89 protein-coding genes and 3 tRNA genes (2 of these 92 only partly in view) are annotated in these 115343 nt (G+C 72.8%); 54 read left to right on the top strand and 38 right to left on the bottom strand.

Translation table 11 applies throughout. The annotated features are described in order from the left end of the window. The 7 genes from ABGB11_RS17655 to ABGB11_RS17625 all read left to right on the top strand — a co-directional run. Positions 1-156, top strand: the final stretch of a protein-coding gene (locus ABGB11_RS17655; RefSeq protein WP_347633992.1) for a sugar ABC transporter permease. 792 nt of this gene lie to the left of the window's left edge; 156 of the gene's 948 nt are visible here — the last part of the coding sequence; its start codon lies off the left edge, out of view; the stop codon is at positions 154-156. Between the two features lie 53 nt (positions 157-209). Beyond that, complete coding sequence (locus ABGB11_RS17650; RefSeq protein ID WP_347633990.1) at positions 210-1031, top strand: carbohydrate ABC transporter permease; 822 nt, start codon at positions 210-212, stop codon at positions 1029-1031. Between the two features lie 65 nt (positions 1032-1096). Beyond that, positions 1097-1990 carry an SIS domain-containing protein gene (locus ABGB11_RS17645; protein ID WP_347633988.1) on the top strand — a complete coding sequence of 298 codons (894 nt, stop codon included), beginning with the start codon at positions 1097-1099 and terminating at the stop codon, positions 1988-1990. Continuing rightward, on the top strand, positions 1987-2910 hold the full coding sequence (locus ABGB11_RS17640; RefSeq protein WP_347633986.1) for a 1-phosphofructokinase family hexose kinase: 924 nt from the start codon (positions 1987-1989) through the stop codon (positions 2908-2910). Before ABGB11_RS17645 ends, ABGB11_RS17640 begins: the two co-directional genes overlap by 4 nt. After that, the gene (locus ABGB11_RS17635; protein ID WP_347633984.1) at positions 2903-3715 is read left to right on the top strand and encodes a class II fructose-bisphosphate aldolase; all 813 of its coding nucleotides are present in this window, start codon (positions 2903-2905) and stop codon (positions 3713-3715) included. The genes ABGB11_RS17640 and ABGB11_RS17635 overlap by 8 nt, the downstream gene beginning before the upstream one ends. 95 nt (positions 3716-3810) lie before the next feature. Continuing rightward, entirely contained in the window at positions 3811-5550 is a 1740-nt protein-coding gene (locus ABGB11_RS17630; RefSeq protein WP_347633982.1) for a sulfatase, read from the top strand. Further along, a complete protein-coding gene (locus ABGB11_RS17625) occupies positions 5550-7229 on the top strand; it encodes a phospholipid carrier-dependent glycosyltransferase (protein ID WP_347633980.1) in 1680 nt (559 codons plus the stop codon). The genes ABGB11_RS17630 and ABGB11_RS17625 overlap by 1 nt, the downstream gene beginning before the upstream one ends. Here the strand turns inward: ABGB11_RS17625 and ABGB11_RS17620 are convergent. The 3 genes from ABGB11_RS17620 to ABGB11_RS17610 all read right to left on the bottom strand — a co-directional run bounded on the left by ABGB11_RS17620 (position 7217) and on the right by ABGB11_RS17610 (position 11647). Continuing rightward, complete coding sequence (locus ABGB11_RS17620) at positions 7217-8230, bottom strand: hypothetical protein (protein WP_347633978.1); 1014 nt, start codon at positions 8228-8230, stop codon at positions 7217-7219. The genes ABGB11_RS17625 and ABGB11_RS17620 overlap by 13 nt on opposite strands. A gap of 3 nt (positions 8231-8233) precedes the next feature. Beyond that, positions 8234-8737 (bottom strand): SigE family RNA polymerase sigma factor, encoded by a 504-nt coding sequence (locus tag ABGB11_RS17615; RefSeq protein WP_347633976.1) that lies wholly within the window; start codon positions 8735-8737, stop codon positions 8234-8236. A 63-nt stretch (positions 8738-8800) separates the two neighbouring features. Further along, entirely contained in the window at positions 8801-11647 is a 2847-nt protein-coding gene (locus tag ABGB11_RS17610; protein ID WP_347633974.1) for a hypothetical protein, read from the bottom strand. Between the two features lie 85 nt (positions 11648-11732). Here ABGB11_RS17610 and ABGB11_RS17605 point away from each other — a divergent pair, with 85 nt between their 5' ends. After that, a complete protein-coding gene (locus ABGB11_RS17605; protein ID WP_347633972.1) occupies positions 11733-13211 on the top strand; it encodes an NAD(P)/FAD-dependent oxidoreductase in 1479 nt (492 codons plus the stop codon). Here the strand turns inward: ABGB11_RS17605 and ABGB11_RS17600 are convergent. Genes ABGB11_RS17600 through polA form a run of 3 tightly spaced genes read right to left on the bottom strand, consistent with a single transcriptional unit; the run spans position 13208 to position 17930 of the window. Next, positions 13208-14758 (bottom strand): FAD-dependent monooxygenase, encoded by a 1551-nt coding sequence (locus ABGB11_RS17600; RefSeq protein WP_347633970.1) that lies wholly within the window; start codon positions 14756-14758, stop codon positions 13208-13210. The two genes, ABGB11_RS17605 and ABGB11_RS17600, sit on opposite strands and share 4 nt — an antisense overlap. Then, positions 14755-15252, bottom strand: coding sequence for an inorganic diphosphatase (locus tag ABGB11_RS17595; protein ID WP_347633968.1), 498 nt, complete (start codon positions 15250-15252; stop codon positions 14755-14757). Before ABGB11_RS17595 ends, ABGB11_RS17600 begins: the two co-directional genes overlap by 4 nt. Positions 15253-15296: 44 nt before the next feature. Further along, on the bottom strand, positions 15297-17930 hold the full coding sequence (gene polA / locus ABGB11_RS17590) for a DNA polymerase I (RefSeq protein ID WP_347633967.1): 2634 nt from the start codon (positions 17928-17930) through the stop codon (positions 15297-15299). A 63-nt stretch (positions 17931-17993) separates the two neighbouring features. Here polA and ABGB11_RS17585 point away from each other — a divergent pair, with 63 nt between their 5' ends. Further along, on the top strand, positions 17994-18827 hold the full coding sequence (locus tag ABGB11_RS17585; RefSeq protein ID WP_347633966.1) for an LLM class F420-dependent oxidoreductase: 834 nt from the start codon (positions 17994-17996) through the stop codon (positions 18825-18827). Positions 18828-18890: 63 nt separating this feature from the next. On the opposite strand, the gene ABGB11_RS17580 is transcribed toward ABGB11_RS17585, so the two are convergent. Further along, positions 18891-20411, bottom strand: coding sequence for a M20/M25/M40 family metallo-hydrolase (locus ABGB11_RS17580; protein WP_347633964.1), 1521 nt, complete (start codon positions 20409-20411; stop codon positions 18891-18893). A 226-nt stretch (positions 20412-20637) separates the two neighbouring features. Here ABGB11_RS17580 and ABGB11_RS17575 point away from each other — a divergent pair, with 226 nt between their 5' ends. The 5 genes from ABGB11_RS17575 to ABGB11_RS17555 all read left to right on the top strand — a co-directional run bounded on the left by ABGB11_RS17575 (position 20638) and on the right by ABGB11_RS17555 (position 24643). Next, positions 20638-20796 (top strand): hypothetical protein, encoded by a 159-nt coding sequence (locus ABGB11_RS17575; protein ID WP_347633962.1) that lies wholly within the window; start codon positions 20638-20640, stop codon positions 20794-20796. Between the two features lie 95 nt (positions 20797-20891). Then, positions 20892-23228: a nitrate- and nitrite sensing domain-containing protein gene (locus ABGB11_RS17570; RefSeq protein ID WP_347633960.1), complete on the top strand. Its 2337-nt coding sequence runs from the start codon at positions 20892-20894 to the stop codon at positions 23226-23228. Then, positions 23225-23668, top strand: a complete 444-nt coding sequence (locus ABGB11_RS17565; protein WP_347633957.1) for a roadblock/LC7 domain-containing protein — start codon at positions 23225-23227, stop codon at positions 23666-23668. The genes ABGB11_RS17570 and ABGB11_RS17565 overlap by 4 nt, the downstream gene beginning before the upstream one ends. A gap of 8 nt (positions 23669-23676) precedes the next feature. Further along, a complete protein-coding gene (locus ABGB11_RS17560) occupies positions 23677-24051 on the top strand; it encodes a DUF742 domain-containing protein (RefSeq protein ID WP_347633955.1) in 375 nt (124 codons plus the stop codon). Beyond that, positions 24032-24643, top strand: coding sequence for an ATP/GTP-binding protein (locus ABGB11_RS17555; protein ID WP_347633953.1), 612 nt, complete (start codon positions 24032-24034; stop codon positions 24641-24643). Before ABGB11_RS17560 ends, ABGB11_RS17555 begins: the two co-directional genes overlap by 20 nt. A gap of 1 nt (position 24644) precedes the next feature. Here the strand turns inward: ABGB11_RS17555 and ABGB11_RS17550 are convergent, their stop codons facing one another. Beyond that, positions 24645-25217 (bottom strand): TetR/AcrR family transcriptional regulator, encoded by a 573-nt coding sequence (locus ABGB11_RS17550; protein WP_347633951.1) that lies wholly within the window; start codon positions 25215-25217, stop codon positions 24645-24647. A gap of 73 nt (positions 25218-25290) precedes the next feature. On the opposite strand from ABGB11_RS17550, the gene ABGB11_RS17545 reads away from it, so the two are divergent. From ABGB11_RS17545 to ABGB11_RS17525, 5 genes are all read left to right on the top strand, one after another. Continuing rightward, positions 25291-26433: an acyl-CoA dehydrogenase family protein gene (locus tag ABGB11_RS17545; protein WP_347633948.1), complete on the top strand. Its 1143-nt coding sequence runs from the start codon at positions 25291-25293 to the stop codon at positions 26431-26433. 69 nt (positions 26434-26502) lie between these two features. Beyond that, positions 26503-26847, top strand: coding sequence for a hypothetical protein (locus ABGB11_RS17540; RefSeq protein ID WP_347633946.1), 345 nt, complete (start codon positions 26503-26505; stop codon positions 26845-26847). Between the two features lie 12 nt (positions 26848-26859). Further along, positions 26860-28506, top strand: coding sequence for a cyclic nucleotide-binding domain-containing protein (locus ABGB11_RS17535; RefSeq protein WP_347633944.1), 1647 nt, complete (start codon positions 26860-26862; stop codon positions 28504-28506). Between the two features lie 50 nt (positions 28507-28556). After that, on the top strand, positions 28557-28958 hold the full coding sequence (locus ABGB11_RS17530; RefSeq protein WP_347633942.1) for a helix-turn-helix domain-containing protein: 402 nt from the start codon (positions 28557-28559) through the stop codon (positions 28956-28958). Between the two features lie 13 nt (positions 28959-28971). Next, entirely contained in the window at positions 28972-29634 is a 663-nt protein-coding gene (locus ABGB11_RS17525; protein ID WP_347633940.1) for a cytochrome P450, read from the top strand. A 16-nt stretch (positions 29635-29650) separates the two neighbouring features. Here ABGB11_RS17525 and boxB read toward each other — a convergent pair whose 3' ends face one another. The 3 genes from boxB to ABGB11_RS17510 all read right to left on the bottom strand — a co-directional run bounded on the left by boxB (position 29651) and on the right by ABGB11_RS17510 (position 34438). Then, positions 29651-31066, bottom strand: coding sequence for a benzoyl-CoA 2,3-epoxidase subunit BoxB (gene boxB / locus ABGB11_RS17520; RefSeq protein WP_347633938.1), 1416 nt, complete (start codon positions 31064-31066; stop codon positions 29651-29653). Between the two features lie 3 nt (positions 31067-31069). Then, on the bottom strand, positions 31070-32713 hold the full coding sequence (gene boxC / locus ABGB11_RS17515; RefSeq protein ID WP_347633936.1) for a 2,3-epoxybenzoyl-CoA dihydrolase: 1644 nt from the start codon (positions 32711-32713) through the stop codon (positions 31070-31072). Positions 32714-32833: 120 nt separating this feature from the next. Then, on the bottom strand, positions 32834-34438 hold the full coding sequence (locus ABGB11_RS17510) for a benzoate-CoA ligase family protein (RefSeq protein ID WP_347633934.1): 1605 nt from the start codon (positions 34436-34438) through the stop codon (positions 32834-32836). A 182-nt stretch (positions 34439-34620) separates the two neighbouring features. Between ABGB11_RS17510 and ABGB11_RS17505 the strand changes: the two genes are divergently transcribed. Beyond that, a complete protein-coding gene (locus ABGB11_RS17505) occupies positions 34621-35478 on the top strand; it encodes a PaaX family transcriptional regulator C-terminal domain-containing protein (RefSeq protein WP_347633932.1) in 858 nt (285 codons plus the stop codon). Positions 35479-35500: 22 nt separating this feature from the next. Here ABGB11_RS17505 and ABGB11_RS17500 read toward each other — a convergent pair whose 3' ends face one another. Then, positions 35501-35899, bottom strand: coding sequence for a PaaI family thioesterase (locus tag ABGB11_RS17500; protein WP_347633930.1), 399 nt, complete (start codon positions 35897-35899; stop codon positions 35501-35503). A gap of 207 nt (positions 35900-36106) precedes the next feature. On the opposite strand from ABGB11_RS17500, the gene ABGB11_RS17495 reads away from it, so the two are divergent. The 3 genes from ABGB11_RS17495 to ABGB11_RS17485 all read left to right on the top strand — a co-directional run bounded on the left by ABGB11_RS17495 (position 36107) and on the right by ABGB11_RS17485 (position 39699). Further along, positions 36107-36919, top strand: coding sequence for a 4Fe-4S dicluster domain-containing protein (locus ABGB11_RS17495; protein ID WP_347634113.1), 813 nt, complete (start codon positions 36107-36109; stop codon positions 36917-36919). Between the two features lie 2 nt (positions 36920-36921). Next, a complete protein-coding gene (nrfD, locus tag ABGB11_RS17490) occupies positions 36922-37953 on the top strand; it encodes an NrfD/PsrC family molybdoenzyme membrane anchor subunit (protein WP_347633928.1) in 1032 nt (343 codons plus the stop codon). Between the two features lie 147 nt (positions 37954-38100). Continuing rightward, a complete protein-coding gene (locus ABGB11_RS17485) occupies positions 38101-39699 on the top strand; it encodes an alpha-amylase family protein (RefSeq protein WP_347633926.1) in 1599 nt (532 codons plus the stop codon). A gap of 81 nt (positions 39700-39780) precedes the next feature. Here the strand turns inward: ABGB11_RS17485 and ABGB11_RS17480 are convergent, their stop codons facing one another. Continuing rightward, a complete protein-coding gene (locus ABGB11_RS17480; RefSeq protein ID WP_347633924.1) occupies positions 39781-40599 on the bottom strand; it encodes an acyl-CoA thioesterase domain-containing protein in 819 nt (272 codons plus the stop codon). Positions 40600-40777: 178 nt separating this feature from the next. Here ABGB11_RS17480 and ABGB11_RS17475 point away from each other — a divergent pair, with 178 nt between their 5' ends. Then, on the top strand, positions 40778-41440 hold the full coding sequence (locus tag ABGB11_RS17475; RefSeq protein ID WP_347633922.1) for a hypothetical protein: 663 nt from the start codon (positions 40778-40780) through the stop codon (positions 41438-41440). 94 nt (positions 41441-41534) lie between these two features. Then, entirely contained in the window at positions 41535-43262 is a 1728-nt protein-coding gene (locus tag ABGB11_RS17470) for a ubiquinol-cytochrome c reductase cytochrome b subunit (protein WP_347633920.1), read from the top strand. Here the strand turns inward: ABGB11_RS17470 and ABGB11_RS17465 are convergent. The 4 genes from ABGB11_RS17465 to ABGB11_RS17450 form a co-directional block, all read right to left on the bottom strand. After that, complete coding sequence (locus tag ABGB11_RS17465; protein ID WP_347633918.1) at positions 43237-43791, bottom strand: TetR/AcrR family transcriptional regulator; 555 nt, start codon at positions 43789-43791, stop codon at positions 43237-43239. The genes ABGB11_RS17470 and ABGB11_RS17465 overlap by 26 nt on opposite strands. Before the next feature lie 50 nt (positions 43792-43841). Then, a complete protein-coding gene (locus tag ABGB11_RS17460; protein ID WP_347633916.1) occupies positions 43842-44546 on the bottom strand; it encodes a Crp/Fnr family transcriptional regulator in 705 nt (234 codons plus the stop codon). 244 nt (positions 44547-44790) lie between these two features. Next, complete coding sequence (locus ABGB11_RS17455) at positions 44791-45582, bottom strand: DUF427 domain-containing protein (RefSeq protein ID WP_347633914.1); 792 nt, start codon at positions 45580-45582, stop codon at positions 44791-44793. Between the two features lie 74 nt (positions 45583-45656). Further along, positions 45657-46040 carry a helix-turn-helix domain-containing protein gene (locus ABGB11_RS17450; protein WP_347633912.1) on the bottom strand — a complete coding sequence of 128 codons (384 nt, stop codon included), beginning with the start codon at positions 46038-46040 and terminating at the stop codon, positions 45657-45659. A gap of 334 nt (positions 46041-46374) precedes the next feature. On the opposite strand from ABGB11_RS17450, the gene ABGB11_RS17445 reads away from it, so the two are divergent. Then, positions 46375-47514 carry a DUF2637 domain-containing protein gene (locus ABGB11_RS17445; protein ID WP_347633910.1) on the top strand — a complete coding sequence of 380 codons (1140 nt, stop codon included), beginning with the start codon at positions 46375-46377 and terminating at the stop codon, positions 47512-47514. A gap of 117 nt (positions 47515-47631) precedes the next feature. Beyond that, a complete protein-coding gene (locus ABGB11_RS17440; RefSeq protein ID WP_347633908.1) occupies positions 47632-48639 on the top strand; it encodes a hypothetical protein in 1008 nt (335 codons plus the stop codon). Here the strand turns inward: ABGB11_RS17440 and ABGB11_RS17435 are convergent. From ABGB11_RS17435 to ABGB11_RS17405, 7 genes are all read right to left on the bottom strand, one after another. Then, positions 48636-49400: an SDR family oxidoreductase gene (locus ABGB11_RS17435; RefSeq protein ID WP_347633906.1), complete on the bottom strand. Its 765-nt coding sequence runs from the start codon at positions 49398-49400 to the stop codon at positions 48636-48638. The two genes, ABGB11_RS17440 and ABGB11_RS17435, sit on opposite strands and share 4 nt — an antisense overlap. 19 nt (positions 49401-49419) lie before the next feature. Beyond that, the gene (locus ABGB11_RS17430) at positions 49420-50274 is read right to left on the bottom strand and encodes an ABC transporter permease subunit (RefSeq protein ID WP_347633904.1); all 855 of its coding nucleotides are present in this window, start codon (positions 50272-50274) and stop codon (positions 49420-49422) included. Beyond that, positions 50271-51197, bottom strand: a complete 927-nt coding sequence (locus ABGB11_RS17425; RefSeq protein WP_347633902.1) for an ABC transporter permease subunit — start codon at positions 51195-51197, stop codon at positions 50271-50273. The genes ABGB11_RS17430 and ABGB11_RS17425 overlap by 4 nt, the downstream gene beginning before the upstream one ends. After that, positions 51187-52386, bottom strand: coding sequence for an ABC transporter ATP-binding protein (locus tag ABGB11_RS17420; RefSeq protein ID WP_347633900.1), 1200 nt, complete (start codon positions 52384-52386; stop codon positions 51187-51189). The genes ABGB11_RS17425 and ABGB11_RS17420 overlap by 11 nt, the downstream gene beginning before the upstream one ends. 88 nt (positions 52387-52474) lie before the next feature. After that, positions 52475-53695 (bottom strand): extracellular solute-binding protein, encoded by a 1221-nt coding sequence (locus tag ABGB11_RS17415; protein ID WP_347633898.1) that lies wholly within the window; start codon positions 53693-53695, stop codon positions 52475-52477. Positions 53696-53737: 42 nt separating this feature from the next. Continuing rightward, positions 53738-54805: a LacI family DNA-binding transcriptional regulator gene (locus ABGB11_RS17410; protein WP_347633896.1), complete on the bottom strand. Its 1068-nt coding sequence runs from the start codon at positions 54803-54805 to the stop codon at positions 53738-53740. A gap of 98 nt (positions 54806-54903) precedes the next feature. Continuing rightward, positions 54904-56616 (bottom strand): MFS transporter, encoded by a 1713-nt coding sequence (locus ABGB11_RS17405; protein ID WP_347633894.1) that lies wholly within the window; start codon positions 56614-56616, stop codon positions 54904-54906. 138 nt (positions 56617-56754) lie between these two features. On the opposite strand from ABGB11_RS17405, the gene ABGB11_RS17400 reads away from it, so the two are divergent. Beyond that, positions 56755-57156, top strand: coding sequence for a TIGR03618 family F420-dependent PPOX class oxidoreductase (locus ABGB11_RS17400; RefSeq protein ID WP_347633892.1), 402 nt, complete (start codon positions 56755-56757; stop codon positions 57154-57156). Between the two features lie 22 nt (positions 57157-57178). On the opposite strand, the gene ABGB11_RS17395 is transcribed toward ABGB11_RS17400, so the two are convergent. The 7 genes from ABGB11_RS17395 to ABGB11_RS17365 form a co-directional block, all read right to left on the bottom strand. After that, on the bottom strand, positions 57179-58294 hold the full coding sequence (locus ABGB11_RS17395; protein ID WP_347633890.1) for a hypothetical protein: 1116 nt from the start codon (positions 58292-58294) through the stop codon (positions 57179-57181). A 49-nt stretch (positions 58295-58343) separates the two neighbouring features. Next, the gene (gene hypF, locus ABGB11_RS17390) at positions 58344-60569 is read right to left on the bottom strand and encodes a carbamoyltransferase HypF (RefSeq protein WP_347633888.1); all 2226 of its coding nucleotides are present in this window, start codon (positions 60567-60569) and stop codon (positions 58344-58346) included. Positions 60570-60632: 63 nt separating this feature from the next. Next, the gene (locus tag ABGB11_RS17385) at positions 60633-61268 is read right to left on the bottom strand and encodes an SRPBCC family protein (RefSeq protein ID WP_347633886.1); all 636 of its coding nucleotides are present in this window, start codon (positions 61266-61268) and stop codon (positions 60633-60635) included. Further along, positions 61265-61612 (bottom strand): metalloregulator ArsR/SmtB family transcription factor, encoded by a 348-nt coding sequence (locus ABGB11_RS17380; RefSeq protein ID WP_347633884.1) that lies wholly within the window; start codon positions 61610-61612, stop codon positions 61265-61267. The genes ABGB11_RS17385 and ABGB11_RS17380 overlap by 4 nt, the downstream gene beginning before the upstream one ends. A 48-nt stretch (positions 61613-61660) precedes the next feature. Next, complete coding sequence (locus tag ABGB11_RS17375; protein ID WP_347633882.1) at positions 61661-62254, bottom strand: FMN reductase; 594 nt, start codon at positions 62252-62254, stop codon at positions 61661-61663. Beyond that, positions 62251-63330 (bottom strand): LLM class flavin-dependent oxidoreductase, encoded by a 1080-nt coding sequence (locus ABGB11_RS17370; RefSeq protein WP_347633880.1) that lies wholly within the window; start codon positions 63328-63330, stop codon positions 62251-62253. Before ABGB11_RS17370 ends, ABGB11_RS17375 begins: the two co-directional genes overlap by 4 nt. A 76-nt stretch (positions 63331-63406) precedes the next feature. Next, entirely contained in the window at positions 63407-64558 is a 1152-nt protein-coding gene (locus ABGB11_RS17365; protein WP_347633878.1) for a TDT family transporter, read from the bottom strand. A gap of 94 nt (positions 64559-64652) precedes the next feature. Between ABGB11_RS17365 and ABGB11_RS17360 the strand changes: the two genes are divergently transcribed. Then, on the top strand, positions 64653-65564 hold the full coding sequence (locus ABGB11_RS17360) for a LysR family transcriptional regulator (RefSeq protein WP_347633876.1): 912 nt from the start codon (positions 64653-64655) through the stop codon (positions 65562-65564). Here ABGB11_RS17360 and ABGB11_RS17355 read toward each other — a convergent pair. Beyond that, a complete protein-coding gene (locus tag ABGB11_RS17355; RefSeq protein ID WP_347633874.1) occupies positions 65561-66163 on the bottom strand; it encodes a YceI family protein in 603 nt (200 codons plus the stop codon). The genes ABGB11_RS17360 and ABGB11_RS17355 overlap by 4 nt on opposite strands. A gap of 88 nt (positions 66164-66251) precedes the next feature. On the opposite strand from ABGB11_RS17355, the gene ABGB11_RS17350 reads away from it, so the two are divergent. The 5 genes from ABGB11_RS17350 (at position 66252) to ABGB11_RS17330 (ending at position 68498) form a co-directional block, all read left to right on the top strand. Further along, positions 66252-67049, top strand: a complete 798-nt coding sequence (locus ABGB11_RS17350; protein WP_347633872.1) for a universal stress protein — start codon at positions 66252-66254, stop codon at positions 67047-67049. 175 nt (positions 67050-67224) lie between these two features. Then, positions 67225-68196 (top strand): CHAP domain-containing protein, encoded by a 972-nt coding sequence (locus ABGB11_RS17345; protein ID WP_347633870.1) that lies wholly within the window; start codon positions 67225-67227, stop codon positions 68194-68196. 42 nt (positions 68197-68238) lie between these two features. Continuing rightward, a tRNA-Gly gene (locus ABGB11_RS17340) sits at positions 68239-68311 on the top strand. Between the two features lie 27 nt (positions 68312-68338). Then, positions 68339-68409: transfer RNA gene (locus ABGB11_RS17335), tRNA-Cys, on the top strand. 14 nt (positions 68410-68423) lie between these two features. Next, positions 68424-68498: transfer RNA gene (locus ABGB11_RS17330), tRNA-Val, on the top strand. Between the two features lie 304 nt (positions 68499-68802). On the opposite strand, the gene ABGB11_RS17325 is transcribed toward ABGB11_RS17330, so the two are convergent. The 3 genes from ABGB11_RS17325 to ABGB11_RS17315 are packed head-to-tail and all read right to left on the bottom strand — an operon-like array spanning position 68803 to position 70583. Beyond that, entirely contained in the window at positions 68803-69513 is a 711-nt protein-coding gene (locus tag ABGB11_RS17325) for a hypothetical protein (RefSeq protein WP_347633868.1), read from the bottom strand. Positions 69514-69531: 18 nt separating this feature from the next. Next, complete coding sequence (locus ABGB11_RS17320) at positions 69532-69819, bottom strand: acyl carrier protein (RefSeq protein WP_347633866.1); 288 nt, start codon at positions 69817-69819, stop codon at positions 69532-69534. Then, positions 69816-70583, bottom strand: coding sequence for a thioesterase domain-containing protein (locus ABGB11_RS17315; protein ID WP_347633864.1), 768 nt, complete (start codon positions 70581-70583; stop codon positions 69816-69818). Before ABGB11_RS17315 ends, ABGB11_RS17320 begins: the two co-directional genes overlap by 4 nt. Before the next feature lie 192 nt (positions 70584-70775). Here ABGB11_RS17315 and ABGB11_RS17310 point away from each other — a divergent pair, with 192 nt between their 5' ends. The 10 genes from ABGB11_RS17310 to ABGB11_RS17265 all read left to right on the top strand — a co-directional run bounded on the left by ABGB11_RS17310 (position 70776) and on the right by ABGB11_RS17265 (position 87912). After that, positions 70776-76268, top strand: coding sequence for a type I polyketide synthase (locus ABGB11_RS17310; protein ID WP_347633862.1), 5493 nt, complete (start codon positions 70776-70778; stop codon positions 76266-76268). Positions 76269-76502: 234 nt separating this feature from the next. Then, the gene (locus ABGB11_RS17305) at positions 76503-77117 is read left to right on the top strand and encodes a GNAT family protein (RefSeq protein WP_347633860.1); all 615 of its coding nucleotides are present in this window, start codon (positions 76503-76505) and stop codon (positions 77115-77117) included. Between the two features lies 1 nt (position 77118). Next, complete coding sequence (locus ABGB11_RS17300) at positions 77119-78165, top strand: hypothetical protein (RefSeq protein ID WP_347633858.1); 1047 nt, start codon at positions 77119-77121, stop codon at positions 78163-78165. A 52-nt stretch (positions 78166-78217) separates the two neighbouring features. Continuing rightward, positions 78218-78352, top strand: coding sequence for a hypothetical protein (locus ABGB11_RS17295; RefSeq protein ID WP_347633856.1), 135 nt, complete (start codon positions 78218-78220; stop codon positions 78350-78352). A 168-nt stretch (positions 78353-78520) separates the two neighbouring features. Further along, positions 78521-82831: a beta-ketoacyl synthase N-terminal-like domain-containing protein gene (locus tag ABGB11_RS17290; RefSeq protein ID WP_347633854.1), complete on the top strand. Its 4311-nt coding sequence runs from the start codon at positions 78521-78523 to the stop codon at positions 82829-82831. Continuing rightward, on the top strand, positions 82828-83739 hold the full coding sequence (locus tag ABGB11_RS17285; protein ID WP_347633852.1) for an LLM class flavin-dependent oxidoreductase: 912 nt from the start codon (positions 82828-82830) through the stop codon (positions 83737-83739). The genes ABGB11_RS17290 and ABGB11_RS17285 overlap by 4 nt, the downstream gene beginning before the upstream one ends. A 35-nt stretch (positions 83740-83774) precedes the next feature. Next, entirely contained in the window at positions 83775-84770 is a 996-nt protein-coding gene (locus ABGB11_RS17280; RefSeq protein ID WP_347633850.1) for an LLM class flavin-dependent oxidoreductase, read from the top strand. Further along, on the top strand, positions 84767-86218 hold the full coding sequence (locus ABGB11_RS17275; RefSeq protein WP_347633848.1) for a class I SAM-dependent methyltransferase: 1452 nt from the start codon (positions 84767-84769) through the stop codon (positions 86216-86218). The genes ABGB11_RS17280 and ABGB11_RS17275 overlap by 4 nt, the downstream gene beginning before the upstream one ends. Before the next feature lie 122 nt (positions 86219-86340). Then, entirely contained in the window at positions 86341-86847 is a 507-nt protein-coding gene (locus ABGB11_RS17270; RefSeq protein WP_347633846.1) for a 2OG-Fe(II) oxygenase, read from the top strand. Between the two features lie 72 nt (positions 86848-86919). After that, the gene (locus ABGB11_RS17265; protein WP_347633844.1) at positions 86920-87912 is read left to right on the top strand and encodes a peptidogalycan biosysnthesis protein; all 993 of its coding nucleotides are present in this window, start codon (positions 86920-86922) and stop codon (positions 87910-87912) included. Here the strand turns inward: ABGB11_RS17265 and ABGB11_RS17260 are convergent. Further along, on the bottom strand, positions 87858-90125 hold the full coding sequence (locus tag ABGB11_RS17260; RefSeq protein ID WP_347633842.1) for a lantibiotic dehydratase: 2268 nt from the start codon (positions 90123-90125) through the stop codon (positions 87858-87860). The genes ABGB11_RS17265 and ABGB11_RS17260 overlap by 55 nt on opposite strands. A gap of 153 nt (positions 90126-90278) precedes the next feature. Here ABGB11_RS17260 and ABGB11_RS17255 point away from each other — a divergent pair, with 153 nt between their 5' ends. From ABGB11_RS17255 to ABGB11_RS17245, 3 genes are read left to right on the top strand one after another with little or no spacing between them, the layout of a single operon-like run. Next, positions 90279-91313 (top strand): ATP-binding cassette domain-containing protein, encoded by a 1035-nt coding sequence (locus tag ABGB11_RS17255; protein WP_347633839.1) that lies wholly within the window; start codon positions 90279-90281, stop codon positions 91311-91313. Beyond that, the gene (locus ABGB11_RS17250; RefSeq protein WP_347633837.1) at positions 91310-92134 is read left to right on the top strand and encodes an ABC-2 family transporter protein; all 825 of its coding nucleotides are present in this window, start codon (positions 91310-91312) and stop codon (positions 92132-92134) included. Before ABGB11_RS17255 ends, ABGB11_RS17250 begins: the two co-directional genes overlap by 4 nt. Then, the gene (locus ABGB11_RS17245; protein WP_347633835.1) at positions 92131-92916 is read left to right on the top strand and encodes an ABC-2 family transporter protein; all 786 of its coding nucleotides are present in this window, start codon (positions 92131-92133) and stop codon (positions 92914-92916) included. Before ABGB11_RS17250 ends, ABGB11_RS17245 begins: the two co-directional genes overlap by 4 nt. Position 92917: 1 nt before the next feature. Here the strand turns inward: ABGB11_RS17245 and ABGB11_RS17240 are convergent, their stop codons facing one another. Both ABGB11_RS17240 and ABGB11_RS17235 read right to left on the bottom strand, forming a co-directional pair. Beyond that, entirely contained in the window at positions 92918-93958 is a 1041-nt protein-coding gene (locus ABGB11_RS17240) for a GNAT family N-acetyltransferase (RefSeq protein WP_347633833.1), read from the bottom strand. Between the two features lie 13 nt (positions 93959-93971). Continuing rightward, a complete protein-coding gene (locus ABGB11_RS17235; RefSeq protein ID WP_347633831.1) occupies positions 93972-96617 on the bottom strand; it encodes a type I polyketide synthase in 2646 nt (881 codons plus the stop codon). A gap of 198 nt (positions 96618-96815) precedes the next feature. Here ABGB11_RS17235 and ABGB11_RS17230 point away from each other — a divergent pair, with 198 nt between their 5' ends. The 7 genes in view from ABGB11_RS17230 to ABGB11_RS17200 are tightly spaced (at most 29 nt apart) and all read left to right on the top strand, a layout consistent with a single transcriptional unit that may run on beyond the window. Beyond that, complete coding sequence (locus ABGB11_RS17230) at positions 96816-101825, top strand: amino acid adenylation domain-containing protein (protein ID WP_347633829.1); 5010 nt, start codon at positions 96816-96818, stop codon at positions 101823-101825. Next, the gene (locus ABGB11_RS17225) at positions 101822-107119 is read left to right on the top strand and encodes an SDR family oxidoreductase (RefSeq protein WP_347633827.1); all 5298 of its coding nucleotides are present in this window, start codon (positions 101822-101824) and stop codon (positions 107117-107119) included. Before ABGB11_RS17230 ends, ABGB11_RS17225 begins: the two co-directional genes overlap by 4 nt. After that, complete coding sequence (locus ABGB11_RS17220; protein WP_347633825.1) at positions 107119-110181, top strand: amino acid adenylation domain-containing protein; 3063 nt, start codon at positions 107119-107121, stop codon at positions 110179-110181. The genes ABGB11_RS17225 and ABGB11_RS17220 overlap by 1 nt, the downstream gene beginning before the upstream one ends. Then, complete coding sequence (locus ABGB11_RS17215; RefSeq protein WP_347633823.1) at positions 110178-110948, top strand: alpha/beta fold hydrolase; 771 nt, start codon at positions 110178-110180, stop codon at positions 110946-110948. Before ABGB11_RS17220 ends, ABGB11_RS17215 begins: the two co-directional genes overlap by 4 nt. After that, the gene (locus ABGB11_RS17210; protein ID WP_347633821.1) at positions 110945-114028 is read left to right on the top strand and encodes an amino acid adenylation domain-containing protein; all 3084 of its coding nucleotides are present in this window, start codon (positions 110945-110947) and stop codon (positions 114026-114028) included. The genes ABGB11_RS17215 and ABGB11_RS17210 overlap by 4 nt, the downstream gene beginning before the upstream one ends. 29 nt (positions 114029-114057) lie before the next feature. Further along, positions 114058-114360, top strand: a complete 303-nt coding sequence (locus tag ABGB11_RS17205; protein ID WP_347633819.1) for an acyl carrier protein — start codon at positions 114058-114060, stop codon at positions 114358-114360. A gap of 2 nt (positions 114361-114362) precedes the next feature. After that, on the top strand, positions 114363-115343 hold the beginning of the coding sequence (locus tag ABGB11_RS17200; RefSeq protein WP_347633817.1) for a beta-ketoacyl synthase N-terminal-like domain-containing protein. The gene runs 3360 nt beyond the window's last position; 981 of the gene's 4341 nt are visible here — the first part of the coding sequence; its start codon is at positions 114363-114365; its stop codon lies beyond the right edge, outside the window.

Here is a 115343-nt window from a genome sequence, read left to right as displayed (position 1 = left end):
TCGGTGATCGTCTACTACCTCTACGAGCAGGCGTTCAAGCAGTTCGCCGCCGGATACGGGGCCGCGGTGGCGTACGCGCTCTTCGTGGTCACGCTGGTGGTGTCGGCCGTCATGCTGCGACGGTCCGCGCGCACGGCGGCGGGAGCACAGCGATGAGCGGAGCGAACCGGGGGGCCGTGGGGGGTCGTCCCCCCACGAAGAACACAGCCATGAGCGGCGCGAATCGGCGGTGGGTGCTGCATGTCGTCCTCGTGCCGGTGGCGGTGCTGTTCGCGGCGCCGCTGGTGTGGATGGTGCTGACGTCGCTGATGCCGGACGCCGACCTGAACCGGCTGCCCCCGCGGCTGCTGCCGGACCACGTCACGCTGGACGGATACCGGAAGGTCCTCACCGAGAACGACTATCCGCGGTGGTTCCTGAACACGCTCGTCGTGTCCACCGTGGCCGTGCTGTCCCATGTGGTGCTGTGCTCGCTCGCGGGCTACGGGTTCGCGCGGCTGCGGTTCGCGGGCGGGCGGCTCGGGTTCCTCGCGGTGATGGTCACGATCATGATCCCGGTGCAGCTCCTGATGATCCCTACGTTCCTGATCTTCCGGACGCTGGGCCTCATCGACACGCTCGGCGCCGCGTTCGTGCCCTGGCTGGCCAGCGCGTTCGGCATCTTCCTCATGCGGCAGTTCTTCCTGTCCGTGCCGCATGAGCTGGAGGAGGCGGCGCGGATCGACGGCTGCGGGCGGCTCGGGGTGTTCTTCCGGATCGTCCTGCCGATGGCCCGCCCGGCGCTCGCGACGCTGGTCGTCTTCACGCTGCTCGGGTCCTGGAACGATCTCATCTGGCCGCTCATCGCGATCACGTCCGAGGACACGTTCACGCTCCAGATGGGCCTGTCGACGTTCTCCGGGACGCGGCACACGGAGTGGTCGTCGCTCATGGCGGGCAACACGCTCGCCACCGCGCCGCTGCTGGTCGCCTTCCTCGTGGCGCAGCGGCACTTCATCGCGACGATGTCGTTCAGCGGCCTGAAGGGCTGACGCCCCCCGGCGGCGCCGCGGCGCGGATCCCGCTTGCTCGAAACCAGTGCAGAGATGGAGTGTTCATGGCCGACAACCGCATCATGACCGAGATCGCCGCCCAGCCGGAGTGCTGGCGGCGGGCCGCCGGGATGGCCGCGCGGGTCCGCGACGCGCTGCCGGCCCGCGGGGAGCGGGTGGCGGTCGTCGGGTGCGGCACCTCGCTGTTCATGGCGCAGGCCTACGCGGCGCTGCGCGAGGCGGCCGGGCACGGCGAGACCGACGCGTTCGCCGCCTCGGAGGCGCCGCTCGCCCGCCGCTACGACCGGGTGCTGGCGCTGACGCGGTCCGGGACGACGACCGAGGTCCTCGACGTCCTGGACCGGCTCGGCGGCACCGTCCGGACGACCGCGATCACCGCCGACCCGGACACCCCGGTGTCCGCGAGCGCGGACCGGGTGGTCGCGCTGGACTTCGCGGACGAGGAGTCGGTCGTGCAGACCCGGTTCGCCACCAGCCAGCTCGCGCTGCTGCGCGCCCACCTCGGCGAGGACCTCTCGTCCGCGATCGCCGACGCCGAGGCCGCCGTGTCCGTACCGCTCCCGGCGGAGCTGCTGGGCGCCGAGCAGATCACCTTCCTCGGGCGCGGCTGGACGGTGGGGATCGCGCAGGAGGCCGCGCTGAAGATGCGCGAAGCGGCGGGCCTGTGGACGGAGGCGTACCCGGCGATGGAGTACCGGCACGGCCCGATCAGCATCACCGGCCCCGGCCGGGCGGTGTGGATGTTCGGCGAGATGCCGGACGGCCTCGCCGGCCAGGTCGCCGCGACGGGCGGGCTGCTGCGGGCCGCGCCGGCCGATCCGCTCGCCGACCTGGTCGTGGCGCAGCGGATCGCGGTCGCGCGGGCGCGGGCGGCGGGCCTCGACCCGGAACGGCCCCGCCACCTCACCCGCTCGGTGATCCTGGAGTCCGGCGCATGATCCTCACGGTGACCCTGAACGCGGCGATCGACGACACCTACGAGGTGCCGGACGCGCGGTTCGGCGAGGTCAACCGGGTGGAGACCGTGCACCGGCGGCCGGGCGGCAAGGGCGTCAACGTCGCCCGGGTGCTGCACGGCCTCGGCCGCGAGGTGGTGGCCGCCGGGCTGGCCGGCGGCGCCGCGGGGCGGCAGATCGAGGAGGGCCTCGGCTCCCTCGGCGTCCCCGCCGCGTTCAGCCCGGTGGCCGGGGAGTCGCGCCGGACGGTCACGATCGTCGGCGGCGGCGTGACGATGTTCACCGAGCCCGGTCCCGTCGTGACCGCCGCCGAGTGGGCGGCGTTCCGGGACGGCTTCGCGGCGCTGGCCCGGGACGCCGCCGCCGTCGTGCTGTCGGGGAGCCTGCCGCCGGGCGTCCCCCCGGACGCCTACGCCGTCCTCGCCCGGCTGGCCTCCGGCCCGGTGATCCTGGACGCCGACGGCGAGGCGCTGCGGCTCGGGCTCGCCGGACGCCCGGATGTGGTGAAGCCGAACGCCGACGAGCTGGCCCGGGCCAGCGGGACCGGCGACACCGGCGCCGGGATCCGCGCGCTGCGCGAGGCGGGCGCACGGACGGTGGTGGCGTCGCTCGGCGCGGACGGCCTGGTCGCCGCGACCCCGGACGGCGTGCTGCGCGCGGCGCTGGACCGTCCCGTCGCGGGGAATCCGACGGGCGCCGGCGACGCGCTCGTGGCCGGGCTGGCGGCGGGCATCGCCGACGGCCTGCCCTGGCCGGACCGCCTCCGGCACGCCGTCGCGCTCGCCGCGTGCGCGGTCCGCTCCCCCGTCGCCGGCGAGATCGACGCCGCCGCGGTCCCCGCGCTGGTCCCCCATGTCACCCTCCGGACCGAGGAGAACCATGCCGCTCGCCCCCATGAATGAAGTCGTCGGCGCCCCCGGCCGCGGGCTCGGGGCGTTCAACGTGATCCAGCTGGAGCAGGCCGAGGCGATCGTCACCGGCGCCGAACAGGCCGGGGCCCCGGTCGTGCTCCAGATCAGCGAGAACTGCGTCGCCTATCACGGCGCGCTCGCGCCGCTCGGCCGGGCGGTGCTCGCGGTCGGGCAGGCCGCCGCCGTGCCGGTCGTCGTCCACCTCGACCACGCCACGTCGGACGAGCTGGTCCGGGAGGCCGTGGACCTCGGGTTCGGGTCGGTGATGTTCGACGCGTCGCGGCTCCCGCACGACGCGAACGTGGCGAGCACCGCGGAGGTCGCCACGCGCTGCCACGCCGGCGGCGTCTGGGTCGAGGCCGAGCTCGGCGAGATCGGCGGGAAGGACGGCGTGCACGCCCCCCACGCCCGCACCGACCCCGGCGAGGCCGCCCGCTACGTGGCCGCCACGGGCGTGGACGCGCTGGCCGTCGCGGTCGGCACGTCCCACGCCATGCTCACCCGCGACACCGTGCTGGACCTGCCGCTCATCGGGCGGCTCGCCGCCGCGGTGCCCGTCCCGCTGGTGCTGCACGGCTCGTCCGGCGTGCCCGACGCGGCGCTCACCGCCGCCGTCGAGCACGGCATGACGAAGATCAACATCGCGACGCACCTGAACAGGGTGTACACCGGAGCCGTCCGCGACCGGCTCGCCGCCGACCCCGGCCTGGTGGACCCGCGCCGCTACGTCCGCGACGGCCGGGACGCGGTCGCCGCCGAGGTCACCCGCCTCCTGAAGGTCATCCGGGCCGGCTGAGCCGCCGCGGACGGGTTCCCAGCGTGCGGCCGGGATTCAGCGTGTGCGGCCGGGATAAAGATGGAAACGTTTGAACCCGTGGGCGCGGGACGGACGTGCTGTTGGTGTCGCGGTCGCGGCGGGGGGACCGAACCTGGGAGGACGAGCTGACCACGGATAGCCGCCTGGAGCGGGGAACGGACGAGGACGAGGACGGGGACGCGCCCGCCGGCGCCACGAGGGCGGGCGGGCGGCGCGGACGGCGGATCGCGGCGCGGGCGGTGACCGTCGCGGCGTTCCTGCTGGTGCTGGCCGCGCTGGTCACGCCGGACGAGTACGCGCGCCTGACGCCGGGCGCGTTCGCGCGCATCCCCGTGGAGGGCGTCCTCGGCGTCGCGCTGATCCTCGTGGTCCCGGAGCGGGCCCGGCGGTGGGTCGCGGGGACGGCGGGGGCCGTCCTCGGGGTGCTGTTCGTCCTGAAGGTGCTGGACATCGGCTTCGACGCGGTGCTCGTCCGGCCGTTCGACCTCGTGCTCGACTGGCCGATGCTAGCGCCGGGCGTGGAGTTCGTGAAGGAGTCGGCGGGGCAGGCCGGGGCGATCGCCGCCGTGGTCCTGGTGGCGGTGCTGACGGTGGGCGTGGTCGTGCTCATGGCGCTCTCGTCGCTGCGCCTGAGCCGGGTGGCCGTGCGGCACCGCAGGCCCGCGGCCTGGGGCGCCGGTGTCCTCGGGACGGTCTGGCTCGCGTGCGCCGCCCTCGGGGCGCAGTTCGTGGAGGACGTGCCGGTGGCGTCCAGGAGCGCGGCGGTCCTCGCCTACGACCACACCCGGCAGGTGCGGGACAGCCTGAACGACAGGGAGGAGTTCGCGAAGGCCGCCGCCGTCGACAGGTTCCGCACCACCCCCGACGACAAGCTCCTGACCGGGCTGCGGGGGAAGGACGTCCTGCTGGCGTTCGTGGAGAGCTACGGACGGTCGGCGGTCGAGAACCCCGAGTACGCGCCGCACGTCGACCCCGTCCTCGACCAGGGGACGCAGCGGCTCGCCAAGGCGGGGTTCTCCGCGCGCAGCGGCTGGCTCACCTCCTCGACCGCGGGGGGCGGCAGCTGGCTGGCGCACGCCACGCTGCTGTCGGGGCTGTGGGTCGACAACCAGCAGCGGTACCGCACGCTCGTCAACAGCGACCGGATGACGCTGAACGGGGCGTTCCACCGCGCAGACGCCCGGACGGTCGCGCTCATGCCGGCGATCACCCGGGCATGGCCGGAGGGGAAGTTCTTCGGCTACGACAAGATCTACGACAACCGGAACCTCGGGTACCGGGGGCCGCGCTTCAGCTTCGCCACGATGCCCGACCAGTACACGCTGTCGACGCTCCAGCGCACCGAGCTGGCGAAGAAGGACCGCGCGCCCGTGATGGCGGAGACGGCGCTGGTGTCGAGCCACGCGCCGTGGGCGTCCATCCCGCGACTCGTCCCCTGGGACCGGGTCGGGGACGGCTCGGTCTTCAACGGGATGGGCAAGGGCTACGACGCGTCGTGGCCCGCAGGCGGGCGGATCCGCACGGAGTACCGCAAGTCGATCGAGTACACGCTCAACACGCTCGTCTCGTACGTGGAGACCTACGGCGACGATGACACGGTGCTGGTCTTCCTCGGCGACCACCAGCCCGCCCCGCTCATCACCGGGCCGGGCGCGAGCCGGGACGTGCCGATCACCATCGTCGCGAAGGACAGGGCCGTCCTGGACCGGATCTCCGGCTGGGGCTGGCAGGACGGGCTCCGCCCCGCCAAGGACTCTCCGGTGTGGCCGATGAGCGACTTCCGCGACCGCTTCCTGACCGCGTTCGGGGGCTGATGTCCCTGTCCGCCGGAACCGGACGGCCGGCGGCGCCTCCCCGCGAAGCGCCGCCCGGCCCGTCCCGGGCGCCGCGCCGGCGGTGGCTGCTCGGGGCCGTCGTGGCGGCGCTGCTGGTCCAGATGGCGGTCGCGATGGTCTCCACGGCCGTCCGGCAGACCCCGACCATCGACGAGCCCGTCTACATCGCCACCGGCGTGGTCTACCTGCGGGAGCACGACCTGCGGTACAACCCCGAGCATCCGCCGCTCGGGAAGCTGGTCATCGGTGCGGGCGCGGTGGCCGCCGGACCGCGGCTCGACACCTCCTTCACCGGCGACCAGTTCCAGATCGGACCGCACCTGCTGTACCGGTCCGGCAACGACGCGCAGCGGGTGCTGCTCGCCGCCCGGCTGCCGGTCATCGCCCTGACGCTGCTGTTCGGACTGGTCGTCTTCGCGTTCGCCCGCGACCTCACCGGCCCGGCCGGGGGGCTCGTGGCCCTCGCGCTCTACTGCTTCTCCCCCGACCTGATCGCGCACGGCTCGCTGGCCACGCTGGACGTGCCGATGGCCGGTTTCCTGCTGACGTCGGTGTGGCTGGTGTGGCGGGCGAGACGCAGGCCGCGGCTGTACCTGCCGCTGGCGGGAGCCTCGCTCGGCGCCGCCGTCGCCACCAAGATGAGCGCGCTGCCCGCCGTGCCCGTGCTCCTGGTACTGGTGGTCCTGTCCGTCTGGGCGTTCCGGCCCGGCCGACGTCCCGTCCTGACGGGCGTCCTGGCGGCGGCCGCGACGGGTCTCCTCGCCATCGCGGTGGTGTGGGCCGCGTACCTCGCCGTCGACCCGCGCCTCCAATGGACGACCCCCGATGACCTACCTGACGTCGAGGGACTCCGCGGGCTCGCCGCCGGCTGGATGCCGTTCCCCCGCCCCTTCCAGGACGGCATGCGCGTCCAGTTCGGCTTCGAGGACATGCGGTGGACGAGCTTCCTGTTCGGCGACGTCTACCAGGGGTCCCGCTGGTACTACCTTCCGGCCGCCCTGCTGGTGAAGACACCGCTCGGGATGCTCGCCCTGTGGGCCGCGGGCGTGGCCGCGATGGCCGCGGTTCCCCGGCTGCGCCCGGCCGCCCCGTACGTCCTCCTCCCGGCGGCGGTGCTGCTGGCGGTGACGATGGCCGGAGCCCGCGACCTCGGCGTCCGGTATGCCATCTACGTCCCGATGTTCCTGGCGGTGGCGGCGGCGGGCACGGCGGTCGTCCGATGGCGCTGGACGAAGGTCGCCGCGGTCGTGCTGCTGCTGCTGTTCGTCGGGGTCAGCTCGCTGCGGACCTACCCCTATTACCTGCCCTACTCCAACGAGGCGTTCGGCGGCCCGTCCAAGACCCATCTGCGGCTGCACGACTCCAACGTCGACTGGGGACAGGATCTCGGGCGGCTCGCCGACCGCCTCCGGACCCGCTACCCGGGCGAACGGGTGTGGCTCGCCTACAAGGGCAGCGGCGTCCCCTCGTACTACGGCATCCACGCGAACGACCCGCTCACCGCGCCGCCGGCGCAGGTGCGGGGGCTGCTGGTGGTGTCCGACAGCTGGATCGCCAAGGACGACCCGCGGCTGACCCCGCTGATCCGCTCCAGCGCGCGGATCGACGAGGTCGGCCACTCCATCACCATCTACCGCCGATCCGCTCAGCCTTCGTAGACCTCGAAGGTCCACCTCCCCGCCGGCTCGACGCCCTTCATCTTCGCGGCGAGCGAGGCGTCGTCGCCCTTGGTCACCGTGCCCGCCTCCGCGGGCAGCACCGCCACGGTCAGCCTGTTCCGCTCGCCCGGCTCGGCCTTGCCGAGCCAGAAGACGCCCCTGGCCTCGGCCGGCTCACAGTCGACGATCTTCGGGCGTCCGGCTCCCCTCACCACCATGACCGCCGCGCCGTCCACGCAGGTGACGCGGAACCGCACCGTCCGGCCGGCCGGGGGCGGGGTGAACGCGATCGTGCGGGGCCGGCCGTCCGCGGTGTGGACCATCCCGGCGAGGAGCTTCAGGCCTTTGACCGGCCGCCGGTTCCTGGCAGCGGCGGGGTCCTCGCCGTCCTTGCATCGCTGGCAGGTGCCGCTGTAGAGCCGGACTCTCCACTTCCCCCGACCCGGCCGGTGGGTGGCGGCGTAGCGGTCGAGGTCCGCGTGCGACTTCGGCATCGGCGCGACGTTGAGGGGCAGCGCGATGAGCCGGACCTTTACCGGCTTGTCGGGCGTGGTCGGCAGGTAGCTCCTGCCGCCGCAGGGACCCCCGCCAAAATGCCCGTTGATCACGTGGTAGATCATGACCCGCGTCGGGCAGCTGTAAGCGATCATGCTGTACGTCCCGGTCGGGGTCAGGTCGATCTCGGTCCAGACGCCCACGGTGGAGAACTCCACCTCGCGCACGGGGGCCAGGCCGTCACTCGGCGACGACTTCGGGAACGCCTCGTTGACCACGCCCGTCATCGCCGGCGGGGCACCGTCGCCGGACGCCTGCCCGAACTGCTGGACGGCACCGAACGCCGCCGCGACCGCCAGCGCGGCGCCGGCGGCGCCGCCGGCGGCCCGGCGGCGGTCGCCCCGCCGGATCCGGCGCCGCACGCGCGGCAGCAGGTCCGGAGACGGCCGCCCGCCGGCGCTCCGGGTCTCCATGACCTCGGTCAGGTCCTCCAGGCTGTACGGCATCGGTCACTCCCTTCCCTGCTGCGAGCCCGCGAGAATCCCGGGATCGACCCGGAGCTTGGCGAGGGCCTTGCTGGTCTGGCTCTTCACCGTCCCGACCGAGCAGCCGAGGATCGCGGCGACCTGGCGTTCGCTGAGGTCCTCGAAGTACCGCAGGACGACCGCGGCGCGCTGGCCGTGCGGGAGCCTGCCGAGCGCCTCCCACAGCATCGCCTTGTCCTCGGCCGCCCCGATCGTGTCGGACGGGTCGTGCCGGTCGGGCGGCGCGGCCGTCGGGCGTTCGCCGCGCCACCGCCGCTTCGCCCAGGAGCGGTGCGTGTTGACCAGAATCCGGTAGACGTACGGATCGGGGTCGTCGCCCACCCGGCGCCACGCCCGCCACGCCTTCACCAGGGCGGTCTGCAGCAGGTCCTCCGCCTGGCCCCAGTCGCGGCACAGCAGGTAGGCCGTCTTGAGCAGCCGTGGTGACCGATCGGTCACATATGTGGCGTAGTCGGGTCGCTCCCGCATCCGGCCTCCTCGCTTCCTCTGCCGACTACTACCGCCCAGACCCCGTGAAGGGTTGCCCGGCGGTCAGCGGCGGCGGGAGTGGGCGCGGGACCAGAGCGCCGTCCAGCCTCCGTGGGCGAGCCAGGACGCGGGGACGCGCAGGCCGTGCTCGGCGATCTCGTCCCAGAAGGCCGCGGTGTCGGCGCCGAGCTCCCGCGCGGCGGGCAGGGCGCGGTGCCACGGGCCGTCCTTGTCGTCGAGCGCCGAGACCGGGTAGCCGGGGACGGTGACCGAGCGCGGCCCGGTCACCGGGACCAGGTCCGCGTCCGGGGCGCCGCAGGTGGTCATGACGGCGAGCGCGCACAGCAGCGGCTCGGAGGCGGACCGGGCGAGGGCTCCGGCGATCACCGGGTCGTCCTCGACGGCGAGCCGCCCGATCGCGCGGCGGACCCGCCGCGCGACCAGGTCCAGGGCGTAGGCGTCGGCGATGGCGGGGCGCTTGACGAGCCTGCGCAGCGTCTTCGGCAGCGGGGGCTCGCCGAGCAGGAGCGCGAGCCGGTCGAACCGGGCGCGCAGCGCGGGGTCGAGGCCGTCGAGCGCGGTGGCGAGGGGACGGTGGCCCGTGCCGGTCCACAGCCGGATGATGTCCGTGGCGCCCTCGTCCAGGGCGCGGCGGACGGCGCCGGCGAGCTGCGCGCCGCCGAGGCGGCGCAGCCGGGCGGGGGCGGCGTCCGGCGCGGTGGCGGCCACGGCGCCGTAGGTGCCGAGGGCCGCCGGGCCGGTCGCGTCGAGCGCCCGCCGCGCGAGGCCGTCGAGCGCCGGGCCCGCCTCCTCGACCAGGCGGGGCGTGGCGCGGCGCCGTGCGGTCCGGGCGGGCGGGGGCTCCTCCGGCACCAGGACCACCGGGTCCGGGACGGCGCCGGGGATCGCGGCGACCCAGTCACGGAACCGCCGCTCCAGGTCCTCGTCCGGCGCGTCGTTGAACCTGGCCGCGATCTCGGCGACCCGCCATCCCCGCGACGCGGGCCGCAGCGGGACCAGTTCTGCGTTGACGACCAGGGGGCCGGCGACGTCGTAGAGGCCCGCGAGCGCGCTCCTGCCCGCCCTGGCGTCGTCGACGTAGGCGGGGCCGGCGATGCAGTTGCCCATGTAGGCCGCCCATCCGGCGACGTCCCGGGCGCTGCGGGCGATCTTGAGCCGGACCCGGGTGCCGGGGACGGCCGCCCCGTCCAACGCGGCGAGCGCGGGCGGGACGACGAAGTCGCCGGTGAGGGCGGCGCTGATCGCGGTGGCCGACATCAGGCCCGCGGTGAGGTCCGTCCACGTGCGCGGCGCGCGGGGCGGGACACCGCCGAGCGCGACGAGTTGGGCGGCGCCGGAGACGGCGACCATGACCGAGTCGAGGCGGGGGGTCAGCGGCTCGTCCTCGTCCTCCGGCGGGTCGTGGTCGAACCAGGGCTCGCCCGTGCCGGCGGTGGGCCGCGCCAGCTCGTGCCCGTACAGGCCGGCCAGGGCGTCGACCAGGTCGGCGTACCAGAGCATGTCTCCGATGAGCTCCACCGAGGCCGGATCACCGGACGGCGCGAGCCTGTCGCGCAGCGGTCCCCGGTCGCCCAGCGCCGGCCCCGTCCAGTCCGGGATGCCGGCCCACTCGGCGGGAGGACGGACATACCGGGCCCCCTCCCGCCAGCCCGTCAGGTTCAGCTCGCCCCACGCCTGCAGCACACCGCCGGGCGCGTAGAGCCTGGCCTCCCGGATGACCCGTTCGACGTCCTCGATGATGACGAGGGCGAAGTCGCGGGCGCAGGCGAGGCGCGGCTTGACGTACCCCGCGAGCTTGGCGTCCCGCGGCCCGCTCCCGGTCGTCTTGCGCAGGAGGTCGCGCACGTAGGCGGCGGGACGCACCGGAAGGCCGGTCAGCCCCGGCACCCGCCGCGCGGACTGCGCGGCGGCCACGTCGGGCAGGATCCCGGCCGCCGCGCGCAGCACCGGGACCGAGCGCTCCAGACCGTCCTCCAGCCCGTGGTCGGCGACGGCGACCGCGGCGCGGAGCAGGGCGGTGGCGCCGACCGCGTCCTGGAGGACGCGGTTGAGCCGCTCGCGCCAGTACCAGCCGTCCGGGATCCAGTGCGCGGCGTCGGCCAGGGAGGGTTCGCTGGTCTCCAGTTCCATCCGCAGCCGCGACAGGATCCGCTCGCGGTCGTCGTAGCGGCGCCGTTTGCGCAGGTCCGCGACCCTGTCCCGGCGGCTCTGCGTCGCCAGCCGCGCCTCCCGCCGGGCGAGGCCGGTCCGGTGGTCCAGCACCCGCGCCCACAGATCGAGGATCAGCGCGAGCCTGCGGGGGCCGGGCACGTCCCCGAGCACCTGCCGGAGGTACAGCGCGAGGACGGAGGGCTGCCCCTCGGGAGCGAGCTCGACGCCCGGCGCCTCGAGCGCGAGCACCTTCTCCAGCTGCTCCGGGCCGAGGACGTCGCTGGCCGCCGACGCCAGGTGCAGCGCGGCCCACCGCCCGTCCTCGGCGGCGCGGGCGGCGGCCGCCCCGACCCGTCTGGTGACCGCGGGCCCGAAGAGAGCGACCAGCAATCCGGACCGCTCCCCCAGCCGGTGCGCGTTCTGCACGCCGACGGCCCGCAGCGCGGCCAGCGCGGCGTCCCGCTGGTCCCCGCGGGCCCCGTCCAGCCGGGCGGAGCGGAACCCGGCGCCGAGGTCGACGCCCGCACCCGCCGCGACGGCTCCGCCGTCCGCCACGAGCAGGGTGAGCTCCCGGACGGCGTGCGCCGCATCCTCCTCGGAGGCCTCCTCGGGGCCGAGCGCGACGGGGGCCCCTGGCCGCGCGTCCGACCCGTCCGGCAGCCGGCGCGGCCCGGACGGTCCGGCGATCCAGGCATGGCGGCCCGAAGCCACCACTCCCCCAGAAAGCCGGATCTTCATGCGCCCCATTGTGCTCATCGCGCTCGCCGCCGCCAACGGGTTTCGGCGTGTCCCGCCGCGCCGGTCCGTGTGGTTGTCTGGGGGGATGTACGACGTGGTGATCGCCGGAGGCGGGCACAACGGCCTGGTCGCGGCCGCGTACCTGGCCCGTGCCGGACGGCGGGTGCTGGTGCTGGAGCGGCTCGGGCATGTCGGCGGGCTCGCGGTCTCCGCCCGGGTGTTCCCCGGGGTGGACGCGCGGGTGTCGCGCTACTCCTACCTGGTGAGCCTGCTGCCGTCGAAGATCGTCCGGGATCTGGGCCTGGACGTCGAGCTGCGCGGGCGGCGGTTCTCCTCCTACACGCCGGTCGGCGACCGCGGGCTGCTGGTCGACAACGGCGACCCCGCCCGGACGGCGGCCTCGCTCGGCGGCGACGCCGGAGCGTGGCGGCGGTTCTACGCGATGGCGGGCCGGGTCGCCGAGCGGGTGGCGCCGACGCTCCTGGAGCCGCTGCGCGACCGCGCCGGACTGCGGCAGGTGGTGGACGACGACGAGGCGTGGCGCGACGTGTTCGAACGGCCCATCGGGGACGTGGTGGACGAGCGCTTCACCGATGACGTGGTGCGCGGGGTCGTCCTCACCGACGCGTTGATCGGGACGTTCGCGGACACCTCCGGTTCCGCGCTCCTCGCGAACCGGTGCTTCCTCTACCACGTCGTCGGGGACGGCACGGGCGACTGGAACGTGCCCGTCGGCGGCATGGGCGCGGTCACCGGCGCGCTCGCCGACGCCGCGCGTGCCGCCGGGGCCGAGCTGCACACCGGCATGGAGGTGGTGCACGTCGATCCGGGCGGGGAGGTGACCTTCCGGGACGGCGAGGGCGCCGAGCACACCGTCTCGGCCAGGTGGATGCTGGTCAACATGCCCGGCGAGAGCCCGGCCGAGGGGGCGCAGCTGAAGGTGAACATGGTGCTCTCGCGGCTCCCGCGGCTGCGGGACCCGAACGTCCGGCCCGAAGAGGCGTTCGCCGGGACCTTCCATATCAACGAGAGCCGGAAACAGCTCGACACGGCGTACCGGGAGGCGGCGGAAGGCCGCATTCCGGCACTGCCGCCCGCCGAGGTGTACTGCCATTCCTTGACCGATCCGTCCATTCTCGGACCGGAACTCCGGGCGGCGGGGGCGCACACCCTGACGCTGTTCGGGCTGCACATGCCGGCACGGCTCTTCCGCTCCGATCCGGAGAACGGCCGGGACGCGGCCCTGCGCGCGACGCTCGCGTCGTTCGACGCCGTTCTCGCCGAGCCGATCGAGGACTGCCTGCTGCGCGCTCCCGACGGCCGGCCGTGCATCGAGGCCAAGACGCCCGTCGACCTGGAGAACGAGGTCGGGCTTCCCGGCGGGCACATCTTCCACCGCGACCTGTCGTGGCCGTTCGCGGAAGCCCCGGAGGAGCGCGGGCGGTGGGGTGTGGAGAGCGAGCACCCGAGAGTGCTCCTGTGCGGGGCGGGAGCGCGGCGGGGCGGAGGCGTCAGCGGTATCCCGGGGCACAACGCCGCCCGCGCCGTCCTGGAGGCCGGCTAAGCCCGTGCGCAGGCCCGGTGCAGGGCGGTGACCGCCTGGCCGGGGTCATAGGACGGCAGAACGGCGGCGAGATGACCGTCCGGACGAACGATGTGCACCGTGTCCGGTCCTGCGTCCAAGGCCTCCCGGAGCACCTGTGCCGTGTCGATGTCCCGCAGCGCGTGGACCTCGTGAGGGACGCAGGTCGGCAGGTCCCGCCCGGTTCTGCCCTGGGTGAGGACCAGGAACCGTGTGCCGAGCAGGCGGCGCAGGCGGGTCGGCCTGCCGTCGACCACGCACGGGCCGTCCGGGCAGATGACGCCGGGCAGCGGCGGGCGCACCCGGCCGGGTTCGAGCGGGAAGCCGTCCACCGGGCCTGACGGAGTGGTCAGCGGCGAGTCCAGGTACCAGAACGGTTCGGCGAGCTTGCCGGAGTCGACGATCGTGCGGGGGTCCGGGTGCGTGCGGGCCTTCTCCAGCGACTCCAGCCGGTGGGCGCGCTGCTCCGCGGTCTGCGGGACGAGGAACTCCATCGTCCGCGTGGTGACGCGGAGGTTCTCTTGGGCGGCGGCCCTGCGCTCGATGTCGTAGCTGGCGAGCAGCTCGGGCGGTGCCCAGCCGTGCCGGACGTAAGCCAGCTTCCACGCGAGGTTGTCCGCGTCCTGGACGCCGGAGTTGAGGCCGCGGGCGCCGAACGGCGCGTACAGGTGCGCGGCGTCCCCGGCCAGGAAGGCGCGGCCGGACGCGAACGCCGCCGCGCACCGCTCGTGGAACCGGTACACGGTGGCCCACACGACCTCGTACGGGACGTCCCCGGTGATCTTCCTGATGCGGGCGTCCAGCGCCCCCGACCGCCGCTCGGCGTCGAGGTCGTGGTCGGCGGGGACCTGCCAGTCGATGCGCCACGTCCCGTCCGGGCACTGGTGGACGAGGACCTGCCGGCCGGGGTTCCACTCGGGGTCGAAGAAGAACCGCCGCTCGTTCGGGAACGGCAGGTCGGCGCGGATGTCGCAGATGAGGAACCGGTCGGCGAAGGTACGCCCGGGGAACTCGATGCCGAGCAGTTCCCGGACGGTGCTGCGTCCGCCGTCCGCGCCGACCAGGTGGGTGCCGCGCACGGTGCCGCCGCCGGCGTCGGCCTCGACGCCGTCCGCGTCCTGCCGCAGCCCGCCGACCGGGTGCCCGTACCGGACCTCGACCAGCGGTTCGGCGGCGGCGAGGTCGCGCAGCCACGCCTCCACCTCGGCCTGGGAGACGTTGATCCAGGGCGGGACGGCGCCGCGCTCCGCGCCGGGGAAGGTGACGGAGAACACCTCGTCCCCGCGGTAGTAGGTGCGGCCGGTCGTCCACGTCACGCCGCGGGCGATCATCCGCTCGGCGCACCCGGCGCGGTCGAGGACGTCCAGCACGTCGCGCTGGAAGCAGATGGCCCGCGACCCGGACGGGTCGCGGCGCTCGGCGGCCTCCAGGACGACGCTCGGCACGCCGTGCCGGGCGAGCAGCAGCGCCGTGACCAGGCCGACCGGCCCGGCCCCGGTGATGAGGACCGGTTCGCCGCCGTCGGTCACGGAGTCCTCGCCATGTCCCGCGTGTGCGCGTCCCTGGCCTGCTCGATGGTCCGGTCGGCGACCTCCCGGTCCTGCCAGCCCCGCACGTCGGCCTCCTTTCCCGGCTCCAGGCTCTTGTAGATGTCGAAGAAGTGCGCGATCTCGTCGCGGACGTGCTCGGGGACGTCGCGCAGGTCGCGGATGCCGGCGTAGCGGACGTCCCGGGACGGCACCGTGAGGACCTTGGCGTCGGGGCCACCCTCGTCGTGCATCCAGAACACCCCGATGCTGCGGACGGTGACCAGGCAGCCGGGGAACGTGGGCTCCTCCAGGAGCACCATCGCGTCCAGCGGGTCGCCGTCCTCGGCGCACGTGTCCGGGATGTAGCCGTAGTCCACCGGATACTGCGTCGAGGTGAAGAGCATCCGGTCGAGCCGGATGCGGCCGAGCCGGTGGTCCATCTCGTACTTGTTGCGCGATCCCCGGGGGATCTCCACGATCATGTCGATCTCCATGGCTCCCTCCCCCGGGACCCCTACCCGCTCGGCGGGGCGCGTGCTCAGTGGGCGGCGGCGTTCCAGTCGGGGCCGGTGCCGACGGCGACCTCCAGGCCGACCGAGAGCGGGTAGGCGCCGGTCATCCCGGTCCGGACGATCTCCTCGACCGCGTCCCGCTCGCCCGGCGCGATCTCCAGGACGATCTCGTCGTGCACCTGGAGGAGCAGGCGGCTGGCGAGGCCGGCCCCGGCCAACGCCGCGTCCACCCGCAGCATCGCGATCTTGACGATGTCGGCGGCGGAGCCCTGGATCGGGGCGTTCAGCGCCATCCGCTCGGCGGTCTCACGGCGCTGCCGGTTCTCGCTGGTCAGGTGCGGGAGGTAGCGGCGGCGGCCGAGGATCGTGCGGGTGTGGCCGGTGGCGCGGGCCTCGGCGACGACGTGGTCGAGGTAGTCGCGGACGCCGCCGAGCCGCTCGAAGTAGGCGTCCATCAGCGGGCGCGCCTCGGCCATCGCGATGCCGAGCTGCTTGGCCAGGCCGAACGCCGACAGCCCGTAGGCCAGCCCGTACGACATCGCCTTGATCTTGCGCCGCATCTCGGGGGTGACGGCGTCCGGGGCGACCTGGAAGACCCGCGCCGCCATCGTCGCGTGCAGGTCCTCGCCGGACTCGAACGCCGACAGCAGCGTCGGGTCCTGCGACAGGTGCGCCATGACGCGCAGTTCGAGCTGGCCGTAGTCGGCCGTCATCAGCGACTCGTACCCGGGGCCGGGCAGGAAGGCGCGGCGGATGCGCCGCCCCTCCTCGGTGCGGACCGGGATGACCTGGAGGTTCGGCTCGGTGGAGGACAGGCGGCCGGTCGCGGCGACGGTCTGCTGGAACGTGGTGTGGATCCGCCCGTCCGCGCCGATCTCGCGGATCAGGCCGGCGACCGTGGTGCGCAGCCGCGCCTGGTCGCGGTGGTGCAGCAGGACCTGCGGGAGGCCGTTGTCGGTCTGGGTGGCGAGCCAGGTCAGCGCGTCCAGATCCGTGGAGTAGCCCGACTTGATCTTCTTGGTCTTGGGCAGGCCCAGCTCACCGAACAGCACCTCCTGGAGCTGCTTGGTCGAGCCGGGGTTGAAGCGGCGGCCGGCGATCTCGGCCGCGTCGTCGGCGGCGCGCTCCATGGCGGCGGCGAAGTGGGCCTCCAGCTCGTGCAGGAGCCCGGCGTCCACGTACACGCCCGCGCGCTCGGCACGGGCGAGCAGGTCCGACAGCGGCAGCTCGACGTCGCGCAGCACCGCGTCTATGCCGGTCGAGGCGAGGTCGGCGGCGAACGTGCCGGCGAGGTCGAGTACGGCCCGGGCGCTCAGCATCAGGCCCGGTGCGCCCTCGGCGGACGGGCGGCGCCCGAGATGCCGGCCCGCGAGGTCGGCGATCCCGTAGGCGGCCAGGCCCGGCAGCAGCAGGTAGGCGGCCATCGCGGTGTCGACGGCGATCCCGTGCAGGCGCCGGCCGCGCTCGCCGAAGACGCGCAGGAGCGCCTTCACGTCGTGCAGCGCCTTGGGACGGCCGGGATCGGCCAGCCAGCCCGCGAAGGCGCGCTCGTCCTCGCCGGTGAGCCCGGACGGAGCGAAGGAGGCCGCGTGCCCGTCGCCGGCGGCCAGCGCGATCCGGGTGATGTCGCCCGCGCCGCGCACCCAGGTGCTCTCGGCGGCCAGGCCGGTCAGGCCGGTCGCGTGGTCCCCGAGCCAGCCGGCCAGCTCCCCCGGGCCCAGCTCGCGGCCCCGCACCGGCTCCGGCCCGGCGGCCTCGGCCGGTCGCCCGCCGCCCGGGTCGGCGGCGAAGAGGCGCTGCCGCAGGCTCGCGTTGCGGAACTCCAGCTCGTCCAGCAGGGTGGTGAACGCCGCCAGGTCGTAGGGGCGCCGCCGCAGGTCGGCGGGGGCCACCGGCAGGTCCAGGTCGCGGACGAGCTCGGTCAGCCGCCGGTTCAGCCGCACGGTGTCCGCCGCGGCGCGCAGCTTCTCCCCCGCCTTGCCCTTCACCTCGCCGGCCCGCTCCAGCAGGGCGTCGAGCGATCCGAACTCGCGGACCCACTTCGCGGCGGTCTTCTCGCCGATGCCGGGGATGCTCGGCAGGTTGTCGGACGGGTCGCCGCGCAGCGCCGCGAAGTCCGGGTACTGCTCCGGGGTCAGCCCGTACTTCTCCCGGACCGCCTCCGGCGTGTACCGGATCATCTCCGAGGCCGTCCGGTAGGAGTACAGGACGGTGACGTCGTCGCTGACGAGCTGGAGGACGTCGCGGTCGCCGGTGACGATCAGCACGGCCATGCCGTCCGCCCGCGCCGCGGTGGCGAGGGTCGCGATGATGTCGTCGGCCTCGTAACCGGGGGCGCGCAGCACCGGCAGGCTCATCGCCCCCAGGAACCGGTCCAGCACGGGCAGCTGGCTCCCGAACTCCTCCGGCGACCGCGCCCGGGTGGCCTTGTACTCCGGGAACGCCTCCGTGCGGAAGGTCTGCCGCGACACGTCGAACGCGACCGCCGCGTGCGTCGGGCGCTCGTCCCGCAGGACGTTGGCCAGCATGTTCGCGAACCCGTAGACGACGTTGGTCGGCTGCCCGGACGTGGTGCTGAAGTTCTCGACCGGCAGCGCGTAGAAGGCCCGGTAGGCCAGCGAGTGGCCGTCCAGGAGCAGCAGGCGGGGCCGGTCGGTCATGGGTCACATCCTGGCACCCGGGAACAGGGCATGAAACGGCCGGACGACCTGTTGAGGGGTGACATGACGGAGATCAACGTGGGCCGGCTCGGGATCTGGCGGCCGTGGAGCCTGCTCGATGCCGGCCTGGCCAGGGACGTCGAGGACCTCGGGTACGGGGCGATCTGGATCGGCGGGTCGCCGAGCGGAGACCTGGAGATCGCCGAGCGGCTGCTGGCGGCCACCGACCGGATCGTGATCGCGACGGGCATCGTGAACATGTGGAGGACGCCGGCCGAGGAGGTCGCGGCGTCCTACCACCGGCTGAACGACGCGTACGGCGAGCGGTTCCTGCTCGGCGCGGGCATCGGCCATCCGGAGGCGACGCAGGAGTACCGCAGCCCCTACGAGACGATCGTCCGGTACCTCGACGCGCTGGACGCCGCGGACGTCCCGGCGAGCAGGCGCGTCCTCGCCGCCCTCGGGCCGAAGGTGCTGCGGCTGTCGGCCGAGCGGGCGGCGGGCGCGCACCCGTACCTGACGACTCCGGAGCACAGCCGCGAGGCCCGGAAGGTGCTGGGCGACGGCCCGCTCCTCGCGCCCGACCAGAAGATCGTTCTCGACTCCGATCCGGACCGGGCCCGCGCGCTGGCCCGGGAGATGCTCGCCCGGTACCTCGGCCTGCGGAACTACGTCGCCAACTTCAAGCGGCTCGGCTTCACCGGCGCCGACGTCGCGGACGGCGGGAGCGACGCCCTCGTGGACGCGCTGATCGCGCACGGCGACGCGGCGGCGGTCACCGCCCGGGTGGCCGGGCACCTGGACGCGGGCGCCGACCATGTCGCCGTGCAGGCGCTGACCGAGCCCGGCGGCGATCCCCGTCCCGCCCTGCGGGCGGTGGCCGAGACGCTGGGCTGACCTGCTTCGACATGGCGAGGGACGCGCCCGCGGCAGCGGGCGCGTCCCCCTGGACGACCGACCCTACTTGGTCGCGTAGTGGCCGATCACGTCGGGCACCGCACGCCGGCGGGGCTGGACGTCGGCCCGCGCCTGCTTGCGCTCGTTGCCGTTCACCGTCAGGGTGCTGTGCGCGAACAGCTCGGTCACCGAGGCGGCGCCGTCGATCATCTGGTCGAAGCCCTTGAGGTTCACGTTGTCGTAGCGGTCGCAGACCGAGTGGTAGCACGGGTCGTACGCCACCCCGGCCTCGCCCCCGTACACCTTCGCCTGCTCGGGCGTCTTGATGCCCTCGGCCCCGGTGAACAGGCCGCCGGCGGGGATGCCGACGGTGATGAAGGCGTTGTAGTCCGACCGCCCGTTGAACGGCGTCGGGCTGGTGGCCAGCTTCCGCTTCGCGAAGTGGTCGTTGAAGGCCTTCTCGATCGCCCCGGACCCGGCCGGCGCCTCGACGTCGTTCTGGCCCTCGCTGTTGTCCCCGTCGTAGACGAAGCGGACGAAGTTCGGCGAGGCGAGCATGTCGAAGTTCAGGTTCAGCGCGATCTTGTCGCGCTCGGCCTGGGAGAGGCTGTCGACGTAGTGCTGGGAGCCGAGCAGGCCCTCCTCCTCGGCGCCCCAGAACGCGAACCGGACCCGGTTGCGCAGCTTGCCGCCGAGCTTGTTGATCTGCTTCGCGGTCTCCAGCAGCGTCGCGACGCCCGAGCCGTCGTCGTTGATCCCCGGCCCATCGGTGACGCTGTCGTTGTGCGCGCCGAGGACCACGACGTTGTCGGCCTTGCCGCGGCGCGTGTCGGCGACGACGTTGGAGGCCTCGCGCTTCTCGGTGAAGGTGTCGGTCTTGACGCGCAGCGTCACCCCGCCGTTCTGCGCCTGCTCCACGAGGGCCTTGCCGACCGCGTTCGTCGGGCCGACCACGGGGATGCCGTAGGGCTTGGTCAGCGTGCCGGCGACCGGGCCCGGCTCCTCGGGGAGCTGGTAGATGACGACGGCGGACGCGCCGGCGGCGATGGCGTTGTCGGCCTTGACGGAGAAGAAGCAGCCGCCGCGCTGGATCAGCGCGATGTCGCCCGACGGGAAGCCGGCGAAGTCGTCGGCCTCGCAACCGCTCCCGGTTCCGGTGGCACCCGGGTCGACCGGGCTGGCGGCGGCGGTGACGTCGCCTGCCCCGGAGTACTGCAGCGTCGCGAAGTCGGTGCCGGGAGCGAACGTCTTCTGCTCCGGCGCGGTCTGGGCGAAGACCGGCTCGGACAGCTCCTGCCAGAAGTCGAACTCGAAGTTCTGGACCGTCGGGCTGTACCCGGCCCGCTTGAGCTGGTCCGCGATGTACTTGACGGTGATCTTGTTGCCGGGGAGCCCGGCGGCCCGGTTGCCGCCGTTGGCGTCCGCGATCTTCTGCAGGTTGAGCTGGTGATGGCGGACGTTCTTCAGCGTGACCAGCCTGGCCAGCTTGGAGGGGGCCGGCGCGGCGGCCTGGGCGGGCACCGCCGTCAGGGTGGTGGCGGCGAGCGACAGCCCGGCGAGGGAGGCTAGCGCGGCTCTGCGCATGTCTCGGTCTCCGGTGGTGGGGGACAAAGTAAACCGAAGCCTGACATGCGTCATTTCCTGCAACAAGACACGACTGTGCATCGAAACGGCCAATATTGGCCTCTTTTGCCCCTTGGATCACAAGATCAAAATCGTCACCGGCCTTTCCCGGCGGACTTCCGCGCCTTCCACCGGTGCTTGATCATCCGCCGTGGGACGGACTCCGCCATTCATGATCATATTCGTCGTGAACGAGTTCCTGACCTGCGGCGACGGGAGACCGGCGGCACCGCACCGGGCACCGCCGCCCGGCGCGGCGGCGGAACCGCCCGGGCCGCCGCCGATCACGGCCCGGCGCGGCCACCTCACGCGCCGCATGCGCGAGGTCACGCGAAGGCGCAGGTAAGACCCCTGGTCGACGGCAAATCGGACTAAGTATGCTCCGGTCCCGCCGAGCGTGGCCGGCACGACCACGGCCGAGGAGATCAGGAGTGTGGGCAGGTGACGAAGCCCGAACAGGGGCAGGGCTCCCATGAGCGGCCGCGGGCGCGGCCGGTCGGGCGGCGGATCGCGATGCTCCTCGCCGTCCCGCTCGTCGCGCTGGTGGCGCTGTGGGCGTTCGCGGCGGGCACGACGCTGACGGCCGCGCTGCAGCGGTCGGACTTCACCCGGCTCTACAAGGACGTCGGGCTTCCGGCCGGGTTGGTCATGGAGATGATGCAGCGCGAGCGCGCCGCCGCCGTCACCGTCCTGACGAACCGGAACGCCGGGACCGTGCGGACCTACCAGGGCATCGCGCAGCGGACGGACGCCGCCGTGGCCGCCTTCCGCGCGTCGGCGCTGTCGTCCCGGTCCAGGAGCGCCGCCAGCGAGGAGATGTGGAACCGGCTGGAGGCGCTCGACCGCCGGTACAACGAGCTGCGACCGCTCCGGACCCAGATCGGCGAGGGAGCGGCCGGCACGGTGCAGGCCATCGACGCCTACGGCGGCATCACCGACCACTCGTTCCGGGTCCTGATGGCCTTCGTCGGCGTCGACGACGTCGAGATCTACCGGCAGAGCGCCGCCAACCTGCACTTCTCCTGGGCCCGCGACTTCATGCTCCGCGAGGACGCGCTGCTGTCCGTGGCCGGCAAGAAGCGGCTGAACGCCACCGAGCGGATGGCGTTCGCGCGCTGGGCGGGGAACCGCGACGAGTTCCTCCAGCTGGCCCGCAGCGAGGCCGGCGGCAAGATCTCCACGATCGTCGAGGGTCTGGCCGACTCCAGCGAGTTCGGCAGCTTCAGCCTGCTGGAGGGGCAGATCATCAAGCAGGGCCTGATCCCCGGCGCCCGGCAGTGGCAGGCGGCGGTCCAGGAGCTGGGGCCGCGGTGGCAGCAGGCCGCCGTCCGGGCCGGCGACGTGCAGAACGACGAGCTCGTCGAGCCCGCCCGCCGGCTGATCATGCTGCGGTTCTTCCTGGCCTGTGTCGTCGGCCTGCTGGTGGTGGCCGGATCGGTGGCGGTGTCGCTGCTGTTCGCGCGGCGGCTCGCGCAGGAGCTGCGCGACCTGCAGGCGTCCGCCCAGCGGCTCGCGCACGAGCGGCTGCCCGCCGTGGTGGCGCGGCTCCGGCGGGGCGAGAAGGTCGACGTCGACGCCGAGGCTCCGCCGCCGGAACCCGGCCGGACCATGGAGATCGCCCTCGTCGCCGACGCGTTCGACGCCGTCCAGCGGACGGCCGTCAGCACCGCGGTGGGCGAGGCCGACCTGCGCGCCAGCATCAACAGGGTCTTCGTCAACCTGTCGTGGCGCAGCCAGTCGCTGCTGCACCGGCAATTGCGGCTCCTGGACCAGATGGAACGGCGCGCCTCCAGCCCCGAGGAGCTGGACGACCTGTTCCGCCTCGACCACCTCACCACCCGCATGCGCCGGCACGCCGAGGGCCTGGTGATCCTCTCCGGGTCGCCGACCGTCCGCGCCTGGGACCGCCCGGTCGCCGCCGAGGACGTGGTGCGCGCCGCGATCGCCGAGGTGGAGGACTACACCCGGGTCGAGGTGACCGGCGCGTCGTCGACCGCGGTCACCGGCGACGTGGTCGCCGACGTCATCCACCTGCTCGCCGAGCTGATCGAGAACGCCGCCGCGTTCTCGCCGCCGACCACCGAGGTCACCGTCAAGGTCGAGACGGTCGCCAACGGGCTGGCCGTCGAGGTGGTGGACCGGGGCGTCGGCCTGGAGCCCGACGAGCTGGAGGAGCTGAACCGGCGGCTCGCCAGCGCCGTCGAGTTCGACCTCGCCGACACCGAGCGGCTCGGGCTGTTCGTCGTCGCCCGGCTCGCCGCCCGGCACCGCGTCCAGGTGTCGCTGCACCCGTCGGCGTACGGGGGGACGACCGCGATCGTCCTCATCCCGCACACCCTGGTCGTCCTGGACGACGAGTGGCACACGGCGCGGGGCCTCGGACCCGCGCGGCCGCAGCCGGTCGGGCCGGCCGCGCCGGCCGCGTCCGCCGCGGAGCCCCCGGCCCGGCTCGACCGGGGGCTCCGCCCGGCGCTGCACGGCAGGGTCGTCCAGGGGCCGCCGCCCGGCGGCGAACCGGAGGCGACCGTCGAGGACAGCGAGATCACCGGCCGGCTCCCGCGCCGCGTCCGGCAGCGCCACATGGCGCCCCAGCTCCGCGCGCGGGCGACGGCACGGCACGCCGGGCCCGCCGCGGACGGCGACTTCGACGACTTCGACGAGCCGAGCCCGGAGCTCAGCCGCGACCTGATGGCCTCGCTGCAGTCGGGATGGCTGCGGGGCAGGGTCGACGACGAACCGGGCGATCTTGATCCGTGCGATGAACGGGGGGACGTATGACAGGGCAGGACCAGGCCTCAGGCGAGCTCGACTGGCTGCTCGACGATCTGGTGCAGCGGGTCGGGGAGGTCCGCCAGGCCGTGCTGCTCTCCAGGGACGGGCTGGTCATGGGCGCCTCGGGGGACGTCACCCGCAAGGACGCCGAATTCCTCGCGGCACTGTCGTCGGGGTTCCACAGCCTGGCCAACGGGGCCCGCGAGCACTTCCAGGCCGAGCAGGTGCGGCAGACCGTCGTCGAGCTGGACGGCTTGCTGTTCTTCGTCATGCCCGCGGGCAACGGCAGCTGCCTCGCCGTCCTCAGCGACGCGGGCGGCAACGCCGGGCTGGTCGCCTACGAGACGACCATGCTGATCAAGAGGGTGCGGCGCACGCTGTCCGCCCGGCCGCGCGCCGCGGCCGGGCCGCAGGACCCGCCGGTGCGCTCGGGCGCCTCCGGCTAGAGGCCCCCGTGGAGAGCCCGAGAGAACGCTGGGTCGGGCGCGACGCCGGCCCGGTCGTGCGGCCGTACGCGGTGACCCGCGGGCGCACCCGCCCCCGCGGGCCGCTGATCGACCTGGTGACGATCCTCGTCGCGACCGGCCGGGTCCCGGGCGACCGGGTCTGGCTGTCGCGCGAGCAGCGGCTGCTGCTGGACCTGTGCCGGCGGCCCTCCACGCCCGCCGATCTCGCCTCGGAGACCGACCTGCCGTTCCGGGTCGTGCAGATCCTGCTGGAGGACCTGCACCAGTACGGCCTGATCGAGGAGATGCCGCAGGCCGCGCCCGCCGAACGCCCCGACCCCCGCATCCTGATGAGAGTGCTCGATGAACTCCGCCGCCTCTGACCCGCGCGCCCCGTACGCCGCCTCCTACGGCCGCGACGACGACGTCCCGCTGCACACCCTCAAGGTCCTCGTCGCCGGCGGATTCGGCGTCGGCAAGACGACCCTCGTCGGCGCGGTGAGCGAGGTCCGCCCGCTGCGCACCGAGGAGGCCCTCACCGACGCGTCCGTCGGGGTGGACGACCTCGGGGGCGTGGAGGGCAAGACCACCACGACCGTCGCGATGGACTTCGGCCGGCTGACGTTCTCCGGCGGCGTCCGGCTGTACCTGTTCGGGACGCCCGGCCAGGAGCGGTTCTGGTTCATGTGGGACCAGATCGCCTACGGCGCGGTCGGGGCCATCGTGCTGGTCGACACGCGCCGGCTCACCACGAGCTTCGCGGCCATCGACTTCTTCGAGCAGCGGCGGATCCCGTTCGTCGTCGCCGCGAACCGGTTCGACGGCGCCCGCCGCTACACCGTGGAGGAGATCCGCACCGCGCTCGACGTCGACCCGGAGGTGCCGGTGATGATGTGCGACGTGCGCAGCCGCGAGGTGGCGCGCGGCGTGCTGGTGGCACTGGTGGAGCACGCCCTCCAGTCGGCGCGGAACTGAGTCAGGCCTCCATGCGGGCGACGATGAGGGAGGCCAGCGCGGCGTAGGCGGCCGAGTCGTCCAGACCGGTCTGCGCCTTGATCTCGCCGCGGTGGATGGACTCCATCACCTGCCCGGCGACGGCGCCGGCGAAGGCCGCGTCCGAGTCCGGTGACGCCTCCCTCACCAGCCCCTGCACGCGCTGTACCGCGAACCGGGTGTTGCGCTTGTAGATCTCCCGCGCGGGCGCGAACGCGTCGAGGTCGGCGAAGAAGGCCGGCGACGCCGGGGCCAGCTCGTCGGAGATGGCCCGCAGGTAGGCGCCGACCCGTTCGCGCGGGTCGGCGCTGGCGTCGAGCACGGCCTCCACGCGCTCGGTCGCCCGCCGGAAGAACGCCCGCACGACGGCCACGATGATCTGCTCGCGGCTGGCGGCGACCGAGTACAGGGTGCTCTTGGAGCAGCGCAGGACGGCGGCCAGGTCGGCGACGCCCAGCTCGGCGAACCCGCGGTCGAGGAACACCTCCATCAGCCGCTCGACCAGGGCCTCCCGCCGCCGCGAGGCGCGCGTCGCCCGCTCGTCCACCGAGGTCATGGCCAAGACAGTACCAAAATGGGTTCGCTGGTACTGCCTTTGGTACTGTTGGCCTGCCGAAAGGAGCCCGCCCATGCCCGCCACCCGGCACCTGCCGAACCCCGAGTCCGCGGATCTGATCGCGCTCACCCGCGACATCGCGCTGAAGGAACTTCTGCCGCGCGTCGCCGACGCCGAGCGCACCGGGACGTTCCCGCGCGAGGTGTTCAGGACGCTCGGCCGGGCGGGCCTGCTGACGCTGCCGTACCCGGAGAAGTTCGGCGGCGGCGACCAGCCGTACGAGATCTACCTCCAGGTCCTGGAGGAGATCGGCGCGGTCTGGGCGAGCGTCGGCGTCGGCGTCAGCGTCCACGCGCTCTCGTGCTTCCCCCTCTTCTTCCACGGCACCGACGAGCAGCGCGCGCGGCTGCTCCCGGACATGCTCTCGGGGGAACGGTTGGGCGCCTACTGCCTGTCGGAGGCCCACGCCGGCTCCGACCCTGCCGCGATGCGCGCCAAGGCGGTCCGCGACGGCGACTCCTACGTCCTCAACGGCGCCAAGGCGTGGACGACCCACGGCGGCAGGGCCGACTTCTACACGGTCATGGCCCGCACCTCCGACGAGAAGACCCGCGGGATCTCCTGCTTCCACGTTCCCGCCGACACGCCCGGCCTGGAGTTCGACGCGCCCGAGGACAAGATGGGCCTGATGGGCTCCACCACCGCGACCGTCCGCCTGGTGGACGCCCGCGTCCCCGCCGGCAACCTGATCGGCGACGAGGGCCAGGGCCTGGCCATCGCCCTCGCCGGCCTCGACGCCGGCCGCCTCGGCATCGCCGCCGTCGCCACCGGCCTGGCCCAGGGCGCGCTCGACCACGCGGTCGCCTACGCCAAGGAGCGCGAGGCGTTCGGCAAGGCGATCATCGACCACCAGGGCCTCGCCTTCGTCCTCGCCGACATGGCCGCGGCGGTCGAGTCGTCCCGCGCCACCTACCTGTCCGCCGCCCGCCTGAAGGACGCCGGCCGCCCCTACGCCCGCGAGGCGTCCATCGCCAAGCTCATCGCCACCGACAACGCCATGAAGGTGACCACGGACGCCGTCCAGGTTCTGGGCGGCGCCGGCTACACCCGCGACTTCCCGGTCGAGCGCTTCATGCGCGAGGCCAAGGTCATGCAGATCTTCGAAGGCACCAACCAGATCCAGCGCCTGGTCATCTCCCGCCACCTCGCCCGCTGATCCGGGAGTTCGTGCGGGTTTGTGCACCACGGCACGATTCTCCCGCGTTCGGGCTCCTACCTTCGGAGCATGTGGCAGTTCGTCGTGTGGGGGCTGATGGGGGCCGCGGCCAACCGCACGCTCGCCTTCCTGGAGGCGAACCGGCGCGTCAAGGGGCCGCCGTGGCGGTATCCCAAGGGGCCGGGCGGCCGGTACTACCTGCTCGCCTGCGCACTGCACTGCATGCTCGCCGCGATGGTGACCTCGGCCGCGGCGGCGAGCGACCTGGTCACCGCGCCGTGGCTGGCCTTCGCGTTCGGTGCGGGCGCACCGGCCATCATGGCCAAGCTCGGCCGGTACGCGCTCTGGGCGCTCCCGCCGGGCTCCGAGGGTGACGAGGACGACGAGGACGACGGGCCTGGCCGGGCCGGATGAATGGGGGATGCGATGCCGAGTCCTGATCACGGCTGGCGCAGGTTGCTGGTGGCGTTCTCGGACGCGACGGCCACGCCGGCGGCGCCCGGCGGGGACGGCCGGGCACGGCGGCTGCTGGAGGCGTTCTCCGACGCCTCGCCCGCCTTCGCCCCGGACGGGAAGGGGCTGCGGCCGTTCTCCGGAGCGGATGCCGGGCGCGCTCTGGCCTGGGGGCTCGTGATGTTCGCCGTGCTCGGGGCGGCGTGCACGGCCTGGGCGGCGACGGCGACCGGGACGCCCGCCGCGGCCGTGGTCGCCGCCCTGACCCTCTGCGTGCTGGCGCTGTTCATCGCCCCGGTGGTCGAGTTCGCGCGCGCCCAGGCCGCTTCCGTCCGGGCACGGGAGCGGCGGACGCGGCCGGGCGAGCGGGGCGGGGAACTCAGGGAGAGCTTCTGGCACGCCCTCGACTCCGCCGAGCGGGACGCCGTCCGCGCCGCCGCGCGCCCGCGCTCCTTCGGGCCGGGCGCGCCGATCCTGCGGCAGGGGTATCCGGCCGACTACGTCGTCGTCATCCGCACGGGCTGGACGAAGGTGCGCGTCGACCGGGCGGGCGAGGAGCGGATCGTCGCGGTCCGCGGGCCCGGCGACCTCATCGGCGAGCGGGCCCTGTTCGAGGGCGACGCCTGGTCCGCCACGGTCATCGCGCTCGACGCGGTGGACGCGCTCGTGATCGAGGCGGCGGACTTCCGGCGCGTGGTGGAGCGGCACCCGGGCGTGCAGTCGGTGCTGGAGAAGCAGGCGTACGACCGCGCGATCGACGCGGCGGCCCGCACCTCGGGCACCGAGGTCGCCGACACCGAGCGGCGGCTGGCGGCGCTGTTCACCACGCTCTCACGGGCGCGGGGGCGGACCCTCCCGGTGACCGGCCGGGAACTCGCCGGCTGGACGTCGTCGTCGCCGGCGGCGGTGGACAGCGTGCTCGCCCAGTGGGGCGGCCAGGGTCTCGTCCGCGCCGAGGCCGCCACGATCGACGTGCTCGACGTGGCCCGGCTGGAGCGGCTCACCGCCTCCGCCGTGCCACGTACGGAGACCGCGCCGGGATCGCCCTTCCTCACCGGGCAGGACTGCACGATCGTGTTCGCCGACGTGGTGGGGTTCGGGTCGCCGGACCGGACGGAGTCCGACCGCGTGGCCATCAGGAAGGTCCTGGACCGGTCCCTGGAGGACGCGTTCGCCGCCGCCGGAGTGTCCTGGGCCGCGTGCCATCACGAGGACCGCGGAGACGGGGTGCTGCTCGTCGTCCCGCCCGGGGTCCCGGCGAGCACGCCGGCGGACCCCCTGGTCCGGGCGTTCGCCGAGCGCATCGCCCGGCATGACCGCGCGGCGGCGGAGGAGCGGCGGTTCCAGGTGCGGGTCGCGGTCGACACCGGCCCGGTGCTCGCCGCACCGGACGGGGTCACCGGGGACGTCCTCGCGCGTGCCGCGCGGTTGCTGGGGGCGGGCGCGCTGCGGCGGCGGCTGGCGACCGGCCCGGCCGTCCTGGGGCTGATCGTCTCCTCGCCCGTGCACCGGGCGGTCGCCGGAAGCGGTCCGGCCTTCGAGCGCGTGGAGGTCGAGGGTGTGGAGTCAGGCACCGCATGGCTGCGGCTCTTCCCGGCGGTGACCGCGGCTGATCGTTAGCGTCGGTGACGCATCAGTCACGGAACGATGGGGGCGCGGAGAATGGGGGCATGACTCGCGAGTCCGTGCTGACCCGGGCGGTGCTGATCTTCGAGGCGTTCGACCCCGACCATCCGGCGCTGTCGGTCTCGGAGATCGCCCGGCGGACGGGGCTGCACGTGGCGACGGCGTCGCGGCTGGTCGCGCAGCTCGTCGAGCACGGCCTTCTCGCGCGGGACGAGCAGCGGCGCGTGCGGGTCGGTATGCGGCTCTGGGAGCTGGCCTCGCGGGCCGCGCCGACGCTCGGGCTGAGGGAGGCCGCGATGCCTTTCATGGAGGATCTGCACGCGGTCCTCGAAGGCGAGCCCGACCACCGCGACTCGATCCTCGACGACGGCGAGCGGGAGGCCGGCGACTGCATGTCCGTGTGCGTGTCGCGCTCCCGTTCCGACCGGCTCGTCCTGGACCTCTGAAGGGAGACCCGCGATGACCGCCGTCCAGGCTCCGCCCGCCATCGACGCCGACCCGTTCGGGCACGAGGCCCTCGAAGACCCGCTCCCCCTCCACTCACGGCTCCGCGACGCCGGGCCCGTGACGTATCTGACCAGGTACGACGTCTTCGCTCTGGGCCGGTACGAGCAGGTGGTCGTCCGGTCGCTGCTGTCGGCGGGCGTCGACACGACCGTGCACGGGCTCGCCGCCGTCCTCTACGCCTTCGCGGTGAACCCGGACCAGTGGCGGCGGCTGCGGGAGAACCCGGCCCTGGCCCGGACGGCGTTCGACGAGGCGGTCCGGTGGCAGTCGCCCGTCCAGACGTTCTTCCGCACCGCCGTCGGCGACCGCGAGATCGCGGGAACCGTGGTCCCGGACGGCCGGAAGATCCTCATGTTCCTCGGCGCCGCGAACCGCGACCCCCGCCGGTGGGCGGACCCGGACGCGTTCGACCTGGCGCGCGACCCGTCCGGCCACGTCGGGTTCGGCATGGGCATCCACCAGTGCGTCGGCCAGCACGTGGCACGCCTGGAGTCCGAGGCGCTGCTGACGGCCCTCGCCCGGCGCGTCGAGCGCCTCGAACCCGCGGCCGACCCGGTGCGCCACCACAACAACACGCTGCGGGCGTGGAAGAGCCTGCCGGTCCGGGTGTCCTAACCACAGGGCGTACCGGCTAGAGCCGCACGTACTCGTAGTCGAACGGCTGCCCGTTGATCCCGTTGCGGGGCGGAGCGATCCAGCCGGCGATCTTGCCGCGCTCGTGCACCGGCCTCATCAGCGACCGGACGTGGGTCTTGTCGACCTCCGTCGGGAGCCAGGCGCCCTTGCGCCGCTCCCACTCGTCCGCGTCGAGGATCTCCCCGTCCGGGGTGGCCTCGATCCCGGCGAACGCTCCCACCTTGCGGTTGAAGGCGACGCTCGGAAGGTAGAGGCGCTGCGGCAGGCCCGCGTCCGCCAGGATGCGGTTCCACCGGTTGACGCCGCTCTGGCAGTCCGCGATGTACTCGCGCCGCAGGTCGGTGTTGAGTCCGGTGAGCGCGGCGACCTCGGCCTGGCCGATGGCGCCGTCGACGAGGGCGTCGACCATGATGGCGTCGTCGGTGAGGCGGTGGTCGTCCTTGCGGCGGCCCTCCATCCAGCGTCCCTTGAGCCCGGCCGTGTAGTAGTTCGCGACGTTGCCGGACGTCTCGGAGCCGAACAGGTCGAGCGAGACGGAGTAGTGGAAGTTCAGGTACTTCTGGACGACGTCGAGGGAGATCGCGCCGTGCGGGGTGACGTCGTCGGTGTCGTGCTCCTTCATCAGCTGGACCGTCCGCTCGACGACCCGGTCGATGCCCGTCGTGCCCACCATCATGTGGTGGGCCTCTTCCTTCAGCATGAACTCGCAGGTTCGCGACAGCGGGTCGAAGCCGGACTCCTTGAGCGTGCCGAGCTGGTACTTGCCGTCGCGGTCGGTGAAGTAGGTGAACATGAAGAAGGACAGCCAGTCGGGCGTCTCCTCGTTGAAGGCGCCCAGGATGCGCGGCGACTCCTCGCTGCCCGAGTTGCGGTGCAGGAGCTCCTCGGCCTCCTCGCGTCCCTCACGTCCGAAGTAGGCGTGCAGGAGGTAGACCATCGCCCACAGGTGGCGGCCCTCCTCGACGTTCACCTGGAACAGGTTGCGCAGGTCGTACAGGCTCGGCGCGGTGGCACCCAGGTTGCGCTGCTGCTCGACGGACGCCGGCTCGGTGTCACCCTGGATGACGATGAGGCGCTGCAGGTCGGCCCGGTACTCGCCCGGGACCTTCTGCCAGGCGGGCTCGCCCTTGTGGGCGCCGAAGCCGATGCGGCGGTCGCCGTCGCGTTCGGCCAGGAAGACGCCCCACCGGTAGTCCTTCATGGCGACGTGCCCGAAGTGCGCCCAGCCTTCGCGGCCGACGTTCACGGCCGTCCGCAGGTACACGTCCTGCGTCGGCAGTGCCGGCCCCATGGACTCCCACCAGTTGAGGAAGTTGGGCTGCCACGACTCCAGGGCCCGCTGCAGCCGCCGGTCCTCGTGGAGGTCGACGTTGTTCGGGATCTTCTCGCTGTAGTCGGCACTGGTCGCCATGGGTCAGACTCGCTTTCGGTCGAAGTCGGCGCGCTGGCCTGTGCCGTAGCGGCGGAGGGCGCCGTCCGGCCCGGACGCGTTCGGGCGGGTGAAGATCCAGTTCTGCCAGGCGGTGAGCCGGCCGAAGATCTTCGTCTCCAGGGTCTCCGGGCCGGGGAAGCGGTAGTTGGCCTCCAGCCCGGTGAGGGCGTCGGGGCTGAAGCTGGCCCGCTCCTCCACGGCGATGCGGACCTCCTCGTCCCAGTCGATGTCGTCGGGCGCGAACGTGACCACCCCGAGGCGCTCGGCGTCGCCGGCCTCCAGGGGCTTGCCCGCGGCGTCGCGGACGGCGGCCAGAGCGGCGTCGTCGCCGAGGAACCGGGTCTCCAGGCGGGTGAGGCCGTTGCCCATCGGCAGCGGGCCGAGGTTCATCGCGTCGACGGTGATCGTGGCGGGGTCGGCGTCCGGATCGACGTCCTCGAAGACGCCGTCGAGCTGGTACGTGCGGTCGGCGGCCAGCGCGATCTCCAGGAGCGAGCCGGCGAAGCAGCTGCCGGGCTCGATCAGGGCGATGAGGCTGCGGCTCGTGACGTCCAGGCGCTTCAGGGTCCGCTTGAGGTAGTGCACGATCTCGTTGGCGAGCCAGTCGCCGGCGTTGTCCAGCAGCAGCCGGTCGTGCGCGAGGACGTGCCGCGCCTCCCCGGTCGTGCGGAGCACCCAGGTGCCGAGCTCCAGCTCGTTGGTGCGCAGGTCGAGGATCAGGTCGTCCAGCTCGCGGGTCATGGCGAGGGTCCAGAAGCCGGCGTCGCGGAAGCCGCCGGGGGCGGCGTCCGGGCCCGCGATCGTGATCTCGGCGGCGCCCGCGTCGCGGTCCAGCCTCGCCGACACGTGCCGGTAGGCGATGGAGGTCTCCGTGCGCTCCTTGTCGAGCCGCGGGAGCGCGATGCCCTCCGCCTCCTGCGGACGGGACGAGCGCGCCGCCAGGTCCCGCGCGCGTTCTGCGACCGTCGCGTCCCAGGCCGTGCGCGGGACGGCCTCGTCCACCAGGCCCCACGCGACGGCCTTCCTGCCGCCGAGCCCCTCGGCCTTGGTGGAGAAGTAGTCGGCGCGGTCGCGGCGGACGTGCCGCTTGTCCGACACCCGGGTGAGGCCGCCGGTCCCGGGCAGGACGCCGAGCAGCGGCAACTCCGGTAGGGACACCACCGACGAGCGGTCGTCGACGAGCATGATGTGGTCGCAGGCCAGGGCGAGCTCGTAGCCGCCGCCGGACGCGGTGCCGTTGAGAGCCGCCAGGTAGGTCTGGCCGGAGTTCGCCGTCGCGTCCTCGATGCCGTTGCGGGTCTCGTTGGTGAACTTGCAGAAGTTGACCTTCCACGCGTGGGGGGACGCGGCCAGCATCCGGATGTTGGCGCCCGCGCAGAAGATCTTCTCCTTGCCGCTGGTGATCACCACGGTCCGCACCCCGGGGTGCTCGAACCGCAGCCGCTGGACGGCGTCGTAGAGCTCGATGTCCACGCCGAGGTCGTAGGAGTTCAGCTTCAGCTCGTAGCCGGGCACGAGCCCGCCCCGCTCGTCCACCGCCATGGTCAGGGTGGCGACCGGGCCGTCGACGTCCAGGCTCCAGTGCCGGTAGCCGGACGGCTCCGTCCGGAACTCCACGTGCGTCATGCGCCGTCCCTCCGCCGTGCCGCCGTCTCCACCATACTCCACAAATTTCGTTCTATACGTTAATAGTTTGTAGCATATCGACGCGCGGGGCCGCCCCGGGCGAGGGGGGCCCGGGGCGCGTCAGGGCGTGCCGAGCAGCGTCGCGGCCAGTTCGCGGACCGCGAACCGCCGCAGCTTGCCGGTCGGGGTCGTCGGGAGCTTGTCCACCACCAGCACCTCGCGGGGGCGCTTGAACGACGCGAGCCCCGCCCGGCAGAACTCGATCAGCTCCGCGGGCTCGGCCGCCGCCCCCTCCTTCAGCACGACGCAGGCGATCGGCTTGTCGAGCCCGTCGGCGTCCGGCAGCCCGACGACGGCGACCATCGCGACCGCCGGATGCTCCAGCAGCCGCCCCTCCACCTCGGCGGGCGACACCCAGATGCCGCCGGACTTCAGCATGTCGCCGGTCCGGCCGAGGCACGTGTAGTAGCCGTCCTCGTCCACCACGTAGGTGTCGCCGGTGCGCAGCCACTCGCCCTGGAAGACCTGCCGCGTCGTCTCCGTACGGCACCAGTAGCCGGTGGCGATCGACTCGCCCTTCACCAGCAGCGAGCCCGGGGTCCCCCGCGGCACGTCGGCCCCTGCGGAGTCCACGACCCGCAGCTCGTAGCCGGGGACGGCGGTGCCCGTCGTCCCCGGGCGGACCTCGCCCGGACGGTTCGACAGGAAGATGTGCAGGCACTCCGTCGAGCCGATCCCGTCGATGATCTCCACCCCGTACCTGGCGGTGAACCGGCGGCACAACTCGGCGGGCAGCGGCTCGCCCGCGGAGACCGCGAGCCGGACCGAGGCGAACGCCTCCACCGGCACCTCGGCGTTGAGGATCGCGGCATAGAAGGTGGGGACGGCGAAGAAGAGCGTCGGCCGGCACTCCGCCAGCCGCTCGGCCACCGACGCGGGCGTCGGGCGGTCGGGGTCCAGGATCGCCGTGGCGCCCACCGCGAGGGGGAAGAACAGCGAGTTGCCGATCCCGTAGGCGAAGAAGAGCTTGGCGACCGAGTAGCAGCGGTCCTCGGGCGTGATGCCGAGGACCTCGCGGCCGTAGGTCTCCACGACGTGCCGGATGTTGGCGTGCCGGTGCATCGCGCCCTTCGGCTTGCCCGTCGTCCCGGACGTGTAGAGCCACAGCGCGCTGGAGTCGCCCGAGGTCACGTAGGGATCGGCCGGCGCGCCTCCGCCATCCCGGCCCGCGGCGACCAGGTCGTCGAAGGGGCTCACCCGCACGCCGTCCGGCGCCCGGAGCCCGGAGCCGCCCTCCACCGCGACGCGCCGGACGCCGGGCGCGTGCTCCAGGGCCGACTCCGCGGCGACCGCGAACCGGTCGCTCACCAACAGGACCCTGGCCCGCGCGTCGTTCAGCAGGGCGGCCAGCTCGGCGCCCGTCAGCATCGTCGAGACCGGGACAGGGACGGCGCCGAGCCGCATCGCGCCCAGGATCGCGGCGGCCATGGACGGGCCGTCGGCCATGAACAGGACCACGCGCTCCTCGGGGCGCAGGTCCCACCGTTCGAGCCCGGCGGCGACGTGCCCGGCCAGGTCGGACAGTTCCGCGTAGGTGAGGTCGCCGCCGGGGCCGGTCAGGGCCGTCCGGCCGGCGGTCACGGCGCTCCGGGCCGCGCGGAGCAGGTAGTCGGACGCGTTGAAGGTGTCGGGCGGGACCGGTGCGGTCGCCGTCTCAGCGGTCATCGGGGTCTCCCCTCGCCGGGAACCGTGCCACCAATGCTCTACAGGCACAAAACGCTAGTCAATAGACTTGTGGAACGATGGTCCTTCGCGCGGAACCGGCACGGGGCGGCGCCCGGCTCGCGCGATACTGGACAGGCTTCCATGGACGGGCGTGCCCCAGAAGGGCCCAGAAGGAGGAGCAGATGGCCCGAACCGGCGAGGACGCGGCCCGCCCCGAGCCGAGGTTCCGCCGCCGCCGCGAGCTCGGCGCGGCGAGCGCGCGTTCGCTGCTGCTGACGGTGCTGGGCGAGTTCGTGCTCCCCGGCGGCCGGCCGGTCTGGACGGCGACGTTCCTGCGGGCGCTCGGGCTGCTCGGCGTGGAGGAGAAGGCCGTCCGGCAGGCCCTCGCCCGCAGCGCCGGCGAGGGCTGGCTCGCCGGGGAGCGGCACGGCCGCCGCACCGCCTGGCGGCTCACCCCGGCCGGCGAGCGGCTGCTCACCGACGGCACCGAGCGCATCTACGGCTTCGGCGGCCCCGTCGGCGACTGGGACGGGCAGTGGCTGGTGGTGCTCGCCACCGTCCCGGAGACCAGCCGCCGCCTCCGCCACCTGCTGCGGACGCGGCTGGCCTGGAACGGCCTCGGCAACCTCTCCCCCGGCGTGTGGGTCAGCCCGCACCCCGAGCGCGAGCAGGAGGTCCGGGAGGTCCTCGCCGAGATCGGCGTCGCCGGCACCTCCACCCTGTTCGTGGGGCGGCTCGGCGACCTCGACGAGGCGCGGCGCGTGGCCCGGCAGGCCTGGGACCTCGACGAGATCGAGCTCGCCTACGAGGACTTCCTCGACGCCGCCGGCGCGCTGTGCCCCGCCGACGACGCCGGCACGTTCGCCGCGCACACGAGGCTCGTCCAGGAATGGCGCCGGTTCCCGTTCCTCGACCCGGGCCTCCCGGCGGAGCTCCTCCCCGGCGACTGGAGCGGCTCGCAGGCGTTCGCGCTCTTCCACGAGCGCCATGACACCTGGCGTCCCATCGCCGACCGCCAGTGGAAGGCGATGGAGACCTGACCGGAGCCTCCGTTGCGGGGTTCTAGCCCTTCGGAGAGAGCTTCAGCAGGTTGACGGTCCCCTCGGCGACGACGCGGTCCTTGTCGTCGGTGATCGTCGCCTGCCAGGTGACGTGGTCGTCCACCCGGTCGACGGGGCGGGCGCGGGCCGTCAGGCGCCCCCCGCGCACGGCCCGGATGAACCGCGTGTGGTTGCTGACGCCGACGACCTGGTTGTCCAGCCCCACGGTGAGGGCGGCGCCCATGCTGCAGATGGTCTCGTTGATCGCGCAGTAGACGCCGCCGTGGACGATCCCGTAGGCCTGCATCAGCTTGGCGGTGACCTCGATCTCGGCCACGACCTCCCGGTCGGACGCCTCGGTCACCAGCAGGCCGAGCGTCTGGTCGAGAGGGCCCGCGTAGCCGCCGCCTTCCACCGTCATTCCCGAAAGCTATCCAGCCGCCGAAACGAGCGTCAACGGCGGGACAGGCCGCGGGAGGGTGTAGGCGGCGCGTCCCCGGGAAGGCGGAGAGCGTCGGCGCCGCGGATGGGAGGGCCTGCGATGGGCAGCTTGGTCGGACGGAACCTGCTCGCCGGAGCCGAACCCGAGGTCGCCGCCGACGCCGGCTACCCGGACGCTCCCCCCAGGATGGGCTTCTTCACCGACACGTCCGTGTGCATCGGATGCAAGGCGTGCGAGGTGGCGTGCAAGGAATGGAACGCCGTCCCCGAGGACGGCCTCGAATTCACCGGGATGTCCTACGACAACACGCAGGGCCTCGGCGCCGACACCTGGCGGCACGTCGCGTTCATCGAGCAGGACAAGCCCATGGGGCACGCCGAGTCCGGCGTGGACCACACCGGCGCGCCCGGTGACGGGGGCACCGACCTGCGCTGGCTGATGGCCTCCGACGTGTGCAAGCACTGCACGCACGCCGCCTGCCTGGACGTGTGCCCCACCGGCTCGCTGTTCCGCACCGAGTTCGGCACGGTCGTCGTCCAGGAGGACATCTGCAACGGCTGCGGCTACTGCGTCCCCGCCTGCCCCTACGGGGTGATCGACCAGCGCAAGGAGGACGGCCGCGTCTGGAAGTGCACGCTGTGCTACGACCGGCTCGGGGCGGGCCAGGAGCCGGCCTGCGCGAAGGCGTGCCCGACCGACTCCATCCAGTTCGGACCGCTGGAGGAGCTGCGCGAGCGCGCCGCGATGCGCGTCGACCAGCTCCACGGCCTCGGCGTCGAGGACGCGCGCCTCTACGGCCACGACCCGGACGACGGCGTCGGCGGCGACGGCGCGTTCTTCCTGCTGCTGGACGAGCCGGAGGTGTACGGGCTGCCGCCGGACCCGGTCGTCACCACGCGCGACCTGCCGTCCATGTGGCGGCACGCGGGCCTGGCCGCCGCCGCCCTGGCCGGCGGGCTGGCCGCCGTCTTCGCCGCCCACGGCCGCACGGGAGCCTGACGATGAGCACGTCCGACGTCGGCAGGGACGGCGTGCGCGGCGCGCGCCCGGGCCGCGAGGCGCAGGTCGGCGCGGGACCGGACCGCCGCGGGAGACGGCGCGGGCGCCGCGGCGAGAAGGCGATGGTGCCGGAGGCGGAGTTCACCTCCTACTACGGCAGGCCGGTTCTGAAGCAGCCCGTGTGGAAGGCCGCCGACGTCGCCGCGTACTTCTTCCTCGGCGGCCTCGCGGGCGCCGGCTCGGTGCTGGCCGCCGGCGCGCAGCTCACCGGGCGTCCGGCCGCGGCGCGGGCGTTGAAGATCTCGTCGCTGGCCGCGATCGCCGGGTCGACGGCCGCGCTGATCCACGATCTCGGGCGGCCCGAGCGCTTCGCCCACATGCTGCGCGTGATGAAGCCGACGTCGCCGATGAGCGTGGGCTCCTGGATCCTGGCCGCCTACGGCCCGGCGGCGGGCGCCGCCGCCGTGCTGGACGTGACCGGGCTGTTCCCGCGTCCGGGCAGGGCCGCCACCGCGGGCGCCGCCGCGCTCGGCCCGGCCGTCGCCGCCTACACCGCCGTGCTCGTCGCGGACACGGCCGTGCCCGCCTGGCACGAGGTGTACCGGGAGCTGCCGTTCGTGTTCGTGGGGTCGGGGACCGCCGCCGCGGCCGGCATGGCGCTGCTCGCGGCGCCGGTCCGGGAGACCGGGCCGATGCGGACTGCCGCCGTCGCCGGCGCGGCTTTGGAGGTGGGCGCGGCCAGGCTGATGGAGCGCCGGGCGGGGCTGGCCGCCGAGCCGTACACGGTGGGACGGGCCGGCCGGCTCATGCGCGCGGGCGAGATCCTGTCGGCCGCGGGCGCCGCCGGGGCCGTCCTGCTCGGCGGGCGCGGCCGCGCCGCGGCGGCGCTCAGCGGGGCGGCGCTCCTGGCGGGCTCGGTGTGCACGCGTTTCGGGGTCTTCCACGCCGGCGTGCAGTCCGCGCGCGACCCCAGGTACACCGTCGTACCCCAGCGGGAACGCCTCGCCGCGCGGGGTTCGGAACCGGACTCCTGACGCTGCCTGCTTTCTGCAAGTTCATTGAAATCTTGCGCAAGCTCTTGACCCGACTGCAAGAAGAGAGCATTCTCACGGGTGCTCGCGGACGGCCGTCCCCACCCCCTCCGGCGCCCGCCAGGCGCCTCGTGTCAGGAGTTCGCCGACATGTCCCCCACTGCCGCGCGACGCGCACGCGTCCCCCGCCGCCGATCCCTGCTCGCCGCCGGGATCCTCGTCCTCGGCGGCCTCTCCCCCGCCGCGGTCCTGCTCCCCGACCGCCCCGCGAAGGCCGCGATCTCCCTCAACTCCAGCGACGTCACCGCCAACCTCTGGGAGTGGAACTGGCCGTCCGTGGCCGCCGCGTGCACCGACCACCTCGGCCCGGCCGGGTACGGGGCCGTCCAGGTCGCGCCGCCCGCCGAGTCGGTCAGCCTCACGTCCACCGATGACGGCGCACACCCCTGGTGGGAGGTCTACCAGCCCGTCTCCTACGACCTGACCAGCAGGCTCGGCACCCGTGCCCAGTTCTCGGCCATGGTCACGGCCTGCCACAACGCGGGTGTCCGCGTGTACGTGGACGCGGTCATCAACCACACGGCGGGCCACAACAACACGGTGAACACCACCTATGGAGGCTCGACGTTCGATCCGGCGGGGTTCTCCTACCCGGCCGTCCCCTACGGCTACGGCGACTTCCACCACGCCAACGACGGGTACTGCAACGACGAGGACGCGGGCATCGACGACTGGAACAACACGTCCGAGGTGCAGAACTGCGAACTGGTGTCGCTGTCGGACCTCAAGACGCAGACCAGCTACGTGCGCGGCAAGATCGCCGGGTATCTCAACGACCTGATCGGGCTCGGCGTGGACGGGTTCCGGATCGACGCCGCCAAGCACATCGCGCAGAGCGACTTCGCCGCCATCAAGGGCGCGCTCGACCCCACCGCCGCGGAGGGCAAGGCGCCCTACATCGCGCAGGAGGTCTTCCCCGGCGCCACCAACCCGGACCTGAAGGCGTCCGCGTTCACCTCCAACGGTGACGTGCTCGGCTTCGCCTACGCGATGGGCCTCAAGACCCAGTTCCAGAACGGCACCCTGTCGAACCTGTCGGGCATCCGGTCCTGGACGCTGGACGCGGAGAGTTCCCAGACCTACGCCATGATCACCAACCACGACACCGAGCGGGACGGCTCCACGCTCAGCTACAAGAACGGCGCAGACTACACTCTCGCCACCTACTTCCTGCTCGCCTACCCGTACGGCAAGCCGACCGTCTACGACGGGTTCACCTGGTCGTCCAAGGGGCAGTCGCCGCCCGCCGACGCGAACGGGTTCGTCACCGCCGCGAACTGCTCCGGCGGCTGGCAGTGCCTCACCCGCTCGACCGGGATCAAGGGCATGGTCGGGTGGCGCAACGCGTCCGCGTCCGCGACCACCGTCTCCGACTTCACGGCCACCGCGTCCGACGTCATCGGGTTCAGCCGCGGGTCGAGGGGCTGGATCGGACTGAACGACTCCTCCGGGCCGTCCTCCGCGTCCTACCGGACAGGTCTCGCGGACGGCGTCTACTGCGACGTCATCACCGGCGGCCTCGGCCCGGACGGCTGCGCCGGCACGGCCGTGACCGTGTCGGGAGGGACGGCCACCGTGACCATCCCGGCGGGCGGCGCGGTCGCCATCCACGCGGACGCCAAGGCCGGTACGGAACCGGCGCGCACGACCGTCACGACCGGCCGCACCGCCGGCGACACCTGGAGATAGAGGCGCTCCGAAGACGGCACCGCCCCCCGCCGGTGCCCCCGGGGCCGGCCTCCTCGTGTGCGGAGGCCGGCCCCGGCCGCGTCAGTCGCGGGGCGTGCGGAACAGCACCTCCTGGGCGAGGCTGGCCGCCAGGACCCCGCCGGCGGTGTGGATCGTTCCCGTGTACCAGCCGCGCCCAGCGGCGACGGTCTGCGGGACGAGGTCCATCAGTACCCACTCGTCCATCCGGACGGTGCGGTGGAACCAGACCGCGTGGTCGAGGCTGGACCCGGACCGGGCGGGCCCGTCGTGCAGCGCGATCAGGCCGCTGGAGATGTCGGACAGGTACGTCAGCACGCACGCGTGCAGCAGGTCGTCGTCCGGCAGCGGCGCGGTGCAGCGCGACCACAGCCGGGTCGGGAAGTCGGCCGCCTCGTACGGCTGCGGCGGGACGCGCCCCTCCATCGAGAACAGCCGCGGGACCTGCGACTCCGGGAGGGTCCGCGGCTCCGGCGCCGCGGGCGCGGGGTGCACCTGCCGGTCCACGTCGTCCGCGGGCCGCTGGAACGACACCGACATGTTGAAGATGACCTCGCCGCCCTGCAGCGCCACCACCCGGCGCGCGGAGAACGAGCGCCCGTCGCGGTCCCGGTCCACCCGGAAGATCGTCGGCCGGGCCGCGTCGCCGCCGCGCAGGAAGTAGCCGTGCAGCGAGTGCGGAAGGCGCCCCTCCGGGACGGTGCCGCCGGCGGCGCGCAGCGCCTGCGCCGCGACCTGCCCGCCGTAGAGCGGGAACGGGTCGTCGAAGACGAGCGTGCCCCGGTAGAGGTCCCGGTCGAGCTCCTCGAGGTCCAGCAGGTCGAGGATGGAGTGGAGCGCTTCCAGCCGCGTGCCGGGCTCCTCGGAGATCTTGGGTCGCACGCCCGCGACGCTATCCGACGGCCGCATCCGGACGCCGCCCGGGTGGGCCTGCCCGCCGAATATCCCGCGTTCCGTGGGGCAGATCACAGAAGTCATGCTCCGCATCGCGTCACATGGAGGGGTGCGCCGCCCATCTATTTCTATGGCGGCACCGGCGCGCAAGGCTTGGGGAGGCGGCATGGAGAGTGTGGCGAGGAAGTTCGACCTGACCATGCTGTACGCCGCCTACGACGCGTTCCGCCGCGACACCGCCCGGCTGGAGGCGGCGGCCGGATCCGGCCGCCGCGCGGAGCAGCCGAGGAAGGCGGTCGCGAACAGCTGGTCCCTGTTCACCGGCCACTGGCGCCTCCAGGACCGCGCGGAGAAGGCGGCCCTCTGGACGGTCATGTACGCCAAGGACGCCGGGGCGTCGGCGTCCGGCGGGCTCGGCCGGGTCGGGGTCGTCCTGGACGCCATGGCGCTGCAGGCGGTCAAGGTCATCCCCCTGATCGACGGCCTCGACGCGGCGCTGGAGCACCGCGACCCGCGCGCGTTCGCCGATTACTCCCACGACCTCCGCGTCTCGGTCGACGCGCTCCTGGACTTCAAGGAGGCCAACGTCCTGCCGCTGATCCAGGAGACGCTCACGCCGTACGAGTGGGGCACCTTCGACGTGGAGTTCCGCCGCGAGCTGGGCCTGCGCGGGCTCGGCGTGTTCCTGCCGTGGCTGCTGGACGGCGCTCCCGCCGCAACGCGCCGCGCGGTGCTGCGGTTGCTGCCGCCGCCGATCCGGCTCTTCTACCGGGCGCGCTGGCGCCCGCGCTACATGCGCCGCAGCCACCTGGCCGGCGCGACAGGTTGAGGGCCACGCCGCCGCGTCCCGCACTGTGATCCGATCCACACCGGACGATGTCACATACCGCACCCTGCATCGGTCTTATGCCTAGAAGCGCGACATGCCCAGACGCGTGGAAGGGATGCGGACGATGGCGGGGACGAGAGCGGCCGGTGGGCGCCGGGCGGGCGCACGCGGCGCGCCGAGGAGCGTGGACGGCACGGCGCGGGCGCTGGACGAGCGGTTCGGCACGACCGGCTTCGCCCGCAAGGCCCTGAAGAAGGCCTTCCCGGACCAGTGGAGCTTCCTCGTCGGCGAGATCGCGATGTACTCGTTCGTGATCATCCTGCTGACCGGGGTGTACCTGACGCTGTTCTTCAAGCCGAGCATGCACGAGGTCGTCTACAACGGCTCGTACACCAAGCTCAAGGGCGTCGAGATGAGCGAGGCGTACGCCTCCTCGCTCAAGATCAGCTTCGATGTGCGGGGCGGGCTGCTCGTGCGGCAGATCCACCACTGGTCGACGCTCATCTTCATGGGCGCGATCCTCGTCCACCTGCTCCGCAACTTCTTCAGCGGCGCGTTCCGCAAGCCCCGCGAGCTGAACTGGCTCATCGGCATCCTCATGTTCATGCTGGTCATGCTGAACGGCCTGTTCGGCTACTCGCTGCCGGACGACCTGCTGTCCGGCACCGGCCTGCGGATCCTGGAGGGCGTCACGGCGTCGATCCCGCTCGTCGGCTCCTACGCGGTGATGTTCCTGTTCGGCGGGGAGTACCCCGGCACCGACATCATCCCGCGGCTCTACGTGATCCACGTGCTGCTGATCCCGGGGCTCCTGGCGGCGCTGATCCCGCTGCACGCGATCGTGCTGACCTGGCGGCAGACCCACACCCAGTTCCCCGGCAAGGGCAGCTCGAACACGACCGTCCGCGGCTACCCGTTCTTCCCCGTCTTCATCGCCAAGACCACGTCACTGTTCCTGTGGGTGCTCGGGATCACGACGCTGCTGGCCGCGTTCGTCCAGATCAACCCGATCTGGCTGTTCGGCCCGTACGACCCGGGCGCGATCAGCTCCGGCTCGCAGCCCGACTGGTACATGGGCTGGCTGGAGGGCGCGCTGCGGATCATGCCCGCCTGGGAGATCAGCGCGTGGGGGCACACGGTCCCGCTCAGCGTGGTGATTCCCGCGCTGGTGGTGCCGGGTCTGCTGTTCACCGGCCTCGCCGTCTACCCGTTCCTGGAACGGTGGGTGACCGGCGACCACCAGATCCACCACCTGCTGGACCGGCCGCGCGACGTCCCGGCCCGCACCGGCATCGGCGTCGGCGGCGTGGTCTTCTACGGGACGCTCTGGCTCGCGGGCGGCAACGACGTCCTCGCCGACCGGTTCCAGATCCCGCTGTTCTGGACGACCTGGTTCTTCCGCTTCTTCATCATCCTCGGGCCGGTGCTGGCCTACATCGTCGCCTACCGCATCTGCGTCGGCCTGCAGCGCCGCGACCTGGGGCTCGCCGCCCACGGGCTGGAGACCGGCATCATCCGCCAGTCGCCCGACGGAGGGTTCAGCGAGGTCGAGCGGCACCTGCCGGACGAGGCGATCGCCGCCATCACCGACCCGCGGCCGGCGCCCGCCGTCGACCTGGACGTCCCGCCGCCCGTCGACGACGTCGAGAGCCCGCGCGGCCGGACCGCCGCGGGCCGCCTGCGCGCCGCGCTCAACCGCCGGTTCCGGGCCGACCTCGCCGTCCTCCCGGAACGTCCCCCGGCCGGGGAGAACGGGGAACGGGAGGGCGCCGTGACCGCCGGCGCGGGACGCGAGATCAGCGCTCGAAGAGAAGGCGGATGACCGGTCCGGCCGCCTCGACGGGGTCGTCGCCGAGGTCCCGCAGCGCGCCGCTCAGCCACAGGTGCGCGAAGCCGTGGACGATCGACCACGCGGCGATCCCCGCCGTCCGGTCGTCCTGCGGCCCGCCCGGCGCGACCCCGCGCACGCCCTTGCGCAGGGCCTGCGCGGCGCGCTCGCGGGCCGCGCCGACCTCGGGGTCGTCGGCCCGGTAGAGCGCGGGGGTGAACATCACCTCGAAGTGGGCCCGGTGCCCGACCGCGAACCGGACGTACGCCAGGCCGATGTCGTGCAGCTCGTCGCCGGCCGCCTCCAGGGCGTCGGCGAAGAGCGCGTAGCCCTCGGCGGCGACGGCCGTCAGCAGGCCGGTCTTGTCCCCGAAGTGGTGGGCGGGCGCGGCGTGCGAGACGCCGGCGCGGCGGGCCAGCTCGCGCAGGCTCCACGCCGCCGGGCCCGACTCCGCGATCGCCTCGACCGCGGCGTCGAGCACGGCCCGCCGCAGGTTGCCGTGATGGTAGCCGTCGCCGCTCATGCCGCCATTTTGTCACCGGCAAGTTCCGCACCCGGCGCCCGGGCCGCGCGTCAGTCCTGCTCCTTCGCGAACTCGCGGAGGCGGGGCAGGTCGACGACGGTGATCTTGCGCCAGCCGGTGCGGATCAGGCCCGCGCGGCGCAGCCCGGAGAGCGCGCGGGCGACGGTCTCCCGGGACGCGTCCATCCAGCTGCCGAGCTCCTCCTGCGACAGCGGCGGGCCGATCTCGATCGACCCGTCCGGCGCGGGCGGGGCGTGGTGGACCGACCGCTCCGCGAGGTCGGTGAGGAGCGCCGCGAGGCGCTGCGGGCCCCGGCTCGTGATGTGCGCCGTCAGCCGCCGGTCGGAGTCGTCCATGCGCCGGACGAAGGTGCCGGTGACGAGCATCCACACGTCCGGATGGGCGTCCAGGAACCCGGTGAACCGGGCCGCGGGCACGACCAGCGCGCGGATCGGCGACAGCGCGGTGACCGTCGCGGCCCGCGGCCGCCCGCCGAGCACCGCGCTCTCGGCCAGCAGGTCGCCGGGGCCGCGGACGGCCAGCACCACGTCGTGGCCGTCCTCGGTCGCGGAGGTCACCTTCGCCCAGCCGCGCTCGATGATGATCACATGGTCGGACTCGTCGCCCTGGTACACCAGGGGCGCCTTCACCTGGTAGGTCCGGGGGCGCGCGGCGGCGCGGAGCGCGGAGCGCTGCGCGGCGTCGAGCGCGGCCCAGAACGCCGGAGGCGGAGAGGACGCCGCGTACGGTGCCAACAGCCGCCTCCTTTGCCCGGGGTCATCTGAACTGTAAACCGCCGGACGTCACTTGGGGACGGCCAGCAGCCGCACGGCGAGTCCCGTGAAGACCGTGCCGCTGAAGATGTTCAGGCCCCGCGCCACGCGGCGGCTGCGCCGCAGCAGGTCCGCGAGCCGGCCGGCGACGGGTGCGTGAGGGCCCCGGCGGCGACGCCCACCATGCCGAAACTATGCGACGGATGGGCCTCCCAGCGCGAACCGGTCAGGCGCCCGCGCCGGGCGCACCCACCTCGATCGTCAGGGCCTCGTGGTCGAAGGAGAGGTACCCGCCGATCCTGGCGGCGTCCTCCAGGGGCCGCTCGTAGGACCAGCCGGCGTCCTCGGCGCCGTCCAGCGACCAGTACGTCGCCTCCCCCTTGTACGGGCAGACGGTGCGCTTCTCGCTCCGGGTCAGCAGGTCCCGGCGGACGTCCTCGGCCGGGATGTAGAACCGGTTGGGCAGCCCCGTCTCCGACAGCAGCCTCGGCCGCTCGGTCTCCGCGACGACCGTCCCGTCCAGCAGGACCCGCACGCGCCTGGACGTGTCGCGCGCGTCGACGCGATGGAACGGGTCCCGCAGGTGCCCGTGGATCTCCTCGTCCTCGTCGAACCAGGCGTCCATCCGCTTCCAGTAGAAGGCCATGTGCCCGCGCAACCACGCCGACTCCGGGTTCGGCTCCGGGTAGGCCCAGGCCGCGTTCTCGGCCGCGCGGTCGCCGACCCGCACCGTCCAGTACGCCGCGTCGCCCTTGAACGGGCAGTACGTCGTGTGGTCGGTCTTCTCCAGCAGGTCGGTCCGCACGTCCTCCTCCGGGACGTACAGGACGGGCAGCAGACCGGTCTCGTGCAGGAGCCTCCCTCGCTCGGTGTCCAGGACGGTCTCCCCCGCGAACCGCGCCCGGACCCGCCGCGGGAAGGCGTGCATGAACAGGCGGTGCTTCGGCCCGTCGATGGCGAAGTTGACCTCGTCGCCGGGCGACCCCGCGAGCGGCCCCGGCCGCATGGTCAGCGACATGTCCGTGTCTCCCTTCACACCTGCCGGCATCGCCTCCAGTTCACCACGGCGCGCCGCCTCCGGCGCGCGCGGCGCTAACCGCCCCGCCGGATGCCCGCGGTCCGGGCGCGGTACGCGGTCGGGGTCTGGCCGTAGGCGGCGCGGAAGGCACGGCTGAAGGCGGCGGCGTCGGACATGCCCCAGCGATCGGCGATCGCGCCGATCGGCTCCGCGCCGAAGCGCGGGTCGGCGAGCTCGCGGCGGCAGTTCTCCAGGCGGCGGGCGCGGATGTGCCGCGCGACGGTCGTGCCGGACGGCCGGAACACCCGGTACAGCTGGCGGACGGAGATGTGGTGCGCCGCCGCGATCGACGCCGGGGACAGGGACGGGTCGTGCAGCCGCCCCTCGATCCACGCCTCGATCCGCTCGAACGCCGAGGCGAGCAGGAGACGGTCCGAGCTTCCTGCGAGCGTGGACATGACGCTCCTCCGGTCTGCGAACGAGGTCTCGGACGCCACCCGCCAGGCTTCTATGGCGTGTCAGGAAGGTCAATGAGCGAGTCAGCACGACGCTGCGGGAGGACTTCGGCAGTCGGCGCCAAAAACCCAGCGTGGAGCGGCGGGACCGTCCGTTCTAGCCAATAGATGGACACAATAGGACAATTCAGCCGTGCAGCGGCCGGTGGCACCGATCGGCGGTTTCCCGGAAGTGCGACCGAGACGTGATGCGAATCGCCCACGAAACGGCAAAGGAATGGATAGTCTCCCTGCGATCACTCTTGGTTGTGTAAGGAAATCTGGGAGCACACGCCGCATGAGCGCTGCCAACCGGGCACAGGTCATCACACGGTGGGGAGCCATCGCCTTCATGGCGGCCGCGGTCCTGACCGCCACCGCCGGTGGCTTCGCCCAATCCTATGCCGGGCTCTACCACTGGGCCCTCGAACACGGCCTGCGGGGCTGGAAGGCCGAGTCCTTCCCCCTGCTGGTCGACCTGTTCATCATCGTCGGAGAGCTCGGGCTCTTCCTGCTGGCCATAGACGCCTTCGTGCTGCGCCGCCGGACGCTGATGAGCTGGCTGGACTTCTGCCTGCCGCTGTCCATCGCCATCGCCGGCTGGACGGCCAGCCTCATCTTCAACGTCGGGCACGTCGGGCACAAGACGTTCTCCTACCAGGCGACGGCCGCCGTACCGCCGATAGTGTCCATGCTGGGCCTCTTCGTCCTGCTGCGGACCCTGCACCGGTACGTGGCGGACGATGAAGAGGAGGAGACCAAGCCGCCCGAGCCGCAGACGCGGGCGATCGCCGGGCCGGTCACGCTGAACCAGATCACGCTGATGCCGCTGCGCAACACCGGCCCGTTCCCGCAGATCCAGGTCCCCGGGCACTCGGGCAAGGCGATCGAGTCGGGCGCCCCGGCCGCCACCGCGCCGCAGCAGAAGGCCGAGGCCGCGCGCGAGTCCGCCGCCGACGCGCCCGCCCAGGCCGCCGCTCCCACGACCGCCCCGAAGAGGCCCGCCCCCGACCCCGCGCCGGCCCCCCCTCCGGCTCCGCAGCCGGAACCCGAACCGGAGCCGGAACTGGCCGTGGTCAGCGCCGCCGCCCGCGGCAACAGCCTCAACGGGCGCAGCTCCTACGGCACCGCCACCGAGGAACCGGCACCGGCGGCCGCCCCCAACCCGGAGAACCTGCGCGCCCTCGTCATCGACATCCTCGAACGCCGGCACGGGGACGTCGCCGGGACGCTCGCCGAGGTCCGGGCCGAGGGCTACATCTGCGACGAGGCGGAGATCCAGCGGATCAGCGACAACCACTGGTTCCCGTACGCGGTGTACCGGCTGCTCGCCAAGCACCACGGCGACGGCGAGCTGGTCGCCCAGGAGCTGGCGTCCCAGGGGATCGTCTACGACCAGGCGACGCTGGACGCGCTCGTCCAGTCCTGGCGCGTCTGACCCGGGCTTTTCCGGACCGGCCGCCCCCGCCGTTGCGGGCGGCCGGTCCGTCGCGTATTCCCGTGATCACGCTCCGTCCGTGCGACGCTGGGCGCACCAGCGACGCCGGGAGAGCCGATGAAGACGCAACGGGCCGCAGTGCACCTGGCCGCGGTGGCCGCCGCGGCCGCCCTCGCGGGCGCCGTCACCGGATACCTGATCGCCCCCTCGCCGGGGGACGCCGCCGCGCGTCCCGCCGCCCACCAGCGCGCGAGCGGCACCCTGCATCTTGCGCTGAACATGCCGGCCGGAGACCGCGCCAAGGCCGCCGCGCTCGGCTACGACCTGTTCGACACCGACCCCGACGAGGACGACATCGCGGCGCTGCCCGACGGCGGACGCGCCCTGCTGTGGGTCGGCAACACCACCTGCGGCGCCTTCCAGCAGGAGAGCGACGCCGCGTTCGCGGCCACGGTGAAGCGGTTCGCCGGGAACGACCGCGTCTACGGCTGGTACCTGTCCGACGAGCCGAACCCGGACGAGTGCCCCGGCATCGTCGGCAAGATCCGGCGGCGCGCGGACATCGTCCACCGGTACGCGCCGGGGCAGGCCGCGTTCGCCTCGCTGACCGACTGGCCGATGCGCCCGCTCAGGCCGTCCGCGACCCATCTCGACCTCATCGGCCTCGACCCCTACCCGTGCCGGACGGGCGGCGGGGGCTGCGACCTCGACGCGATCGACACCATGGTCGGGCAGGCCGCGCGCGCCGGATTCCCGCGGCGCATGATCGTCCCCGTGTTCCAGACGTTCGGTCAGTCGTGCAACGACGGCGAACGGCACTGGCGGCTGCCGGACGAGGCGCAACTCTCGTCCATCCTCCGGCGGTGGGACCGGCTCGTCCCGCGCCCCGCGTTCGACATCAGCTACTCGTGGGGGCGGCAGGACGCGTGGGCGTGCCCGGCGCTGGCCGACGCCGACGGCACGGGCGGCAGGCCCGACCTGCAGGCCGTCATGAAGCGGCACAACCTGCGCCGGACCGGCCCCACCCGGCCGCCCGCGCATGAGCCCTCGCGCAGTCCGGCGCCGGCGTCCTCCGCGGAACCGCCCGCGCCCACGGCACCGTGCCCGGCGCCCGAGGCCTCCTAGGCAGGAGCGCGCTGCTGTTCCTGGGCCGGGTCGGTGCGCAGCCGCGCGTGCAGCCCGCCGTCCACGCGCAGGACGTGCCCGTTGAGCTGCTCCGCCGCCGGGGACGCCAGGAACAGCGCCGCGTCCGCGACCTCCTCCGGCGCGGTGGTGCGGCCGGCCGGGATGTCGGTGGCGGGCCGGATCTCCCCGACGACGCTGGCCGGGGCGACGCAGTTCGCCCGGATGCCGAGCCCGCCGAGTTCCACGGCGATCGCCCGGCTGAGCGCCTCGATGCCCGCCTTGGTCACGTCGTAGGCGCTCTGGTCCTCGTGGGCCCGGGAGCCGCCCGGCGACGACAGGCTGACGATCGCGCCGCCCCGCCCGGTGTCGCGCCAGTGCCGGACGGCCCGCACCGACAGCAGGTAGGCCGAGCGCAGGTTCGCGGAGATGATCGCGTCCCACAGCCCGGCGCTGATGTCGATGAACGGGGTGCGCACCTCGGTCATCGCCGCGTTGTTGACGAGCACGTCCAGGCCGCCGTCCCGCAGGAGCCTGGCGAAGACCGCGTCGGCGACGTCCTCGCGGGCCAGGTCGCCGACCATCGTCGCGACCCGCGGGTCGCCGTCGAAGACCTTGAGCCCCTCCTCGTCCACGTCCACGGCGAGCACCCGCGCGCCCGCGCCGGCGAAGCGCCGCACCAGCGCGCGGCCGATCAGGCCCGCGGCGCCGGTGACCAGGACCCGCTCCCCCGTGTAGTCGAACCGGACGCTGCTCATTCGCATGCCCTCTTCTCCGCTGGGCTCATTCGGCCGGGGCCTCCCTCACCTGGGCGACGATCTGTGTCGGGTTGACGAACATCAGGGCGATCACGAGCAGGATCGCCGACAGGGCCATGTAGATCACGGCCATCGCGTCGATGGCCTGGGCGGCGCGGATGCCGGGGGTGAACGCGGCGCTGTACAGCGAGACGATCAGCGTCTGGCTGTCGGCGTCCGCGACCAGGAACGTCAGCTCGAACATGGCGACGGTCCGGACCAGCACCAGGATGCCGGCGGCGAGGATGCCGGGCAGCAGCAGCGGCACCAGCACCCGCGTGAACACCTGCCGGGTGCGGGCCCCGCACATCCGCGCCGCCGACTCCACGTTCGCGTCGATCTGCTCCACGAACGGCGTCATCACGAGGACGACGAACGGCAGGGCAGGGACGAGGTTCGCCGCGATGACGCCCGTCATCGTCCCCGCCAGGTGCACCTTGTACAGGACGGTCGCGAGCGGGATGCCGTAGGTGATCGGCGGCAGCAGCACCGGGAGCAGCAGCAGGAACATCACGATCCGCTTGCCCGGGAAGTCGCGGCGCGCCAGCGCGTACCCGGCGGGGACGCCGATCAGCAGCGAGAGCGCCACCACCACGAGCGTGATCTCCAGGGTGACGGTCAGCACCTCGCCGAGCGCGAACTCCTCCCACGCGTCGGAGTACCACGCGCCGGTGAAGCCCTGCGGCAGCCATCCCGCGAACCACCTGGTCCCGAACGAGTTGACGACCACGGACAGGATCAGCGCGGCCAGGTTGACCAGGAAGAACGCGACGCACAGCCAGACGGCCCAGCCGCTCAGCCGGCCCTTCGGCAGCCCGCGCGGGCGGGAGACGGCGGTCATGATCCCTTACCTCCCATCGCGGGCCCGGTGTAGAGGCGGCCGCGCAGCAGCAGCGTGACCGAGATGACGAGCAGCTCGAACACGCCCATCAGCACGGCGATGGTCGAGGCCATCGAGTAGTCGTACTTCTCGAACGCCGCCTGGTAGGCCGCGATCGCCATCACCCGGGTCTCGCCCGCCGGTTCGCCGACGAGGTTCGCCGACGGGAACACCGAGAAGGCCAGCACGAACGCCAGCACGAACGTGGTCGCGAGGCCCGGGGCGAGCAGCGGCAGGACGATCCGCCGCATCCGCTGCCAGGGCCCCGCGCCGAGCGTCGCGGCGGCCCGCTCCAGCGTCGGGTCGATGCCCGACATGTAGGAGAGCACCAGCAGGAACGCGAACGGGAACCCGGTGATGAGCAGCGAGAGCAGCACGCCCCAGTAGTTGTAGATCAGCCGGACCGGCTCGTCCACGATCCCCAGGTCGAGCAGCACCCGGTTGAACCAGCCCCGGGGGCCGAGGTAGCGCAGCAGCCCGTCCGCCACCAGGACGGTGCCGAGCGTCACCGGCAGGACGAGCAGCGCCGTCAGCACGCGGCGCCCCCGGAACCTGCCGCGCAGCCGGTACGCGATCGGCACCGACGCGCCGACGTTGATCAGCGCCGCCGGGAGCGCGAGCTTGAGCGTCTTCCAGATCGTGCCGCGCTGGTAGGAGTCCTTGAAGAAGTCGGAGTAGTTGCCGAGCGGGCCGCCGCCGTTCTTCGGCTGCAGCGACAGACCCACCCCGTACAGCATCGGGTAGAGGAACAGCAGGCCGACGACGAGGACGGCGGGCACCAGCAGGAGCAGGACCCGGTCCACGCCGCGTTCGGCGAGCCGGTGCCGCAGGCCGCCGCGCCGGGACGGCGGCGCCTCGGGGCGCGCGGGGGCCTCAACCGCCATCCGTGCCTCCCGCCTCGCCCGCCGGCACGCCGAGCGCCCCGGCGGCGGGTTCGTCGAGCGCCTCCGCGGCCTCCCGCACGCTCTCGCCGAACACGAGCACGCGGTCCGGGGAGACGGCCAGCGTGACCCGCTCCCCCGGCGCGATCCGCTCCGGCGACCGGAAGTGGACGACGCGGCCGTCGTCGGTGACGCCCTCGGCGGCGACCTCGCGCCCGTGGAACTCCGACACCTCCACCCGGACGGTCACGAGGTTCTCCCCCGCCTCCCGGTCCGCGGACCCGGCGACGCGGAAGTCCTCCGGCCGGACGGCGGCGACCGCCCGCGCCCCGGTGATCGGCTGCCGGCTCACCCCGGTCAGGGTGAGCCCGCCCCGCTCGCCGAGCGTGACGCCGCCGTCGCCCCCGCCGGACGGCAGCACGGGCAGCTCCAGCAGGTTCCGGTAGCCCATGAACCCGGCGATGTAGGTGCTGACCGGGTAGGTGTAGACCTCCTCGGGCGTCCCGATCTGCTCGATCTTTCCGGACCGCAGCACCACGACCCGGTCGGCGAGCGCGAGCGCCTCCTCCTGGTCGTGCGTGACGTACACGGTCGTCAGGCCGAGCTGCTGGTGGATGCGGCGGATCTCGGTGCGCATCTGCACGCGGAGCTTGGCGTCCAGGTTGGACAGCGGCTCGTCCATCAGCACCAGCTTCGGGCGGAGCACGATCGCGCGGGCGATGGCGACGCGCTGCTGCTGGCCCCCCGACAGCTGGCCCGGCAGCTTGTGCTCGTGCTCGGTCAGCTCGACCGTGCGCAGCGCCTCGTCCACCCGGCGGGCGGTCTCGGCCTTCCCGACCCGCCGGACCGACAGCCCGAACGCCACGTTCTTGCGGACGGTCAGGTGCGGGAACAGCGCGTAGTTCTGGAACACCATCCCGAACCCGCGGCGCTCCGGAGGCAGCGTGTCGATGCGCTCCTCGTCCAGCCAGATCGCGCCCTCCGACAGCGGCAGCAGCCCGGCCAGGCAGTTCAGCGCGGTCGACTTGCCGCAGCCGGACGGCCCGAGCAGCGCGATGAACTCGCCGCCCTCGATGCGCAGGTCGAACCCGCTCAGCGCGGCCGTCCTACCGAACCGCCGCGTCACGCCGTCCAGCCGCAGATGCCCGAACGCCGCCCGCGCGTCCTTCTCCACCACGCTCCCCACAGTCATACCGCCCCCCACACCGAAGACATGGGGCCTGGGGCTCCTACCGAGGACTCGGAGCTTGCGGAGCGGCCTCGTGGTGTTGTGTTCGTCGTCATGACTTCTTGACCTTCTGGCCGCCGATCTCGCGGTCCCAGCGGTCGAAGGCGGCGACCAGGGCCTTGGCGTCCAGCGGCGGCGCCTTCGGGTTGTCGGCGATGAGCTTGTCGTACTCGGGACGTCCGTACTCCTTGATCGCCTGCTGGCTGTCGGCCGGCGCCATGTCGAGCGTGACCCCCTTCACGGCCGGGCCGGGGTAGAAGTAGCCCTTGTCGAAGGTGATCGCCTGCTGCTTCGGCTGGAGCGCGTACTTCATCAGGTCGAGCAGGACGGCCAGCTTCTCGCCGGAGACGCCCTTGGGGACGACCATGTAGTGCGCGTCGGTGACCCACGTGAAGCCGTCGAGCGGCTGGATCTTGACGTCCTTCGGCACCTGGCCGAGCACGCGCGGGTTGATGTCCCAGCCGGTGGTGCTGAGGATGATGTCGCGGGTGCCCTCGCCCAGCTCCTTCATCGTCTGCGTGGTGCCGGTCGGGTAGTACTCGATGTACTTGTCCAGCTCCTTCAGGTACTTCCAGGTGTTGGTCCACCCGTTGTTCGGGTCCTTGGGGTCGGAGTCCTTGAGGATGTAGGGCAGGCCCATCAGCCACGTCCGCCCGGGACCGGAGTTGGACGGCCGCGCGTACTCCAGCTTGTTCGGGTGCGCCTTCGCCCAGGCCAGCAGCTCTTCGGCCGTCTTCGGCGGGTCCGGGACCTTCTTCGGGTTGTACTCCAGCAGCGGGCCGGACGGATAGTACGTCACGGTCACGCCCTTGCCCTGCGCGAGGTCCTGCATTTTGGACGCGGGCTCCAGGTACTGCGTCTTCAGGTCGGGCAGCTTGTCGGAGTACTTGCCGACCAGGTCGACCCACAGGTTCTGCTCCAGGCCCGCGGAGAGCCCGTCGGTGCCGGTGAGGACGAGGTCGATGTCGAGCCGCCCGGCGTCCTGCTGGGCCTTGACCTTGCCGGCCAGTTCGGGCGCGGTCGCCTTGGTGTAGGTGATCTTGCTGACGCGGTCCGGGTGCTCCTTGGTGTAGTTCTCGAAGATCTGCTGGGTGAGCTGGAGGTTCCCGGCGACGTCGATGATGTTGAGGGTGACGGCCTTGTCCGGCAGCTTGACGTCCGCGGCGGCGGGTTCGGACGCGGCCTTCCCGCCCGAGTCGGGCGCCCCGCAGGCGGCGAGCAGCAGGCCGGCGGCGGTCGCGGCGGTGAGGAGGGCGGATCGGGGAGTTCTCATGGGGTGGGTCCTCCTGGCAGGACGGGTCCTCCGGCGCCGGGCTCAGACGGGCCCGGTGGTGCCGCGGATGAGGAGTCGGGTCGCCAGCTCGGAGGCCGGCGGCGCGGGAGGCGCCTTGCGCGCCCCGGGGTCGAGCAGTACGTGCATGGTGGCGGCCGTGGCGCGCGACAGCGCGTTGACCGGGATCGCCACCGTGGTGAGCGGTGGATTGGTCATCGACGCCATGGGGACGTCGTCGACCCCGACGATGCTGAGCCCGCCGGACGAACCGGGCTCGCCGGGCACGGGCACGCCGCGCGCGGTGAGCCGTGACAGCACCCCGAGCGCGACCAGGTCGTTGTAGGCGAACGCCGCGGTCACGTCCGCGGCGAGCACCTCGTCCGCGGCCCGGTACCCGCCGGTGAAGCGCGGCTCGTACGGGCCGAGGTCGACCAGCTCGATGCCGCGCTCGGCGCAGGCGGCGCCGAGCAGCTTGCGCCGCTGCCGGTTCGACCAGGAGTTGGCCGGGCCGGCGAGGTAGGCGCACCTGCGGTGGCCGAGCGCGTGGACGTGCGCGGCCGCCTGGTCCATGCCGGGCTGGAAGTCCAGCAGGACCGAGGGCGCGTTGCGGCTGGTGCGGTTGGCGAGGACCACGGTCGTCCTGGACGCGACGGCGCTCAGGCGCGTCCCGGACATGCGGGGGGCGCACAGGATCAGCCCGTCCACCCGCTCGATCATGGCCTCGGCCAGCCTGCTCTCGGTCTCGGTGTCCTCGTCGGTGTCGGCGAGGAACACCGCGAACTCGGTGTCCCGGAAGTAGGCCTCCACCCCCTTGATGAACGGGGCGTAGAACGGGTTAGCGATGTCGGGGACGATCAGCCCGACGTTGCGGGTCCGGCCGAGGACCAGGGTCTGCGCCGCCCGGTTCGGCTGGTAGCCGAGCCGCTCGGCGCAGTCGAGCACGCGCCGCCGGGTCTCGGCGTTGACGAGCTCCGGGGTGTTCAGGGCGCGCGAGACCGTGGACGGCGACACCCCGGCGAGATTCGCCACGGCCCGGATCGAGGCGCGCGAACCGTCGGCGTTCCGGCGTCCGGTCGGCCCGCCGCCGGTGCCCGTGCGCTCCTCGGTCATGCCGAGGATTATGAAAACGTTTGCGGAACAGTGTCAATAGGCGGCGCGAAAAAGCCCCCGGCCGGGCGGGGTGGGCCGGGGGCTCGATCGGGGGGCGGTCAGGCGGCCGCGCGTCCCGCCTTCTGCGGTTCGGGCTCGGCGCGGACGTCGTCGTCGTGCACGTACCGGCGGCCGCGCAGCAGCGACACCAGCGCCGCCACCAGCGACATCGCGATCGCCAGGCCGAACACGATGACGAGCCCGTGGTGGAACGGCTCGGAGATCAGGTGCGGGAAGTACGAGCGCCCGGTGAGCGTCGCGGCGTCGTCGGGCGCGAGCCGGCCGAGGACGTGGAACGGCGCGAGCAGGTTCTGGATCGGGTTGTAGCCGAGGAAGGCGGCGAACAGCGTGCCGACCGGCGGGAGCCCGCCCACCTGCGCGGCCGGGCCCGCCGGAACGCCGTGCTCGGTCAGCCCCCGCGTCAGCGTCCGCGGCAGCGTGTCGGACAGCCCCGCGATCATCAGCGAGAAGAACACCCCGATGGACAGCACCATGCCGGCGTTCATGAAGGTGGCGCGCATGCCGGACGCGACCCCGCGCTGGTCCGCCGGCACCGAGTTCATGATGGCGGTGGTGTTGGGCGCGGCGAACAGCCCGGAGCCGACCCCGTTCAGGAAGATCAGCAGCGCGAACGTGGTGTACCCGAAGTCGGTCGGGACCAGCAGCAGACCGGCGAACGCCAGCGCGGACAACACCAGCCCGCCGGACGCGAAGGCGCGGGCGCCGTGCCTGTCGGACAGGTGCCCCGAGAGGGGACCGGCGACGAGGAATCCCGCGGTCAGCGGCAGCAGGTAGATGCCCGCCCAGAGCGGCGTGTCCTCGTAGTCGTAGCCGTGCAGGGGCAGCCAGATGCCCTGCAGCCAGATGATCAGCATGAACTGCATCCCGCCGCGCGAGATCGCGGCGAGCAGCCCGGCCGCGTTCCCGGCCGCGAACGCCCTGATGCGGAACAGCCCGAGGTGGAACATGGGCTGCGCCACCCGGGTCTCGATCCAGCAGAACAGGGCGAGGACCGCGACGCCGCCGGCCATCCCGCCGATCACCCACGGGTTGGTCCAGCCCATGTCGTGCCCGCCGTACGGCTGGATGCCGTAGGTGATCGCGGCGAGCAGGCCGGTGAGCCCGGCAGCGAAGGTGACGTTGCCCAGCCAGTCGATCCGCGCCCCGACCGCCCGCGTGGCGGTCTCCACCAGGCTCCGGTACGCCCAGACCGTCCCGACGATCCCGATCGGCGCGGAGGCGAAGAACACCAGCCGCCAGTTGATCTCGCTCAGCAGCCCGCCCGCGACGAGGCCGATGAAGGTGCCGGCGATGCCCGCGACCTGGTTGACGCCCATCGCCATGCCGCGCCGGTGCGCCGGGAACGCGTCGGTGAGGATCGCCGCCGAGTTCGCCATGAGCAGCGCGCCGCCGATCCCCTGGAAGATCCGCCAGCCGATGAGCCAGAGCGCCCCGGCGCCGCCGCGGAACGGATCCAGGGCCAGCACGAGCGTCCCGACCGTGAACACCGCGAACCCGGCGTTGTACATCCGGACGCGGCCGAACATGTCGCCGAGCCGGCCGAGCGTGACCACCAGCACCGCCGAGACGAGCATGTAGCCCATGAGGATCCACAGCAGGTAGCTGACGTTGCCCGGCTCCAGCGGGTTGAGGCGGATGCCGCGGAAGATCGCCGGCAGCGAGATGATCACGATCGACGAGTTGACCGTGGCGAGCAGCATGCCCAGCGTCGTGTTGCTGAGCGCGACCCATGGATAGTGCTTGGACGGCACGCGCACCCCCGGGCAAATAGTTTCCTACGCTAACTAAGCATAAACCCGGCCTTCCCTGCCATCGCGGCGAAGGGAGCGGAGCTCTCACCCGGGGGCGGGCAGGGTGCGACCTCCGCGAGAGCGCCTAAGATCCTGCGAGTGGGGGGTAAGCACCGGCTCGACCTGGCCGACGAGCGGCTCGTCGCCTTCTGGCGGGAGCGCCGCGTGTGCGTCCTCGTCACGCTCCGCCCGGACGGCACCCCGCACGCCGTGCCCGTCGGCGCCACGCTGGACGGCGGCACCGTCCGCGTGATCACCTCGGCCTCCTCGGCGAAGGCGCGGCACGTCCGGCAGGCGGGCGAGGCGGGCCTTCCGGTCGCCGTGACCCAGGTGGACGGCCGCCGCTGGGCCACCGTCGAGGGCCGGGCGGTCGTGCGGACGGACGAGGCCTCCGTGGCCCTCGCCGAGCGGCTCTACACCCTCCGTTACAAGCCGCCGCGCCCCAACCCGCACCGCGTCGTGATAGAGATCACCGCGACCCGGGTCCTCGGCAACCTGTGATCCGGCCGCGCGGCGGGCCCGGTCAGTAGCCGTAGGCGGATCCGCAGCCGGAGGTCGGGCCCGGCCGGTTCGCGAAGGCGCCGTCGACCACCCTGCCGAAGGAGTCGATGCCGCCCAGGCAGGCATAGCGCCGTTCGCCCTCGCCGGAGACGGCGATCAGGGACACCATGTTCCGCGTCCGCTCGATGGTGCCCGTCACGCGCATCGGCTCGCCTTCGGCGAAGGAGAAGAAGACCGTGCTCGCGGGCCGTTCACGCTTCAGGGCACCGAAACCTGTGCGGCCGTCCGGATCCATCACCGCGGTGGTGACCGTCCCGGAGCCGTCCTGCTGGCGGAACAGGATGCGCCCCCCTCCGAGATCGGTGCCCTTCCCGCCGGTGTCGAGGGCATGGACGGTGACGTTCTCGACCGTGCTTTCACCTCGTATGCCCGGCGATCCGTTTCCGGCGGGCCTGCCCTGGCGGACGTCGCTGAGGGTGTAACCGAGCGTGCGGTCGTCGCGCGCCCAGGCGATCTCGCCGATGAGGGACGGGGTGGCGGTCGTCCACGTGCGGCGTTCGTTCGAGGCGATGTCGAGAACCGTCAGCGTGGCGGGTGAGACCGGAGCCTGCGGATCGTCCGTGCACGGTGCCGTCGCGTAGGCGAGGCGGGCACCGTCCGGGCTCATCGCCAGGCCGGCGACGCGTGCCGGGACGACGTCGCCCTTCCCCAGCGGTTCGATGTCCTTCACATGGCCGTCGTCGGTGAGCTCGAACCCGTACAGCCGGCTCTCGCACGGGTCCTCGCGAAGCGAGGAGACGACGAACCTGCCTCGGGGCGCTTCGATGATCTCCTGTGCGTTGCCCGCGGACTCCGGCGGCCGGACCGAGTCCACCGGCCGCGATCGGCCGTCCTGCTGGAACGAGCGGACCTGCAACCACGGCTTCCGCCCGCTCCCGTGCGGGGAGTCTCCGGTGTCCCAGACCGTCAGGAGGAAGCGCGGCTCGCGATCGGTCAGGGGGCCAGGGGGCGAGGTGTGCCCGTCCGCCAGCAGCCGCACCGCGCCGATGGAGGCGGCGACCGCCACGGCCATCGCCAGTGGCCCGGCCCACCGCCGGATCCGCCATGAAAGGGGCTGCCGCTCGTCCCTGTCGTCCATACGATGATCATGCCGTCCGGAGGCCGAGGGCGCGCCCGTTTTCGGCCGATCACATGGCGTCCCGCGGCCGGTGGCGGGCTGTGGCGACGGCGGCCTGGCCGAGGCTGATGCCGCCGTCGTTGGGCGGGACGCGGTGATGGGTGAGGACGTCGAAACCCGCGCCGGCCAGGCCGGACACCGCGCGGTCCAGCAGGAGCATGTTCTGGAACACGCCACCGGAGAGCGCCACCGTGGCGAGCCCCGTCGTCTCGCGGACGCGGGAAGCGCCGTCCACGATGAGGGCCGCGACGCCGTTGTGGAAGCGCGCGGCGATCACCGGGACGGGGACCCCGGCGCCGACGTCGGCCACCACGGCGTCCAGAAGATCGCGGCCCCGCACGACGAAGGACGGCGCACCGCTGAAGGACGCCCTGTACGCACCGGATTCCGCCGGATCCGCGCGCTGTTCCAGCTCGATCGCCGCCTGGCCCTCGTAGTTGACCCGGTCCCTGATGCCGAGAACGGCCGCGACCGCGTCGAACAGGCGGCCCATGCTGGACGTGAGCGGAGCGTTGATCCCGCGCCGGGCCATCCGCACGACCGCGGGCCAGTCGTCGCGGCGCGCCACCGGCAGCCCGTCCGGGACGCCGTAGGCGGCGGCCATGCGCCAGGGCTCGCGGATCGCGGCCGCGCCGCCGGGCAACGGAACCGGTTCCAGGTGGCCGGCGCGCTCGAAGCCGCGCAGGTCGGCGACCAGGAACTCGCCGCCCCAGAGCGTCCCGTCCGTGCCGTATCCGGTGCCGTCGAACGCCACCCCGATGACCGGGCCGTCCGCGCCGTTGTCCGCGAGGCAGGACGCGATGTGGGCGTGGTGGTGCTGGACGGCGACCGACGGCAGGTCCTGGTCGAGCGCGTACTTCGTCGACAGGTACTCGGGGTGCGGGTCGTGGGCGAGGAGTTCGGGCGTGATGTCGAAGAGCCGCCGGAAGTGGGCGATGCCCTCCTCGAAGGCGCGGAGCGTCTCGTGGTTCTCCAGGTCGCCGATGTGGTGGGAGACGAACGCCCGGCCACCGCGGGCCAGGCAGAGCGTGTTCTTGAGCTCGGCCCCGCACGCCAGGAGGGGCGGGCCGTCCCCGATGGGGATCGGTTCGGGCGCGTAGCCGCGTGACCGGCGCAGCGGCAGCGTCCGGCCGGCGAAGACCCGCACCACCGAGTCGTCGGTGCGCGTGTGGATGGGACGGTCGTGCTGGAGGAACCCGTCGGCGATGCCGCCGAGGCGTTCGAGGGCGTCGGCGTCGCGGTATGCGATCGGCTCGTCCGAGACGTTCCCGCTGGTCAGCACCAGCGGCTCGGTGACCAGGAGGTGGTGGAGCGGGGTGTAGGGCAGCATGAGGCCGAGCGACCGGTTCCCGGGCGCGACCGCGTCGGCGAGGTCCGCGTCCGGCCGGCGGCGCGCGAGCACGATCGGGCGCCGCGGTCCGGTCAGCAGCGCCTCCTCGGCGCCGGAGAGGACGCAGAGGGCCCGCGCCGCCGCCAGATCGGGGACCATGACGGCGAACGGCTTGTCCTCGCGGTGCTTGCGGGCGCGCAGCGCGCCGACGGCGCCGCCGTCCGCCGCCCTTGCGGCGAGGTGGTAGCCGCCGAGGCCCTTGACCGCGAGGACGGCGCCGTCCGCGAGCATCGACCGCGCGGCCTCCAGCGGGTCGCCGCCGGAGGGGTGCACGCTGAGCGACGGGCCGCAGGACGGGCAGCACACCGGCTGGGCGTGGAACCGGCGGTCGGCCGGGTCCTCGTACTCGGCGGCGCACTCGCCGCACATCGCGAAGCCCGCCATGGTCGTGTTGCGCCGGTCGTAGGGGACGTCCCTGACGATCGTGAAGCGCGGCCCGCAGTTCGTGCAGTTGATGAACGCGTAGCCGTGCCGCCGGTCGGCGGGGTCGCGCATCTCGCGCAGGCAGTCGTCGCAGGTCGCCGAGTCCGAGGAGACCAGGGCGCGGCGCTCGCCCGACGCGTCGCTGCCCACGATGACGAACCCGTCGCGGCCGGCCGCGGCCAGGTCGCGGACCGTGACGCGCTCGACGACGGCCAGCCGCGGCGGGCGCGTGCGCAGGCCGTCCAGGAACCGCCCGACCACGTCGGGCGCGCCCTCGACCTCGATGAACACTCCGCCCGCGTCGTTGCCGACCAGCCCGGACAGGCCGAGGCCGGTGGCGAGCCCGTGCACGAACGGCCGGAAGCCGACGCCCTGCACGACCCCTTCGACGCGGACCCCCACCCGGACGTCCACCCGGCACATTCTGCCCGGTCAGCGGGTGCGCTCCCGGGACCCGCGGGGCGTGTCAGCGATCCCGCCCCGGGATCATTCCGCCTCTCCGGTGTAGGCGGCGATGGTGCGGTCCGCGCAGGCGCGGGCGACCTCCTCGTCGGCGCCCGACTCGACGTGCGCCCGGCGCCAGGCCTCGCCGCTCTGCCGGGTGAAGTCCTTGCCCTCGTCCGTCGTGGCCCAGTCGGGCCCGACCTCCTCCGGGGCGTTCTTGCCGGTCGCCAGGTGAAGGGCGAGGCCGAGGAGCCCCATGTCCCAGCCGATGCCGACGGCGCCGGGTCCGAACTGGTCCCACATGCCGTCGTCGACGTGGGCGATGTGCTCCAGCTCGAAGCGCGCCCGGCCGTCCTGCTCCGGGGCCAGCCGGACCTCGATCCAGGACGTCTGGCCGCCGTACTCCCAGGTCGCGGAGAAGCTCTTGGGCGGGTCGCAGGTTTCGATCGTCCCGCTCGCGTTGCCCTCGATCTGGTACCGGCCGCCGAGCCGGAGGTCGCCCGAGATCGGCAGGAACCAGCGGGGGATCCGCTCGGGGTTGGTGACGGCGTCCCACAGGTCCTCGACGTCGGTGTCGTAGACCTGGCTGACGGTCGCCGTCCGCGCGGTGCCGGCCTCCAGCACCCGCTCGCCGACCTTGCGCCGGACCGCGTTGATCTGCCCGGTGACTTCGATCATTTCTCGCTCCCTGGGTCGTTGCGGCGTGCGCGCCTGCCCCGGGCGATCTCGGTCGCCAGGGCGTCGAGATGCGGCGTCCAGAACCGGCGGAAGCGGTCGAGCCATGCGTCGACCTCTTGCAGCGGCGCGGAGTCGACGGCGTACATCCGCCGCGTCCCCTCCGCCCGCACCACCGCGAACCCGCTGTCGCGCAGGACCTTCAGATGCTGCGAGACCGCGGGCTGCGAGATCCCGAACTCCTCCCGGACGACGGCCGTCACGTCGCCGGACGACCGCTCGCCGTCGGCGAGCAGCTCCAGGATCCGGCGCCGTACGGGGTCGCCCAGTACATCGAACGCGTGCACGTGCCCAAGGTACAGCCTCAGCTTATATAAGCCAAGGCTTAGGAAGCGTCAGCGTCCGGCGAGGAGCTGCTCGAAGGGAACGGGGTTCTCGTACGGGTCGTCCTTGACCCGAGCCGGACGCGCCTCCATCAGGGCGGCGAGTTCCGCGCCCGCGCGGGCGATGCGGTCGGGCAGGGCCGTCTCGCCGCTCCCCCAGTCCTCGGACGCCGCGTACACGGCGGTCGGGACGACGCCGGCGCGCAGGTAGGCGAACAGCGGCCGCATGGCGTAGTCGATCGCCAGGGAGTGGCGGGCGGTGCCGCCGGTCGCACCGAGCAGCACCGGCGTGCCTTCCAGGGCCTCCCGGTCGAGGACGTCGAAGAACGTCTTGAACAGGCCGGTGTAAGACGCGTTGAAGACGGGCGTGACGGCGATGAGGCCGTCCGCGTTCACCACCGTTCCGACGGCGGCGCGGAGCAGCCCCGACGAGAAGCCGGTCAGGGTGGCGTCGACCATGGCGTGCGCATGGTCGCGCAGCTCGATCGTCTCGACGGCGGTGTCGGCGTGCAGGGCCTCGGCGGTCGCGGCCGCGAGGCGGTCGGCGAGCAGCCGCGTGGACGACGGCTGCCCGAGTCCGGCGGAGACGACGGCGAGCGTGGTCACTCGACCCCCTCTGCGAGACGGGACGCATGGGTCGGGGCGGTCGCGGGGACGTGCGCCGGGCGCAGCGACTCGAACTCCTTGCGCAGGACGGGCACGACCTCCTCCCCCAGCGTGTCGATCTGCTCCAGGACGGTCTTCAGCGGAAGCCCCGCGTGGTCCATCAGGAACAGCTGGCGCTGGTAGTCGCCGAAGTGGTCGCGGAACGTCAGCGTCTTGTCGATGACCTGTTGCGGGCTGCCGACGGTGAGGGGCGTCTCGGCGGTGAACTCCTCCAGCGACGGTCCGTGCCCGTAGACGGGGGCGTTGTCGAAGTACGGGCGGAACTCGCGGACGGCATCCTGGGAGTTCCTGCGCATGAACACCTGCCCGCCGAGCCCGACGATCGCCTGGTCGGCGGAGCCGTGGCCGTAGTGCTCGAACCGCTGCCGGTAGAGGCCGATGAGGCGCTGGAAGTGCTCCTTGGGCCAGAAGATGTGGTTGGCGAAGAAGCCGTCGCCGTAGTAGGCGGCCTGCTCGGCGATCTCCGGGCTGCGGATCGACCCGTGCCAGACGAACGGCGGGACGCCGTCCAGCGGGCGCGGGGTCGACGTGAACGACTGCAGCGGGGTGCGGAACCTGCCCTCCCAGTCGACGACGTCCTCGCGCCAGAGCCGGTGGAGCAGGTGGTAGTTCTCGATGGCCAGCGGGATCCCGTCGCGGATGTCCTTGCCGAACCACGGGTAGACGGGGCCGGTGTTGCCGCGCCCCATCATCAGGTCCACCCGGCCGCCGGCGAGGTGCTGGAGCATCGCGTAGTCCTCGGCGATCTTCACCGGGTCGTTGGTGGTGATCAGCGTGGTCGCGGTGGACAGGATCAGCCGCTCGGTGCGGGCCGCGATGTAGCCGAGCATCGTCGTCGGGGAGGACGGCACGAAGGGCGGGTTGTGGTGCTCCCCGGTCGCGAAGACGTCCAGGCCCACCTCCTCGGCCTTCTCGGCGATCGCGACCATGGCCCTGATCCGCTCGGCCTCGGACGGCGTGCGCCCGGTGGTCGGGTCGGGCGTGACGTCGCCGACCGTGAAGATCCCGAACTGCATGCCCGGCCTCCAGATAGTAGAACGTTCAACCATCTTAGCGAACCCCGGGAGGCGGGCCGGTATTCCTGCGCCCGGTCTAGGACGCGGCGGGGACGGCGGGCGCGGCGGGACGCGGCGGCAGGAAGAGCCGGCCGCTGACCGCGCCCTGGAGGGTCCGGACCGCGGCGACCGCCCAGGCCGTGACGAGCAGCAGGTAGAGGAGCACGGCCAGCCCGGCGAGCGCGTCCAGGCCGGTGAATTTGTACAGGCCGGAGGCGCCGGTCACGCACGTCCCGACCGGGAAGGTGAAGGCCCACCACGTCATCGCGAACGGCATCCCGCCGCGCAGGGCCCGCAGGTTCGCGGCGCCCGCGAGGACAAGCCAGAGCATCGCGAACCCCATCACGGGGGCGCCGTAGAGGACGGCGAACGCGCGCATGGCCGCCGCGTATCCGGGGACGGCGTCCGCCGCGCCCGCCGCGTCCGCGATCTGGACGGCCGCCGTCGTCGACTGCCCGAGCGGCCCGAGGACGAGGAAGAGCGCGGGGGTGAGGGCGACCGGCGACGGCCGGCCGCCGGCGAGCCGCGTCCAGATGCCCGGAAGCAGGACGAGCGTGGCGAGCAGGCTCGCGCCGAACATCGCGTGGCACCCGAACAGCAGCGTGGCACGGGCCTGCCCCTCCGGCAGGTGAGGGACGAGCGCGGGCCCGAGCGCCGCGGCGACCATCGGCGCGACCACGGGCAGCAGCCAGGTCGGGTCCGCCGAGCCCGGTTCCAGGCGGTGCCGGGTGATCATGAGGTAGGGGACGCCGGCCGCGACGGCCACGGCGTAGACCGTGCCGAGCGTCCACAGGACGGCGTCCAGCGCGATCGCCGCGCTGTTTCCGATCACGGGCGGGCCGAGCACGAGCGTGCCGTACCCGACGGCGAGCAGCGCCATCGGCGGGCAGCCGTAGAACACGGCGGTGGCGGGGTTGTCCAGGAGCTGGGACCGGGCCACGTCCGGGTGCCGGACGACATGGACGGCACGCGCCGCCATCAGCGCGGCGAGCATCGCCAGCGAGAGCATCCACACGGCGACGGCGAACGCGTGCAGACCGGGGACGTTCACCGGCAGCGCGCGGGCACCGGTCCCGACGATCGACGTCCCCATCACGGCCGCGTACCAGTTGGGCCCGAGGTGACGGAACGCCTCGGCGGGACGGTCGAGCGCGCCCAGCGGGGCGCCGTGCAGGGTCGGGAGGCTCATGCCCTCCAGAGTCCGCCGCCGGCGGTCGCGCCGGTAGACGCCATGGCCCTATGGGCTCATAAGGCGGCCTTATGAGTCACGTAGCATTCGGGGCATGGCCGTGTCGCACCGTGTCCCCGACCTGGGCGCCCTCGAACTGCTGCTCGCCGTCGTCCGGCTGGGCAGCGTCGGACGGGCGGCGGCCGAGCTCGGCGTCACCCAGCCCGCCGCCAGCGCCCGCATCCGCTCGATGGAGCGGCAGGCCGGCGTGGCCCTGCTCGAACGGTCGCCCCGCGGCTCGCGCCCCACGGAGGCGGGCGCCCTCGTCGCCGAGTGGGCCCGGCAGGTGATCGCGGCGGCGGAGGCGCTCGACGCGGGCCTCGGCGCGCTGCGCGAGCGCCGGGACGGGCGGCTGCGCGTCGTGGCGAGCCTGACCGTCGCCGAGTACCTGATGCCCGGCTGGCTGGTGACGCTCAAGACCGTCCGGCCGGGCGTCGCGGTGACGCTGCGGACCGCGAACTCGACCGTGGTCGCCGAGGAGGTCCGCGGCGGCAGCGCCGACCTCGGGTTCGTGGAGGGCACCCGGACCCCGGCGGGCCTGAGCGGAACCGTCGTCGCCACCGACCGGCTCGTCGTCGTGGTCGGCGCGGGCCACGCCTGGGCGCGGCGGCGGTCCGGGGTTACCGCGGCCGAGCTGGCGGCCACGCCCCTCGTCCTGCGCGAGCAGGGCTCGGGGACGCGCGAGGTCCTCGACCGGGCGCTCGCCTCGCACGGCGGGACGGCGTCCCCGCTGCTGCAGCTCGCGTCCACCACCGCGCTGAAGGCGGCGGCCGTCTCGGGTGCCGGCCCGGTCGTGGTCAGCGACCTGGCCGTCGCGGACGAGCTGGCCGCCGGGCGGCTGATCAGCGTCCCCGTCCCCGAGCTGGACCTCTCCCGGCCGCTGCGCGCGGTGTGGCCGGCCGGGCAGCGTCCCGCAGGCCCGGCCCGCGACCTGCTGGGCCTGACCCGCGGGGCGCCGCGCGGCTAGGCCGAGGCCTCGGCGGCGTCCGGGTCGGCGTCGGCCGCGGCCAGCACCGCCTGGATCTCCAGCGCGATCGCGACCTCGTCGCCGAGCATGACCCGGTCGCCCTGCAGCGGGACGTTGAACTCGATGCCGAAGGCGCGGCGGCTGATGGCCGCGGTCGCGGTGAACCCGGCGCGGACGCCGCCCCACGGGTCGGAGCTCACGCCGTGGAACTCGGTCAGCAGCCGGACGGGACGGGTCACGTCCCTGATCGTCAGGTCGCCGTCCAGGTGGTAGCGGGGGCTGCGGGCGCGGCGGCCGATGGTGGCACGTTCCACTCCGGTTCCGGCGAACATCATCACCGGGTGCCGCCGCACGTCCAGGAACTCGGCGGAGCGGATGTGCTCGTCCCGCTCGGCGCTGCGGGTGTCGATGGAGCCCATCCGGATCTCCGCGCGGGCGGTGGACTCCAGCGGATCGTCCGCGACGACGACCTCGCCCCCGAAGTCGGGGAACGACCCGCGCACCGTCGTCATCAGGTGCCGGATCGCGAAGGTGATCTCGCTGTGCACCGGGTCGATGGTCCAGCGTCCGGGTCTGAGGTCGGTCACCTCGGCCCCCATGAAACTCCCCCAAACTCGCGACAACCAGGAAAAACTACCGCAAATCACCACTGGTCTGCGACGACCCTCCGGGGGAATGCTCAGGGGCATGATCGGTGAACACGTGCTCGCGGGCTACGTCCCGGACGCGGGCGGCCGGGAGGCGCTCGACCTCGCGCGCGGGATCGTCGCGCTGACCGGCGGCCGGCTCAGCGTGGCGACCGTCCACCCGCCCGACCTGCCCGCCGCGGCCGGGGAGGCGCGCGCGGCGCTCGACCAGGCGCCGCTCGACGGGTGGCCCGCGGACCTGCACGTCCAGGAGGGGCGCAGCGTCGGCCGCGGCCTCACCGTGCTCGCCAGCCGGATCGGCGCCGACCTGATCGTCGTCGGCTCCCCCGAGGGCGGCGCCCGCGGCCGCATCGGCGTCGGCGCCGCCGCCGACCACCTGCTGCACTCGGCGACCGAGGCCGTGATGCTCGCCCCGTCCGGCTACGTCCCGCCGGACGAGCTGGGCCGCATCACGGTCATGTACGTCCGGCGCCCCCAGTGCGAGGAGGCGGTCATCCGCGCCGCCCAGGCCGCCGAGCGGCTGGAGGTCCCGCTCCGGCTGGTCACGCTGGCCATCGGCGACGTGAACGCCGAGCGGCTCCGCGACGACCTGGCCCTCGCCATCCGCCTCGCGCTGGACTCGGCCGACCTGCCCCCCGAGGAGGTCTCCGCCGAGCTCGCCGAGGGCGACGACGTCGCCGACGCCCTGGACGACGTGGACTGGCCCGACGGGGAGCTGCTCGTCTGCGCGTCCAGCGAGGACGCGGCCGCGCACCGGGTCTTCGTGGGCGAGACCGCGCTCAAGGTCCTGCGCGCCGCCCCCTGTCCGGTCACCGTCCTCCCGCGTGGCTACTACTGAGTAGTCCCTTTTGACCGGTTCCGGGGAACGGGTTGCCGCCCACCTTTTACCTCGGCTACATTCCGTCGAGATCGGAACGTGACCTTGAACCCCCCGGGCCGGGGACCGCGGCGCGTTCCGTCCCCCCGGTCGGGCGCCACCCTGCCCGGACGAGCGAGGTGCGGCAGGGAGCGACATGGACGCCATCGGCAAGAAACTGCTCGACATCGCCAAGAAGGAGCTCGGCTACACCGAGAAGGGCGACGGCTACACGAAGTTCGGCGACTGGTACGCCAAGAACGTCGACGGCGACCACGACGCCTACTTCAAGACCGCCCCCTGGTGCGACATGTTCCTCGCCTGGGCCGCCGACAAGGCCGACGTCACCGAGCAGGCCGGGCAGTTCGCCTCCACCGTCGAGCACGCCAAGTGGTTCAAGAAGCACGACGCCTGGGGCCACGACCCCGAGCCCGGCGCCATCGTCTTCTACGACTGGAACGGCTCCGGCGACATCGACCAGGTCGACCACGTCGGCATCGTCGAGAAGGTCGACGGCCACACGCTGCACACGATCGAGGGCAACGCCGAGGGCTACAAGCTCATGCGCAAGACCCGCGACATGGACACCGTCGTCGGCTTCGGCTACCCGTCCAAGATCAAGGTCGCGGCCAAGTACACGCCGAAGCACGCCGCCCCCGCCCCCACCGTCGACAAGATCGGCGACCCCGCCACCACGACGCACGCGCAGGAGCAGGAGCACTCCGCACCCCCCGAGCACCACCTGCCCACGCAGGAGGTCGTCATCGGCGGGATCCTCGCCTTCGTCCTCTGCGGCACGGTCGCCCTCGCCGCCGGCCGCGCCGCCGCCGCGAAGGCCCCCACCACGCCGCCGATCCGCGTGCGCAAGCGCGGCAAGCACCACCGCCCGTCCACCCCCGTCGCGCTCCCCGCCGACGTCACCCCGGCCGACCTCGACGCGGCCGACGCGGGCACCACCCTGATGCCCGCCCTCTCCCTCGCCGCCGCCCACGAGGCCGAGGACCGCGAGTTCTGGGGCCGCATCGCCCACCTCGAAGAGGACAAGGAACTCGACTTCTGGAACTCCCTGCACGCCGAGCTCACCGACTCCCCGCCCGCGCGGTACGCAACCACTCCAGGATTCCGCTAGAGTTGTCCATGCGAGCCCGGGGGGCGACCCCCGGACCGGCAGGCGGACGTGGCTCAGTTGGTAGAGCATCACCTTGCCAAGGTGAGGGTCGCGGGTTCGAATCCCGTCGTCCGCTCTGAGAGGCCCCGTCAGGCCTCGCTCTGGTGGAGTGGCCGAGAGGCGAGGCAACGGCCTGCAAAGCCGTGTACACGGGTTCAAATCCCGTCTCCACCTCGCAGCACACACAAGGGCGATTAGCTCAGTGGGAGAGCGCTACCTTGACACGGTAGAGGCCACTGGTTCAATCCCAGTATCGCCCACCACTCATGCCCAGGTCACAGTCAGGTGTGCGCCGGCGCGGTGTCACCCGCGTCAGGCAAGGTACCGCTCGGTCGCGCGCAACTCCTGGCCGCAGGGCGAATGAGAACTGTTCCGTCGCCCCGGCATGTGGTCGCATGCCGGGGCGGGTGCGGCCAGTACGGGTGAACACGACGTACCCGCAGCACGACCCGACGAAAGTGGTGACGCTCCACGCGCACCATCTGGACAACGCACAGCCGCTCCCCTGCGCGCTCCCCCCAGGTCAGGCACGATGTCCGGCCTGGGGATCGCGCATTTGCGGGAACGTCAATCGTCCTCGCGCCAGGGGAACACGTCGCCCGCCATGGCACGAGCTTTCATCAGCTGGTCGTCGTGGCCGCGGATCCGGTGCAGGAACGGGAAGTCGGTCGGCCGCACGGTGAGTTTGGCGACGGGCTTCACCGGAGCCGGATTCGCGGCCTGGGCTATCCGGACCTCGGTTTCGCCGAAGACGATCCGCGGCTGCGGCTCGAACCCGTCCGCGGACAGGAGGTAGACCGTTCCCTCGCGCCACGGTCGCCGTTCGAGGACGGACCGGGTGATCGAAAAGAAGTAGTACGGGCCGTCCTGGTCTTCGTTGAGCCGGATACACGCGGTGACCAACGTCATCGCGTACCCGACCCGATCGACGACCGCGAAGTACATCGGCCAGATGCCGTCCATCGCGGCGAAGACCGCCCGCCGGCCGCCGAATTCGGACGGGTCCGCCGGCCGGCGCGGTTCGAAGCACGTGATGCCGGAGTCGCCCGTTCCGTGGAGCACGAAGCCCGCTCGGTCGGCGGCATGGCAGAGGAACTGCCACTTCGGTGCCGGCAGCCGGTAGTCGATGGGCCGCGCCGGCCCCTCCTCGACGGCCTGGTCCAGCAGCCTGTCGAAGGCCGACGCCGTTCTCGGGTCCGGCCCGGGAGCAGGCCGGGACATCCAGTGCGCGGGCAGGTCGGCTCGCCGCTGCGGCGTGGGCCGCGTGCGCTCTGACACGGTTGATCCCCCTCGATGTCACGACTCCCAGGGAAGCCGCGCGGCGGCCCGGTTCGCGCGCACCGGGCGCCCGGTCCCCGCCGCCGCGCGTGCTTCGACTTCCTCGATCAACGTGGCGAGCGTCGGGTACCGGAACATGTCGACCATGCCGAGGGAGAGCCCGGCCCCGTCCAGGTCTGCGCGCACGGCGGCCAGGATGACCGAGGTGAAACCCGCCTCGAAGAAGTTGGTGTGGTCGGTCAGGGTGCGCCCCCGCGGGGCCCGGCTCGCGAACGCGGCTCTGATCCGCCGTTCGAGCTCCGTCACCGCCGGAGCTCCCGCTCGACGACGGCCATCACCGCAGCCTGGCTACCGTCCAGCAGCCAGTGGTCGCCGTCGACGAGTTCCATCCGGAAACCGGCGCTGGTCTGGGCCTCCCAAGCGCGCAGTTCCCCGGCCGAGCCGGTGCCGTCATCGCGCCCGGCCACCGCCACCACGGGCGTGCCCAGCGGTGGACCGTCCACGTAGCCGAAGCCGGACACGGCGGCGAAGTCGGCGCGCAGCGCGGGTTCGAATATCTCCCGGTAGTCCGGCTCCGCGGCGAGCGTCACCGGGAAGCCGCCGAACGACCGGACCCGCGACCAGAACTCGTCCGACGGCAGCGTGTGCAGGTCGGAGTCGGGTCGTACCAGGTGCGGCGCGGGGTAGGAGGCCACGACCAGCGCCACGGGCGGCGGCATGGCCCCGGCCTCGACAGCACGCGCGAGCAGGAACGCGATCAGCGCACCCGAGCAGTACCCGAAGAGCACGTAGGGCCGCGCCGTCCAGCGCGGGAGTTCGGCCGCGATGGCGGCGACGAGATCGTCCAGGTCGGTGATCGGCGGCTCGTCGAACCGCGCCTGCCGGCCAGGGGGGTTCAACGCCCACAGCCCGATGTCGCCGGGCAACAGGGCCGCGCAGCCGGCGAACGCCGAACACCCCGCGCCCGCCTGCGGCAGCGCGAGCACCCGGTACGGTCGCGAACCGTCGTCGTTCAGCGGGACGAACCACTGCGGCCCCAACGCCCGGTCGACTGACGATGAGGCTCGCACGGCACCTCCATACCGGTAGCACGCTGACCCGTCCATGCTCGCGAGCCGCGTGCTCGGCGTCATGTCCCGCAAACCCAGGACACCCCGCTGTCCCCTCTTCCCGGGGCATGCCGGCGAGGCGAATCCGCACTTACTGTGCGGCGAACAAGACTCGCCTTTCGGCAGCGTGACGCCACAACGAGAGGACGCGCGGTGGGTGACGAGCCAGGCTTTCCGGAACATGTGGCCGACAGGGTGGCCATCATCGGCATGGGCGTGCGGTTCCCCGGAGCGGCCGACACGACCCGGCTCTGGCGCAATCTCGAACAGGGCGTGCAGTCCTTCACCAGGCTCACCGACGAGCAGTTGCGGAGCGCCGGCGTCTCCGAGGAGGACATCGCCGACCCGGACTACATACGGGTCCGCCCCCTCCTGGACGAGATGGAGTACTTCGACGCGAAGTACTTCGGTTACAGCGCCAGACAAGCCCAGATAACCGATCCACAGCAGCGGCTGTTCCTAGAGGTGTGCAGCACCGCTCTGCAGGACGCCGGCTACGCCACCGGCGACGGCGGGCGCGACATCGGGGTCTACGGCGCCAGTGGGCCGGCCGAGTACCACTGGAAGAACGTGTTCCGGAACCAGCGGATCGTCGACGCCGTCGGCGACCTCGGCGTCGACCTCGGCAACCACCAGGACTACCTGGCACTGCGCGTCTCCTACGCCCTCGGTCTCACCGGTCCCGCGCTCTCGATCGCCACCGCGTGCGCGGGCTCGCTGGTCGCCACCCACCTGGCCGCGCAGGCGTTGCTGAACCGCGAGTGCGGCATGGCCATCGCCGGCGGGTCCCACGTCGTCCTGCCCTACCACCATGGACGGACGTGGACCGAGAACAGCATGTTCGCCCGCGACGGCAGGATCCGCGCCTTCGACGCGGACGCCGGCGGCACGAACTTCGGCACCGGTGCCGGCGCGGTGGTGCTCAAGCGCTATGCGGACGCGCTCGCCGACGGCGATCACATCCATGCCGTCCTCCTCGCCTCCGCCGTCAACAACGACGGGAGCACGAAGACCGGCTTCAGCGCACCCAGCGAGGGGGGCCAGCGGGCCGTGATCTCGCGGGCGCTCACCGCGAGCGGCGTCGCACCGGACACCATCGACTACGTCGAGGCGCACGGCACGGGAACGAGGGTCGGGGATCCGATCGAGGTCGCGGCGCTTTCGGCCGCGTACAGGCAGGCCGGCGCCGTCGGCGAGCACGCCTGCCCCATCGGGTCGGTCAAGACGAACATCGGCCATCTCGGCTCCGTCGCCGGTATCGCCGGGCTCATCAAGACCGTGCTGGCCATGCGAAACGGGTTGATCCCGGGCTCGCTCAACTTCGTGGCGCCCAATCCGGAGATCGACTTCGCCGAGACGCCGTTCTACGTCAACGCGGAGCTGGCGCCGTGGCGAACCGGTGACACGCCCAAGCGGGCCGCGGTGAGCTCGTTCGGCATCGGCGGCGGCAACGCGCACGTCATCCTTGAGGAGGCGCCGCCCGCGGTGCCGAGTGACCCCGGTCGCGCCTGGCAGATCCTGCCGCTGTCGGCCAAGACCGGGTCGGCCCTCGCGACCATGCGCACCGAGCTCGCCGCGCATCTGCGCGCCCACCCCGAGCTTGAACTCGCCGACGTCGCGCACACCCTGCAGGTCGGCCGGGCGCAGCTGGAGCGCCGCGACGCGGTGGTCTGCCAGGACCTCGACGACGCCGTCACCCAGCTCGACGATGCCATGCCCGTGCCGCCGGACACGCGAGGTCCCGCCTCGGTCGCGTTCCTGTTCCCTGGCCAGGGCGCGCAGCACGTGGGCATGGCCGAGGAGGCGTACCGGACGGAGCCGGTGTTCCGCGAGACGGTCGACGAGTGCGCGGAGCTGCTGGCGCCGCATCTGGGCTGCGACGTACGGGACGTGATGTTCGGCGAGCGCGGTCAGGACGTCGACGACACCGCGAAGGCGGACCGGCTGCGGCGAACCGAGCTGGCCCAGCCGGCCCTGTTCACGATCGAATACGCACTGGCCCGGCTGTGGATGAGCTGGGGCGTCGAACCGGCGACGATGGCCGGCCACAGCGTCGGCGAGTACGTCGCCGCCTGCCTGGCCGGGGTCTTCACGCTGCCGGACGCGCTGGAGCTGGTCGCGGCGCGAGGCAGGCTGACCCAGTCCATGCCGACCGGCTCGATGGTCGCCGTGCCGATGGCCGCCGACGGCCTTCTCCCGATGCTGCCGGACGAGCTGGACCTCGCGGCGGTCAACGGCCCCAGGGCCTGCGTCGTCGCCGGCCCGGCCGACGCCGTCACGGAACTGACCGAGTGGCTCGACGCGCAGGGCGTGCGCTGCCGGCCCCTCCACACCTCGCACGCCTTCCACAGCTCCATGCTCGACCCCATCGTGGAGCCGCTGCGCGACGCGGTCGCCAAGGTCCCGCTCAAACCCCCCTCGATCCCGTTCGTGTCGACCCTCACCGGCAAGCAGATCACCGACGGCGAGGCGGTCGACCCCGGCTACTGGGCGAACCACCTGCGCGGCACCGTCCGCTTCGACGCGGCCTGCCGGGAACTCGCGGCGACCGGGGCTGTGTTGCTCGAGGTCGGGCCCGGTCAGAACCTCACCTCGCTCGCCCGTCAGGCGCTGCCCAAGGCGGCGAACGCCGTGGCCTCGTTCGGCCGGCCCACCGCGACGAGCTCCGACGCCAGGTCACTGGCCGAGGCCACCGGACGGCTCTGGTCGCTCGGCGTCCCGATCGACTGGGCGGCACTGCGCGCCGGAGCCAGGCGCAAGCGCGTCTCCCTGCCCGTGTACCCGTATGAGCGGGAGCGCTACTGGGTGGAGCCCGATCCCCGCACCGGTGACGACGACTCGCGGTCACGGGAATCCGCCGGCGGCCCCGGCTACCTGCCGGTGTGGCGGCGCCGGCCGCTGCCCGCGTCCGGGCCGCCGTCCCGTCCGGCGGCCGCCGACTCGGACACCTGGCTGGTGTTCACACCGGCGGAGGGACCGGTCGAGGCGGTGTCCGCCGCGCTCGCCGCGCGGGGCGCGACGGTGGTCCGCGTCAGCGCCGGCACCCGCTTCGCGAAGCTCGACGACCACCACTTCGAGATCGTTCCCGGTCACCGTCCCGACTACGACGAGCTGCTCAAGGCCCTGGAGGCCGGACCCGGCAGGCCGACCTCCGTCCTGCACGGTTGGACGTCCGGCCGGTCACTCTGGGCAGGTCAGGACGACTTCTCCGCCGTCGACGAGATCCGCGACACCGGTTTCTACAGCGTCCTGTTCCTGTCGCAGGTCTGGCTGGCGCGCTGGCCGGACCGGCCCGTCGAGATCCGTGTCCTCACCAGCGGTACGTGCAACGTGTCGGGTGCGGAGCAGATCGACCCGGCCAAGTCGTTGCTGCGCGGCCCGTGTCGGGTCGTCCCGCACGAGTCGCCGACGATCACCTGCCAGCTCATCGACACATCCGCGGCGGATCTCGCCGACATCGAACCGCTGCTCACCGAGCTCGACACGCCGGTCACCGACAGGACGGTCGCCTTGCGATCAGGACGCCGGTGGGTGGAGGAGTACGAGCAGGCCGACCTCCCCGACCACACGGACGTACCTCGACTGCTCCGGCGGCAGGGCGTGTACCTGATCACCGGAGGTATGGGCGGGATCGGGCTGGAGACCGCCAAGGCGCTCGCGCGCGGCGTGGCGGCCCGGCTGATCCTGGTCGGACGCACGCCGCTGCCGCCGCGCCAGGACTGGGACACCTACCTCGCCGAGAACGGCGATGATCGCACGGGCGCTCGGATCCGCGGCATCCAGGAGGTGGAGAGGCTCGGCGGCGAGGTGATGACCTCCGTCGCGGACGTCGCGGACGAGGCCGCCATGCAGATGGTCGTCGACGCCGCGCGGGAGCGGTTCGGGCCCGTCAACGGCGTGTTCCACGCGGCCGGCGTGGCCGGCGGCGGCATGGCGCTGGTTCGCACGAGGGAGCAGGCGGAGCAGGTGCTCGCACCGAAGGTCGAGGGCACACTGGTGCTCGACCGGCTGCTCGGGCAAGAGATCGACGTGCTCGTGCTGTACTCCTCGATCGTGTCGGTCAGCGGTGACTACGGCATGGTCGACTACTGTGCGGCCAACGCGTTCCTCGACGCCTACGCCCAGGCACGCCCGCCCGCGCACTGCCCTACGATCTCGGTCAACTGGTGCGGCTGGGCCGACGTCGGCATGACGGTGGACACCCGGGCCGACGCGCCCGAGGGTTTCCGGGCGCTGGAGGCCGGGCGCGAGAACCCCCGGCCCACCCATCCCCTGCTCGGTCATCGGCTGCCCGGTGACGAGATCGCCTTCTCCTCGCGGATAGACCCGGAGTGCCACTGGGTGCTGTCCGACCACCGGATGAACGGACACGCCGTCTACCCGGGTGTCGCTTACGTCGAGTTGATCCGGGCCGCGTACAACACGGCCGTGCGGCCGGGCCCCGTCGAACTCCGCGACCTGATCTTCACCCGGCCGCTCGCCGTCGACGGGCCACGTGAGCTGCGCGTGGTCGGGCGGCCGAGCGGGCCGACCGCCATCGACTTCACCGTGATCAGCCGGCCGGCCGACGACCTCGGCGCGCCGTGGGAACGGCATGCCTCGGGCACCGCCGACGCCGCGACGGACACCCAGGCGCCGCCGCGGCGGGATCTGGCCGCGCTGCGCGCGCAGTGCGACGTGGCCGGCTACCGGCCGGCGCTGGACGACCCGGAGTCCCCGGTGACGTTCGGCCCGCACTGGCACGTCATCGACCGGGTACACGCGGGCCGCGGCCAGCACCTCGTCGAGCTGGCGATCCCCGGCGGCCTCGACGGCGACCTCGACGAGTTCGTGCTGCACCCGGCGCTGCTCGACGGCGCGACCGGCCTCGGTCTGGACCTTCCGGATCTCAGCGGGGACGGCCGAGGCTTCCTCCCGCTGGCGTACGGCCGGGTGCTCGTTCGCGCCCCGCTGCCGGCCAGGGTGTACAGCCACGGCGTACCGCGCGGGGTCGCCGTCGCGGGCCGGGACATCGCGAGCTTCGACTTCTCGATCATGGACGAGGACGGATGCGAGCTGGTCGCCATCGAGAACTACTCGGTTCGAGGCATCGAGACCGCCGCCGTCCACGGCGCACTCGGCGACCGTCCCACGAGTTCCGTGATCGACCTGCCGGCCACCGCGCGCCCGGCCACCGCGGAGTTGCTGCTGGCTCCGGACCACGGCATCGAGCTGACGTGGCGGATCCTCAACGGCGGCCGGGAAGCCCAATATGTGATCAGCACGGAGCCACCGGCCGCGCGGGCGGACCGCATCGCGGGACTCGCGGCGACCATCGCGACGGCGGGAGGCGGGCAACTCGCCGGGACCGCCCGAACACGGCGGCACGCTCCGGCGGTCGACCTCGAAGCCGTCACCGAGACCGAGCGCGGTCTGCGCCGGCTCTGGATGGACGCGTTCGGCATCGACCAGCTCGGCCTGGACGAGGACTTCATCGAGATCGGCGGCAACTCGCTCGTGGCGGTACAGCTGGCGGTCCGGATCAAGGACATGCTCAATGTCACCGTGTCGGCGACCGTGGTCCTGGAGTACCCGACGGTGCGCACGCTGGCCCAGTTCGTCGACCAGTCCATCGCAGCGCAGCAGCAGGCCGTCCTGAACAGGTGAGCGGTGGCATGAACGAACTCGAAGTCCCGACGATCCCCAACGCGCCCGCCGACGGCGGCCAGGCAGGCGTGCGGGTGAGCGCGGCAAGGGCCCCCGAGGCGCCCGGTCGGCCGACACGAGCGCAACGGCCAACGGCCGCGGCGACGGTCATCGGCCATGGAACCGACGCACTGATTCACGACGGAGTATGAACCGCGCGGAGCGGGGCTACTGGACAAGGGAATTGGGAGTGTCATGAAGGCAAATTACTCGGTAGCGCTGACGCCCATCTTCGAAGACGACTACGAGCTGCTGTCGATGTGGTCGTCGTCGCCGAGCTGGGTCTATGCGTCCGGGACGAGGCAGTTCATGAGCCCGGGTGAATTCAAGAGGTTCACCAAGCAGGTCAAGGACACGTTCCTGATCGTGCGGACACGTGAGGGCCAAGCCATCGGCACGGTCAGCTACCGGAACATCGGAGCTCCGGGCAACTTCGTCGTCGGCTCGATGATCGGCGACGCCGAGATGTGGGGCATGGGATTCGGCGTGGAGTCGGTCATGCTTCTCGTGGACATACTCTTCAATTCGAAGAACGCACACCGGGTGGAGTTCACGTGCGGCCTGTACAACAAGGGCGCCATCCATAACTTCTGTTCCGGGTTCATGCAGATAGAAGGAATACTCCGCGATTACTACTTCATCGACGGGACGTACTACGACGCCGTCATCGGCTCGATCCTCCGCGATGAGTACTACTCCATGATGCCCGCCTCGCAAACCGTGCCGACCGAAGAAAAGGACGAGGCGAGAAAACTTCTCGACGAATATCTCCAGAGCCATCCCATCGCGTTGCGGCAGGAGCAGATGTAGCATGCGACAGCAGGATCCCGCATCGGCCGGCGGGCACGCCAACGGCGGCCACGACAATCTTCGTCAGATCTTTCCCGGCGAGGGTCGGATATACGCGGTGACCGATGACGAATGGGTCGGGATCGCGTCCGGTCACTACGGTCTGGAACACGTGCCGCTCTCCGAGGTGGAAACGATTCCGCCGGGAGCGAATGTGGTCCTGTTCCTGCGGCACAGCCTCGTGAGCGTCGAGCTCCGGCGAATGTTCCGCGAGTTCCGGGTCCTCACCGTCCCGATCGCCAGCTTCGATGCGTCCCTCGAAGCGGCTCTCTACACCCAGAAGCTCACCATGGCGACCGATTACGCCACGGCCTGCCGGCACTCTCGATATTGGATCGAGAACTTGCAAGAGCAGACCGGTCGGCTCGTGTTCTACGACGGGGCCCTTGACGAGGGTGGAAACGAGCCGGGACGCACGGGGACGGCGAACCTCGAACCGGGGCGGCAGCGGACGCACATCGTCTGTTCCTTGGCCGACAGCATGAGCATCGACGCCCTGCCCGAACCGACGATCGACGTCGGCCAGTGGGTCGGGGTGGGGAGTTACTGCGAGCTCGCGCTGAACAACAGACCTCTGTCCGGCCGGCCGAGTCCGTTCACGATCGAGGGCACGGTCGTCGCCGCCGGTGCGCTCGTGGCACGCCATCCGCGTTTCACGCGGCAAGGCGACGCGAGGATCCGGGCCGCGGAACGGCTCCGTGCCGAGCTGGTCGAACGCGCCCCGCTGGTTCTGCGGATGGAGGCGAACGTGCTGACCAGCCTCCAGGCCGGTGGAAAGGACTTCACCGAGGCGCTCCGCGAGGTGACGAACCCGGAGCTCGGGCTGCAGGCCATGGAACTGGGGATCGGCACCAATCAGGCCGTGCTGCCCCAGGTGGACTGGACAGTGAACTCGCAGCTCAACGAGGGGGCCGGTCCCCTGCACATCGGCTTCGGCGAGGGCATAACCGGCGCCCACATGGACTTCGTCGTCGCACAGAGTACGCACAGTTTTCAGCCTGCGGGCTGAATCCGATCCAGCCCCTCGCGGGTCGGACAAACCCTGGGAAGGAGGTGACATTATGGGCGACAGCAAGCGGAGCGTCGAACTGAATTCGCAGTCCTGGAACATCAGTGACGAAGCGGAGAATGCAGAGTACGACGCCGCGGAGAATGCTGAAGACGCGGAGTTCTCCCACCTCTACGCACGGCCCTAGCCGCTGCGCCGCGGGGGTGGCGACGGCGGTTCCGTCGTCGCCCCCGCGGACTCGGCACCGCCGACTCCCGCGCATGCGGGACGATCGCGGGGCACGGCATGGGTGCATGCACGGCGTCGCCGTTCCATGCGGCGGATCATTTCGTTCACTACCGGAGGTTGAGCGCACGTGGTCGATCGCACAGGGGACGCGTTCGCCGTGATCGGCATGGCATGCCGTTTTCCCGGCGCCCGCAATGTGGACGAATTCTGGAAGAATCTCACCGACGGCGTCGCGTCGATCTCCACGCTGACCGATGACCAACTGCGTGCGGCCGGGGTTCCGGACGAATATGTCCAGGATCCAGACTATGTGCGGGCCGCCTCGGTCCTTGATGACATGGAACTGTTCGACGCGGACCTCTTCGGGGTGGGCCCGCGAGACGCCGAGATGCTCGATCCGCAACATCGAGTGTTCCTGGAGATCTGCCACACCGCGTTGCAGCACGCGGGCTACGACTCGGGGGTCTTCGGCGGCCGGGTCGGCCTCTATGCAGGAGCCCGCCACAACGAGTACCTGACGCAGAACGTGCTCGCTAACCGGGCCTTCATGGAGGCGGTGGGAGAAGCGCGCGTACTCTTCGCGAACCACCTCGACTACCTCGCGACGGGCGTGGCGTACCGGCTTGACCTGCGGGGGCCGGCGCTCAACGTGGTCACCGCCTGCTCGACATCCCTGGTGGCCGTTCACATGGCGTGTGAGGCGCTTCGCAGCGGGCAGTGCGAGATCGCGCTGGCCGGCGGGGTGGAGATCCGGCTCCCGGTCGGCGGCTACTTCTACACCGCGGGCGCCGGGTTCTTCTCCCCGAACGGGACGGTGCGCCCGTTCGACGCCAACGCGAACGGCACGGTGTTCGGCTCCGGGGCCGGAGCCGTGGCGATCCGCCGGCTGAGCGATGCCCTCGCCGACCGCGACACGATCCACGCGGTCATCGCCGGTTCGGCGGTGAACAACGACGGCTCGGGGAAGACCGCGTTGATGACCCCCGCCGTCGACGGCCAGGCGGCCGTCATCGAGGCCGCGCTCGCCGCCTCGGGAGTCGAGCCGGCCGACGTCGGGTTCGTCGAGGCGCACGGCACCGGCTCGATGGTGAGCGACCCGATCGAGGTGGCGGCCCTGGACCGCGCCTACCGGCGCGACGGCGCGCAGGGCGCATCCTGCGCCCTGGCCTCGGTGAAGGGCAATGTCGGCCACCTCGGAGCCGCGGCCGGGGTCTGCGGCCTGATCAAGACTGTGAGGTGCGTCGGCGAAGGCCTGCTCCCCGCGAGCCTCAACTTCACCGAGCCGAACCCCCGGATCGATTTCGAGTCGAGCCCCTTCTACGTGGTCGATGAGCTCACCAAGTGGCGCGGCAACGGCGACCGGCGACGCGCGGGGGTCAGCGCCTTCGGTGTCGGTGGCACGAACGCACACGTCATTCTCGAGGAGCCGCCGGACGCCCGCCCCCGGGAACGGCGTCCGCGACCGTACCGGCTGCTGACGCTGTCCGCCCACACCGCCTCGGCGTTGGACACGTCCGAGCGCGAGCTGGCCGGGCACCTGGCCGGTGCGTCCGACGACCTCGCCGACATCGCTTACACACTGAACGTCGGGCGCGCGGACCGCGCCGCGCGCCGGGTACTCGTCGCACGGGACAACGCGGAGGCCGTCGCCCGCCTGCGCGACAGGAGCCCGGGCCGCGCGGCGACCACGGTTGCCCGAGCCGGCGAGCACGAGGTCGCGTTTCTCTTCCCCGGGCAGGGGGCGCAGTACCCCGGGATGGCCCGGGGCCTCTACGAGGACGACCCGGATTTCGCCGCTCACATCGATCGGTTCTCCGCCCTCCTCGCCGAATCGCACGGCCTGGACCTAACCGGACAGCTGTTCCCCGAAGCGGCCGATGACCAGGCGGCGGCTCGGCTCGCCAGGACCTCGGCGGCTCAACCGGCCCTCTTCGCAGTGGAGTACGCGCTCGCCCGGCTGCTGGAAAGGCGCGGGATCGAACCGTCCACGATGGCCGGGCACGGCATCGGAGAATACGTGGCGGCCTGCCTCGCCGGAGTGATGGACGCCGACGACGCCATCCGGCTGGTCGCAGATCAGGGACCACTCGTCCAGTCGCTGCCCGGCGACTCCATGCTCGCGGTAGAGGCGAGCGAAGAAGCGCTCCTGCCGCTGCATCCGATCCTCGAAGCCTTCCGCGAGCGCGTCCGCGCCGTACGTCTGGGGCCGCCGCACAAGCCGTTCCCGTCCAACGTCACCGGCACCTGGATCACCGCCGAGGAAGCCACGGACCCGGAGTACTGGGTCCGGCAGTTGCGTGGCCGCGTGCGCTTCACGCAGATGCTTCGCCTGCTGGCGGACAAGGGGACATACGTCTTCACCGAGGTCGGACCTGGGCGGGCGCTCGACGACCTCGTCCGCGCACACGCCGTCCCGGAGGCGGGACCGGCGCCGATGGTCGTGTCCGCCATGCGTCGCGCATCGGACGATCGCCACGATTCCGCCGTGTTCTTGGAAGCGATCGGCCGGATATGGGAGGGCGGAGCATCGGTCGACTGGGAACGGTTCTGGTCGGACGACCTCCCTGGACGCGTTCCGCTGCCCACCTATCCGTACGAGCGGCGACGCTTCTGGGTCCAGGCGGAGGAAGACGACTCCCAGGTGACCGATGACGGCGGGCCGATCTACGTCCCCACCTGGCGGGAGACGCCGCCACCGGAACCGGCGCCGCTTCCCGCCGCCGACCCGCACCGGGCATGGGTCGTCTTCCGGCTCCGCGCGGAGCCGGTCGCCGGTGAGCTGATCCGCCGACTGCGCGATACCGGACAAAATGTGATCGTCGTCGAACCCGGGACCGAGTTCGCGGCGGAAACGGGTGGCCGCTACACGATTCGCGTTGATCAACGCGCCGACCACGCTCGGATAGTCACCGACCTCGTGGACGCCGGATACACCCGCGTACGGGCCGTCCATGCCTGGGGTTTGGGGAACCGGTCGGTGGACGTGAGCGAGCATGCCCATGCTCGCAGGCTGCTCAACGAGGGTCTGTTCAGCGTGCTGCACGTGATGCGGGAGGCGGCGCTGGCGAGCGCCACGCTCACGGCTCACTTCTCGGTGATCACGAGCGCCGTGCAGGACGTGGCCGGCGACGGGCGCGTGGAGCCCGCGAAGTCGAGCGTCCTGGGGCTGGTCGATGCGGGCTCCCGGGAGCTCGCATCGGTCGCCTGCCAAAGCCTGGACGTCGGGTCCGGCCACCCCGAGATCCTCGCTGCCCGGCTGTTCGAGGAACTCACCGCACCGACGTTCGAACGGCAGGTCGCCTTTCGCGGCCGGAAGAGATGGGTCCCCGCCCACTCCGCCCTCCGGTTGAACCCGACCGGCACCGTGGACGGTGTACTGCGGGAGCGCGGTGTATACCTCATCACCGGAGGGTTGGGGGAACTCGGCCTGGAGCTTGCCCGGCAGCTCGCCCACGCCGTGCGTGCGCGGCTGGTACTGCTCGACCGCACAGGCTTGCCGGATCGCTCGGAATGGCCGCGGCTCCTTGCGAGCGGCGACGATGGGTCGATCGTGCGGCGTATCCGCGGCGTCCAGGCTGTGGAAGAGGCGGGCGGCGCCGTTCTCGTCTGTTCCGGAGACGTCACCGACGAGGCGCGCATGCGCGAGGTGCGCGGGGCCGCAATGCGCGAGCACGGCCCGGTGGACGGGGTGTTCCACCTTGCCGGGATCGTCCACGGGGGCCTGCCGGAAGCCCGCACCCGCGAGGCGGCCGAGAGGGGGTTCACCACAAGGGTGACCGGCATGTACGTGGTCGACGAGGTGTTCCACCCGAAGCTTCTCGTGCTCCACTCGTCACGAGCGGAGATGGCCGACGACTACGTGCAGACCGCTCATGCCGGAGCGAATTCGGTAATGGACGCATACGCCCAGGCGCAGTGGGCGTCCGGCCGCCATGTGGTCTCCATCAACTGGCCAGATCGGACGGCGGCCGGATCGGTCCCGGGGAGCGGACCTGTCCCGGGAGACGAAGGGTTGCTGCGGGTCATCCTCGACAGCGGCGTGGGGCCGCAGGTGGTCGTATCCCCGGGCAATCCGGCCGAGCGAGAGCGGAGCGCGCACCGGCGAACGCCGGCCGCGGCGGCGAGTGAGCCGAGACCGGAGTCGACCGCGGTCGACCGCCGGCACCTCGCAACGCCTCACCGGGCGCCCGAATCGGTGGCGGAGCGCGCTCTCGCCCGGCTCTGGCAGGAGGCGCTCGGGGTGGCGAGGGTGGGCCTGGACGACAACTTTCTCGATCTCGGTGGAAACTCGGTGATCGCGGTCCGGCTGGTGCACCGCATGTCGGAGTACTTCCAAACGCCGCTGTCGGTGAGACGCGTGTTCGCCGCCCCCACCATCCGGCAGCTGGCCGCCGAGCTCGACGGAGCTCCGGATCCGGAAGGCAGTGATGGGACATGACGTTCGCGCGACGGCCGCTCATCGTCTCGCCGCGATACTTCAGCGCCGGCGAGCTGATCGAACGGGTGCGGACCGCCGACCATATGGGCGTCGACGAGATCTGGCTCGAGCAGCAGCCGGACCAGCGGGACGCGACCGTTTTCGCCGCCGCCTACCTGAATGCCGTCCCCACCGTCCGGGTGGGCACCGCCGTGCTGCCGGTGTATGCCCGCCATCCGGTGTCGATGGCCCAGTCGGCGGCCAGCCTGGCGGAGGTGTCCGGCGGCCGTTACATGCTCGGCCTCGGCTTCAGCCACCAGTTCATCAACGAATTCGTGCTCGGCCACAAGCAGGGACCGCCCATCCGGGTGATGCGCGAGTACCTGTCCATCGTGCGGGAGCTGATCACGACCGGCTCGGTCGACTGGGACGGCGAGGTCTTCACCGCCCACGCGCAGTACACCAGTCCGCGCCTGCCGGTGCCGTTCTACCTCGCCGCGCTCAGGCCGCAGATGATCCGGCTCGCCGTCGAGTTCTGCGACGGGATCCTCCTTCTGCTGTGCTCGCCCCGCTACATCCGGGAGCACGTCATGCCCGTCGTGCATGAGGCGTGCGCCGAGTTCGGCAAGAGCGCGGACGAGTTCCGGGTGCTGGTCAATCTCCCGGCCTACAGCGGAAGCGAGGTGGCGGACCACCGGGCCCAGTGGGCGAAGTACGTGACGTCCTACCGGATGCTGCCGTACTACCGGTACGTGCTGGACATCAATGGCAGGCACGACCCAGAGGTCTTGTCATTGATCGGGAGCCGGGAAGAGATCCGGGACCGGCTCTGTGAGTACCGGACGAGCGGATGCGTGCCTGTACCGCAGCCGATCGGCGCGTCCGTCGACGAGTTCGCGCAGACCGTCGAGGACTGCTTCCTGGACTGAATCCCGCCCTGGCCCACCGACCTCCAGGAGCTCAGATGGTCACCCTGTACTGCACCGCACCCTGGGTGCGAGAGCGAACGCCGGCCGGCCTCGACCACCTCAACGAGGTGCCGAAGTGGGCGGAGCGGGCCGGCGTACGCGGCCTGCTGCTGTTCACCGACGGCGAGTCGATCGACCCGTGGGCGGCGGCCCAGTACATCCTCGAACGGACCGAGGAACTCGTGCCGCTCGTCGCGGTGCAGCCCGCCTACCTGCACCCGTACAGCGCGGCCCGGATGGTCACGACCATGGGCACCCTTTACGGGCGCGGGGTCGACCTGAACCTGATCACCGGAGGCTACCTGCCGGAACTGTATGCCTACGGCAGCTTCCTCAAGCACGACGAACGCTACGAGAGGTTGCTCGAATACGGCACGATCATGGGCAGGCTCATCGGCGGCGAGCAGTCTTACACGCACCGCGGGAAGCACTACGAGTTCATCGGTGCGACACTGCACCCCGCCCTGCCGGAGGGATTGGAGCCGCGGATCTTTGTCGCGGGGAACTCGCCGGCCGCCGTGAGGACGGCGGCCGCGCTCGACGCCACGAGGCTCACCTACCCGCACCCGCCGTCCGAACACGACGGCGGCTCCGTCCCGTCCGGCAACACGGGAATCCGTATCGGCATCATCGCGAGGGAGACGAGCGCCGAGGCTTGGCGCATCGCCCTCCGGCGCTATCCCGAGAATCCGGCCGGGCGGACGATGCGCGAGTTCACGGCGGGCAACTTCGACGCCGACTGGCACAGCGGCCTGTGGAAGGCATCCGGCCGCCCGACGGACGCCACCGGGGCGTACTGGCTGCGTCCGTTCCGCCTGGTGCACGAGTTCTGTCCGTACCTGGTCGGCAACTACGAAGAGGTCGCAGAAATCCTCCTGCAGTACTTGCGGCTGGGCGTCACGACGGTGATCCTGCACTGTCCGGAGGTCGAGGAGGACGTGTTCCACGCCATGGCGGCGGTACGGCGAGCGGAAGACCTCGTTCCCTCATGAGCGGCCCCGCGAGCCTCGGCCGGACGGTACCGCAGGAAGAGGACGACCTTGTCCGTGCGGTGCTCGACGTGTGGTCCGCGGTAGTGGACCCCGGCGAGGTCCACGCCGACCTCAGCATGGTCCAGGGCGGCCTGACAGTGGACGACGCGGTCGAGATCGTGTCGCTGCTGAACCAGTGGCTCGGATCGAACCTCACCGTCGAGCTGCTGTTCGTGTTGCGCACTCCGCGCCGGGTCGCGGAGGTGCTCCGGTCACGAGGAGTCGTGCCGCCGCCCGGCGGCCGCCCGGCGCCCACCACGGCGGCGCCGCGTGGAACCAGGACAGAGTCCGTGCAGGGCTGGCAGGGCTACTGGGAGACCACCTACCGGTTCTCGGGCGCGAGCGCCGAGGACGGGTTCAACACGGCCGGCTGGTTCAACCACGACACGCCGACGTCGATACCTCCGCAGCACATGCGGGAGTGGGTGGACACCACGGTCCGGCGTCTCGGCGCGCTGTCGCCGCGGCGCGTGCTCGACATCGGGTGCGGCGCCGGCCTGATCATGAGCCGGCTGGCCGCTCGCTGCGACCGCTATCTGGGCCTTGACTTCTCGCTTGAGGCGATCGAGCGCGCGCGGAGGCTGACCAGCGCCGACCCCGCGTTGGCCGCCGTCGAGCTGCTGCACGCCGACGCGCGCTCGGCCGGCCGGATCACCGGTCCCTTCGATCTGGTCCTGCTCAACTCCGTGATCCAGTACCTGCCGAGTGTCGAGCATCTCCACGAGGTCATCGACAGTGCGACCCGCGCGCTGGCCCCGGGCGGGGCGTTCTTCCTCGGTGACATCGTCAACCGCGACCTGTCCCAAGCGTGCCAGGTGATGAAGCTGGCGACCGGCGGCCCGGCCGAAATCACCGCGGGGGAGTTCCGGCGATCGGTGCGGGCGGCCATGGCACGGACCACCGAGCTGCATCTCGCCCATGCCGACCTGGACCGGATCGCGAGCGGCCTGGGGTCCGGGTTCTCCGTGCGCACGCTGGTCCGGCGGGGACGGGCACCGACCGTGATGAACAGGTTCAGGTTCGACGCTCTGCTGTCCGCCACCGGGCGGGACGCCCGGGCGGCGGAACGGCGGCTGGAATGGCGACCGGGCGGGCCCTCGCCGCTCGAAACGCTGACGGCCTGCCTCGACGATCGGGTGGAGAGCCTGATCTTGCGATCGGTTCCGGACGCGCGCACCCGCCACGCCGTGCGGCTCGCCGAGGAGATCGACGCCGCCGCCGAACGCGAGACGCTCGGCCGGATCCGGCGGCGGGTCGTGTGGACCGAGTCCATGCACCCGGAGGACGCATGGGCCCTGGGCGAGGCGCGCGGGTACGGGGTCGCGGTCTCCCCGAGCGCGTCGATCGGTCACGTCGACATGGCGTTCGCGCTCGGCCGCGGCGAGTGGGCGGCCGCGACCCTGCGATGAGCTCCGGCGAAGTGTCCCCGAATTCGGCGACGTGCCGCAGCGGGCCGGCTCCGACACGATGCGAAGAAGCGAGGAAACGAGGCAAAATGCAGGATGTGTCGCAATCGGCACGTTCGTTCCCGATGTACGTGCAACGCGAGCTGATGACGCGCGAGGAGTGCCGCGAGCTCCTGTACACGGCGGACGCGTTCGATCTGTGGGTCGACTACGAGGTTCCGGCGGACGCGGTCGGGCATGTGGTGCGGCAGAGCATCTTCGATCTCCGGACGCACTTCGACGACCTCCACGAGCGGACGCTGCGCTTCCTCGCGGAGCTGAACGACGAGTGCTGGGGATTCGGCCTCGACGGCTGGCACCAGCCGTTGCGTGTCGCGCGGTATCTGCCCGGCTACCGCCACGACTGGCACACCGACTACACGGACGCCGACGCGAGCAAGCTGGCCTTCTCGATGCCGCTCAACGACGACTACCAGGGCGGCGACCTCCAGATCCTGGAGGCGGAGCCGATCGACCAGAAGATCGGCCGAGCGGTCGTCTTCCCCGCGTTCCAGGGCCACCGGGTCACCCAGGTGACCGCCGGCTCCCGCTACACGTTGCTGGGCTGGCTGACCGGTCCCCGGTTCGTGTGAATCCGGATGCCGCCGGCCGTCGAACTGTTCACATCCATCGCACGACTGCGCGCCTGCCATTCCGAGCTGCCCATGGCCGACCAGAACCTGCGCGAGCTGGAACGGGTCGAGCGCCTGCGGCGGTTCAGCTCCATGACCACCATGTACCTGACCGCGCGCACCGGCTCGGGCGTCCACGGTCTGCTGCCGCTGTACCCGACACCACGGTCCGCGCTGCCGGAAGAGACCGTCGCGCGACTGTTCCAGGAGGCGACCGACCCCGCGTGGCGGTCGATGATGTTGATCGGGTCGGACGCCACCGCGCCGAACAGCCTGGTCTGCACGCCGGGCACGGCGGCCGCGCTGGTCGAGGAGGCGGTGGCGATCAGTGTCCGCCACTCACCCGACCTGGTCTGCTTCCCGCACCTGAGCGAGGCGCAGCACGCCGCGATCCGACCATGCCTGGCAACGGATCCCGAGTTCAGCGGGGAGCGTGAGGAGGCCTACTTCGACCTGCGGTACGACTCGTTCGACGAGTACGTCATGTCGCTGCCCCGGCGGCGCCGATCCCACATCCGCCGGGAACGCCGGCTGTTCCAAGAGTCCCGCATCACCCTGCGCGAGCTGCCGCCGGCGGAGGTCGTCCACCTGGAGCCCTACCTGACCGGAGTGGAAAGCCGGTACGGGGTGCCGCCTCGGCCGGAGCTGCAACGGCTGTACCTGCGCACCACGGCACAAGCCATGGGCGACCGCGGCACCGCGCTGGTGGCGTTCGCCGACGACCGGCCCATCGCGTTCACCACCCTGTGGGATCTCGGCTCCGTGTGGCGTACGCGGGTCTGGGGATGTGACGACACGCATCCGCTGGTCCGTGAGGCCGCGGCCTACTTCAACCTCATGTACTACGAGCCGATCGTCCGGGCCGCCGCGGCCGACGCGCGGCGGTTGTACGTCGGGACCGGAACGATCGAGGCCAAGACCCGCCGCGGGGCCGGGGTGCGCCGGCTGCGCAGCATCGGCTGGACACCCGATCACTCCCGGTCCCGGGGCCGATCGACCGCGACGAGCCTGAACTCGGAGGTGTAGCGCGCACCGCCGCCGTCGCGCAACCACAGCTCGTCCGGTGCGGGCAGCATCTCCACCAGGTCGATCGGCGCGTCCGGGGCCGCGCCCCGGATCGCCCTGGCCAGGTTGTCCACGAGCAGCGGGGCAGCGAAGTCCACGTGGAACGGTTTGGCCGCCGCCGGGGTCCGCACGAAGACGTACCGCGGCATTCGCGCCCGTTCGGCGAAGGCGCGCATCCGGTCGTGCCCCGGATCCTCGCGCCGCCGCGCCGGAGTCCCGAACTCGCCGGCCCGGAAGCGCCAGCTCCTCCGGCACACGACCAGGTCCCCCAGGGCCACCCTGGGCGCGAACCGGCTCGGCGGCCGCAGCCGGAACAGGTTGACCGCGAGCGCGGTGACGAACTCGCCGTAGCATTCGAGCACCGGCGCGGCCCAGCCGTCCCGCTCCGCCGTGGCCATCAGCCGCCCGCCGGCCTCGGTCACCGACAGCGCGGTCGCCGGCGTGCTGCCCGCACCGGACGGGTGGCCGTCGTCGGCACCGTAGGACCAGTAGCGGTACCGGCCGGGCGGGTCCAGTGCGGGCGGCGGGTAGGTGCGCGGCCCGACCTCCGGGGACGAATTGGGGTAGACGGGCATGACCCGTCCCGGAGGCGTGTTCGCGACGAGCGCCACCAGCTCCGACTCGTCGTCGGCCTGTGTGCGGAAGACCCGGCTCTCCAGGGTGTTGAGGGCGACGTGCAGTTCGCCGAGGACCCACCGCGCGCCACCGCCGGCGCGGCGCAGCATCAGGTCGGGACTGTGGGTCAGCGCGGCGGCCCACAGCCGCCCGCTCGCGGGGAACAGCGTGTCGGCGCGGCGCCTGGCCTCCCCCACGTCGAGTTCGACACCGGCCGCACCGTCGGCCGCACCATCGGACAGGATCTGTGCCCAGCGCAGTTGGAAGTCGGCCACGACCGGGTCCAGCAGGTCGTTCCCCTGCGCCAGCACGTCGGCGGAGGCGAACTGGAGGTCGGCGAGCGAAACGCGGGCCGAGCCGGAACGCAGCCTGCGGTACCGCCGGCCCAGCTCCTCCTCGACGGTCTCTCCCACCTGGCCGGCCAGCCACCTCGCGCTGTCGAGCAGGATGCCGAGCGGGGCCGCCAGACCGTCCAGCAGCTCCGCGCCCAGCTCGACGTCGAGATCGCGGCGGCAGTCGAGGTAGACCGGGGTCCGGCCCCCCGACGTCCGCCGCGGCGCGGTGACGGCACGGTGACCGCCGCCTGCCGCCACCCGCGCGCGGAGCCGGGCGAGCTGCTCGTGCACCGCCATGGCGCCGCTCGCCGAGGCCACTGCGCGGCGGGCCACGTCCAGGGAGTCCAGGGTGGAGAGCAACACGTCGCGCTCGGCGCAGTCGGGCAACGCACGCACCTGGTCGCGGAGATGCCGCTCGGGGCGGGCGTCGAGCGGAACACGGAACCCGATCCGCACCATTCCCTCGTCGGCCAGCCGGTCCAGCGCCGCGACCGCGGCGGGTCCGAAGCGCGACTCCACCTCACCGACGGATCGAACCTCTCCCAGCACCCCCGCGATCTCGGCCGCCGCCGCGTCCAGCGCCACCGGGGGCCGGTGCGGCCGGAGAATCGACCCGTCCACCACAGAGCAGGACGGGTTCGGCCGAACCGGCAGATGGCGGCGCAGTACGGGGTCGGCGGCCCAGGCCGCGGCGATCGCCTCGATCGCCCACACCTCGAAGAAGACCTCGGACCGCCGGACACCGAAGCCGCCGGACACCGAGGTCGTGCCGGGCGACCACCGCGCCCAGGACACCGGGCCGAAGAACCCGATGGTGTCGTTCTTGGCGCAGTAGCGCTGCGCATAGCGGGCGATCAGCGTATCCCGTCGATCCATTCTGGACAGGCGGGGGCTTTCGCCGTGCGCCAGCGCGCGGACGTAGTCGCCGACCCAGTTGTCGATCGCGGGCGGGTTCTGCCACGCCAGGGCTCTCAGCAGGACGTCGTCCAGGAGCAGGCGGTCGACCGCCGCCCGCGATCGGGCACGCAGTGCCGCGTCGCGCTCGGCTCCCGGAGGCATCGCCAGTTCGGCGGCGGCCGCCAGCGGGGCGAGCCGGTCGTAGGGCAGGCCCGCCGAACGCAGCGCGGCCAGCGGCCACATCGACCACCCGCGGTCGAGGTCGACCAGCCCGGCGCCCGGCGCGGCCGACGGTGCCGAGGTCACGGTGTCCATAGCCACGATCACCAGATCATGGTCGGAGCACGGAACCGCGACAAGTCACCGTTATCCGGGACCTGGCGGGTCGCTGCCCCGTGAACAGGTGACAGGTGACCGGCGGGCGCGGCCCGGAAAATGGGCACGTTCGGCAAACCATCGACGTTGCGAGCGGTACAGCCTGTGAACGAGACCCAGGAAGGCCGATGGACACCGCTGCCGCGCGGCACGGCGTCCGGCGGCGGTCCGGCGATCACCGTGCGAGATCTTCGCAAGTCGTTCACCGTCCCGGTCCGCGACACCGGCCTCGGCGCGGCCATCGCCGGCGTGGTACGCCGCCGCACCCGCCGGGTACTCGCGGTGGACGGGGTCTCCTTCGACATCCAGGCCGGCGAGATCGTCGGGTTCCTCGGCCCGAACGGTGCGGGCAAGACCACAACGCTGAAGCTCCTCACCGGCCTGCTGCACCCCACCGGCGGCCGGGTGGGGGTCCTCGGTCACGTACCGGCCCGGCGGCGCCCCGACTACCTGACGAAGATCACTCTGGTCACAGGAAACCGCAACCAGCTGCAATGGGACCTGCCGGTCGACGACTCGTTCGAGCTCAACCGTGCCGTCTACCGGGTCCCGCACCGGGACTACCGGCGCATGCGCGATGAGCTGGTCGAGGCTCTGGAGATCGGCCCCCTGCTGCGCAAACCGGTGCGCAACCTGTCGCTTGGCGAGCGGATGAAGGTCGAGTTCACCGGCTCGTTGCTGCACCGGCCGGCGGTGCTGTTCCTGGACGAGCCGACGCTCGGTCTCGACATCGTCATGCAGCGGCGGATCCGGGCCTTCGTCGGCGGCTACGCCGCACGGCATGGCGCGACCGTGCTCATGACCAGTCATTACATGGCCGACATCGAGGCGCTGTGCCGCCGCGTGATCATCATCGATGGCGGGCGCATCCTGCTGGACGACCGGCTGGCCGACGTCGGTGCCCGGTTCGGGTCGATGAAGGAGGTCGACGTCATCCTGGACGGGCCCGCGGACCTGTCGAGGTACGGCCTGGTCACCCGGGTCGAGCCGGGCCGGGTCCGGCTCCGGATACCGAAACAGGACATCGCGCCGGCGACCTGGCACCTGCTCGCCAACCACCCGGTCGTCGACCTGTCCATATCGGACCCGCCGATCGAGGATCTGATCGCGACGATTTTCGCCGGCCGGGGACGGCGATGACCCCGGTCGCGGCGCGCGTGCGCGCGCTGGCCGGCTTCTACCGCAAGGCCGTCGCCGTGTCGGCGAGCAAGGTCCTGCAGTACCGAGTCACCAACTACCTGCTGATGGCCATCATCGCCACGGAGAGCGTCATCTACCTCATGCTCTGGCAGGCGGTCGCCGCGGCCGGCGGTGGCTCCGTCGGAGCGTGGACCCACCGCGAGATCGCCGCCTACTTCGTCGTGCTGGCGCTCGTGCGCAGCATGACCCTGACGTTCAGCCCGTACGAGTTCGAGGGCCGGATCCGCAGTGGGACCTTCGCCGCCGCGCTCCTGCGTCCGATGCATCCGATCCATGCCGACATCGCCGAGAAAGGGGGCGAGAAGCTCGTCACCATCGTCCTGTGGCTCCCCGTCACCGCCGCGCTGGCGCTGGTGTTCCGACCGGAGCTGACGGTGACCGCGGTCAAGCTCGCGGTCTTCGTCCTCGCCATCTGGGGCGCGTTCGTGCTGCGCACGCTGTACCTGTGGCTGCTCGGCATGACCACCTTCTGGACCACCCGGGCGAGCGCGGCATTCGACCTGTTCCTCGTCCTTGAGCTGCTCCTGTCCGGCCGACTCGTGCCCGTCTCGCTACTGCCCCCGTGGCTCGCGGACATCGCGGATCTCCTCCCGTTCCGTTGGGTGTTCGGATTTCCCGTCGAGTCGCTCGTCGCCGATCCGCCGGCGCGGGAGCTGCTCGCCGGGCTCGGCATGCAGGCGCTGTGGGTGGCCGCGGGTACCGGCGCGGTCGCGCTCATGTGGCGCTCCGCGGTGCGCCGGCACACGGCGGTGGGGACATGAGGGCCCCGAGGTTGGCGCTGCTGATGCTCCGCGTGCAGCTGCTCAACGAGCTGCAGTACCGCGCCAACCTCGCCGTGCAGCTGCTGCAGAACGTGATCGCGCTGGTCATCGGCGTCATCACGATCGACCTCGTGTTCGACCATGTCGACGACCTCGACGGATGGAGCAGACCCCAGCTGCTGGTCCTCTTCGGCGTCTTCACGCTCGTCGGCGGGCTGCTTCGGATGATCGTCCGGCCGGTGTTCGCCAAGCTGGTCGAGGACGTGCGCGAAGGCGGCTTCGACTTCGTCCTGGCCAAGCCCGTGGACACCCAGCTGTGGGTCAGCAGCCGCGCGGTCGACCTCTGGCAGGGCATCGACGTCCTCTTCGGTCTCGGTGTCATCGTCTGGGCGACGACGCTCCTGCCGGCGCAGATCCGGGTCACCGACGTCGTGATGTTCTGCGTCGCGCTCCTCCTCGGCACCGTCATCCTCTACTGCTTCCTGTTCTCCCTGGTCACGACATCGTTCTGGTTCGTGCGCACAGAGGAGATCGCCGAGCTGTTCCAGTACGTGTACCAGGCCGGCCGCTGGCCGATGACCATCTACCCCGGCTGGCTCCGGGTGGCCCTGACCTTCGTCGTACCGATCGGGCTGTCCGTCTCCCTGCCCGCCGACGCCCTCCTGTCGAGGCTGTCGGGGTACGCGCTGCTCGGCGAGCTCGCCGTCGCGGTCGTCTTCGTCGCGTTCACCCGGTGGATCTTCAGGTTGGGAATCCGGAACTACACCGGAGCATCCGCATGAGTCAACGCTCCAGCGCGACTCCCCTCCGGACGGTCCAGGAGTCCGCCGCCGCACCGAGCGTGGTCAACCGGCGCAGCCGGGCACCCCGCTGCCGCTTGGGCTCCAGCGCCTCGGTGCCGAAGTTCACCGAGCGCACGCCGCGCTCGGCCGCCCGCACGAGCGGTTCGTAGAACACCAGGTTGAAGTACGCGCACGTCCCGCCGGTCAGCTCGTAGTCGCAGCCCCAGCAGCGCACCGACCAGTCCGGCCCCTGTTCCCAGATCACCGAGAAGGCCACCGGAGTCCGCCCGCGGCAGGCGACCAGTGTCGTGCTCGAATCCCGCATCGCCAGCCCCGTGGTCAGCAGGTAGATCTCGTGGACCTCCAGCGCATCCCGGCTGCCGTACTTGCGCTCCACGTTGTGCAGCAGCGGTGCCAGCTCGCGGACGGCGTCGACGAGGGACACCTCGAACAACCGCAGCGGCGACGCCGCGAACCGGCGCCGCTCCCGCCGGAACTGCCGCCGCCTGGCGGGGAGCGACGCGAGGTACCCGTCGAACGAGGTGAACGTGACGTCGACGACGGCATCGCAGGACGTGCTCCGCGCGATGGACCGCGCGGGCAGCGCCGCCGCGACCGCCGGAGCGATCTCGTCCTCAAGCTGCGGGACGCACACGAAGTCCGCCCCCGCGGCGGCCGCGAGCTCGACACCGCGCCCGAACAGGGCGCGCAGCACCTCGGCCCGGTCGGGGCCGCACGCGGTCACCACATTCGGCAACGTACCGAGCGAGCCGAGGCACACGGCCCGCTCCCACCGCACGCCGACGGGCCCGAACAGCTCCGCCGGGTCGACCGCCGAGCCGCTCCGCCGCGACACCGGGTACACGGGAAGCAGCCCGCGGAGCCGGCCGCCCCGATCCGTCGCGACCACGTACCGCACCTCGCCGCCCTGCGCCGCGTACAGCCGCTCGACCCGAACCAGCTCGCCGGCCACGTGCGGGTGCGAGGCCGGTCCTTCGGTGAACCCGGCCGTGATCGGCTCTGACCGGTCGACAACGGTCACCGACAGCACGCGCTCAGCCGTCCGGGTCGATGGGGACGTCGACCCAGAACCGCCGCCGGTCGTACGGATAGCCCGGTGCCGCGATCCTGCGGTAGCCGCGCCGCCCGAGGTGGCGCCAGTAGCGGACCGGCTCGCCGTCGAGCCACAGCCGCACCAGTACGCCATCGAGATCGGTTTGCTCGCCGCCGCCCGTTCCGGTGAAGTGGAGGACTCGGGACCGCCGGCGGCGCAGGTCGCCGCGATGGCCGAGCAGGACGCCGAGAGTCCGGTCCGGTCCGACCTCGACCACGGTGGCCGGGCCCGCGCCGAGCACCTCTGCCGCCGCCGCGTCGAAATCGACCGGGTCCACGAGCAGGCTCGCCCAGAACTCGGCGGACCCCGCCTGCTCCGCGGTGATCTCCGACCCGCTCGTCCCGGACACCACCGGCAGGCGCGGTGGCCGCGGTTCGAGCCCGGCCAGCACCGCCGGCCAGCGCCGCGCGACGCCGGCCATCGCCGGTCCGCGCACGGCATGCGCGCGGTGCAGGCGACGGGTCGGGACATGGTTCGCGGTCAACCGGTCCGCCGCCTCGGCGACGGCGTCCGCCGGGCCGGAGAGCTCCACCTGTCGCGGCGCGTTGACGGCGGTGACCGTCACGCCGTCGGGCACCGCGGCGAGCACCGCCTCGGGCCTCGCGGCGGCCATGAGCCCTTCCCCGCGGGGCGCGTCCTGGGTAAGCCGCGCGAGCGCGGCCACCGCGCGCAGCCCGGGCTCGAAGTCGAGCACCCCGGCCACCGCGCCCGCCACGAACTCGCCGAACCCGTGCCCGAACAGAACTCCCGGCGCGACGCCCCAATGGATCAGGCAGTTCGCCAGCGTGTACTCCAGCACGTAGAGCAGCGGCAGCGCCACGACCGGCTCGGCGAGTGCCGCCGCGTCGCCCTTCGCCCACAGGGCACGCAGATCGATGTCCAGCAACGGCTCCAGCACGTCGAAGGCCGCGTCCGCACCGGCGCGGAAGCTCGGCTCGCTCGCGTACAGGTCCCGGAACGCCGCCGGTCGCGGCGCACCCGGCCCGGGAAAGGCGAACGCGACCCGCCGCCCGACCCCGTCCGGCCGGAGCACGCGGGCCCGGTTCCGCAACCCCGCGGCGGCGTCCCCCGCGTCGGCGGCGAGCATGGCGGCGCGCACCGGTTTCGCGGTGCGCCCCACCCGCAGCGAATGCGCGGCGTCCGGGAAATCCCCCTCGGCCAGCGACTCGAAGTAGGCGGCCAGCCGGTCCCGCTGCCGGTCGAGGACCGCCTCGTCGACCGCCGACCACAAGATCACCTCAGTGCTCCGGCGAGCCCGCGCGGGCGCCTGTGCGGGCGGTGCCTCTTCGAGCACCAGATGCGCATTCGTGCCGCCGAACCCGAAGGAACTGACCGCCGCCCGCCGCGGCCGCCCGTCCTCGGCCGGCCATGGCCCGGTCTCCGTCGCCACGACGAACGGCGACCGGGCCCAGTCCACGCGGGTGGTCACCGCGTCCACGTTGATGCTGGCCGGGATGCGCCGGTGGTGCAGGGCCAGCACGGTCTTGATCAGGCCGGCCACGCCGGCGGCCTGACCGAGGTGACCGATGTTCGACTTGACCGAGCCGATCGCGCAGTACTGGTGCGGCAGATCGTCCCCGCCGACCGCACGGAAGGCGTCCGCCAGGCCGGCGATCTCGATGGGATCGCCGACCGGCGTGGCCGTGCCGTGCGCCTCCACGTAGGAGATCGTGCGTGGATCGACCTCGGCGGTACGCAGGGCGCGCTGGATGCACTCGGACTGGCCGGCGATGCTGGGAGCGGCGAAACCGACCTTCCTGTCACCGTCGTTGTTGATGCCCGAGCCCCGGATGACCGCGTATACGGTGTCCCGGTCGGCGATGGCGACCGCCAAGGGCTTGAGCAGCACCGCGCCGACCCCGTTGCCGAAGTTCGTGCCGCTCGCGCTCTCGGCGAACGGGCGGCAGACTCCGTCCCTGGCCAGGATGCCGCCCGGTATCGGAAAGTACCCCCGGCCGACCGGAAACTCGACGTCCACCCCGCCGGCGATCGCCATCTCGCAGTCGCCGGCCCGGATGGACTTGCATGCCTCGTGCACGCAGACGAGAGACGTCGAGCACGCGGTCAGGACCGTCATGCTCGGGCCGCGCAACCCGAGCTTGTACGCCGTGAAGGTGGCCAGGTAGTCCGGGAAGTTGCCGAGATCGACGGCCGCGTCCCCGACCATGTCGACCAGGTCGGGCCGCCGCTCCACGTGGTCGTACCGGTAGCGGTTCACGTTGGCGCCGGCGTAGAGGCCGATGGAGCAGTCGTAGGTCGCCGGGTCGTAGCCCGCATGCTCGAGCGCGGCGTGCGCGGTCTCCAAGAAGAGGCGGTGCTGGGGGTCGCGGATCTGCGCTTCCCGCCGGGTCAGCCCGAAGTAGCCCGCGTCGAACGAGTCGGCCTCGTCGAGTAGTGGACGCCGCCGGACGTAGTCGGGGGCGTCGAGCCGCTCCCGGTCGACCCCGTGGGCGCGCAGCTCGTCGGCCGACAGGGTGGTGAGGCAGTCCCGGCCGGCGAACACGTTGTCACGGAACTCGTGGATATCGTTCGCGGCGGGAAACCGGCCCGCCATGCCGATGATGGCGATCGGATCGGGTCTTCCCATCGCAACTCCTCCGAGGCGGTGTCCCGACCGTCCGGTGGCGACGGTCCGATGGCCGCGGGACCATCGGTCCAACGCGGGCCCCAGTCTCGCCGCGCCCGGGACCAGCGGACATGTCCCGCAAACTCGTGACAGGCAGATGTCGGGCACCGGTGGTTAGCGTGCCGGAAGCTCGTCCGCCGATCCCGAGAAAGTCTGCCGATGCCGCGTGACCTCACCGCCGCCGAACGTGCCGGGCAGCCCGCGGACGCACGCGCGGCGGAGCCGACCGTCCCGGACCGGTTCGCCGCCGTCGCCGCCCGGCACCCCGGCCGCATCGCGGTGGTCTCGGACGGGCGGCGGATCACCTATGGCGAGCTCGACGGACGGATCGACCTGCTGGCGCGCAGGCTCGTACGGGCCGGCGTGAGGCGGGAAGCAGTCGTCGCCGTCGTCACCGAGGACGGCAGCGCCGACTCCGTGGTCGCGGCGTTCGCGGCGTGGCGGGCGGGCGGCGCCTACATGCCCATCGACCCGGCGTCTCCCCCGGCGCGAATCCGGCGGATGCTCGGCGGCGCCACCCCGGCCGCCCTCGTCGGCGCCCCTGACCTGATGCGCGCCGCCGGCGTCGAGACCGGCGCGATCGAGGTGCCGCGCGCCGCGCCCCCGCCACGGCGGCGCCGGCCGGAGACGTCCACGCACCTGGACGACCTCGCCTACATCATCCACACCTCCGGGTCCACCGGGGAGCCGAAACCGGTCGCCGTGCCGCATCGCGCGCTCGCCGCCGCGTACGCCGGCTGGGCCGCCGAGTACGACCTGCTGGACGCGCCCCGTACGTGCCTGCAGGGCGCCGGCCCGGCGTTCGACGTGCACATCGCGGACATCGTGCGGGCGCTGTGCTCCGGCGGGCGCCTGGTGCTGTGCCGGCAGGCCACGCTGCTCGATCCCGCGGCGCTGTGGCGGCTGCTGACGACCGAATCCGTGGACACGCTCGAACTGACGCCCTCCGTGATCCGGCTGCTGGTCGAGTGGATGACCGACACCGGCGCGCGCATCGACCGCGTCCGGTTGTTCATCTCCGGTGGCGAGCAGTGGCGGACCGAGGAGTTCCGCCGGCTGGCACCGCTGCTGGCGCCGACCGCGCGCATCGTGAACTCCTACGGGGTGGCCGAAGCCGGCATCGACAGCACCTGGCACGAGGTGACCGAGGAATCCGTGGAGGCGGACGCCGTCCCGATCGGCCGTCCCTTCCCCGGGGTCGAGGTGGCGGTCCTCGACCCGGGCGGGAATGAGGTTCCCCCCGGCGCCGTGGGTGAGCTCCACCTCGGCGGCCCCGGCCTGGCCCGCGGTTATCACGGGCGGCCCGCGGAGACGGCGCAGCGCTTCCTCCCGGACGGCGCGGGCGCGCGCAGGTACCGCACCGGCGATCTCGTACGGCGGCGAGCGGACGGGTCACTGGTCCACGTCGGCAGGTCCGACAACGAGGTCAAGGTTCGCGGTGCGCGGGTCGGTCTCGACGGCGTCGAGGCGACGCTGCGGCGGCACTCCGCGGTACGCGACGCCGCCGTCCTGCTGCAGCGCGTCGGCGGGCAGGGCGTCCTGATCGCCCATGTCGTCGCGGCGGCCGCGCCGCCCCCGGCCGGCCTGGGCGACACGCTCAAGCGATACCTGGCAGAGTCGCTGCCGCCGGCGGCCGTGCCCGCCGAAATCCGGGTCCACGGCGCCTTTCCGCTCAGCGCGTCCGGGAAGGTGGACCGGCGGGCGCTCGCCTCCGGCGCCGAGCCGGCCGTGACCGCGTTCCGGCCGGCCGACGGCATCGAGCGGACGCTGGGCGAGCAGTGGGCGCGGATGGTCGGCCGCCCGCCGCGGACCGCGACGGAGAGCCTCTTCCAGGCCGGGGGCGACTCGCTCACGGCGGCCAGGCTGGCGATCGCCATCCGGCGGGAGCTCTCGGTCGAGATCTCCGCGGGCACCGTCCTGACCGGCCCCACGATCCGGCAGCTCGCCGCCGCGGTGGCGGCGGCCGGCCCGGTCGCTCCGGTGGTCCCGTCCGGTCCCGTCTCCGCGGCGCCGTTCACGCTCGGCCAGCACGGCCTCTGGCTCCTGCACCAGCTCGACCCCGCCGACCCCACCTACCACCTCCCCACGGTCGTGCGGCTGACCGGCGACCTGCGGGTGGACGCGCTGCGCTCGGCGCTGGACGCGCTGATCGCCAGGCATGACGCGCTGCGCTGCCACGTGCACATCGCCGCAAACGGTCCCGGAGTCACCGTGCGCGACGCGATGCCGTGCCCGTTCGAGGTCGTCGACGCCGGCGTGCGGCCCGCCGAGACGATCGAGCAGTTCGTCGGGCGGCCGTTCGACCTGACCCGCGCTCCGCTGATCCGTGCGGCCCTGGTGCGGCACGGCGGCGACCTCCACGATCTCGTCATCGTGGTGCACCACCTAGTGTTCGACGACTGGTCCGAACGGGTGCTGCTCCGCGAGCTCGGCCGGCTGTACTCGGCCGCCGTCACCGGCACCGCCCCCGCCCTTCCCCGGCCGAGCATCGGCAGCGCCGAGCTGGCCGTCCGGCGCGCCGAGGTCGCGAACGGCCCCGCAGGCGCCGCGCAGCGCGAGTACTGGCGCCGGACGCTCGCCGATCCGCCGGCGCCGCCGTCGCTGCCCGGCCCGGCCGCCGGCCCGGCGGCCGGCGGACCCGGCCGGCACGCGGTACGCCTCGACGCGGCGCTGGCCGGTCGGATCCGCCGGATCGCCTGCGCGCACCGGGTCACCCCGTACGTCGTGCTGCTCGCCGGGCTGTCGGTGCTGCTGCGGCGCTGGTCCGGTGAGCGAGACCTGATCGTCGGCGTTCCGCTCGGCCATCGGGACCGTCCGGAGACCTTGGACATGATCGGATTCCTGGTCGCCACACTGCCGCTGCGCCTGGCCGTGGACGATCGGGCCGCGTTCGGCGACCTGCTGTCCGCGACCGGCCGTGCCCTCGCGGAGGGCGCGGCCAACGCCGAAGTCCCCGTCGACCGGATTCTGCATGATCTGCGCAGCGGCGCCCGCCGACGCAACCAGCTCTTCCGGGTGTGGTTCAACTGGCTCGGCGCACCCGCCGCCCCGCCCTCGATGACCGGCCTCACCACCGAGCTGGCCGAGCCGCCGGTGCCGGGCGCGCTGTTCGATCTGTCCGTCTACGTCGCCGAACACGGCGACGAGCTCCAGCTGGACCTCGTGTACGACACCGCCGCCCTCGACGCCGGGCACGCGGTGGCGTTCCTCGACCAGTTCGCCGCGCTGCTCGAACGGTTCTGCCGCGCTCCGGACCGCCCGGTCGCCCACCACGCGCCGGGCACCGGTTCGCGGCTCCCCGCGGACCTGCGCACCCGGCCCCCGGACCTGGTACGGGCACTGGCCGATACCGCCGCCGGCCACCGCGACGGCATCGCGGTCCGCGACGCCGCCGGCCACGGCACCTCCTACGCCGAGCTCTACGCGGCGGCCGCCGAGCAGAGTACGGCGCTGGTCGCCGCCGGCGTCCGGGCAGGCGACACCGTTCCGGTCCTCGCCGCCCGTGTCCCGGAGCTGGTGACCGCCATGCTCGGTGTGCTGGGCGCCGGAGCGGCCTTCGCCGTTCTCGACGCGGGGCATCCGGCCACCCGGCTCGCCGAGCAGTTGGCGGTTCTCGACGCCCCCGTCGGCATCACGGTGGCCGGCCCCGTTTCCGGCGAGCTGCGCGAGACGACGGCCACGTGGCTCGTCCCGCCGCCGCGTTCGGCGGCCTCGTGGCCAGTGCGCGCCCCCGGACCGCGCGGGCACGCCTACGCGGCGTTCACCTCGGGCACCACCGGGCACGCGCGGGCGGTGCGCGCCGGGCGGCAGCCGCTGGCCAACTTCCTGTGCTGGTACACGGAACGGTTCGCCATCGACGCCGCGGACCGCTTCGCCCTCCTGTCGGGTCTCGGTCACGACCCCCTGCTGCGTGACGTGCTGACCCCCCTGTGGGCCGGTGCCACCCTGTGCGTGCCGCCCGACCTCCTTCGCCGGCCCGTCGAGCTGCTGGACTGGCTGGCCGCCGAGTCCGTGACGGTCCTGCACGCGACCCCCGCGCTGTGCCGCCTGCTCAGCCTGCCGCCAGCCGTCCCGCCGTTGCCCGAACTCCGGCTGCTGTGCTGCGCCGGCGACCTGCTCATGGCCGGGGATCTCCCGGGCATCCGCCGGTGGGCGCCGGACGCCACGGTGATCAACGGGTACGGGACGACCGAGACGCCGCAGATCGTCGGCTTCGCCGTGGCCGTGGAGTCCGGCGCCGGGTCGGCGACGTCGGTACTTCCGGTCGGCCGCGGCGCGCCGGGTGCGGAACTGCTCGTCGTCGACGATTCGGGGCGGCCCGCCGCGATCGGTGAACTCGGCACGGTGACCGTCCGGAGCCCTTACCTCGCCGACGCGTACGCCGGCGCGCTGCCCGGACGCGCCGGCGATCCGATCCCGGGCCACCACCGGTTCGCGACCGGCGACATCGGGCGTCTCGGGCCCGACGGTCAGGTCACGGTGCTCGGGCGCACCGGGTCCCAGATCCAGGTCCGCGGGTTCCGCGTCGAGCTGGCGGAGATCGACCGCCGGCTGCGCGTCCACCCCGACGTCCGGGACGCCGCGGCCACCGGCCGGCCGGGACCCGACGGGGAGGCCCGGATCGTCGCTCATCTGGTCCCGGAACCGGGCACGGCACCGACGCTCGGCTCGATCCGCGCGCACCTCCGCCGGACGGTGCCCGACCACATGCTGCCGGCCGCGATCCACCTCGTCCCGCGGATCCCGCTGACCCGCAACGGGAAGGTGGACCGCACGCGGCTCGGCGACACCCCCGGCGCGGTGCCCGCCCCGTCCCCGCCCTCCACGGCCACCGCGCCGCAGACCGAGCTGGAACGCACCATCACCGCGGTGTGGGAGGAGGTTCTCGGGCACGACCGGATCGGCGCGGAGGAGAACTTCTTCGACCTGGGCGCGACCTCGCTTCTCTTGACCAAGGCACACGTCCGCCTCCAGCAGGTGACCGCCCGCGCGTTCCCCGTCACCGTCCTGTTCGAGCACACGACCGTCCGCGGTCTCGCCGGCCACCTGGCCGGCGAGACCGCCGAGTCGCCGCGGCCGGTGACCCGGCGGGCGCGGTACCTCGCGGAGGTTCGCGGCCGGCGGCTCGCCGCCCGCTCCGCGACCCGCCCGAAGGAGACGAGCACATGAGCAACCAGACCGACGGCATCGCCCTGATCGGGCTGGCCGCCCGGCTCCCCGGCGCGGCGGACGCCGCCCAGTTCTGGGACGGTCTCCGCACCGGGCACGAGGCGGTCCGGTTCCCCTCCGACGAGGAGCTCCTGGCCGCGGGCGTACCCGCCTCGATGCTGGCCGACAGCGGCTATGTCAAGGCGGTGGCGGAGACGCCCGGGCTGGAGATGTTCGACGCGGACTTCTTCGGCTTCACCCCGCGCGAGGCCACCCTGCTCGACCCCCAGATCAGGCTCTTCCTGGAGGTCGGGCACACGGCGGTCGAGGACGCCGGGTACGACCCGGCGCGGATCGCCGACGGGGCGGGGGTCTTCGGCGCGGTCGGCGTCAACCGGTACCTGGACCTGCACGTGCGCCGCCCAACCGGCTACGAGGCCAACTCAAGCGGAAACGCGGCCCTGAGCACGCTCAGCCATCCGGACTACGCGGCGACCCATCTCGCCTACCGCTTCGGCTTCCGCGGCCCGGCGCTGACGGTGTCGACCGCCTGTTCGAGTTCGGCGGTGGCCGTGCATCTCGCATGCCAGGCATTGCGGACCGGCGAGTGCGACATCGCCGTCGCGGCGGGCAGCGAGGTGGAGATGCCGGCCCATTCCGGCTACCTGTGGGATCCCGGCGGGCCCCTGTCGCCGGACGGGCACGTCCGGCCGTTCGACCATCGTGCCGCCGGCACCGTCTTCGGCACCGGCGCCGGCGCGGTGGTACTCAAACGGCTGGACGACGCCCTCGCCGACGGCGACCGGGTCCGGGCGGTCATCCGGGCCTCGGCGATGAACAACGACGGCGCGGCGAAGGCCGGGTTCACCACGCCGGGCGTCTCCGGCCAGGTCCAGGCCGTCCGCGAGGCCATGGTGCTCGCCGAAGTGGAGGCGCCGGACGTCTCGTTCATCGAGGCGCACGCGACGGGCACTCCGCTCGGCGACCCGATCGAGGTGACCGCGCTCGCCCAGGCCCACCGCACCCTCGGCGCCGACCGGATCGACTCCCCCCTCGTTCTCGGTTCGGTCAAGGGGAACATCGGTCACCTCGGGCACGCCTCGGGCATCGCATCGCTGATCAAGCTGGTGCTCTGCATCGAGCACGAGCAGCTCGTGCCGACGGTGAACTTCGCCGAGCCCAACCCGCGGCTGTCCCTGGACACGACGCCGTTCGTCATCGGCGACCGGACCACGCCGTGGCCGAGGAGCACCGCGCGGCCCCGGATCGCCGGCCTGAGCTCGTTCGGCTTCGGCGGTACCAACGTCCACCTCGTCGTGCAGGAGGGGCCGCCCGTGCGGCACTCCCCCGCCGCGCGGCGCCCACAGGTGATCGTGCTGTCGGCCCGGACCGCCGAGGCGGCGCAGGTCCACCAGGAGCGTATCGCGGCGGCGCTGGCCGGCGCCGGCGTCGGCCAATACGCCGACACGGCCGGCGTGCTGCAGGACGGCCGTACCCACCACGCGGCCCGGTCCGCCGTGGTGGCGCGGGACGCCGCGGAGGCTGCGCGCACGCTGCCCGCGGCCCCGATCCGTACCGGCGACGCACTTCCCGTGGTCTTCGTCTTCCCCGGCCAGGCGGCGCAGTACCCGGCGATGGCCACCGGCCTGCACGGAGCCGACCCGGCCTTCACCGAGGCGATGGACACCTGCCTCGCTGCGTTCGCCCAGCACGGGGTCCGGCTCGAAGAGCGCTGGCGGGACTCCGACGCCTCGGCACTCGCCGACACGACCGTCGCCCAGCCGCTGCTGTTCTCGGTCGAGTTCGCGCTGGCCGAGATGTGGCGCTCGTGGGGCATCATCCCCGCCGGAGTGCTCGGGCACAGCATCGGCGAGTTGACCGCGGGCGCCGTCGCGGGCGTCTTCGACCTGCAGGATGCGGTGCGCCTGGTCTGCGCGCGGGCCGAGGCGATGGCCGCCATGCCGCCCGGGGGCATGGTCGCGGTCAGCGCCGGTGCGGAGGAGGTGTCCGGCCTGCTGCCGGACGAGGTGAGCGTCGCCGTGGTCAACGGCCCGCGGCAGGTCGTGCTGGCGAGTCCCGCCGACCGGCTCGACGAGGTCCAAGCCCTGCTGAGCGAGCGCCGCCTGAGCTTCCGCCCGCTCACGGTCCCGCACGCGTTCCACAGCCCGCACATGGCGCAGGCGGCGACGAAGTTCGACCTGGCGTTCGCGGACGTCCGGTTGCACGAGCCGGCCGTTCCCGTCTTCTCTTCGACCGCGGGCGGGCCGGCCGGCGCCGGGACGGGGCGCGCGCGGTTCTGGTCGGACCAGCTGGTCCGACCGGTCCGCTTCGACCTCGCGGTCGACCATCTTCTCGGCGGGCATGACCGGCTGCTGCTCGAAGTCGGCCCCGGGCACACGCTGACCAGGCTCGCCAGAGCGCATCGGGCGGTGCGGGCTGGAACGAGCGGTGCGGTGGCGACGCTCCCGGCGAGCGCCGGGGACGACGACCTTCTCTCGGCGCTGGAGGCCGCCGCCACCCTGTGGACCGAAGGGCACGAGCTCAACTGGGCGGCCGTCCGGCAGCGGGAGGCGTTCCATCGCCTGCCGGCGCCGACCTACCCCTACCGGCGAAGCCGACACTGGCTGCCGCTGCGCAGCACGGTGCCGGACCGGGCGCCGGAGGAGAACGGAGAAGGCGCCGTCGCGCCCGAGCCGGAGGACGCCGCCGCGGGCCACGACGGGGTGACCCCGTACACGACCGTGACCTGGGTCGAGGAACCGCGCCCCGCGAACCGGCGAACCGGTGCGGGCGCGTCCGCGGTGGCCGTCGTGCCGGCCGATCACGAGGCGGCGCTGCCGGTCCTGCTGGCGTTGCGGCAGTCCGGCTACCGGCCCGTGGTGGTCCGCCCCGGAACCGCCTTCGCCGAGGAGCGCGGAGAGTTCCGGGTCCGTCTCGACCGGCCGGAGCAGCTCGGCACCGTCCTCTCCACGCTCGCCGACCGCGGGAAGCGGCCGGCGCTCCTGGTGCACGCGCTGTCGGTGGAGGTCCTCGACCGGCCGGCCAGGACGAACCTGGACGAGCAGCTGGACCGCACGCTGCACAGCCTCGTGGCGCTCGTCCAGCACGGCGGCCGACACAGCCCGGAGGCGGAACTGCTGGTGCTGGCCGGCCGATCGGCCGACCTCACCGGCGCCGAACCGCTCGACCCGGCGAAGGCCGCGCTGCACGGGGCGGTCCGCAGCCTCGCCCTGGAGACGCCCGACCTCGCCTGCCGGCTGATCGACGTCGGCGACCCCGTGCGCGAGGAGGACCTCGCCGCCGAGATCGCCGCCACCGGCACCGACCAGGTCGTGGCGTTGCGCGGGCCCGGCCGATGGGTCCGGTCCGAACGGCCTTACACGCCGGACGCTCCCGCCGCACCGGCCGTCCGCAGGGGCGGCGTCTACCTGCTGACCGGAGGGCTCGGCGATCTCGGACTGGCCGTGGCCGGCGCGCTCGCCGACACCGGGTTGCGCCCGCACCTGGTCCTGCTCGGCCGGCACGGGATCGCGGCGGACGACGAGCGCCGCCGGGCGCGGGTCGCTGCGCTGAAGGCCGCCGGGGCGACGGTCTCGCTGGAGGAGTGCGACGTGGGCGACCACCGGAGCATGCGCCGCGTGCTGGACATCCTGCGCACCCGGCACGGGGCGGTGCACGGGATCGTTCATCTGGCCGGTGTCGCGGGAGGCGGCACGTTGCTCGGCCGCGACCGGGACGACACGGCGGCGGTGCTGTGGCCGAAGGCGATGGGCACGGTGGTGCTGGCCGAGCTGCTCGCCGACCAGCCGCCGCTCGACTTCTTCGTGACGTTCTCCAGCCGTGCCGCCGTCGACGGGCTGCTCGGCGGGGCCGACTACGCCGCGGCGAACGCGTTCGCCGACGCGCAGAGCCGCCTCATGGCGCGCGCCGGGATCCCGGCGGTGAGCCTCAACTGGCCCGCCTGGCACACGGTCGGCATGGCCGTCCGGCCCGACCCGGCGCCCGAGGGCTCCCGGACGTGGTCGGCGGTCCTGGATCCCCGCGAGCACCCGATCCTCGACGAGCACCGGATCGACGGCGTCCCCGTGCTCCCCGGAACCGGTCACCTCGACTTCGTCGTCCGGGCGTATCGCGAGGTCATCGGGCCGCACGCGGGACCGCTGCGGCTCACCGACGTGGTCTTCCAGCGGCCCCTCGCGGTGCCCGAGGCGCGACGGGTGGAGGTGCTGTTCCGGCCGGACGGTCCGGGCTGGCGCTTCGCCGTGGGCTCCACGCCGGCGGCCGGCGTCGGCGGCGAGAACGTAAGGTATGCGACCGGCTGCGTGGTACCGATGGACGCGGACGAGACCGCGACGCCATCCGACCCCGGCGCGTCGCTCCAGGATCTGCGGGAACGGCTCACCGCCCCGTCACCCGACCACGACGGGAAGGACCATCCGCGACTGTTCGCCGTCGGCCCGCGCTGGGACATCGTCCGCGGTGTCACGACCGGGCCGGACCACGGCGACGAACTGCTCGTCGAGCTGGCCCTGCCCGAGACGTTCCAGCAGGATCTCGACGTCCATCCGCTGCACCCCACCGTGCTGGACTGCGCGACCTCCGCGGTACGCCGCCCGGCCGCCGACGGGCTGTGCCTGCCGTTCGGCTACGAGTCACTCGAACTCCACGCCGACCTGCCCGCCCAGTCGGTCAGCCACCTCCGCAGGCGTCCCTCCGGCGCCGGCCTCATCGTCGCGGACATCGACCTCTACGCCCCGGACGGGGACCTCGTGGCGCGGATCGCCGGGTTCAGCATGCGGCAGGTCACCGACGGCGCCTTCCTTCCCGACGAGGACCCGGTCGACGGCATCGCGCCCGAACACGGCGGCGCGCTGTTCCTGTCGCTGCTCGGGACCAGGCACCCGTACCAGGTGTCGGTGCGCCCCCACGTCAACGGTGTGCCGGTGCGCACCAGGGTGATCGCGGGGGCACCGACCCTCCCGCCACCGCAAGTGACGGAACCGGGAGCGCCGTCGCCTTCGTCGCGGGTGGCGGCGCCCGTCGCGGCATCGGTAGCCGCACCGGTCGCGGCGCCGGTGACCTCCGGATCGGTGCGGGACCGCCTGGCGGCGCTGTGGGAGCGCGTGCTCGGCATCGCCCCGTCCGGCGAGCTCGCCGACTTCTTCGAACTCGGCGGCAACTCGCTCAGCGCGGTCGAGCTGATGTCGGAGATCCGCGCCGAGTTCGGCATCCGGACCGGCATCGTCACCCTGTTCGACCACCCGACGCTCGGCGCGCTGGCGGAGATCATCGCGGCGGAAGGCGCGGCGACCTGATGGCTGCCACCGAGCGGGACGCGCCGCTCTCCGACAAGGAGCGCGCCCAGTGGATGCTGCACCGGCTCGTTCCCGAACACGGCATCTGCAACGTCGGCTTCGCGGTGAAGGTTCCGGCCCGGCTGCGCTGGTGGCCGCTGCGCGAAGCGCTCGATCACGTGGTGCGGCGGCACCCGGCCTTGCGAACGTCCATCCAGTCCGTCGGGCACGAGCTGCGCAAGCGGTTCCTTCCCGCCGACGAGGCGACGGTGCCGCTGGAGGTGCACAAGGGCATCGGCGAGCAGGTGACGGAACTCGTCACCGGCCTGGTCGCCGAACGCATGGACCTCGACCGCCCTCCGCTGGTCAGGGCACACATGATCATGTTGCCGGACGCGACCGTGGTGTGCGTCGTCCTCCATCACCTCGTCGTCGACGACGTCACCACGCGGATAGTGACGCGGGAGACGGCGGCCCTGTACGACGCGTACGCCGCCGGCGACACCTCACCCGAGCTGCCCCCGCCCGCTCCGCCACAGGTCGAGCCGGCGCCGGACGCGGCGGCGATCGAGTTCTGGACCGAGCATCTGGCGGGCATCGATCCGGAACGCCTCGCACTCGCGGGCGCCCGGCCCGTCCCCGACCGGCCGACCTTCGCCGGGGCTCGGCTCGACCGCGCACTGTCCACGGAGGCCGTCGAGGCGGTCGCCCGGCTCCGGTCTCGCACCAGGACGACCGACAACATCGTCCTGCTCGCCGCGTACTATCTCCTGCTCGCCGGCCACGGGGCCGGCCCGGACCTCGCGGTCGGCGTCCCGGTGACCACCCGGCGGGGCGGCGCGCGGCACGACTCCGCCGGCTTCCACGCCAACATCCTGCCCATCCGGGTGCGCGTCGACCTCGACACCGACTTCGCCGCCCTCGTCCGGACGACCAGGGACGCCTTCCTCGGTGGGCTCGAACACGGACACGCCTCGTTCGAGTCGGTGCGGCACGCCCTGGACACCAGGTCGGCCGACTGGCGGGCGCCGCTGTTCCGCCAGTCGTTCAACTACCGCCCGACCGGGCCGGACGAGCTGACCATGGCCGGCCGGCCCGTCGAGTACGTCGACGCGTGGCACGGGCTGAGCCGGCTCGACCTGGAGCTGATCGTCCGGGCGGGCCCGCCCGTCGAGCTCACCGCCGTGCACAGCACCGAGGTGCACGATCGCGAACATGTCGCCGATCTTCTCGACCGCTACGAGAACCTGCTGGTCGCGCTCGCCGCCGATCCGGACCGGCCCCTGCGCGAGGTCGACGCCCTGCCGGCGGCGGACCGGGCCCTTCTGGCGCGCGTCAACGACACGGCGCGGCCGTGGCCGGCCGGGACGGTCCCGGACATGATCGGCGATCGTGCCCGGCGGGCTCCCGGCGCTCCGGCCGTCGACGAGCTGACCTACAGCGACCTCGCCGGCCGGGCCGCGGGGGTGCGCGACGCGCTGCTCGCCTGCGGGGTCGCCCCCGGCGACGTCGTCGGCACGTACGCGGGCCGCGGTCCAGGGCTGGCGGCGGCCGTGCTCGGGGTGTGGGCGGCCGGCGCCGCGTACCTGCCGCTGGACCCCGCGCACCCGATCACCCGCGCCCGGCACGAGCTGGACGACGCCGGAGCGGGCGTCGTGCTCACCGACCGCGATCTTCCGGCCGACCTGGCGGGCGGGCGGCACGTCGTCAGGCTGGACACCGTGCCCGGCGGCGTACCCGGGACCCGGTCCGCACCAGGTCCCGAGGACGCGCCCGCCTACCTCCTGTACACCTCCGGCTCGACCGGCCGTCCCAAGGGCGTGCTGGTCACCCACGGCAACCTGGCCAACGTGGTCCGCCACTTCGCGGACATGCTCAAGGTGGCGCCGGGCGACCGGGTGCTGTGGCTGACGACGTTCGCGTTCGACATCTCCGCGCTCGAACTGTTCCTCGCGCTGAGCACGGGAGCGCGGGCGGTCGTCGCGGACGACCGCGCCCAGGTCGATCCCGGGGCGCTCGCCTCCCTGGTCGAGCGCGCGGACGTCACACTGCTCCAGGCGACACCGACGACATGGCGGCAGCTCCTGCCGCGGCTGCGCGGCCGATTGCGCGGCCGGCGGGTCCTGTGCGGCGGCGAGCCGCTGACGGCGTCGCTCGCCGAGCGCCTGCTCGCCGAGCAGTGCCGGGTGTTCAACGTCTACGGTCCCACCGAGACCACCATCTGGTCCACGGCGGCCGAGCTGGAGCCGCCCGTCCCCGAGCGGGTCCCCATCGGCCGTCCCATCGCCAACACCACCGTTCGGGTCGTGGACGAGCATGGCCGGGCCGCGCCGCCCGGCGTTCCCGGTGAGCTCTGCATCGGCGGGCGCGGAGTGGCGCTCGGATACCTCGGCGACGAGGAACGCACGGACCAGGCGTTCCGGACGGTCGGCGGGCTCGGCCGGCACTACCGGACCGGCGATGTGGTGCGCCTCCGCCGCGACGGGCAGCTGGAGTTCCTCGGCCGGGTCGACCGGCAGGTGAAGATCCGCGGGCACCGCGTCGAGCTCGGTGAGATCGAGTCGGTCCTCGAACAGCACCCGGGGGTGCGAGCGGCGGCCGCGCTCGCCGAGCCCGACGCCGGCGGCGGTCTCAGGGTCGTCGCCGCCGTCCAGGGCGAGATCTCCGCGAGCGACGACCAGCTGGAGGGGCTGCGCCGGCACGCGGCCGGGCTGCTACCCGGCGCCGCCGTTCCGACCCGGTTCGCCGTGGTGGGCGACATCCCCGCCAACGGCAGCGGCAAGGTCGACTACCGACGGCTCGCGGAGTCGGTCACGCCGTCCGGCGACGGTCCGGCACCGCAGCCGCCGGCCGACCCGATGACCCGGCTCGTCGTCGAGCTGTGGCGCACCCTTCTCGACCACCAATGGATCACGGCCGAGTCGAACTTCTTCCTCTGCGGCGGCCATTCGCTCATCGCCGTGGAGCTCGCCGAGCGGGTGAACGTCCGGCTCGGCACGGCCGTGGACTTCACCGACGTGTTCGCGGCACCCACCCCGGCGCGGTTCGCGGCCCTGCTGAGCGAACGGAGGCCTCCCCGGTGACCGACCAGGACCAACGCGGCTGGTTCGTGCCGCTCGCGGCAAGCGACGGCATGCCGCTGTACGGCTTCCCGCACGCGGGGGCGGGGTGCACGCAGCTCGCGAGGCTCGCCCGCGCGGGTGAGAAGGTCGGCGTCTCGCTGTGGTCGGCGAACCTGCCAGGCCGGCAGGGGCGGCTGTCCGAACCGCCGATCACGGTGTTCGAGCCGCTGGTGGACGAACTGGCCCAGGGCCTCATGGAGCATGTGGACGACCGGCCGTACGCGATGTTCGGCTACTGCGCGGGGGCACTCCTCGCATACGGGGTGCTCCAGGCTCTGGCCCTGCGCGGCGCGGCCATGCCGGGCCGCTTCGTCGTCGCCTCCTATGACGCCCCCGACATCGCCCGGCGGCCACGGCGCATGGCGCACCTGCCCCGCGAGGAGCTGTGGGCCCGGCTGTGCGACGACGGCGGCGTGCCCGAGTCCCTCGCGGGCGACGCCAAACTCCGCCAGGTCGCCGAGCCGGCGGTGCGCGCGGACTTCGCGGTGCTCGCCGGCTACCGCCATCGGCCCGCCCCGCCGCTGCCGGTACCGATCACCGTGTGCTTCGGCACCGACGACCCGGACGTCGAGCGGGGCGCGCTGCTCGGCTGGCGCCGGCACAGCTCCCGATCGGTCGACCTGCGCGCGGTCCCGGGTGGTCACTGGCTCGTCGACGACGCGCCCGACGAGCTCGCGAACGTCGTCGCGGCCGTGCCGGCCGACGCGAGCGCCGGGCGGCCGGCATGACCGGGGCCGCCGCCCGGCTCGGTGCCGAGCTCGACGCGAACGAGCGGGGGCTGTGGGCGTTCCAGCAGCTCGTACCGCACCGCGGGGTGTCCAACGTGGCCATGGCCATCGAGATGAGCGGGCCGGCCCGCTGGTGGCCGGTCCGCCGGGCCGTGGAGCTCGTGGTCGCCCGGTACCCGGCGCTCCGGAGGTCGTTTCCCGCGGTGAACGGGGTGCCGGTCCGTCGCGAGCACCGGCCTGACGAGGCCGGCGTAGAGGTCGAGGTGCATCAGTCCGTACCCGGCGAGCTGGCGGCGGACCTGCGCCGTTTCGCCGCCCGGCCGTTCGGGCTCGGCGAGCCCCCGCTGGTCCGCGCCGGCCTGTTCATCCCCGGCCCGGACCAGCACGTGATCTGCATCGTGGCGCACCACATCGTCACGGACGCGGCCAGCCTCGACACCGTGCTCACCGAACTGCGCCGCGCCTACCTGGCCCTGAGCGCCGGACACGAGCCGCCGATCGCCGCGCCGGTGCCCGGCCGGGCGCGGAGCGGGCAGGACGAGTCCGCGGTGCGGTACTGGCGCGAACGGCTCGCCGGGTTCGACGCCACCGGGATGCGGCTGGAGGAGTCGGCCGTCTCACCGGAGGAGCCCACGTTCTCCGGCGCCGAGCTGGACCGGGTGCTGACCGTACCCGCCGACATGCTCACCGGGCTCCGCCGGCGCTGCCGCGCGACCGATTCGGCGATCCTGCTCGCCACCTTCTACCTGGTGCTCCACGAGCACGGAGCCGCACCCGACGCGCTGGTCGGCGTCATGATGGACACCCGCCCCGAGGGCGGAGCCGGTGTCGGCTACCACGTGGCGACGGTGCCGCTAAGAGTCTCCCTGAACGGCCGGGCCGGATTCGCCGACCTGGTCACCCGGGTCTCCGGCGAGATCGTCGCCGGCAGGGAGAACGGCGCGATGCCCTTCGAGTTGCTCGCCACCGCCCGCCCTGACCGCTCGGAACCAGCATGGTGGCGCGGCGCCCTGGTACGGCACTGCTACAACTTCCGGCCGGAACGGGCCTCCGACGAGCCGCTCGGCGACGGGTCCCGCTTCCGGGACGTCCACACCGGCCTGTCCAGGTTCGACCTGGAGCTCGTCGTCCAACCGGTGGCGGGGACGTTGCGGGTCGGCCTCCAGTACGCCACGGAGATCCACGACGCGGCGTTCGCCGAGCGCTTCCTCGACCGGTTCGAGCTGGCGCTCGACCAGGCCGTCGCGGATCCCGACCTGGCGCTCGCGGACTTCGACCTGCGCACCGCGCGCGACCGGCACGTCGTCGCGGCCGCCAACCGGACAGCCGTGCCCTGGCCGGCCCCGCCCACTGTGCTCGGCATGATCGTCGAGGCGGCGCGCGACCGGCCCGACGCGGTCGCGATCACGCAGGGCGGACGCACCACCACCTACGGCCGGCTGCTGTCCGCCGCGGCGGCCGTCCGCGACACCGTGCTGAGCCACGGCCGCGGCGCGGACCATCCGATCGTCGCGATCGCGGCTCCGCGCGGCGCCGGCACCGCCGCCGCGGCGATCGGGATCTGGGCGGCGGGCGGCTGCTACGTGCCGCTCGACCCCGGCCACCCGCCCCGGCGGCTCCTCCAGCAGCTGGACGAGGCCGGTTGCGCGCTGGTCGTCGGCGGCGACGATCTTCCGCCGGGGTGCCTCGACGGGCGGATCCGCGTTCCGCTTCCCGATCCGGCCACGGCGGCGGGCACCGGGCCGGACCGGTTCGAGTACCGCCCGGCCCCCGCCGACCCGGCGTACGTGATCTTCACGTCGGGGTCGACGGGACGGCCGAAAGGCGTCCGGCTGACCCACCGCAACCTGGCGAACGTGGTCCGCCACTTCACCGCCGAGCTCGACCTGGACGCCTCGGTCGCGATGACATGGCTGACCACGTTCGCGTTCGACATCTCCGCCCTCGAACTGTGCCTTCCCCTCGCGGTGGGCGGGCGGGTCGTGGTCGCTCCGGACGAGTCGACGGCGCGGCCGGCCGAGCTGCTCGACCTCATCGTCCGGGAGCGGGTGTCGGTGATCCAGGCGACACCGACCACGTGGCGGCTGGTCGCCGGGCACGCGACCGGACGGCTGACCGGCCGCACGATCCTGTGCGGTGGGGAACCCCTGCCGTCGCGGCTCGCCGGACGGCTCGTGGCGACCGGCGCGCGGGTGTTCAACGTGTACGGCCCGACGGAGACGACCATCTGGTCGACCACCACCCGGATCACCCACCCCGGCGCCCGGATCACCATCGGGCGGCCGATCGCCAACACCACCGTCGACATCGTCGACCGGCGCGGCCGGCCCCGGCCGGTCGGTCTGGCCGGCGAGCTGTGCATCGGCGGTGACGGCGTCGCATCCGGTTACCACGGCCGCCCGGACCTGACCGGCGAGCGGTTCGGCGACGGTGCCCGGCTCGGCCGGCACTACCGCACCGGCGACCGGGCCCGCTGGCTGCCCGACGGGACCATCGAGCTGCTCGGCCGGGCGGACCGCCAGGTCAAGATCAGAGCGCACCGCATCGAGCTCGGCGAGGTGGAAGCCGCACTGGAGACGCATCCGGACGTCACGACGGCGGCGGCGATCGTGGTCGGCGACTCCGCCGACACCAGGATCACCGCGTTCGTCGTCGCCGATCGGGCCGGGCTGGAGACCGAGCTCTGGAACCACGTGAGCGAGGTGCTGCCCGGCTACGCGGTGCCGAGCGGGATCACGGTGCTCGACGCGCTGCCGACCACGGCCAACGGGAAGGTGGACTACCGTGCGCTGGCCGCACGTCCGGCCGGCCCGCCGGCCCGCGGCGGCCGCCGGAACGGCGCCGAGGCGACCGACGAGACCGAGGCGGCGCTCATCGCCCTGTGGAGGTCCGTGCTCGGCCGAGCCGACCTGGATCGGGACGCCAACTTCTTCCTGAGCGGCGGGCACTCCCTGCTCGCCGCGCGCCTGGCGCAGATCGCGAGCGACAGGTTCGGAACGCCTCTCACCATGGGCGCGGTCTTCCGCGCCCCCACTCCAGCCGCCTTCGCGACGCTCGTCCGCGAGGAGGCGGGACGATGACGCATGATCAGCGGCAGATCGTCACCGCGTTGACCGACTCGATCCGCGAGCAGGTGGGCTGGACGATCCCCGTGGACGCCGGCTTCTTCGAAGCCGGACTGGACTCCGCGGCGATGATCGGCGTGTCCGCCCGCCTGCGGCGACGGATCGGCCGCGAACTGCCCGTCTCCGCGTTCTTCGAGCACGCGACCGTGCGCGCTCTCGCCGTGTTCGTCGCCGGCTCGGCCGAACCAGCCGGTCGAGGAGCCGGCCGGCCACCCGTGGGCACCGCCTGGACGCCGTACGAGCGACGCGCGCTCAGATCTCGTCTGTGGCGACGGAAAGGTTCGTGACCATGACCGACGACCTCATCGCGGTGGTCGGGATGGCCTGCCGGCTGCCGGGTGCGCACGACCTTGAGGGATACTGGGCCAACCTGGCCTCGGGCGTGGAGACCCTCCCCTCTCCCCCGGCCGGCGGACCGCGGACCGACCCGGGAACGCCGGACGTCGACCGGTTCGACGCTGACCTGTTCGGAATGACCGCGGACGAGGCGCGCCTCTGCGACCCGCAGATCCGGATGTTCATCGAGACGTGCCACGCCGCGCTGGAGAACGCGGGCTACGATCCGTTCGGCATCGACGAGTCCGCCGGCGTGTTCGGCAGCGGCGGACCGGCCGACCACCTCGCGACGCTCACGTCGTACACGCTCGACCTCCACGGGCCGAGCATGACGGTGCTCACCGCATGCTCGGGTTCGCTGGTCGCCGCCCATATGGCGGCACAGTCACTCCGGGCGGGCGATTGCGATCTGGCCATCGCGGGCGGCTCGGTGGTCGACCTGCCGCTCGGCCGCGGCCGGCGGGCGGACGGCCTCCAGAGCACGTCCGGCACGGTCTCCGGCAGCGGCGCCGGGGTCGTCGTGCTCCGCCGCCTGGCCGACGCCATCGCGGCCGGCGACGCCGTCAGGGCCGTCATCCGAGGCAGCGCGGTCAACAACGACGGCGCCGGCAAGGCGTCGTTCAGCGCGCGGAGCGTCTCCTGGCAGGCGGCGGTCATCGCCGAGGCGATGGCGCTCGCCCGCGTGCACCCGGCGGAGGTGGGGTACGTCGAGACGGACGCGACCGGCAGGCCGCTCGGCGACTCGGCCGAGGTGGGCGCCCTCGCGGAGGCATTCGCGATGCTGGCCGACCACCGGCCGCCCCACCCGGGCACCGTCATCGGCTCGGTGAGGTGCGACATCGGGCACCTCGACGCGATGACCGGCATCGCCGGGCTGATCAAGACGGTGCTGATGCTGGAACGCGAGGCGATCGTCCCGACGATCGGGACGACG

It is taken from the genome of Actinomadura sp. B10D3 (assembly GCF_039871695.1).
GTDB lineage: Bacteria > Actinomycetota > Actinomycetes > Streptosporangiales > Streptosporangiaceae > Spirillospora > Spirillospora madurae.
Note: the sequence above shows the minus strand (reverse complement) of the source record. Positions and strands in the feature narration are given on the sequence as shown.

What these genes read in the sequence shown, in the direction of transcription:
- ABGB11_RS17650 (WP_347633990.1), top strand. Translation starts at nt 210, where the DNA reads ATGAGCGGCGCGAATCGGCGGTGGGTGCTGCATGTCGTCCTCGTGCCG.
- ABGB11_RS17645 (WP_347633988.1), top strand. Translation starts at nt 1,097, where the DNA reads ATGGCCGACAACCGCATCATGACCGAGATCGCCGCCCAGCCGGAGTGC.
- ABGB11_RS17640 (WP_347633986.1), top strand. Translation starts at nt 1,987, where the DNA reads ATGATCCTCACGGTGACCCTGAACGCGGCGATCGACGACACCTACGAG.
- ABGB11_RS17635 (WP_347633984.1), top strand. Translation starts at nt 2,903, where the DNA reads ATGAATGAAGTCGTCGGCGCCCCCGGCCGCGGGCTCGGGGCGTTCAAC.
- ABGB11_RS17625 (WP_347633980.1), top strand. Translation starts at nt 5,550, where the DNA reads ATGTCCCTGTCCGCCGGAACCGGACGGCCGGCGGCGCCTCCCCGCGAA.
- ABGB11_RS17620 (WP_347633978.1), bottom strand. Translation starts at nt 8,230, where the DNA reads ATGCCGTACAGCCTGGAGGACCTGACCGAGGTCATGGAGACCCGGAGC.
- ABGB11_RS17615 (WP_347633976.1), bottom strand. Translation starts at nt 8,737, where the DNA reads ATGCGGGAGCGACCCGACTACGCCACATATGTGACCGATCGGTCACCA.
- ABGB11_RS17610 (WP_347633974.1), bottom strand. Translation starts at nt 11,647, where the DNA reads ATGAAGATCCGGCTTTCTGGGGGAGTGGTGGCTTCGGGCCGCCATGCC.
- ABGB11_RS17605 (WP_347633972.1), top strand. Translation starts at nt 11,733, where the DNA reads ATGTACGACGTGGTGATCGCCGGAGGCGGGCACAACGGCCTGGTCGCG.
- ABGB11_RS17595 (WP_347633968.1), bottom strand. Translation starts at nt 15,252, where the DNA reads ATGGAGATCGACATGATCGTGGAGATCCCCCGGGGATCGCGCAACAAG.
- polA (WP_347633967.1), bottom strand. Translation starts at nt 17,930, where the DNA reads ATGACCGACCGGCCCCGCCTGCTGCTCCTGGACGGCCACTCGCTGGCC.
- ABGB11_RS17585 (WP_347633966.1), top strand. Translation starts at nt 17,994, where the DNA reads ATGACGGAGATCAACGTGGGCCGGCTCGGGATCTGGCGGCCGTGGAGC.
- ABGB11_RS17580 (WP_347633964.1), bottom strand. Translation starts at nt 20,411, where the DNA reads ATGCGCAGAGCCGCGCTAGCCTCCCTCGCCGGGCTGTCGCTCGCCGCC.
- ABGB11_RS17565 (WP_347633957.1), top strand. Translation starts at nt 23,225, where the DNA reads ATGACAGGGCAGGACCAGGCCTCAGGCGAGCTCGACTGGCTGCTCGAC.
- ABGB11_RS17555 (WP_347633953.1), top strand. Translation starts at nt 24,032, where the DNA reads ATGAACTCCGCCGCCTCTGACCCGCGCGCCCCGTACGCCGCCTCCTAC.
- ABGB11_RS17550 (WP_347633951.1), bottom strand. Translation starts at nt 25,217, where the DNA reads ATGACCTCGGTGGACGAGCGGGCGACGCGCGCCTCGCGGCGGCGGGAG.
- ABGB11_RS17545 (WP_347633948.1), top strand. Translation starts at nt 25,291, where the DNA reads ATGCCCGCCACCCGGCACCTGCCGAACCCCGAGTCCGCGGATCTGATC.
- ABGB11_RS17540 (WP_347633946.1), top strand. Translation starts at nt 26,503, where the DNA reads ATGTGGCAGTTCGTCGTGTGGGGGCTGATGGGGGCCGCGGCCAACCGC.
- ABGB11_RS17535 (WP_347633944.1), top strand. Translation starts at nt 26,860, where the DNA reads ATGCCGAGTCCTGATCACGGCTGGCGCAGGTTGCTGGTGGCGTTCTCG.
- ABGB11_RS17530 (WP_347633942.1), top strand. Translation starts at nt 28,557, where the DNA reads ATGACTCGCGAGTCCGTGCTGACCCGGGCGGTGCTGATCTTCGAGGCG.
- ABGB11_RS17525 (WP_347633940.1), top strand. Translation starts at nt 28,972, where the DNA reads ATGACCGCCGTCCAGGCTCCGCCCGCCATCGACGCCGACCCGTTCGGG.
- boxB (WP_347633938.1), bottom strand. Translation starts at nt 31,066, where the DNA reads ATGGCGACCAGTGCCGACTACAGCGAGAAGATCCCGAACAACGTCGAC.
- boxC (WP_347633936.1), bottom strand. Translation starts at nt 32,713, where the DNA reads ATGACGCACGTGGAGTTCCGGACGGAGCCGTCCGGCTACCGGCACTGG.
- ABGB11_RS17510 (WP_347633934.1), bottom strand. Translation starts at nt 34,438, where the DNA reads ATGACCGCTGAGACGGCGACCGCACCGGTCCCGCCCGACACCTTCAAC.
- ABGB11_RS17505 (WP_347633932.1), top strand. Translation starts at nt 34,621, where the DNA reads ATGGCCCGAACCGGCGAGGACGCGGCCCGCCCCGAGCCGAGGTTCCGC.
- ABGB11_RS17500 (WP_347633930.1), bottom strand. Translation starts at nt 35,899, where the DNA reads ATGACGGTGGAAGGCGGCGGCTACGCGGGCCCTCTCGACCAGACGCTC.
- ABGB11_RS17495 (WP_347634113.1), top strand. Translation starts at nt 36,107, where the DNA reads ATGGGCTTCTTCACCGACACGTCCGTGTGCATCGGATGCAAGGCGTGC.
- nrfD (WP_347633928.1), top strand. Translation starts at nt 36,922, where the DNA reads ATGAGCACGTCCGACGTCGGCAGGGACGGCGTGCGCGGCGCGCGCCCG.
- ABGB11_RS17485 (WP_347633926.1), top strand. Translation starts at nt 38,101, where the DNA reads ATGTCCCCCACTGCCGCGCGACGCGCACGCGTCCCCCGCCGCCGATCC.
- ABGB11_RS17475 (WP_347633922.1), top strand. Translation starts at nt 40,778, where the DNA reads ATGGAGAGTGTGGCGAGGAAGTTCGACCTGACCATGCTGTACGCCGCC.
- ABGB11_RS17470 (WP_347633920.1), top strand. Translation starts at nt 41,535, where the DNA reads ATGCCCAGACGCGTGGAAGGGATGCGGACGATGGCGGGGACGAGAGCG.
- ABGB11_RS17465 (WP_347633918.1), bottom strand. Translation starts at nt 43,791, where the DNA reads ATGAGCGGCGACGGCTACCATCACGGCAACCTGCGGCGGGCCGTGCTC.
- ABGB11_RS17455 (WP_347633914.1), bottom strand. Translation starts at nt 45,582, where the DNA reads ATGTCGCTGACCATGCGGCCGGGGCCGCTCGCGGGGTCGCCCGGCGAC.
- ABGB11_RS17450 (WP_347633912.1), bottom strand. Translation starts at nt 46,040, where the DNA reads ATGTCCACGCTCGCAGGAAGCTCGGACCGTCTCCTGCTCGCCTCGGCG.
- ABGB11_RS17445 (WP_347633910.1), top strand. Translation starts at nt 46,375, where the DNA reads ATGAGCGCTGCCAACCGGGCACAGGTCATCACACGGTGGGGAGCCATC.
- ABGB11_RS17440 (WP_347633908.1), top strand. Translation starts at nt 47,632, where the DNA reads ATGAAGACGCAACGGGCCGCAGTGCACCTGGCCGCGGTGGCCGCCGCG.
- ABGB11_RS17435 (WP_347633906.1), bottom strand. Translation starts at nt 49,400, where the DNA reads ATGCGAATGAGCAGCGTCCGGTTCGACTACACGGGGGAGCGGGTCCTG.
- ABGB11_RS17430 (WP_347633904.1), bottom strand. Translation starts at nt 50,274, where the DNA reads ATGACCGCCGTCTCCCGCCCGCGCGGGCTGCCGAAGGGCCGGCTGAGC.
- ABGB11_RS17425 (WP_347633902.1), bottom strand. Translation starts at nt 51,197, where the DNA reads ATGGCGGTTGAGGCCCCCGCGCGCCCCGAGGCGCCGCCGTCCCGGCGC.
- ABGB11_RS17420 (WP_347633900.1), bottom strand. Translation starts at nt 52,386, where the DNA reads ATGACTGTGGGGAGCGTGGTGGAGAAGGACGCGCGGGCGGCGTTCGGG.
- ABGB11_RS17415 (WP_347633898.1), bottom strand. Translation starts at nt 53,695, where the DNA reads ATGAGAACTCCCCGATCCGCCCTCCTCACCGCCGCGACCGCCGCCGGC.
- ABGB11_RS17410 (WP_347633896.1), bottom strand. Translation starts at nt 54,805, where the DNA reads ATGACCGAGGAGCGCACGGGCACCGGCGGCGGGCCGACCGGACGCCGG.
- ABGB11_RS17395 (WP_347633890.1), bottom strand. Translation starts at nt 58,294, where the DNA reads ATGGACGACAGGGACGAGCGGCAGCCCCTTTCATGGCGGATCCGGCGG.
- hypF (WP_347633888.1), bottom strand. Translation starts at nt 60,569, where the DNA reads ATGTGCCGGGTGGACGTCCGGGTGGGGGTCCGCGTCGAAGGGGTCGTG.
- ABGB11_RS17385 (WP_347633886.1), bottom strand. Translation starts at nt 61,268, where the DNA reads ATGATCGAAGTCACCGGGCAGATCAACGCGGTCCGGCGCAAGGTCGGC.
- ABGB11_RS17370 (WP_347633880.1), bottom strand. Translation starts at nt 63,330, where the DNA reads ATGCAGTTCGGGATCTTCACGGTCGGCGACGTCACGCCCGACCCGACC.
- ABGB11_RS17365 (WP_347633878.1), bottom strand. Translation starts at nt 64,558, where the DNA reads ATGAGCCTCCCGACCCTGCACGGCGCCCCGCTGGGCGCGCTCGACCGT.
- ABGB11_RS17360 (WP_347633876.1), top strand. Translation starts at nt 64,653, where the DNA reads ATGGCCGTGTCGCACCGTGTCCCCGACCTGGGCGCCCTCGAACTGCTG.
- ABGB11_RS17355 (WP_347633874.1), bottom strand. Translation starts at nt 66,163, where the DNA reads ATGGGGGCCGAGGTGACCGACCTCAGACCCGGACGCTGGACCATCGAC.
- ABGB11_RS17350 (WP_347633872.1), top strand. Translation starts at nt 66,252, where the DNA reads ATGATCGGTGAACACGTGCTCGCGGGCTACGTCCCGGACGCGGGCGGC.
- ABGB11_RS17345 (WP_347633870.1), top strand. Translation starts at nt 67,225, where the DNA reads ATGGACGCCATCGGCAAGAAACTGCTCGACATCGCCAAGAAGGAGCTC.
- ABGB11_RS17305 (WP_347633860.1), top strand. Translation starts at nt 76,503, where the DNA reads ATGAAGGCAAATTACTCGGTAGCGCTGACGCCCATCTTCGAAGACGAC.
- ABGB11_RS17300 (WP_347633858.1), top strand. Translation starts at nt 77,119, where the DNA reads ATGCGACAGCAGGATCCCGCATCGGCCGGCGGGCACGCCAACGGCGGC.
- ABGB11_RS17295 (WP_347633856.1), top strand. Translation starts at nt 78,218, where the DNA reads ATGGGCGACAGCAAGCGGAGCGTCGAACTGAATTCGCAGTCCTGGAAC.
- ABGB11_RS17285 (WP_347633852.1), top strand. Translation starts at nt 82,828, where the DNA reads ATGACGTTCGCGCGACGGCCGCTCATCGTCTCGCCGCGATACTTCAGC.
- ABGB11_RS17280 (WP_347633850.1), top strand. Translation starts at nt 83,775, where the DNA reads ATGGTCACCCTGTACTGCACCGCACCCTGGGTGCGAGAGCGAACGCCG.
- ABGB11_RS17275 (WP_347633848.1), top strand. Translation starts at nt 84,767, where the DNA reads ATGAGCGGCCCCGCGAGCCTCGGCCGGACGGTACCGCAGGAAGAGGAC.
- ABGB11_RS17270 (WP_347633846.1), top strand. Translation starts at nt 86,341, where the DNA reads ATGTACGTGCAACGCGAGCTGATGACGCGCGAGGAGTGCCGCGAGCTC.
- ABGB11_RS17265 (WP_347633844.1), top strand. Translation starts at nt 86,920, where the DNA reads ATGGCCGACCAGAACCTGCGCGAGCTGGAACGGGTCGAGCGCCTGCGG.
- ABGB11_RS17250 (WP_347633837.1), top strand. Translation starts at nt 91,310, where the DNA reads ATGACCCCGGTCGCGGCGCGCGTGCGCGCGCTGGCCGGCTTCTACCGC.
- ABGB11_RS17245 (WP_347633835.1), top strand. Translation starts at nt 92,131, where the DNA reads ATGAGGGCCCCGAGGTTGGCGCTGCTGATGCTCCGCGTGCAGCTGCTC.
- ABGB11_RS17235 (WP_347633831.1), bottom strand. Translation starts at nt 96,617, where the DNA reads ATGGGAAGACCCGATCCGATCGCCATCATCGGCATGGCGGGCCGGTTT.
- ABGB11_RS17230 (WP_347633829.1), top strand. Translation starts at nt 96,816, where the DNA reads ATGCCGCGTGACCTCACCGCCGCCGAACGTGCCGGGCAGCCCGCGGAC.
- ABGB11_RS17225 (WP_347633827.1), top strand. Translation starts at nt 101,822, where the DNA reads ATGAGCAACCAGACCGACGGCATCGCCCTGATCGGGCTGGCCGCCCGG.
- ABGB11_RS17220 (WP_347633825.1), top strand. Translation starts at nt 107,119, where the DNA reads ATGGCTGCCACCGAGCGGGACGCGCCGCTCTCCGACAAGGAGCGCGCC.
- ABGB11_RS17210 (WP_347633821.1), top strand. Translation starts at nt 110,945, where the DNA reads ATGACCGGGGCCGCCGCCCGGCTCGGTGCCGAGCTCGACGCGAACGAG.